Here is a 114,883-nt window from a genome sequence, read left to right on the forward strand (position 1 = left end):
CCTTCACCTTTGAAGTGGCGGAAGAATGGAAAACCCGCGTGCCGGAAGTGGTCCATGAAGATGGCACCTCCCGGGCCCAGGTGCTCAAGCGCGAATACAACCCGCGCTACTACGACATGATGAAAGAGCTGGAAGTGCTGACCGGCAACGGTGTGTCCCTGAACACCTCGCTCAACCGTCGTGGCGAAGCGATGATCTGTTCGCCGACCGACGCGTTGAACATGTTCTTTGGCTCCGACCTGCAGTACCTGATCATGGAAGACATCCTGGTCGTCAAGGACGGCGTGGACCCTTATGACGCCGTGGTCTAAATGCTGAACCGCTTCCAGGGTTGGCGTGAGCGTGGCTGGACGCCTGTCGAGGCCGAGGTTTACGCCCAGGCCTGGCAGCGGTTTGGCGGCAGCGTGGCGACCCATCCGCAGATTGTCGAGCGGTTGGCGAACCTGGCGCAGATTCCCGTGCGTTACCTGGGTTGGGAACAGGACGGCGAACTCAAGGGGGCGATTGCCACTTGGGGGCGCGACCTGGCCCTGTCCAAGGACGTGCTCAAGCGCAGCGGCAAGAAAGGCCTGTTTGACTTGGGCAATGCCGAGATCATCCTGCCGATCGTCGCCGCTGCGCAGCTGCCCGTACGCCACCGTGGCCGCTACCTGTCAGCGTTGAACGAGGGCCGCATCAGCACCCTCAAGCCCCAGGCCGAGCAATTGGCCATGGCGCGTACCCCCGAAGAGCTGTCGAAGAAGTTTCGCTACAACCAGCGCCGCGAATTGCGCCTGCTGGAAGAAGCGGGCGGTGTGGTGCGGGCGGTGGGCGAGTTTTCCAGCGTGGAACTGGCGGCGATCTACTGTGATCTGTTCCAGCGCCGCTGGGGTTTTCCGGCCACGGGTGCCGAGCGCCTGGCCGAGGTGCTGGCCCTGCTCAAGGAGTTCCTGATCGGCTCGGTGCTGTTTCTCAACGACGCCCCGATTGCGGTACAGCTGGTGTACCGCGTCGAGGCGCCCGAGTGGATCAGCATCGAGTACGTCAACGGCGGTGTCGACCCTGAAACCCGTGCGTTCAGCCCCGGTAGCGTGCTGAGTTTTCTCAACACGCAAAGCGCCTGGGAACAAGCGCGGGCCGTGGACAAACCGCTGCGGTTCTCCTTCGGTCGTGCCGACCGCGAGTACAAGGAGCGCTGGTGCAACCCAGTGCCGGTGTTCAGCGTATGAGCCGCAAGCAGCAACTGCTCAAGCGCCACCGGCGCAATAAACGCATCGCGCTGCTGGTGGGTCTGCTGCTGTTGGTCGCGGCCGGTGTGCTGGTGGCCTGGTGGCTGCCACTGATCCTGGCGGTGGTGTTGTGGGTGGCCCACGAGGCCTGGTTTGCTGACCACCTGTTTTATTCGCCCAAGGATGACTACCAGTACAGTTTCTCGCCGAGTGGCCAGCAGGTCGGGTTGCGTCTGGAAGGCGGCAGGTTGCTGGCCGATACGCCGCTTGAACTGGCGGGCGATGAAACGCTGATCGTCGAGGTACAGCTCAAAAGCAACCTGTGGGGTCGTTTCTTTGATCCTGCGGTTGAGTGCCTGGACGATCGCCAGGCGTTCGAGCGTGGTGTGGCCGGCAAGCGTTACCTGAACCTCACAGGCTCGGCGCCAGCATTGGCCGCGGGTGAGCTGCGCCTGCGCGGTCGTTTTTGCCGCGTGATCGGCCAGCCTGTGTTGTGGGTATTTCGCCAGCCCGACGCTGCCCGCCAGCGGGTGATGGTGATCGCGCCCCATGCCGACGATGCCGAATTAGCCGCCTTCGGCCTTTATGGCCAGGCGGATGAGAGCTGGATCGTGACCCTGACGGCAGGTGAAATCGAGGCCGAGCACTATCAAAAGATGGGCATGGCCAAGGCTGAAGCGGCGCGGATCAAAGGGCGCCTGCGCGCCTGGGACAGCATTGCCGTGCCGCGGTGGGCCGGTGTACCCGAGGCGCAATGCGTGCAACTGGGCTACTTCTGCCTGCAACTGCCGGCCATGCGTGACGCTCCCGATCAACCCCAGGCATCCCGCGAAGCGCAGCTGGACGATACGCGGCTGTTCCGTCAGTTCAATGCCTTGGCGCTGCCAGGCGATGCGGACGGCGCTCCGACCTGGCACAACCTGATTGCCGACCTGCGCACGCTGCTGCTCAAGGCGCGCCCCGAGGTGATTGTGTTGCCGACGCCGGTGCTCGATCCGCACCCGGACCATATCTGCGCGCACACCGCCGTGGTGCAAGCATTGCAGGGGTTGGAGTGGCAGCCGACCACCTTGCTCGGCTATGCCAATCATCTGCATGATAACGACCGTTGGCCCATGGGGGATTCAGGCACCGGTGTTGCCTTGCCGCCGCAGTTCGATGCCGCTCAGGTACTTGAACCCTATTGCCGCGTGCTGAGTCTGGGGCAGCAGCAGGACAAGGCCATGGCGCTGGGCATGATGCATGACTTGCAGCCCCGTGCACCGTTCAAGCGCCGGGTACGTCGCCTGTTGCAGCAATGGCTGGCCGGCCGTGGTCCATCGCCTTACGGCGAGAACGAATTTTTCCGCAAGGCCGTGCGCCGTCACGAGCTGCTTTGGGTGCTGAAGCAGGACTGAAATTGACTTTTTTCGTCGGGCTGCCCGCGTGTAGCAGCCCGATTGCCTCATGGAGTGATATGAAGCCTCGTTTCAAGGTTTTGCAGTTGCAGCCTGACTACAACGTCAAGCTCAATGATTTCGCCGATCTCGGCGAGCAGATCGTCAAGGCGTTGCCGACCGAGCGGTTCGAGGTGACGTCGGCCTTTCTCAGCGGGCGACCGCAGCCTGGCCAGCCGTTGAGCGTGGCCGATCATTCCAAATATTTCGAATTTCCCGAAAAGGCCCTCAAGGGCATTCGCCTGGGCGCCATGTGGGAAATCTACAAATACTGCCGCGAGCAGAAGTTCGACGTGGTCATCTGTAACCGCTTCAAGTCGGTGAACATGATGCTGTCGCTCAACCGCTGGTTGAAGATCCCGTTGTGCATCGGTATCTCCCACGGTTTCGGCGAGTACGAGCGCGCGTATCGCCGGCGCCAGACGCGTCGTTTGGTCAGCCCGGCCTGGCGCTTTGTCGGGGTGTCGGCGGCGGTCAGGGATTACTTGGTCGGCCTCAACTGCGGCTTTACGCCCCAGAACACCACCTTCGTCACCAACGCCATCGATATTCCGCAGGCCGAGGCCTTGCAGTTGCCACGCGAGCAGGCGCGCCAGGCGCTCGGGTTGCCGCTCGACGCGCGGCTCATCGGTGCATTGGGGCGCCTGGTGCCGATCAAGGGCCATACGCACCTGTTGCAAGCGTTCGCCCGCCTCAAGGACAAATACCCCAACGCCCAGGTCGGCATTATCGGCTCCGGCCGTGCCGAGGCGGATTTGCGCGCGGACATCGAGCGCCTTGGTCTCACCGGCCGGGCCCATCTGCTGGGTTTTCGCGAGGATGGCCTCAAGTATGTGCGTGCCTTCGATATCTGGACCATGCCTTCCTTGCTTGAAGGCCTGGGCCTGGCGCTGCTGGAAGGCATGAGCGGACGCTTGCCAGTGATTGCCTCCAACGGGCCGGCCATGCTGCCGCTGGTTGAAGGGGCGGGCGGTTTGTCCCACGAGCCCGGTAATGTCGAGCAACTGACAGCGGCCCTGGACACGTACCTGGCCATGAGCGATGAGCAATTGCGCGCCAAGGGTGAACAGGTGTTCCGTTACCTGGAAGAAAACCACGCACTGGCTGAATTCCAGCAGAAGTACCTGAACCTCATCGAAACCGGTTTGAAAGAAGTAGGTAGAGCATGACAGCGCAACAACCCCTGGTCTCGGTGATTATCGCGTCCTACAACCACGGCCGTTACATCGAAGAGAGCATCCTCAGCGTGCTCGGCCAGACGTACCCGAATATCGAGCTGCTGGTGGTGGACGACGGCTCCAAGGATGACAGCGTCGAGCGCATCCAACGCCTGCAGGCCGAGCACGGCTTTGATTTCCAGGTACAGCAGAACCAGGGCCTGACCGCCACGCTCAACGGCGCTATCGCCCGCGCCAAAGGCAGCCTGATCGCACCGTTCGGTTCCGATGACATCATGCTGCCGGACCGTATCGCGACCCAGGTGGCCTATATGGCAGACAAGCCGAAGGTGGGCATGTGCGCCGGCAACATCGAACTGATCGATGGTGACGGCAACCTGCACCCGGAGAAAAAGCAGCGCCGCGACGTACCGTTTCGCAGCCTGGACTTCGACGACATGTTCATGGATCGCAAGCCTTTCCCGCCGGCACCGACCATGCTGATCCGCCGCGAAGTGCTGGAGCAGGTTGGCGGCTTCGACCCGTTGATTCCCCTGGAAGACCTGCTGATCCAACTGAAGATCACTGCTGCCGGCTACACGATCGACGCCCTCGGCGTGGTGATGGCGCAGTACCGGCAGCACGCGAATAACACCTACAAGAACCACCGCTACATGATCCAGAATATTCTCAAGACCTATGCCCAGTTCAGCGACCACCCGGCCTATGACGCGGTGCGCTACAACTTCCTGAACTCGATGTTCCTCAAGACGGCCGACCGTGATCGGCCATTGGCGCGGGAAATCCTCAAGCAGATCCCGCTGAAGTTCTGGGGGCGCAAGACCCTCCGCGGCTTGGTGCGGTTGTATCTGGCGCCTCTGAGGAAGTGAGGCGGTAGCAGAAATGAAAAAGGCGACTATCAGCAGTGATAGTCGCCTTTTTTATCAGGTGGCGGGGTTGGCCAGCGCCAGCACGTGCTCGCGGAGTTTTGCCGTGGCGCCTTGGCTGGCAACGGACGCATAGCCTTTGGCCAACTGCTCGAAATGGGTCTCGAACAACCAGGCGCGGTCCTGCGGGTAACGCTGCATATGGCGCAGGTTGCGCTGGCGCAAGGCGTTGCGCAGCGGCGACGGGAAGATGCGCAGGTCGGCGATATCGATCAGGCCGAACTCGCCGTCATCCATCAGCAGCACATTGCCCAAGTGCAGCGAGCGGAAGTACACGCCGCGCTCGTGCAACTGGGCCATGAACTGGCCGAAACGCTCGATCAGTGACTCGCGCAGGCTGTTGTCCAGGCTTTGCAGGGCCTGGCGCAGGGTCAGGCCGGGCAGTGGCGTATAGCTGACGGCGCTGCTGGCGTCGTGCAGGCGGTAGAGGTCCAGAATCTGCGGTGTGGGGATGCCCAGGGCGCGCAATTGCTCGGCGTTGCTGGCAAACCGTTCGGCGTAGGGGTTGAAGCTGCCCGAGGTGTACCAGCGGCGCGCGCGGAAAACCTTGAGGAAGCGGCCGTCGGCCAGGCGCAGGACTTTGGGGCCGAGGCCGTCGGCTTCGATCACCTGGGCGTTGCTGCACAGTTGGTCGAAAGCCTCGGGCTTGATCATGTGCACCGGCTTGCGCAGCACGCTGCGACGGCGCTGGGCAATGCTCAGGCCGGCAATGATGGCCAGCGGGATCCACAGCAGGAACCAGTGCTCCTTGGGCCGCGACAGGATGCCGCCACCTTCGGTCAGCCCGGCGCCGATGCCGTAGGTGAGCAGCGACGAGGCCAGGATAAACAGTGGTTGCGCGCGTTCTTTCAGGCCTTTGTACAGTCCCCAGCCGATCATGAAGATCCACGGGATAAAGCCGATGATACCGACGTAATACAGTACGCCCAGGGCAAAGCTGTGCGGCTCGCGCAGCTCATTACCGTCGGCCAGGGTCAGGTACAGCTCGGAGTCATAGCTGTGGCCGATCCATGGGTGTTCGGCGATGCGTTGCAGCGACATGCCCCACAGCTCAAAGCGGAACGAGCTGCCACGGTTGGTGATCAGTTCCGGATAGAACAGCAGGAGCCCCGCGCCGCCCAGGACCATGCCCGCTATCAACAAGGCCGAGCGGCGGTTGCGGCTGACGAAGGTCATCCAGAGGATCGTCAGGGTCAACGCTACCAAGGGCGTGCGCGAACCGGTGGCCAGCACCGTCAGGGTCATGATTGCCAGGGCCGGGATGCTGAACCACAACACCTGCAGGCGCTGGGTCGTCATGCAGATATACAGCCAGTAGACGCAGAAAAAGCCGAACACGTGGGAGCTCAGCAGCGGGTTGTCGAGGGCGCCTCGACCGCCAATCATGCGCATGCCCGTGCCGGGTTCAAAACCCTTGGAAAACGCCACGAGGTTACACACGCACACCACCAGCGCAATCACCGCCGCGCTGAAGAACACCGGCTTGAACAGGTCGTTGCGGTAATGCAGCAACAGTCCGCAACCCGCAAACAGCATGAAGGTGTGCAGGGGGCGCTTGAACAGGTCAGTGTCCGGGTGATGCTCGGGGCTCCAGAGCAGGCTGGTCAGCGCCCAGGCGGAAAATACCAGGAACGCGATCGCCAGGGGCTCGCGCAGCAGTTCCTTGATTTCCCTGGGGCGCAGGCACAGCAACAGCAACGTCGGGGCGCTGAAAAGGCCGTAGTAGAACTTGTGCAGCACATTGCGATTGGTAACAAAGAACAGCGAGCTCAGCAGCAACAACAAGCCGATGGGCAAAATCCACAGGACCAGGAAGTCGAAAACGCGATTTGAGCCATAGATCAGGCGCTTGGAGTGCATACAGTAAAGCCATTCCATTTTGAGAAAGCCGACCATCTTAAAGTAGTGGCTATATAATGTCGCTGGTTGGATCCAACCAGGCTGTGGGTCATGCAGGGTGCAAGTACAACAGAGAAGCTGTGCTAAAGTCAGCCTCCTTTTTCAAAACGCCGCGTGATATGACCGACTCCAGTCCGAGCGCAAGCCCTTCGAGCTTGAAAATATACTTCCGCCTGCTCAGTTACGTTAAGCCCTACGCCGGCTTGTTCGCGATGAGTATCGTCGGATTTCTGATTTTCGCGTCGACCCAGCCGATGCTGGGGTACATCCTCAAGTACTTCGTCGACGGTCTTTCCAACCCTGAAGCCGTGCTGTTCCCGACTGTGCCTTTTCTTCGGGACCTGCAATTGCTGCAAGCCGTGCCGTTGCTGATCATCCTGATCGCCGCCTGGCAGGGCCTGGGTTCGTTCCTGGGCAACTACCTGCTGGCCAAGGTGTCCCTGGGCCTAGTCCATGACCTGCGCGTGCAGTTGTTCAACAACTTGCTGACGCTGCCCAACCGCTATTTCGACAATCACAACTCCGGGCACCTGATTTCACGCATCACCTTCAACGTGACGATGGTCACGGGGGCGGCGACCGATGCGATCAAGGTCGTGATCCGTGAAGGCATGACGGTGATCTTCCTGTTCGCCTCGCTGCTGTACATGAACTGGCGCCTGACGCTGGTGATGATCGCCATCCTGCCGTTGATCGCAGTGATGGTGAGCACGGCGAGCAAGAAATTCCGCAAGCAGAGCAAGAAGATCCAGGTGGCCATGGGCGACGTGACGCACGTGGCCTCGGAAACCATCCAGGGCTATCGCGTGGTGCGCAGCTTCGGTGGTGAAGTCTACGAGGAAAAACGCTTCCTCAAGGCCAGCCAGAGCAACACCGACAAGCAACTGCGCATGACCCGCACCGGGGCGATCTACACGCCAGCCCTGCAGTTGGTGATCTACACCGCCATGGCGGTGCTGATGTTCCTGGTTCTTTATCTGCGTGGCGATGCATCGGCCGGCGACATGGTGGCCTACATCACCCTGGCCGGCCTGTTGCCCAAGCCGATTCGCCAACTGTCGGAAGTCAGCTCGACGATCCAGAAGGGCGTGGCGGGCGCCGAGAGCATTTTCGAACAGCTGGACGAAGAGGTCGAAGTCGACAACGGCACCGTTGAGCGCGACAAGGTCAGCGGTCGCCTCGATGTACGCAACCTGAACTTCACCTACCCCGGCACCGAACGCCACGTGCTCAAGGACATCAGCTTTACTGCCGAGCCGGGGCAGATGATCGCCCTGGTTGGGCGCTCGGGCAGCGGCAAGTCAACCCTGGCCAGCCTGATCCCGCGTTTCTACCACCATGAAAGCGGCGAAATCCTGCTGGATGGTGTCGAGATCGAAGACTACAAATTGCTCAACCTGCGCAAGCACATCGCCCAGGTGACCCAGCACGTGACCTTGTTCAGCGACACCGTGACCAACAACATCGCCTACGGTGACCTGTCCGGTGCGCCACGGGCAGACGTTGAAGCGGCTGCGGCGGATGCCAATGCCAAGGACTTCATCGACCAGTTGCCCAAGGGCTTCGATACCCAGGTCGGCGAGAACGGTGTGCTGCTGTCCGGCGGCCAGCGCCAGCGCCTGGCGATTGCCCGTGCCCTGCTGAAGAACGCACCGTTGCTGATTCTCGACGAGGCCACCTCGGCCCTCGACACCGAATCCGAGCGTCACATCCAGGCGGCGCTGGACAAGGTCATGCAAGGTCGCACCACCCTGGTGATCGCCCACCGGTTGTCCACCATCGAAAAGGCCGACTTGATCCTGGTGATGGACGATGGCCGGATTGTCGAGCGGGGCACCCACAGTGAGCTGCTGGCACAGAACGGCTATTACGCTCGCCTGCATGCCATGGGCCTGGATGCGCCGATTTCCGCCGACATTACCTGAACCTCCCTGTAGGAGCCGGCAAGCCGGCTCCTACATTGCAAAACCCTCCCGCAAACCTCCCACAACCCTGTGCTAATATCGCGCCCCTGTTCATTTTGTATGTGGGTTGCTCCATGAAGTTGTCCATGCCGCGATTCGATCAAGCCCCTGTCTTGGTGGTCGGCGATGTCATGCTCGACCGTTACTGGCATGGCGGTACCTCACGGATTTCCCCTGAGGCGCCGGTACCGGTAGTCAAGGTCGAGCAAATCGAAGACCGTCCAGGCGGCGCTGCCAACGTTGCGCTCAATATTGCCGCCCTGGGCGCTCCGGCGTCCCTGGTCGGTGTGACCGGCGATGACGAAGCCGCCAACAGCCTTGCCAACAGCCTGCGCGGTGCTGGCGTGCGCGCGCTGTTCCAGCGCATTGCCCATCAGCCAACCATCGTCAAGCTGCGGGTCATGAGCCGTCACCAGCAACTGCTGCGTATCGATTTCGAAGAACCCTTCGCCACCGACGCCCTGGCCCTGAGCGGCCAGGTCGACGCGCTGCTCGAAGGCATCAAGGTGCTGGTGTTGTCCGACTACGGCAAAGGCGCCTTGAAGAACCACCAGGAATTGATCCAGGCCGCCAAGGCCAAGGGTATCCCGGTATTGGCCGACCCCAAGGGCAAGGACTTCTCGATTTACCGCGGAGCCAGCCTGATCACGCCTAATCTCAGCGAGTTCGAAGCCATCGTCGGCGGTTGTGCCGATGAGCACGACCTGGTGACCAAGGGCGCGGCGCTGATGGCCGATCTCGACCTGGGCGCCTTGCTGGTGACCCGTGGCGAGCATGGCATGACTTTGCTGCGTCCTGGCCACCCGGCGATGCACCTGCCGGCACGCGCCCGTGAAGTGTTCGACGTCACCGGCGCCGGCGACACGGTGATTTCCACCCTGGCCGCCTCGATTGCAGCGGGTGAAGAGCTGCCCCATGCCGTGGCCCTCGCCAACTTGGCGGCGGGCATCGTGGTGGGCAAGTTGGGTACTGCGGCCATCAGCGCGCCTGAATTGCGCCGTGCGATCCAGCGTTCCGAAGGTTCGGAACGCGGAGTGCTGAGCATCGAGCAGTTGCTGCTGGCGATTGACGATGCCCGTGCCCACAACGAAAGCATTGTGTTCACCAACGGTTGCTTCGACATCCTGCACGCCGGTCATGTGACCTACCTGGAGCAGGCGCGTGCCCAAGGTGATCGCCTGATCGTTGCGGTCAACGACGACGCCTCGGTAAGCCGACTGAAAGGCCCGGGTCGTCCGATCAACAGTGTCGACCGTCGCATGGCGGTACTGGCTGGCCTGGGCGCGGTGGACTGGGTGATCAGCTTCCCTGAAGCGACCCCGGAAAACCTGCTGGCCCAGGTCAAGCCGGACGTGTTGGTCAAGGGCGGCGACTATTCCGTCGACCAGGTCGTGGGAGCGGATATCGTCAGCGCCTACGGTGGCACGGTCAAGGTGCTGGGCCTGGTCGAGAACAGCTCGACCACCGCCATTGTCGAGAAGATCCGCAACAATGAGTAACGCTGATAAGTGGGTCCTGATCACCGGCGGTGCCGGTTTTATCGGCTCGCACTTGGTCGATGCGCTGCTTGCCAAAGGCTACGGCGTGCGCGTGATGGATAACCTGTCCACCGGCAAACGCAGCAACTTGCCGTTGGACAACTCGCGTGTCGAGCTGCTGGAAGGTGATGTGGCCGATGCCGAGCAGGTAGCCCGCGCCGCCGTCGGTGTAGCCGCGGTGGTGCACCTGGCGGCGGTGGCCTCGGTGCAGGCCTCGGTGGACGACCCGGTCAGCACGCACCAGAGCAATTTTGTGGGCACCTTGAATGTCTGCGAAGCCATGCGCACGGCTGGCGTCAAACGTGTGGTGTATGCCTCCAGTGCCGCGGTGTATGGCAACAATGGCGAAGGTGCTTCGATCGACGAGGAAACCACCAAGGCGCCGTTGACGCCCTACGCGTCCGACAAATTGGCCAGTGAGTACTACTTCGATTTTTATCGCCGCCAGCATGGCCTGGAGCCGGTGATCTTCCGTTTCTTCAATATCTTCGGGCCACGCCAGGATCCGTCATCGCCGTACTCCGGCGTGATCAGTATCTTCAGCGAGCGCGTGCAGCAGGGCGTGCCGATTGCCGTGTTTGGTGATGGCGAGCAAACCCGTGACTTCATGTACGTGGAAGACCTGGTAGACGTGCTGGTGCAGGCCATTGAAGCGCCGGCCGCGCCGCTGGGTGCGATCAATGTGGGTTGGAACCGCACCACCACGCTCAAGCAAGTGCTGCAGGCGTTGGAGGAAGTGGTGGGTCAGTTGCCGGCTATTACCTACGGGCCGGCACGCTCCGGGGACATCCGGCATTCGCGGGCGAACAACCAGCGCTTGCTGGCAAGCTTCACGCTGCCCGAGCCGACACCATTGAAGGTTGGGCTGGAGCGCTTGCTCGAAGGCTGAATGCAATCAAATGTGGGCGTTGGCTTGCCTGCGATAGGGGCTCCTCGGTCTACATGATGCACCAAGGTGCCCGCATCGCAGGCAAGCCAGCTCCCACAAAAGCCAGCCCCCCACATTAGTTTTGTTTCAAGCCTTTGCCTTCTTCTTCGGCACAATCTTGCGCAACACTCGCTGTGCCAGGCGCTTCAATTTCGATTCTTTCTCCGGCGCTGCCAGGCCCTGCTGGCGTAGCCAGTCCTTCCAGCGGATCCGCTCCTCGCGCACCAGCCACCCTTCCTGCTGGGCGAAGCTTTCCGCCAGGTACAAGCCCCGTGTGCTCGCGGGGTACAACTGGTCTTTCTTGACGGTGTACAGCTCGGCCTGCGGCTGGCCGTCTTTGAGCGGCATCAGGTACAGGTCCGGGCGCTGGCGGTCGAGGCGGGCGACCAGTTGGTCGCCTTCCAGGCGTTCATCCACATGGAACAGGCTGAGGGATTTGGCTTCCTTGGGTACTTCCAGGCGCAGGTCGTAAATCAATTGCAGCGATGCGGTGGGCAGGTGCACATAGGCGCGCGGGCGTTCGATCAGTTGGGTAGTGGCGCACCGCACCGGGCGGGCGGCGCCGGACAGCGGGCTGAGACGGAAGGGCAGGGCTTCGCGGTAATGCAACGCGGCAGAGTAGGGCGCCGGCAACCAGGTGTCATTGAAGCGGCCGCCGAGCCAGCCTTCCGGCGTCTCCAGCAAGCATTCTTCGGCAATTTCCTGGATGGCGGTGTGCAGCGGCAGGTTCAGTTCATGGGCGGGCACATAGCCGGAGATCAACTTGAGCACCACGTCGCCACGGTCCTGGCGGCGCTGGCGTACCAGCACCCAGTAATCCTTGTTTTGCCAATGCAGGGTCAGTCGCACCGACACGCCGAGGTTGGCCAGTTCCAGTGCGAAACGTTCGGGGTCGGACACCTCCACTGGCTTGCGCCGTTGCAGGGTCTGGGCAAAATTGAGCGGCATGCCGACGCTCTGGTAGCTCAGGCCCTCGGGGGTGGCTTCGACGTGCAGCGGCAGTGTTTTAAAGTTGCTGGGGTTCTTTCTTATGAGCGTTCGCGGCATGTCGGCTCCTTCTTGCGACGGGGTCGGCCGCGTCGGCGGCATCAGAGTTGACGAATGACCTGGGCAGCGGTCGCCACGTTATGGGCCAGGTGCAGCGGATTAATGGTCCCGACAATAGCACTGGCGACGCCCGTTTGCGCAAACAACAACGTGAAACTGGCCCGAATTGGATCCATTCCCGGCTCCAGGCACACATGGCCGCTGGCCAGGGCTTTTTTCACCAGGATGCCCTTGCCGTGTGCCGCTGCATAATCAATGACGGCTTTCTCGGCCTGTTCGTTCAGATTGTAAGTGACCATGGCGCAATCACCTTGTTCCAGAGCCTTCACGCCGCCCTCCACGGTTTTGCCGGAGAAGCCGAAACCGCGGATCTTGCCTTCCTGTTTCAGCGCCGCCAGGGTCTGGTAGACCTCGCAGTCGTTGAGGATGTGCAGGTCGTTGCCGTCGGAATGCACCAGCACCAGGTCGATAAAATCAGTTTCAAGTCGTTTCAAGCTGCGCTCGATGGACATTCGCGTGTGCGCTGCGCTGAAGTCGTGGCTGGACGCGCCATTCTCGAACTCTTCGCCGACCTTGCTCACGATCACCCAGTCCTTGCGCTGGTCACGCAGCAGCGGCCCCAGGCGCTCCTCACTCATGCCATAGGCTGGTGCGGTATCGATCAGGTTGATCCCCAGCTCGCGGGCCTGGCGCAACAGCATGCGCGCTTCGTCGTCACCGGGGATCTGGAAGCCGCTGGGGTATTTGACCCCTTGGTCGCGACCCAGCTTGACGGTGCCCAGGCCCAGCGGTGACACCATCAGGCCGGTGCTGCCCAGGGGGCGATGCAGGTCGTGCAGGGTGGGCAGGCTCATGGCAACAGTTGCTCCCAGGCAGGTACGCCGATGGCGGGTTTTGGCAGGTCGGGCAGGGGCTCACTGGCGCTTGGGCGGATGCCATCACGCTCTAGATGGGTGATGACTCGGTCGGCGAAGTCCGGCGCCAGCGCCAGTTTGGTCGGCCAGCCCACCAGCAGGCGGCCCTCCTCGGCGATGAAGGCGTTATCGGGACGGGTGAGGCCCGATTGCAGCGGCTCGGCACGGTCGACGCGCAGGGTGGCCCATTGGGTCTGGCTCATGTCGATCCACGGCAGCAATTGCGCCAGCTCTTTCTGGGCCGTGGCGATCTGTTCCTGGGGTGTACGCGCCACGCCATCGGCTTCGGCAATGTCGCCGCCCATGTACCACACCCAGTTGCCATCGGCCGCCGGGTGGGTGGTGACGGTAATGCGCGGCTTGGTGCCGCCGCCCAGGCAGTGCGCATACAGCGGCTTCAGGCCGGGGCCCTTGGCGATGATCATGTGCAAGGGACGCTTCTGCATGGCCGGCTGGCTCAGGCCCAGCGCGGCGAGCAGTTCAGCCGTGCCTGCGCCGGCACTCAACACGATGCGCTGGGCGCGGATCTCGCGACCGTCGACCTTCAGGCCCACCAGTGTGTCGCCGTCGTGCAACGGTTCGATCCGTTGCCCGGCGAGCAAGCCGTCGCCGGCCAGTTGCGCCAGGCGAGCGATCAGGCTCGGTACATCGATGACCAATTCCGCCAGGCGATAGACCTTGCCCTTGAATCGGCGGTCTTGCAGCGCTGGGGGCAGGTCGTCGCCCTTGACCTGATCCACGCGACCGCGCACAGCCTTGCTGGCGAAAAAGCTGGTGAGGTTGCCTGCGAGAGTGCCGGGGGACCACAGGTAATGCGCTTCGGACAGCAAGCGCACGCCAGACAGGTCCAGCTCGCCGTTACCCGCCAGCGCTTCACGCCAGCGGCGCGGCATATCGGCAATGGCTTCGGAGGCGCCGGTGAGGGCGCCGTGCAGGGCGTATTTCGCACCGCCGTGGATGATGCCCTGGGACTTCACGCTTTGCCCGCCACCCAAGGTGGCGCTTTCCACCACCACGGTGGAAAACCCCTGGCGGCGCAGGCGCGCATTCAGCCAGAGGCCGGCAACTCCGGCGCCGACAATTAGAACGTCGGTGGAAATAGGCATGCGCGCTGGACCTCATGGGTAGAAAAGGGGGCCTAGTATAGCGCGCAGCGACAAGGTGTTAGCTGCAAGTGCCACGTTGAAGGCGAGTCGTGTTGCTTTTTTCGCGTGGCTTGTAGCGTGAGGCTCGAGGCTGGCAATCGCCTCAATGTCCTACTGTTTTCGAGAAAAGCTGTATCACCACGACCCCAAGCACAATCAGGCCCATCCCCAGCATCGCCGGAATATCCAGCTTCTGCCCGTAGATAAACAGCGCCGCGATGCTCACCATGACAATGCCCATCCCGGCCCACACCGCGTAGGCGACGCCCACCGGCACGGTGCGCACCACCAGGGTCAACATCCAGAACGCCACGCCGTAGCCGACGATCACCAGCAGCAGCGGGATCGGTGTGCTCCAGCCCTTGATGGCTTTCATGGAAACGGTGGCGATCACTTCCGAGCAGATGGCAATGGCCAGGTAGCAGTAAGCGGCGTTCATGGGGCAATCCTCGGGGTAGGGCAATCAGTCAAGGCTGGCATTCTAGAGTTTACTCAGATGGGGTAAAGTCATTACCTATCCGAATTAGAGATGGGTTAAGCCATGAGCGTGCAGTGGGATCTGGAGCAGATGCGCCTGTTTGTCAGCGTCGCCGAGCAGCGTTCGTTCTCTGCGGTGGCGCGCCAGCAGCGCAAGGCCCAATCGGCGGTCAGCAACGCGATTGCCATGCTGGAGGCGGACCTGGGCGTCAGCCTGTTCGAGCGGAGCAGCGGCCGCCAGCCGCGACTGACCGAGGCCGGCAGCGTGCTGCTGGAGGAGGCGCGCGAAGTGTTGCGCCAGTGTGAACGGCTCAATGGCCGGGCGCTGTCATTGACGCGCGGCGAGGAGGCTTGCCTGCGCCTGGCCCAGGATGAAGCCATGTTGTTCCAGCCGGTGCTCGACAGCCTGGAGGCACTGGCGGGGCAATACCCATTGTTGGAGGTGCAGTTATCCAGCGCGGCCCAGGGCGATGTGGCCCGCAAGTTGGTGGAGCGCAAGGCTGACCTGGGCTTGCTGTTCTATCACGATCAGATCCCCGAAGCCCTGGAGCGGCGCGTGGTCGGCAGCGTCGAGATGGTCACGGTGTGCGGTGTGAACCACCCGCTGGCCCGGGAAAAGTACGTGGATTGCCAACGGCTGGCGCAGTTCCGCCAGTTGCTGATGTCGACCCAGACCAGCGTCTACCCCGGCAGCGAAGCGGCCAGCCCGTTGGTGTGGCGCGCCGACAGTTTCTACGTGTTGGCCGAATGGCTGATGAGCGGCTTGGGCTGGGCCTGGCTGCCCCGGCATATCGTGCAGTACCCGACCTATCAGCAACAGATGGTGGAGCTGGACAGCGAATGGACGCCGCCGGCCCTGGTGGTCGAGTTGGTCTGGCGGCGCGATGAGCACCTGGGGCCCGCCGCACGCTTCCTGGCCAAACGATTTGCCGAGTGCTTGCAGGCGATCGACTGAAAAAGCCGATAAACTCCGCCGCCATGAATAGAACTCTCTACAGCTGTCTGTTTTACCTGGCGCTGCCGTTGGTGGCTTTACGTCTGTGGCTGCGTGCACGCAAGTCGCCGGCCTATGCCAAGCGCGTCAGCGAGCGCTTCTCCTATGGCTTGCCGGTGATGCAGCCGGGCGGGATCTGGGTGCATGCCGTGTCGGTGGGCGAAAGCATTGCCGCCGCGCCGATGGTGCGCGGGTTGCTGACGCGTTATCCGACGTTGCCGATCACCGTCACCTGCATGACGCCGACCGGTTCCGAGCGTATCCAGGCGTTGTTTGCCAATGAGCCACGTATCCAGCACTGCTACCTGCCGTATGACTTGCCGTGCGCCGCCAAGCGTTTCCTCGATCGCGTGCAGCCGAAACTGGCGGTAATCATGGAAACCGAACTGTGGCCCAACCATATTCATGCCTGCGCCCAGCGCGGGATCCCGGTGGCGCTGGCGAATGCGCGCTTGTCCGCGCGCTCGGCCAAGGGCTACGCGCGCTTTGCCAAGCTGACCGCGCCGATGCTGTCGCAAATGAGCCTGTTCGCCGTACAGACGCAGGCCGAAGCCCAACGATTCCTGAGCCTCGGTGCTCGACCGGAAACCGTCGAAGTCACCGGCTCGATCAAGTTCGACCTGACCATTGACCCAGGGTTAACGGCGCGTGCTGCTGCGTTGCGCGAGCAATGGGGTGCCAGCGAGCGTCCGGTGTGGATCGCCGCGAGCACCCATGAGGGTGAAGATGAGGTGGTGCTGGCGGCCCACCGTCGGTTACTCGAGAGCTACCCCAACGCGCTGTTGATCCTGGTGCCGCGTCACCAGGAACGCTTCGGCCCGATGTTCGACCTGTGTGAGCAGCAAGGCTTTGCCACGGTGCGTCGCTCCACTGGCGAGCCCGTCACTGCGAACACGTCGGTATTGCTCGGCGACACCATGGGTGAGTTGCTGTTTCTGTACGCGTTGGCCGACAGCGCCTTCGTGGGTGGCAGCCTGGTGGCGACCGGTGGGCATAATCCGCTGGAGCCGGCAGCGCTGGCCCTGCCCGTGATCATGGGGCCGCACGTGTTCAACTTCCTCGAGATCACCGCGATGATGCGTGAAGCGGGTGCGTTGCGAGAGGTGGACGACGCTGAAGGGTTGGCCGAAGCCGTACGGCAATTGTTCGAGCTGCCGCAGGATGCGCGCACGATGGCGCAGGCAGGTCTCAAGGTGATGCAGGCCAACCAGGGCGCGTTGAAGCGTTTGCTGGAGGGCTTGGGAAAACTCCTGAATCACTGACATCACGCATCAAATGAGGGAGCGAGCAAGCCCGCTCCCCTATGGGTGTGCAGTGTGCTCAGTAACCTGGGCGGGCCTTGAGTTGTTCGGCGGCTGCTTTGGCCAGGTCCGGCGGCAAGAAGTCGCGGTCCGGGTTGTAGTCAGCCTTGAGATAGCGCGCCAGGTCCTGCAGATCGCCTGGGTTCAGGGTGCCTGCCGCTTGCTTCAAGCGCAGGTTGTCGAGGATATAGTCGTAGCGGCTGTTGTTGTAGTTGCGCACCGACGCATAGAGCTGGCGTTGTGAGTCCAGCACGTCGACGATATTGCGCGTCCCCACCTGGTAACCGATTTCCGTGGCTTCCACCGCGCTCTGGTTGGAGATGATCGACTGGCGGCGTGCCTGTACCTGTTCCACATCGGTGTTCACCGCGCGGTGCAGGTTGCGGGTGTTTTCCACCACCTGGCGCCGCAGGCCTTCGCGTTGTTGCTCGGTCTGGCCCAGGCGCGAGTAGGATTCACGCACTTGTGAGCTGGTGAGCCCGCCGCTGTAGATCGGGATGTTCAGGCGCAGGCCAATGGTGCGTTGTTCCACATCGCCGCGATAGGGCGTGCCGAAGGCATTCGGGTTGCTGAACCCGAGGGCGTCGTTATCGCCTTTCTCATATTGCGCCACCGCATCAAGCGTCGGGGCATGTCCGGCCTTGCGTTGCTTGAGGGTTTCTTCGGCGGCGGTGACGGCGTAGTTGCTGGCGAGCAGGTTCAGGTTCTGGCGGCCGGCGGTTTCAACCCAGGCCTTGGCGTCGTTCGGCAGCGGCGGCAACACCGGCAATGTGTGGACAATGCCCTGGATCGAGTTGTACTGGCGATTGGTCAGGGTGATCAACGCTTCGAAGGCGTCTTCCACCTGGCGCTGGGCCAGGATCCGGTTGGCGCGCGCGGTGTCGTAGCTGGCCTGGGACTGCAGTACGTCGGTCTTGTCCGACAGGCCCACGTCGAAGCGCTCGTTGGACTGGTCCAGCTGGCGCTTGAAGGCGTTTTCTTCGGCCTTGGTCGAGGCCAGGTTGTCCTGGGCGCGCAGCACGGCGAAGTAGCTTTCGGCGCTTTGCAGGATCAGGTTCTGCTCGGTGGCCGACAGTTGCAGCGCAGCCTGCTCGTTGGTGGCCTCGGCCGCCTGCAACTGGAACCAGCGATCGGCGCGGAACAGCGGCTGGCTCAAGGTCGCGCGCCAGGAGTGGGCGTCGCGGTTGGCGGTGGCGGCCGGCGTGTCGATCTGGGTGCGCACGTTGTTGATATCGGCACCGCCCGACAGGTTGGGCAACAAGCCGGCGCGGGCCTGGGGCACCACTTCCTTTTGCGCGCCATACTGGGCGCGGGCAGCCGCCAGGTCGGCGTTGTTGTCCACCGCTTCCTGGTAGACGCTGACCAAGTCAGTCTTGGCGGACAAGGGCGCTTCAGCTGCCCAGACCATTCCGTTGGTCGCACAAGACACGGCAAGAGCCAGTGAAAGTTTGCGCAGCATGAGGCGATCCCTAGTTTGAATATTACGGTGATAATTTAGCGCCCAAGGCTAAGGCTGGCCATTCCTGGCGTCAAGCATTGTGGCGGCAACCGAGTGTAGTGGCGCTGACCCGGCGCAACAATCCCGCAATCACGCCATTCATCACGCTGAATGCACCGGTATTGGCAATTTGCCCGCGGCATGGTCTAGACTGGCTCCGTTCTTGTCGGGGTGCCTTGTTGGAAGGCTGAGATCGGTAAATACCGGATCCCGTTGAACCTGATCAGGTTAGCGCCTGCGTAGGGAACAAGATTTCTCGTCACCCGGCGAGTCCTCTTGTGCTTCGTCCGGGATGTTGTTCGACAATTGAACAACCCTCGTGCGCCAAGCACAGCACTGCTTTCAGTGCGTCCATCCGTCACAGGTTCGCTCCGACAAAAATCCACCGCCTGGATAGTTGGAGAGCCCGTGATGAGCACCGAATTAAAAAGCCAAAAATCAAAAAATACCGTGCACTTGAGTGAATCGGCCAAGGTCGACTCCGGCTCTGTACAGCCGTTTACCCGTTCGCAGAAGATCTACGTAGAAGGCACCCGTCCGGACATTCGTGTACCGATGCGACAAATCAGCCTGGACGTAACGCCTACCGATTTCGGCGGTGAATTCAACGCGCCAGTCACCGTGTACGACACTTCCGGCCCCTATACCGACCCCGATGTGATCATCGACGTGCGCAAAGGCTTGGGCGATGTGCGCTCGCCGTGGATCGAGGTGCGTGGCGACACCGAGCGCCTTCCGGGGCTCAGCTCGCACTTCGGCCAGCAGCGCCTCAGCGATGCCGAACTGACCGCGTTGCGCTTCGCCCACGTGAAAAACCCGCGTCGTGCCAAGGCCGGTGCCAACGTCACGCAGATGCACTACGCGCGCAAAGGCATCATCACCGCCGAGATGGAATACGTCGCCATCCGCGAAAACATGAAGCTCGAAGAAGCCCGCGCCAGTGGCCTGCTCGACCAGCAACATGCCGGCCATAGCTTCGGCGCCAGCGTGCCGAAGATCATCACCCCGGAATTCGTGCGCGAAGAAATCGCCCGAGGCCGCGCCATTATCCCGGCCAACATCAACCACACCGAACTGGAACCGATGATCATCGGCCGTAACTTCCTGGTGAAGATCAACGGCAACATCGGCAACAGCGCCCTGGGTTCGTCCATCGAAGAAGAAGTGGCGAAACTCACGTGGGGCATTCGCTGGGGTTCAGACACGGTCATGGACCTGTCCACCGGCAAGCACATCCATGAAACCCGCGAGTGGATCATCCGCAACTCGCCCGTGCCGATCGGCACCGTGCCGATCTACCAGGCCCTGGAAAAAGTTGGCGGTGCCGCAGAAGACCTGACCTGGGAGCTGTTCCGCGACACCCTGGTCGAACAGGCGGAGCAGGGCGTCGACTACTTCACCATTCACGCCGGCGTGTTGCTGCGCTACGTGCCGCTGACTGCCAAGCGCGTCACTGGCATCGTGTCCCGTGGCGGCTCGATCATGGCCAAGTGGTGCCTGGCGCACCACAAAGAGAACTTCACCTACACGCATTTCGACGAAATCTGCGAAATCATGAAGGCCTACGACGTCAGCTTCTCCCTCGGTGATGGCCTGCGCCCTGGCTCGATTGCCGACGCCAACGACGCGGCACAATTCGGCGAGCTGGAAACCCTCGGCGAACTCACCAAGACCGCCTGGAAGCACGACGTGCAAACCATGATCGAAGGCCCGGGGCACGTGCCGATGCAGTTGATCAAGGAGAACATGGACAAGCAGCTCGAGTGCTGCGACGAAGCACCGTTCTACACCCTCGGCCCGTTGACCACCGACATCGCACCGGGCTATGACCACATCACCTCCGGCATCGGCGCGGCAATGATCGGCTGGTTCGGTTGCGCCATGCTTTGCTACGTCACGCCCAAGGAACACCTGGGCCTGCCGAACAAGGATGACGTGAAGACCGGCATCATCACCTACAAGATCGCTGCGCACGCGGCGGACCTCGCCAAAGGCCATCCGGGCGCGCAGATTCGCGATAACGCCTTGAGCAAGGCGCGCTTCGAGTTCCGTTGGGAAGACCAGTTCAACCTCGGCCTGGACCCGGACACCGCGCGCTCGTACCACGATGAAACCCTGCCGAAGGACTCGGCGAAGGTCGCGCACTTCTGCTCGATGTGCGGGCCGAAGTTCTGCTCGATGAAGATCACCCAGGAAGTGCGTGAGTACGCGGCCAACCAGCGAATTGAAGCTGTGGACGTGGACGTGGCCAAGGGGTTGGCCGAGCAGGCGCAGCGGTTCAAGCAGGAAGGTAGCCAGCTCTACAAGAAGGTCTGATTCGAGGCGGCGGTGCCTGCACCGCCGTCATCGCGGGCAAGCCCGGCTCCCACCGTTGATCAAGTTGTCCGCCGCTTTTGTGTCCACAGCTTGTCCCCTGTGGGAGCCGGGCTTGCCCGCGATAGCGATCTCCCAAACAAAAAGATGTTCCTCAGAGATAACACCCTTGAGCATTCAACCGAGTACTTACTCCCCCGATATCGCCGTGCCGAGCGACAAACGAGTCTTCGGCGCCCGCGACCTCTTTTCCCTGTGGTTTTCCCTCGGCATCGGGCTGATGGTCCTGCAAACCGGCGCACTGCTCGCGCCGGGCCTGGGTTTGTCCGGGTCTCTACTGGCGATCTTCCTCGGCACCCTGGTTGGCGTCTTGTTGTTGGCCGCCGTCGGCGTGATCGGTAGCGACACCGGCCTGTCCGCCATGGCCGCCCTCAAACTCAGCCTGGGCGCCAAGGGCGCGAGCCTGCCGGCGCTGCTCAACCTGCTGCAGCTGATCGGCTGGGGCTCTTTTGAAATCATCGTGATGCGCGACGCGGCCAGCCTGTTGGGCACGCGGGCATTCAACGACGGCAGCCTGCTGGCCAGCCCACTGTTGTGGACCCTGTTCTTTGGTGGCCTGGCCACTTTGCTCGCCGTTAGTGGCCCACTGACCTTCGTGCGCCAGATCCTGCGCAAATGGGGGGTCTGGCTGTTGCTCGCCGCGTGCCTGTGGCTGACCTGGAATCTGTTCGCCAAGGCTGACCTCGCGGCACTCTGGGCCCGGCCCGGTGACGGCTCGATGCCGTTTGCGGTGGGCTTCGATATCGCCATTGCCATGCCGCTGTCGTGGCTGCCGCTGATTGCCGATTATTCACGCTTTGGCAAACGCGCGAAAAACGTGTTCGGCGGCACCGCCCTGGGCTTTTTTATGGGCAACTTCTGGCTGATGAGCCTGGGCGTGGCCTACACCCTGGCGTTTGCGCCGAGCGCAGAGGTGAATGCGCTGTTGCTGGCCTTGGCCGGCGCGGGCCTGGGCATTCCGCTGTTGCTGATCCTGTTGGACGAGTCGGAAAACGCCTTCGCCGATATCCACTCGGCGGCGGTGTCCAGCGGGATACTGTTGCGCTTGAAGGTCGAGCACCTGGCCCTGGCCATCGGTGTGATCTGCACCCTGATCGCCTGTTTTGCACCGTTGGCCCAGTACCAGAACTTCCTGCTGCTGATCGGTTCGGTGTTTGCGCCGTTGTTCGGCGTGGTGCTGGTGGATCACTTCATTGTGCGTCGCCGAGGCGAGGGCGCGATCGCCAGCCTGCGTTGGCCGGCGTTATTGGCCTGGCTGGGTGGGATTGCGACTTACCACCTGCTGGCCAACCTGTACCCGGACATCGGCGCGACCCTGCCGGCACTGGTGCTGGCAGGGCTGTTGCAGTTCATCCTGGGGCGGCGCTTCAGCGGCGCGTCGGCACCAGCTCAGGCTTGAGGATGCCTTCCAGGCGTGAGTACGGGATCTGCAGCTCGACGTGGCCCAGGGCGTACGGCGCGATGGTGCTGGTGGGGTACTTGAGGATGGCGCCACCATAGGTCAGTGCCACGTTCGGGGTTTTCTGGAAGGGGTAGGTCTTCACGTACTCCGGCTCCAGGCTCAGGCGGGTGCTGATCAGCCAGCTGTTGTGGGCCACCTGGGCGGCTTTCCAGAACGCGTCTTCCTTGCCGGGCAACAACATGTCGGTGAGGGTCAGGGCTTTTTGCTGCTGGCGCGAATAGTTGATGAACGCACGCCCCGGCTCACCATGAGTAGCGCCCTGGTCCAGGTAACTCGACAATTCGATGATCACCAAGCCGTCATGCTGCTCGCGTACCTTGGCCTGCAAGTACATGCTGTTACGCGGGGCGGCGGTTTGCAGGAACTGCTCGCGGTAGGTTTCCAGGCTTGTCGGCAGCGGCGCGCTTGGGGAAGTGCGGGTCATTTCCAGAAGGCGCTGTTCGATCAGGGCGTCGAGCTTGGGTTCCTTGGCAAAGTGCACGGTGTCGATGTTCACCAGTGGGCAGTCGGCGCTGGCGCAGTCGGGCTTGCTTTGCTCAGTGGCGTCGCGAGTGGCTTCCAGCGGCGCGCGATAGCTCGGTTGAAACAGGCTTTGGCAGGCACCCAGGGTCAATGCGATGCAGGCCACAGAGGCGATTTTTAAGAGCGACATGGATGTCCTTCGTCTAGCGATAAGAGCGAAATTTGTGCAGCTTCGACTACCGGCAAGGCAGTCAGTTCGCCGCTAAGCTGATTAGAGAGAGTTTGACGCCCGCCGTCTATCCCGGCAACTGGAAAGGGGCTGCATCTAGAGGCTTGAGCGCGTTAGGATGGCGCCCATTGCGCAGGCTTAACGAGGATGGGACATGACGGACTTAGCTAAATCGACGCCGAGCAAGATCGAGATTGTTCAGCGCGATAATGCCTACCAGGGTTTCTACAAGCTTGACCGCGTGCAACTGCGCCATGAGAAATTCGAGGGGGGCATGAGCCGGGTGATCAATCGTGAAGTCTTCGTTCGTCACGATGCCGTGTGCGTGCTGCCCTATGACCCGCAGCGTGATGAAGTGGTGTTGATCGAACAGTTTCGCGTGGGTGCCATGGGCCGTACCGACAACCCATGGCTGGTGGAAATGGTCGCCGGCCTGATCGACAAGGATGAGGAACCGGAGGAGGTTGCACACCGCGAAGCCGAGGAGGAAGCTGGGCTGACATTCTCCGCGCTGTGGCCGATCACCCAGTATTTTCCGTCACCCGGTGGCAGTACCGAATTCGTACACTTGTACCTGGGCCGTTGCGACAGCTCGGGCGCGGGTGGCGTCCATGGATTGGAAGAAGAAGCTGAAGATATCCGCGTCACCGCATGGGCGTTCGAAGACGCCCTGCAAGCGGTGCGTGACGGCAAAATTTCCAATGCAGCCAGCATCATCGCCCTGCAATGGCTTGCGCTTAATCGCGCGGAAGTGAGGGGGTTATGGCAGTAAAGGCACGGGAACGTTATCGAGTCGACCTGATCGGGCTGCAAGCGGCTTGCGAGGCCAACTATGCGCGGTTGATGCGCCTGCTCCCCGACATGCGTCACGCCCCCGAGGCGCGGCGCATCGGCGTGACCCACGGCGACCAGATGCTCGGCGTGCTCGCCCTGGAAGTCATCGTCAACTGCCCCTATACCACGACCCTGCGCGTGCGCCAGGAGCACAGCCTGCCGTGGCTGCCGGTGCCGCAACTGGAAGTGCAGGTGTACCACGACGCGCGCATGGCCGAAGTGATCAGCGCCGAACATGCGCGCCGCTTTCGCAGCATCTATCCTTACCCGAACGTGTTCATGCACCAGCCCGATGAGAAAGCACAGCTCAATGTGTTCCTCGGTGAATGGTTGAGCCACTGCCTGGCCCTCGGCCACGAGTTCGAAGCTGTGCGGTAGATGTGAACTGTGTCTGCTTCCCGGGTTTCCTCTTTGTGTCCTGCCCAGCATAATCACGCCGAACGACCATTTCCTGTGATTGCCTTGGGAGAGCGCCTTGTCGAGCGTATCCACCGTAAGTCCCGATGCACCGGCATTGCTGGTGCAATTGTCCGACAGCCACCTGTTTGCAGAAGCTGAAGGCACGCTGCTGGGCATGAACACACGTGAGAGCCTGCAGGGCGTCATCGAGCTGGTGCGCACGCAGCAGCCCCGCATCGACCTGGTCTTGGCCACGGGGGATCTGTCCCAGGACGGCACACTGGCGTCGTACCAGCAATTTCGCGACATGACCGCGCCCATCGGTGCCCCGACGCGCTGGATCCCCGGTAATCACGATGAACCGCAGATCATGGCCCACGCCGCCGTGCACAGCGACCTGCTGGAGCCGGTGGTCGATATCGGCAACTGGCGCGTCACCCTGCTGGACTCCGCTGTACCCGGCTCTGTGCCCGGTTACCTGCAGGATAGCCAGTTGCAACTGCTGGCCCAAGCCTTGAGCGAGGCGCCAGGCCGCCATCACCTGGTGTGCTTTCACCATCACCCGGTGTCCATTGGCTGCGCGTGGATGGAGCCTATTGGGCTGCGCAATCCGGAAGCCTTGTTTGCCGTGCTCGACCGCTTTCCACAGGTCAGGGCCGTACTGTGGGGCCACGTGCACCAGGAAATCGACCGCGAGCGCAATGGCGTGCGCTTGCTGGCGTCGCCGTCCACCTGCATCCAGTTCGCGCCGGGCAGCGAAGCGTTCAAGGTCAGTGACCAGGCGCCAGGTTACCGTTGGCTGCGCCTGCATGCCGACGGACGGTTGGAGACTGGGGTAGAGCGGCTCCAGGGCTTCACCTTCACCGTCGATTACGGCAGCAACGGCTATTAACGGCTGTACACCCTGACCTGAATGTGAGCGCTGGCGTGCCTGCGATAGCGGTGTGCCAGTCTGTACGTGTGTCATGGAGCCACCGCCATCGCAGGCAAGCCAGCCCCCACGGTGGATCTTGTATGTCCTTCAGATAGAGGGCGTCACACACCTCTCCGATCCCTGTAAACTGCGCGTTTTTGGCGCAAGCATGGAGAGCCCGGCATGTCCGCTTCGATCCTGTATATCCACGGTTTCAACAGTGCGCCGGCGTCGAACAAGGCCAGCCAGTTGATGACGGTGATGGACACCCTCGGCCTAGCCGATCAACTGCGCGTTCCGGCCTTGCATCACCATCCCCGCCAGGCGATTCCCCAGCTCGAGGCGGCAATCGCTGAACTGGGGCGGCCACTGCTGGTCGGCAGCTCACTCGGCGGCTACTATGCAACCCATCTTGCCGAACGCCATGGCCTCAAGGCGCTGCTGGTGAACCCGGCGGTCAGCCCTCACCGGATGTTCGACGGTTACCTGGGCACCCAGAAGAACCTCTACACCGATGAAACCTGGGAACTGACCCACGACCACGTCGCGGCGCTGGCCGAGCTGGAAGTACCGGCTCCCCAGGATGCCGCGCGGTACCAGGTGTGGTTGCAGACCGGGGATGAAACCCTGGATTATCGCCTCGCCCAACAGTATTACCGGGCCTGTGCCTTGCGCATCCAGGCCGGTGGCGACCATGGTTACCAGGGGTTCGCCCAGCAATTGCCGGCGTTGTTGAGCTTTGCCGGCATTGGCGCAGATCAGTATCAATCCTTCGATTTTTGCTCATTGTAAAAATCGCAGGTCACTTTTTAATCGAACGACTCACGACGAGACCCCATGGCCACTCCCAGCGCTAGCTCTTATAACGCCGACGCCATCGAAGTCCTCTCGGGCCTCGACCCGGTGCGCAAACGCCCCGGCATGTACACCGATACCAGTCGGCCGAACCACCTTGCCCAGGAAGTAATCGACAACAGCGTCGACGAAGCCTTGGCCGGGCACGCCAAGTCGGTGCATGTCATTCTTCACGCAGACCACTCCCTGGAAGTGTCCGACGATGGTCGCGGCATGCCGGTGGATATCCACCCGGAAGAGGGTGTGCCGGGTGTCGAGCTGATCCTCACCAAGCTGCACGCCGGCGGGAAGTTCTCCAACAAGAACTACCAGTTCTCCGGTGGCCTGCACGGTGTGGGTATTTCCGTGGTCAACGCCCTGTCCACGCTGGTACGGGTGAAGGTCAAGCGCGACGGCAACGAGTACCAGATGACCTTTGCCGATGGCTACAAGGCCACGGACCTGGAAGTGATCGGCACCGTTGGCAAGCGCAACACCGGCACCAGCGTGTACTTCGCCCCGGACCCGAAATACTTCGATTCGCCAAAATTCTCCATCAGCCGCCTCAAGCACGTGCTCAAGGCCAAGGCCGTGTTGTGCCCGGGCCTGCTGGTGACCTTTGAAGACAAAGGCACCGGCGAGAAAGTCGAGTGGCACTACGAAGACGGCCTGCGCTCGTACCTGGAAGATTCCGTCAGTGAATTCGAGCGCCTGCCCAACGAGCCGTTCTGCGGCAGCCTGGCCGGTAATAAAGAAGCCGTGGACTGGGCGCTGCTGTGGTTGCCGGAAGGCGGCGACAGCGTGCAGGAAAGCTACGTCAACCTGATCCCGACGGCCCAGGGCGGCACCCACGTCAACGGTTTGCGCCAGGGCTTGCTGGATGCCATGCGCGAATTCTGCGAATACCGCAGCCTGCTTCCGCGTGGCGTGAAGCTGGCGCCGGAAGACGTGTGGGAGCGTATCGCCTTCGTGCTGTCGATGAAGATGCAGGAGCCGCAGTTCTCCGGCCAGACCAAGGAGCGCCTGTCGTCCCGTGAAGCGGCGGCGTTTGTCTCCGGTGTGGTCAAGGATGCCTTCAGCCTGTGGCTCAACGAGCACCCTGAACTGGGCCTGGCCCTGGCGGAGCTGGCGATCAACAACGCCGGCCGACGCCTGAAGGCCAGCAAGAAGGTCGAACGCAAGCGCATCACCCAGGGCCCGGCATTGCCCGGCAAACTGGCGGATTGCGCTGGCCAGGACCCGATGCGCTCCGAGCTGTTCCTGGTGGAGGGTGACTCCGCCGGCGGTTCCGCCAAACAAGCGCGGGACAAGGAGTTCCAGGCGATCCTGCCGTTGCGCGGCAAGATTCTCAACACCTGGGAAGTCGATGGCAGCGAAGTCCTGGCCAGCCAGGAAGTGCACAACATCGCCGTGGCCATTGGCGTTGACCCAGGCGCGGCGGACATGAGCCAGCTGCGCTACGGCAAGATCTGCATCCTCGCCGACGCCGACTCCGATGGCCTGCACATCGCCACGCTGCTGTGTGCGCTGTTCGTCCAGCACTTCCGCCCGCTGGTGGACGCCGGTCATGTCTATGTCGCCATGCCGCCGCTGTACCGTATTGACTTGGGCAAGGAGATTTTCTACGCCCTGGACGACGCCGAGCGCGATGGCATCCTTGATCGCCTGGTGGCCGAGAAGAAGCGTGGCAAGCCACAGGTCACGCGATTCAAAGGCCTGGGTGAAATGAACCCGCCGCAACTGCGCGAAACCACCATGGACCCGAACACTCGGCGCCTGGTGCAATTGACGTTGGGCGAAGACTTCGCCGAAACCTCGGAAATGATGGACATGCTGCTGGCGAAGAAACGCGCGCCCGACCGTAAGTCCTGGTTGGAGTCCAAAGGCAACCTGGCCGAGGTTCTGGGCTGATGCGCACAGGTTTCGCCCTGGCGATCCTGATGTTGAGCGGGTTGGTGACCACCGAAGTGGTCGCCGCGCCCGTGGCTGAGCTCAAGCGGGTGTCCGAACACCCGGTGGACGGCATGCGCGGCGGCAACCTGTCGGGCCTGGCACGGTGTGGCAAGGAATTGTGGACGGTCTCCGACCGTGATGACGACCAGATCTATCGCCTGGATGTGAGTGCGCCGACCTGGCAGGCCGAAGCGGTGCAGATCGAGGTGCCGCCGGTGCCGGAGTCGGGGTTGCCATGGGGTTTGCGTTCGCGCACCAAGGCGGCCTCGTTCATTCGCGGTGGCGACCTGGATTTTGAAGGCATCACCTGCGATGCCGCCGGTAATCGCTACCTTGTCAGCGAAGCCCATGCGGCGGTGCTGCAAGTGCCAGTCACAGGGGCGCCTGAGTGGTTGAAGATCGCGCCGGGCATGGTGCGAGAAGCTCGGGCCAGCGGCATGTTGCTGCACTTCAATGCTTTGTTTGAAGGCTTGGCGATCAACCCTGAGGGCAATCAGATCTGGCTGGCGGCCGAACGCGAGCGACGTGGGTTGATTTCGATCAAGCGTCCGCAGAGCCTGTGGGACTGTGAGGGCCCCTGCGTACTGCTGAGTGAGGCAGGCCAGGAGATGCAGCCGGCCAAGTTCACCTATGCCAAGGCCGTGTCCAAGGACTTTGCCGACCTGTCATTGTTCAACGGCAAGCTGTTTACCCTTGAACGCAATGCGTTCCAGATTTGCCGGCGTGATGCGGTCACGGCCAAGGTCGAGCTGTGTTGGTCGTTTGCCGATGAAACGCTGACGCCCGAGCGGCGTTACCCCCAGGCTTATGGCCTGGCCGAAGCCCTGGTAGTGGACGCCGACGGTGCCTGGCTGGGCATCGACAACAATTTCGGCCCGCGTGCCGATGGTGAAAAGCGCCCCGTGGTCTACCGTTTCGCCGCCCCTGCTGGCGGCTGGAGCGCCCAGCCATGAGCCATCCCTTTTTTGAATTGACCCGGTGCAGCGGCAGTCCCGTTGCGCCTTACCCGACAATGATGAGGCCCGCATGAGTGACATCCTCGCAGACAGCTTAGATGGCGTAGAACGCCGGTCGCTGGCTGACTTCACCGAAAATGCCTACCTCAACTACTCCATGTACGTGATCATGGACCGTGCCTTGCCGCATATCGGCGACGGCCTGAAGCCCGTGCAACGGCGCATCATTTACGCCATGAGTGAGTTGGGCCTGGACGCCGATTCCAAGCACAAGAAATCGGCCCGTACCGTCGGTGACGTGCTCGGTAAATTCCACCCCCACGGCGACTCGGCGTGCTACGAAGCCATGGTGCTGATGGCCCAGCCTTTCAGCTACCGCTACACATTGGTAGACGGCCAGGGTAACTGGGGTGCGCCGGATGATCCCAAATCCTTCGCCGCCATGCGTTACACCGAAGCCCGCCTGTCGCGGTACTCGGAAGTGCTGCTTAGCGAGCTGGGCCAAGGCACTGCGAACTGGGGGCCGAACTTTGACGGCACCCTCGAGGAACCGCTGGTGTTGCCGGCACGTTTGCCGAATATCCTGCTCAATGGCACCACCGGCATTGCAGTCGGCATGGCCACCGACGTGCCGCCGCACAACCTGCGGGAAGTCGCCAGCGCCTGCGTACGCTTGCTGGATGAGCCCAAAGCCACGGTCGAGCAGCTCTGCGAGCATATCCAGGGCCCGGATTACCCGACCGAAGCAGAAATCATCACGCCGCGTGCCGACCTGCTGAAGATGTACGAAACCGGCAAGGGCTCGGTGCGCATGCGTGCCGTGTACCACATCGAAGACGGCGACATTATTGTCACCGCGTTGCCGCACCAGGTGTCGGGTGCCAAGGTGCTGGAGCAGATCGCCGCGCTGATGCAGGCCAAGCCGTCGAAACTGCCGCAGGTTGCCGACCTGCGTGACGAGTCCGACCACGAAAACCCATGCCGCATCGTGATCATCCCGACCAACAGCCGGGTCGACCACGAAGTGCTGATGCAGCACCTGTTCGCCAGCACGGACCTTGAGTCCAGCTACCGGGTCAACGTCAATATCATCGGCCTGGATGGCAAGCCGCAGCTGAAAAACCTGCGCAACCTGCTGGTGGAGTGGCTGGAGTTCCGCGTGCAGACCGTGCGTCGCCGCCTGCAATTCCGCCTCGACAAGGTCGAGCGCCGCCTGCACCTGTTGGACGGTTTGCTGATCGCCTACCTCAACCTGGATGAAGTGATCCACATCATCCGTACCGCCGAGCACCCGAAAGCCGAGCTGATCGCGCGTTTCGAGCTGAGCGAGATCCAGGCCGACTACATCCTCGACACCCGCTTGCGCCAGTTGGCGCGACTGGAAGAAATGAAGCTGCGCGATGAACAGGACGCGTTGCTCAAGGAGCAAGCCAAGCTGCAAGCCTTGTTGGGCAGCGAAGCCAAGCTCAAGAAGCTGGTGCGCAGCGAACTGATCAAAGACGCCGAAACCTACGGCGATGACCGTCGGTCGCCTATCGTCGAACGTGCCGAAGCTAAAGCGCTGACTGAAACGGAGCTGCTGCCAAACGAGAAAATTACCGTCGTTCTGTCGGAAAAGGGTTGGGTTCGCTCCGCCAAAGGGCATGATATTGACGCCACTGGTTTGTCATACAAGGCCGGCGATGGGTTCAAGACTGCCGCGGCCGGGCGTTCCAACCAGTTTGCGGTGTTCATCGACTCCACCGGGCGCAGTTATTCGGTGCCGGCCCACACCTTGCCTTCGGCGCGAGGGCAGGGCGAGCCGTTGACCGGGCGCCTGACGCCGCCGCCAGGGGCGAATTTCGAGTGCGTGCTGCTGCCGGATGATGACGCGCTGTACGTGATTGCGTCCGACGCGGGTTACGGTTTCGTGGTCAAGGGTGAAGACCTGCAGGCCAAGAACAAGGCGGGCAAGGCTCTGTTGAGCTTGCCTAACAACGCCAAGGTGATCCTGCCGCGGCCGGTGGACGACCGTGAGAGCAACTGGCTGGCATCGGTAACCACCGAAGGGCGCTTGCTGGTGTTCAAGATCAGCGACCTGCCGCAGCTGGGTAAAGGTAAGGGCAACAAGATCATCGGTATTCCCGGCGAGCGGGTGGCCAGTCGCGAAGAGTACGTGACCGACATCGCGGTGATCCCGGAAGGCGCGACCCTGGTGCTTCAAGCCGGTAAACGCACGTTGTCGCTGCGTCCTGACGACCTTGAGCACTACAAGGGCGAGCGCGGTCGGCGTGGTAACAAATTGCCACGTGGTTTCCAGCGAGTGGATGCTTTGTTGGTCGAAACGCCGGTTTAAGGCTAACAGGGGGCGTCTCAGTGTGCTGCGTTGCAGGTCGTGGAAAGGGAAAAACCATTCCCGGCGGCCTGCGCCTTGCCTGGCCCGCTTTAAGGTGACAACGCGGTGAGGAAACTCACTGAGAACGCCTCCTGGAGCCCTCGATCTACGATTTAACCCGTAGATCGACGCTTTGGCGCTGGAGTCATGGCGCATATTCACGGATGATATGGCCTTTCCAGCGCCGGCGTGGCCGAGCGTGTTTAGGTTATTTTTAAGTATTACATTGTGGTTCGCCTTGTGGCAGCCACCTGGATGGGATGATGACTGCTCCACGCCTTCCTTTTATTTTCATGCTCGCTGGCCTTTTGGGGCTGGCGGGTTGCAGCACACATCAGCCGGTGTCGCTGTACCAGCTGGACAGCGGAAGTCCGGCTCAACCAGCACAGACCGCCGGCATGGCCGTCTTGTTGGGCCCGGTGGTCGTCGCAGACTACCTGCAACGCGAAACGCTGCTGCAACGTCAGAACGACGGCAGCCTGCAAGGTTCCACCGATGGTCGCTGGGCGGGCAGCTTGTCCTCTGACATCAACCAGTTGATGTTGCGGCAGGTGGCCGGCCAATTGGACAGCCAGCGCGTGGTGCTTGCGCCCGCACCTACCGGCTTCACACCGGATGTGCAGGTTTTGCTGACCATTACCCGGCTCGACTCCGGGACCTCGCAGCCGGCGATCCTCGATGCGCAATGGCGCTTGATCGACCGTCGTGGCCAGGTTCGCGATAACCGTATCGTGCACCTGCAGGAGCAACACTCCGGCACCACCGCGTCCCAGGTCCAGGCCCAGGGCGTGTTGTTGCAGCATTTGGCGCAACAGTTGTCGGTGGCGCTCAAGCCATTGGCCAACCAGCCGCCGATTGCCGAGGCACCCCGCAAGCAGACCGCTCCGGCACAGGCCAAGCCGGCAGAGCCGCAGAAGCCGAAAATGCCGATGGCCACGCCGATCCGTACGGATATGGAAGTGTTCAGGTTCTAATCTGAATGGCAGACAAAAAAAGGCCCGCTTACTCAGCGGGCCTTTTGTTTGGCCATGCCTTGGGGCCTGGCACCTTCCCACTGTAGGAGGGGGCTTGCCCCCGATAGCGGTGGTTCAGTCAGCGATGTGCTAACTGATACTCCGCTATCGCGGGCGAGCCCGCTCCCAGATGGGTCACGCCGTGTTATTTGGCGCGGGTCTCGTGCATCCGTGCCAACTGCCGTTCCAGCATCGATGGGTACGGTTCCATCAACCGTTCCACGCAACTGGCGCCCTCAGGGCTGGCAATCGGGCGGATCCGTGCGCGTTGGCGAATCAGCGTGTCTTCACTAATCTTGCGCTCGACCAGCAGCAGGTTGCGGCTGTGTTGGGACAAGGCGAGGGCATCCTGGGCGATCTCGGTGAGCAGCAGGTCGATCTGGCTCATGCCGAACAGATCGTCGCCGACCGTCAGGCCAAGCTGCAATTGCAGGGTGATGCCGCTGTCCGCCACTTCGATTTGCAATTCATGGCCCAGGGCGCGCAGCAACTCGCCGCAGCAGATAGCGTTGGTCAGGTAGTCTTCGCCGCTGTCTTCGCTGTGGAACAGCATCAGCGTGCTGCCATCGTTCAGCGTGTGCAGTTCGCTCTGGTACAGCGATGCGGCCTGGTCGAGGCAGTCACGGTAGCGTTCCAGCAACTCGGTCAGGCGCGCGCGCGGCAGGCGACGCAGTTGGTCCTGGGCACCCAGTTGCACCGCCAGTACGGCGCTGTACTGGGGCTCGGCGCTCTTCACCGGGGCCGGTTTGGCGGCAACGGCCGGGGCGCTGGCCGAGGTGTCGCGCAGGTCGGCGAACGGGTCTTCGTCGTCCAGTTCGTCTTCTTCGGCCTTGAACGCCTGGCGGGTGGCCGGCTTCAGGCCCGCCACCGGAGCGTCTCGCACTTCAAACTCGGGCTCGTCGTCGTAGTCGGTGTCGTCGAACTCAGGCTCGGGTTCCACTTCGCGCACGACTGGTTCTGGGGCGAAGCTGGCGTGAAGCTGGCGCGCGAGGTCGCCAATTTCATCCTGGCGGTCCGTCGCCGGGGTGTGCTCGTCGATGTCCCGCAGCCAGATACGCAGTTGCATCAGTGGCGTGGAGATATGTCGGCCCAGGCGCAAGCTCAGGGCTAGGGCCAATGCCAGCAGGATCGCGCTGAGGATGCCCATGCTTTGCAGGCTGATGGTCATCGGCTGCTGGAATTGCTGCATATCGAGGCTGATACGCAGTTGGCCTGCCTTCACATCCTGAAACGTGATATTGCTCTGATAAAGCCCTTCGGCTTCACCCAGCAGGCCGTTTTTCGGGCGCTGCCCGGCCTCGGCCATGATCCGGTTGTCCACGCTGTAGATGGCGGCGTGGGCCACCAGCGGGTTCTTGGTCAGGTTGTTGAGCAGCACGTTGAGGCTGAGGATGTCGTTGGACACCAACAGCTCAGTCGCCGAGGTGGCGGTCTGGGTAGTCAGGCTCTCGCCCAGGGCGTCGGCTTGCTCGTGCATGGCCTGCTTGAACTGCAATCCCATCACGCAGGCGTAGATCACCAGGGCCAGGGCGACCAGGATCACGTTATGGCTGGCGATGCGTAATGCGATCGGTACACGGCGGTGGCGCAGTGCCCGGAAGATCAGCAGGAAGAAATTATCGGTTTTTACTGGCGTGGGCCGGTTCACTTGCGCTCGGCTCTTGGTCCGTGAAGTTGACGCGCAGTATAGCGACAGCCCTAGGACCGGCAAAGCGCTGGCTGTGCCCGATGGTCACTGAAAGTGGGTAGAATGCGGTTTTTTTCCAGCCTGGGGGTGCGCCTTGCGCGAAATTGTCCTGATTAACATCACTGGGGAAGACCGCCCAGGTCTTACCGCTGCCATTACCGGTGTTCTGGCCCAGGGTGGTGTGAACATTCTCGACATCGGCCAGGCGGTGATCCACGACACCCTGTCGTTCGGCATCCTGGTCGAGATCCCGAGCACTGAGCAGGCGTCTTCGGTACTCAAGGACATCCTGTTTACGGCGTACAAGCTGGATCAACAAGTACGCTTCACCCCTGTGTCCGAAGAGGACTACCAGCATTGGGTGTCCGGGCAGGGCAAGAAACGCCACATCGTGACGCTGCTGACCCGCAAGGTCACCGCCGAGCAGCTGCAGCGCGTCAGCTCCATCACCGCTCACTATGGCTTGAATATCGATCACATTGACCGCCTGTCGGGTCGCATGCCGCTGGACACGCCGGCCGATAAAGGCAAGGGCTGCATCGAGTTCTCCGTGCGCGGCGAACCGGCCGACCCGCAAGCCTTGCGTGCCGAGTTCCTCAGCGTGGCCCAGGAGCTGAACGTCGATATCGCCTTCCAGGAAGATTCGCTGTTCCGTCGTAACCGCCGCCTGGCGGTGTTCGACATGGATTCCACGCTGATCGAAGCCGAGGTCATCGATGAGTTGGCCAAGGCGGCGGGTGTCGGCGAGCAGGTTTCCGAAATTACCGAGCGTGCCATGGCCGGTGAGCTCGACTTCCGCGCCAGCTTCAAGGAGCGTCTGGCGTTGCTCAAGGGCCTGGATGTGAGTGTGCTGGACTCCATCGGCGCCTCGCTGCGCCTGACCGAAGGCGCCGAAACCCTGTTCGCCGAACTCAAGCGCCTGGGCTACAAGACGGCGATTCTGTCCGGCGGCTTCACTTACTTCGCCAAGCAATTGCAGGCCAAGCTGGGCATCGACTACGTGTTCGCCAACGAACTGGAAGTGGTAGATGGCAAGGTGACTGGCGTGGCGGTAGAGCCGATTGTCGATGCACAGCGCAAGGCGGATCTGCTGAAGGAGTTGGCGCACAAGGAAGGTTTGCGTCTGGAGCAAACCATCGCGGTCGGCGACGGTGCGAATGACCTGCCGATGCTGGCGATTGCCGGTTTGGGCGTGGCGTTTCGCGCCAAGCCGTTGGTGAAGCAGTCGGCCAAGCAGGCAATTTCGACACTGGGGTTGGACGGCGTGTTGTATCTGCTCGGCTTTCGCGATCGCGATGGGCAGCTGTAACTGACGAAATGCGCTAAAAAATGTGGGAGCGGGCTTGCTCGCGAATGCGGAGGTTCAGTCACTGAGGTGTCGACTGATACTCCGCATTCGCGGGCAAGCCCGCTCCCACATTGGGTTCTGCGTCAGGCTTTTGGCAGTGCGATGCCCTGGCCCATCTGTACCGGCGAACCTGCCACCAGTTCTTCTGCCCACTTCACCTGGTCCGGCCCGAACAGCACGATCGCGGTCGAACCGAGCTTGAAGCGACCCAGCTCGGCACCCTTTTCCAGGTGGATCGGCGCACGTGCGGCTTCGTCGTAGCGGACCGTTTTCAGTTCGCGCTTCGGCGGCGTCACCAGCCCGGCCCACACGGTTTCAATCGAAGCCACGATCATCGCGCCTACCAACACCACGGCCATTGGGCCGCGTTCGGTGTCGAACAGGCAGACAACACGCTCGTTACGCGCGAACAGCTCCGGCACGTTTTCAGCCGTGGTCTGGTTGACCGAGAAAATCCGGCCCGGCACGTACACCATCTCCCGCAGGGTGCCCGCCAGCGGCATGTGCACGCGGTGGTAGTCCTTTGGCGACAGGTAAATGGTGGCGAAATCGCCGCCCATGAACGGCGCGGCTACGGCCGCATCGCCCCCCAGCAGTTCCAGCACGCTGAAGCTGTGCCCCTTGGCCTGGAATACACGGCCGTGCTCGATCGGGCCAAGCTGGCTGACCGCGCCATCGGCTGGGCTCAATACTGCGCCGGGGGTTGGATCCAGCGGGCGAGCACCGTCTTTCAATGCGCGGGTGAAGAAGGCGTTGAAGTGCTCGTAAGCGGTCACGTCTTCAACCAGGGCCTGGGACATGTCCACTTGATAGCGCTTGGCGAACCAGGTGGTGAAGGCATTCTTGAACCAGCGCACGCGGCACTCCGCAATGCAGCCGGCCAGGCGCGACAGCAAGTGGTGGGGCAGCAAGTACTGGCTGAGGATAAACAACTGCTTTTTCATAACTGTCCTTAAACCTTAAATCTCGACGGGGGTGTCGGGGTGGTTGCCCCATTCGCCCCAGGAACCGGCATAACCTTTGACTCGCGGATAACCGAGCGCCTTGGCCACCAGGTAGGTGAAGCCAGAGCGGTGATGAGTCTGGCAGTGAGTGATGATTTCTTTGTCTTTGGTCAGCCCGAGATCTTCGAGGATCTGCGGCATGTCACGACGGATGCGCAGGTGGCGCGCCTTGTCCATGCCGGCCGTCCATTCGAAGTTCACCGCGCCGGGAATGTGTCCGCCTTTGGCCGCGAGCACTTTTTCGCCGGAATACTCCAGCGGCCCGCGTGCGTCCCAGATGCCCAGGTCGGCCGCACCGAGGCGGCTTTGCAGGTATTCGCGGGTAGCGGTGGGGCCGTCGTGCAGGGTGAGGCTGACCGGGCCGCCGACGGGCGCGGGCACGTCGGTGGCGACGGGGTGTTTTTCTCCCAGCCAGGCCAGCAGTCCACCGTCAAGGTAGTGGTATTTCTGGTGGCCGATCACGTCGAGTATCCAGATAAAGCGCCCGGCCCAGCCGCCGCCTTCGTCGTCATAGACCACGTAGGTCGCATCCGGGGTGTGGCCCAGTTCGCCGAACAGTTTTTCCAGGTCGGCCTTGCTGGGCAGCAGGCCGGGAGCCGGTGGCTGGCCCAGTTGGGTGCGCTTGGGGTCAACGAAGTGCGCGCCGGGGATATGCCCTTCGGCGTAGCGGGCGGCACTGGTGAGGTCCACCAAAATCAGGTGGTCGGCATCAAGGCGGCCGACCAGGTCGCTGGATTCGATCACCAGCGGCAAGCCAGAGAAGTCAGGCATGTGAGGTCTCCTGGGCACAAATGTTGGTGATAAAAGAGGGCGATTGTAGCGCAAGCATCAGGCGCTGCGGTTGGTAAAGCTGTGCAGGGCTTTCTCGATGCATTGGGCCGTTTTGCCGAAGGCTTGCACGGTCGTTTCCGAGAACGGCCCGCCGCCCTGGTCCGCCACCATCAGCATCACCACCTTGCCATTGCAACTCAGGGAACGCAGTAGCAAGTGTTCGCCGGTGAACAGGCGGCGCAGGACCGGTGGCAGCAGCGCCGAGAACTGGGCGTGGTTGTCCGGCGTAAGGCGCACCTGGGCCGACTTCTCCAGCAGGCGCTGCAGCAATGTGCTGTTGACCACGTCCAGGCTCAGGTTGGCGGCGTCCTTCGGCAGGCCATCGACCTGGTGCACTCGCAAGGTGCTCAGCGCCCGATCGGCCATCAACAGCATGACCCGCTGCATGCCGCTGGCGACCAAGGCCTCCTTGGCGCAGGTGGTCAGGTGCATGGCGTTGGCAAAGCGGCTCGGCTCCACCAGCAGTTCGGTGCAGCGCTTGCGCCACACGGCCAGGGCCTCGGCGGTAGGCGGCGGCGCTGGCAGCAGGCCGCGATGAATTTTTTGTACGTGCCACGGCCAGATCAGCGACAGCGCCGGGTGCCAGAGGTCCGGCATCAGGGTGGTGCGGGCGCTGGTGACGGCTTGCTGGTGGGCCTGTTGCTGCACCTCGCCCAGAGGCTGTTGCAGGTACAGCGCCGTGAGGCGCTGCCAGCGTTCGGTGTGCGGGCAGGTCCAGGACTCCTGGGCCGACATCGCCAGGCCGTTGGCCAGCAATACGGTATTGGCTGGCTGGTTGAGCCAGCGGCGCAGGTTGGGTTCGGCGTCGAGCAATTGCTGGTGACGCAGTGGGTCGTCTTCGCGGCCGATATGCAGAGCCTTGACCAGCAGGCGCTGCTCGCTCAGCAGCAGCTTGTAGCCCTGGGATACCCAGATCGGCAGGTGCCAGGCCTCGGTCAGGCCAACGCAGAGGTCCAGCAGGCGTATGCCGAACAGTTCCTGTTCGACCTCGCGGGCTGATTGACCTTTGTGGATAACCCGCAGCTCCCATTCTTCCAGGAGCTTGGGGTAGGCAACCGCCATCGGCCACAGCGGCGACAGAAACAGCAGGCTGCCCCAGTGGATGTCCTGCCACAGGCGCGCCAGGCGGCTGCCGAACAAACCGTTGGCTTGCTGCGAAGCGTGCTGGCTGACGAGCAACAGTTGGCGCAACGCCACCGGTATTTCATTGGCCGGCACCGAAGGCAGGCGCGCCAGCAGTTCCTCGGCGCGCTTGAGGCCCAGGCGGTTGAGCGCCACTTCGAGGTTTTCCGCCGGTTCTGCCAGGCTGCCATGGGTGTGGCTGTTGGCCTCACGCATGACACTGAGCACGAGGGCCGGGCTGTTTTGCATCAGCTCGGCAATATCTCGCAACGAACTGCGGTTATCGCGGATGCCTTTGCACACACGGTCGTGGCTGGCCTGGGGGACAGGCAGCAGTACATCGTCCAGGCGCTTGATCCAAGCGGCGAGAGAGTTGGGTTTTGCAGTTGGGACTGTCGTTTCATTAGCCATGATTGGGGCGCGATCATCACTTGCGGTCTACACGCCCGGAGCGGGCCGAACTGGCTTTTCGCCTTAACGGCCTATAGTCTGGCGCAGTTTTGCCGATAAGTAGAACAAGAGTTTTCTGCTACACCCAATATGTCCATGAACCCGACGGCGCAAGTACTCATCTCCTATGGCTAAAATTATCGGCATCATCGTCGTCTTCGCAAGCGTGCTCGGCGGGTACGTCCTGTCCCATGGTAAAATCGCTGCGCTGATCCAGCCTTTCGAGGTGATGATTATCGGCGGTGCGGCACTGGGTGCATTCCTGCAAGCGAACCCCGGCTACATGACCATGCACGTGATCAAGAAGTCGTTGAGCATGTTCGGTTCGCGCTTCACCCACACCTTCTACCTGGAGGTGCTGGGCCTGGTCTACGAGATCCTCAACAAGAGCCGCCGCGAAGGCATGATGGCCATCGAGGCCGACATCGAAGACGCTGCGGCCAGCCCGATTTTCGCCAAGTACCCGGCCGTGCTCAAAGATGAGCGCATGACCGCCTATATCTGTGACTACCTGCGCATCATGTCCTCCGGCAACATGGCCCCCCACGAGCTGGAAGGCCTGTTCGACATGGAGTTGTTCAGCCTCAAAGAAGAGCTGGAGCACCCGTCCCACGCCGTGACCGGCATCGCTGACGGTATGCCGGGTTTCGGTATCGTCGCGGCGGTACTGGGTATCGTGGTGACCATGGCGTCCCTGGGTGAGGGCGACCAGGCCGCGATCGGTATGCACGTTGGCGCGGCACTGGTGGGTACTTTCTTCGGTATTCTCGCGGCCTATGGTTTCTTTGGCCCGCTGGCCACCTCCCTGGCCCATGACGCCAAGGAAGAAATCAACCTGTACGAGTCGATCAAGGCCAGTCTGGTAGCCTCCGCTTCCGGCATGCCGCCGTCGCTGGCGGTGGAATTCGGTCGCAAAGTGCTGTACCCCAAGCACCGCCCTAGCTTCGCCGAGCTGGAACAAGCGGTCCGTGGTCGCTAAGCCATGGAAAACAACCAGCCGATAATCATCAAGCGCGTCAAGCGCTTCGCTGCGGGGCACCATGGTGGCGCCTGGAAAATCGCCTTCGCTGACTTTGCGACGGCGATGATGGCGTTCTTCCTGGTGCTGTGGCTGATGTCCACCGCCACGCCCGAACAGAAGATCGCCATCGCCGGCTACTTCAAAGACCCGATTGGCTTTTCGGAGAGCGGTACGCCTTTTGTGATCGACCTGGGTGGCTCGCCGCAATTGGCGCCTGAGCGCACCATCAACCCGGAAGTCAAAACCGAGGCGCCCCAGGAGAAAATCCCGATCGAGCGCGATACCGTCGAGGCTATGGCCGACCAGGTCGAGCAGGAGCGCCTGGAACTGTTGCTGCAGGAGTTGCAGACCAAGGTCGAGGAAAACCCGCAGCTGTTGAAGTTCAAGGACCAGATTTCGTTCGAGATTACCCCGGACGGCTTGCGCATCCAGATCACTGACGCGGCCAACCGGCCGATGTTCGACTCCGGCAGTGCGCGCCTCAAGCCCTACTTCGAAGACATCCTGCTGGCCATGGCCGACACCATCAAGGCGGTGCCGAACAAGATCAGCATCAGCGGCCACACCGATGCCAAGCCGTATGCGGGGCAGGGCGACTTCGGCAACTGGGAGCTCTCGGCCAACCGTGCCAACGCGGCACGTCGTGCGCTGGTGGCCGGCAGCTACCCGGACCCGCAAGTGGCGCGCGTGGTGGGGTTTGCGTCGTCGCAGCTGTTTGACCACAAGGATCCGTTCAACCCGATCAACCGCCGCATCGATATCGTGGTGCTGACCAAAAAGGCCCAGCGTGCGATCGAAGGTGACCAGCCGCCTGCGCCGCAGCCCACTCCGGGGGCAGGCGCGCCGGGTGAAGTACCGGCCGATCCGAACGCTATCCCGCCAGGACAGGAACCGTTGCCGGCGCATGAACTGCGCCAGAAGCTGAACCTGTTTGATGACGGTGGGGTGAAGGATCCTACGGTGCCTGGTACAGGTTCGTAGGCACCCAGGGACTTCGTGGTGAGTGGGTTTGCCCACTCACCACACTATTGTCTACGCGACTCAATAACTGCTTTCGGGCAAGCTCGCGATAATCGACCGATAGCTGTTCATCCGCTGCTGCTGCACGCGGCCGTCTTCCAGCGCCTTGAGTAATGCACAGCCCGGCTCGCGGTCGTGTTTGCAGTCGCGGAAGCGGCAGGTGCCGATCAGGTCGTTGAATTCGATAAAGCCCGCTTCCACATCGCTGCGGCTGACGTGACCGAGGCCGAATTCGCGAATGCCTGGGGAGTCGATCAACTCACCGCCACCTGGGAAGTGGAACAGTCGCGCGGTGGTGGTGGTGTGGGTACCCTGGCCGGACAGCTCCGACAGCGGGCCCACGCGAGTGTCGACTTCCGGCAACAGGCTGTTGACCAGCGACGATTTACCCACGCCCGACTGGCCGACGAACACACTGATGCGCCCGTCCAACTGCTGTTGCAGCTGTTCCATGCCATTGCCGTGATGTGCCGACACTTCCAGCACCGGGTAACCAAGGGTGCGATACACCGCCAGCAAGGCATTGAGCGCCGGGGCGTTCTGTTCGTCGATCAGGTCGAATTTGTTCAACAGCAGCAACGGACGGATGCCGGCATGCTCGGCCGCCACCAGGTAGCGGTCGATCAGGTTGGCATGTGGCTCAGGCAATGGCGCGAAGACGATGACGATCATGTCGACGTTGGCTGCCACCGGCTTGAGCTGGCCGCGGCTGTCGGGGCGGCGCAGTTCGGTGGTGCGCGGCAGTTGGGCGACGATGACGCCGATGCCCTGGTTGCCGGCACGCCATACCACTTTGTCGCCGGTGACCAGCGCAGGCAGGTTGGCGCGCAAGTGGCAACGGGACACCGAACCTGCGAGGTCGCCTTCCAGTGCCTCGACTTCGACCTGCACGCCAAAGTGCGCGATCACCAGGCCCGTTTGTTCGGGCCCCAGGTCGCCGCCCTCAAGTGCTTCCACTGCGGAGGATTCACGTTTGGCGGCGCGCGCGGCGCGTTCACCTTGAATCTTTTCGATGCGCCAGTTTTGGCGACGGTTGAGCTGGCGTTTGGCCATTGGTGTTCCGTGTCGATAATGCAAAGGTTAGGTAAAACGGTCGCGAGTCTAGCACGGCCCTGCCTGCTAAACTGCGCAGCTAAGCCAAGGTGCCAAGAGAATCAAGCCATGCAAAACCCACAGAACCTGATTTGGATCGATCTGGAAATGACCGGTCTGAACCCCGACACCGACGTCATCATCGAGATGGCGACCATTGTCACCGACAGCAACCTCAACACCTTGGCCGAAGGTCCGGTGATCGCCATCCACCACAGCGACGCCGTGCTCGCCACCATGGACGAGTGGAACACCCGCACCCACGGCAACTCCGGCCTGACCCAGCGTGTACGCGACAGTCGCATCAGCATGGCCGAGGCCGAAGCGCAAACCATCGCCTTCCTGGAAAAATGGGTGCCCAAGGGCAAGTCGCCGATCTGCGGCAACAGCATCTGCCAGGACCGTCGTTTCCTTTATACGCACATGAAGGCGCTGGAGAGCTATTTCCACTACCGCAACCTGGATGTGTCCACGCTCAAGGAGTTGGCCGCACGCTGGGCGCCGGAAGTGAAAGACAGCTTCCACAAAGGCAGCACGCACCTGGCGCTGGATGATATTCGCGAGTCGATCGCCGAGTTGCAGCATTACCGCAAGCATTTCATCAAGGCCTGAAGGTGTAGCGCCTGGTCCGGCGCTTTCGCGAGCAAGCCCGCTCCCACTTGCGTCATGACAGCGCGGTCAAGTGTGGGCGCCGGCGGGCTCGCGAAGGGGGCGACTTGGTCTTTCGCCAAGCGCCCCCTTTTGGTGCCATCAGCAAATGATTAGACTGCCGGCCTCTTTGCAAGGATCGCCATCATGTTGCTGATGCTCTACCTCATCGCCATCACTGCCGAAGCCATGACCGGCGCGCTGTCCGCCGGCCGGCGTGGCATGGATTGGTTTGGCGTAGTGCTGATCGCCTGTGTGACAGCGTTGGGCGGTGGTTCGGTGCGCGACGTCCTGCTGGGGCATTACCCGCTGACTTGGGTCAAGCACCCGGAATACCTGGTGCTGACCTCCGTCGCGGCGCTGGTGACGATCTTCATCGCCCCGTTGATGCGACACCTGCGCTCGCTGTTCCTGGCGCTGGACGCCGTGGGCCTGGTGGCGTTCACCCTGATCGGCTGCATGACCGCCCTTGAGATGGGCCACGGTATGCTGGTGGCCTCGGTCAGTGGCGTGATCACGGGGGTCTTCGGCGGGATCCTGCGAGACATTTTCTGCAACGACATCCCACTGATCTTCCGCCGTGAGCTGTACGCCAGCGTGTCGTTCCTCGCTGCCTGGTTCTACATGCTGTGCCTTTATCTGGAGCTGCCCAGCGAACAGGCGATCCTGCTGACCCTGTTCAGCGGCTTCCTACTGCGCCTGTTGGCGATCCGTTTTCACTGGGAAATGCCCAAGTTCGTCTACAACGACGACGTGCACTAGCGTGTAGCGTGCTGGTTGAGTGCCCATTCCACATGCTCGCGCACCAGCTCGGACGGGTAATCCCGGCGTGCCTTCAAGGCTTCCAGCACGGGAATGCTTGACGGCGCGTTGCCCAGGCCTACCGCGAGGTTGCGCAGCCAGCGCTCATAGCCGGCGCGGCGCAGGGGCGAGCCTTCGGTGCTGCTGAGGAATGTCTCCTCGTCCCACATAAACAGCTCGGCGAGTTCGGCGTTATCCAGGTTGTGGCGTGGCTTGAAATCACTTTCGGCGGTGGCGCGCGCGAAACGATTCCACGGGCAAACGATCTGACAGTCATCGCAGCCGAACACGCGGTTGCCGATCAATGGGCGCAGGTCTTCGGGGATGGCGGTCTTGAGCTCGATGGTCAGGTAGGAAATGCAGCGCCGGGCGTCCAGTACGTAAGGGCCGACGAAGGCATTGGTGGGGCAGATGTCCAGGCACGCAGTGCAGCGTCCGCAATGTTCGGTGCTGTGCGGCGCGTCGATCGGCAGCGGTAAGTCGACAAACAGTTCGCTCAGGAAGAAGTAACTGCCGGCCTTGCGATTGAGTACCAAGGTGTTTTTACCGATCCAGCCCAGCCCGGCTTTTTCGGCGATGGCTTTTTCCAGCACTGGCGCGCTGTCGACGAAGGCACGGAAACCGAATGGGCCGATCTGCGCTTGAATGCGGTCAGCCAATTGCTGCACGCGCTTGCGGATCAGCTTGTGGTAGTCGCGGCCCAAGGCGTAGCGCGAGATATAGGCTTTTTCCGGCTTGGCCAGCAGTTGCGCCATTTGCGTGTCGCCGGGCAGGTAATCCATGCGCAGCGAGACCACGCGCAATGTGCCTGGCACCAGCTCATCGGGATGGGAGCGTTTGCTGCCATGGGCGCCCATGTATTCCATCTCGCCGTGGTAGCCCGCGTCGAGCCAGCGTTGCAGGTGCTGTTCATGCTCGGCCAGGTCCAGGCCGCTGATGCCGACTTGTTGAAAGCCCAGTTCGCGGCCCCAGTCTTTGATCGATTGGGCGAGGGCTGGCAGATCGGTGGTGATGGCAGGCATGAGACAAGGGAAACCGCAGGTTAGATAGGTATAATTCTGCCAGACATCGGAGCTTGAAGACGCATGCCGCAGACAAAACACGCAATAACCGACGTACAGCCCCTGTTGCACGGCCATTTGCCGCAACTGGCCGCACGTTCCCCGGACGCCCATAAAGGCCAGTTCGGCCACCTGCTGGTCATCGGTGGTGACCGTGGCTTCGGCGGCGCAGCCCTGCTGAGCGCCGAAAGCGCCTTGCGCAGTGGTGCAGGCATGGTTTCCCTGGCGACGCGCCTGGAGCATGTGCCTGCTGCCCTGGCTCGCCTGCCGGAAGTCATGACTGTCGGCGTCAGCTCGGCCAATCAACTGATGGGGCTGCTGGAAAAGATCTCGGTCATTGTGATCGGGCCCGGGCTCGGTGACGCGTCCTGGGGCAAAAGCCTGCTTTCTGTGGCCGCCAACGCCGGCCTGCCGCAGGTATGGGACGCCGACGCCTTGAATCAACTCGCCACCGGCAGCGTCAGTTTGCCGGCCGACTGCGTGATCACCCCGCATCCGGGTGAGGCGGCGCGCCTGTTGGGTATTTCGACAGCCGAAGTTCAGGCCGATCGACTTAAGGTAACGCGCGCGTTGAGCCACAAATTCAACGCAGTGGCTATCCTCAAGGGGGCTGGCAGTTTGATTGCCAGCCCGGACGGTCGTGTTTCGCGATGTGACCAGGGCCATCCGGCCATGGCGACGGCTGGACTGGGTGATGTACTCGCCGGCCTGGTTGGCGCGCTGATGGCCCAGGGTATGCCGGCCTATGAGGCAAGCTGCCTGGCCGTGTGGTTGCACGCCACTGCCGGGGATCGCCAGGGCACCTTTGGTCGCGGGCTGGCGGCGAGCGACCTGATACCCGCCATTCGTCAATTGCTGGAGGAACAGTCGCCGTGTCTGAAGTAATCCTTTTCCTGGCCGATGAAGAGTCCATGGTCAGCTTCGGCCAGCGCATTGCCCAGGTCACCGCCGGGGCAGGGTTGATCTTCCTGGAAGGCGACCTGGGGGCAGGCAAGACCACGCTGTCTCGAGGCATCATTCGCGGATTGGGCCACACCGGGGCGGTAAAAAGTCCGACGTTTACGTTGGTAGAACCCTATGAAATCGGCGGCGTGCGAGCGTTCCATTTCGACCTCTATCGCCTGGTGGACCCCGAAGAGCTGGAATACATGGGTATCCGGGATTACTTCGATGAAGAGGTGTTGTGCCTGATCGAGTGGCCAGATAAAGGCACAGGCTTTTTGCCAAAGCCGGACCTGACCATTACCATTACGCCGCATGAGCACGGACGTCAGCTGAAGTTGTTGCCCCAGAGCGCGCGTGGCCAGTCGTGGTGCGCCGCTTTGGCATTGGAATTCAAATAATTGGTGGGGTTAGGTATGCGCTTTCGCGCGTTGGTTGCTGTCGTGGGGGTGTTGCTTGCGGCAATGACTGTCAATGCTCTGGCTGCTTCACAGGTGAAAAGTGTTCGCCTGTGGCGAGCGCCGGATAACACGCGACTGGTGTTCGACCTGTCTGGCCCGGTCCAGCACAGCGTCTTTACCCTGACGGCACCTGATCGCCTGGTGATCGACATCAATGGCGCGACCTTGGCCGCGCCGTTGAAAGTCTCCACCGCCAATACCCCGATTACCGCCATGCGCTCGGCCCAGCGTACGCCGACCGATCTGCGCGTGGTGATCGACCTGAAAAAGGTCGTGACCCCGAAAAGCTTCTCCCTGGCGCCAAACGCCCAGTACGGCAACCGGCTGGTGGTCGACCTGTTCGATAACGCCGCCGATGCCGCGCCGCCGCCTGCGCCAACCCCGAGCGTGGCAACGGTGCCTGCGGTGCCGGTCAACCCGTCGCAACCGCAGGTCAAGCTGCCACCTCCGCCACCGGCCCCGGCCGGCAAGCGCGACATCATCGTGGTGATCGACGCCGGTCACGGTGGCGAGGACCCGGGGGCTTCGGGTTCGCGCGGCCAGCATGAAAAAGACGTGGTACTGGCCATCGCTCGCGAATTGCAGCGCCAGGTCAATGGGATGAAAGGCTACCGTGCCGAGCTGACCCGTACCGGCGACTATTTCATTCCCTTGCGCGGCCGTACCGAGATCGCTCGCAAGAAAGGCGCCGACCTGTTTGTGTCGATCCACGCCGACGCCGCGCCTTCGGCCGCTGCCTTCGGCGCCTCGGTGTTCGCCTTGTCGGATCGCGGTGCTACGTCGGAGACCGCGCGTTGGCTGGCCGACAGTGAAAACCGGTCCGACTTGATCGGTGGGGCCGGCAACGTGTCCCTCGATGACAAAGACAAAATGCTCGCCGGCGTATTGCTCGACCTGTCGATGACGGCCTCGCTGACCTCCAGCCTGAACGTGGGCCAGAAGGTCCTGAGCAACATCGGCCGGGTCACCTCACTGCACAAGCAGCGGGTGGAGCAGGCCGGGTTCATGGTGCTGAAATCGCCGGATATCCCATCGATCCTGGTGGAAACCGGGTTCATCTCCAACGCCAACGAAGCTTCGAAGCTGGCCAGCGCCAGCCACCAGCAGGCGCTGGCGCGGTCCATCAGTGCCGGTGTTCGCCAGTTCTTCCAGCAGAACCCACCACCGGGCACCTACATCGCCTGGCTGCGTGACTCGGGGAAAATCGCCCAGGGCCCGCGTGACCATCGTGTGCAACCGGGTGACACCCTGGCCATGCTGGCGGTGCGTTTCCAGGTGTCGGCCGCCACATTGCGCAGCGCGAATAACCTGAAGACGGATGAACTGAAAGTCGGCCAGGTGTTGACCATCCCTGGTACTGAATTGGCGGCGCAGTAATGAGTGAATCACTGCTGAACAGCGGATCCCGCATCGAGCTGCTGAGCCCTCGCCTTGCCAACCAGATTGCGGCGGGCGAGGTGGTCGAGCGCCCGGCATCGGTGATCAAGGAACTGCTGGAGAACAGCATCGACTCCGGTGCCAAACGCATCGATGTCGATGTGGAGCAGGGCGGCGTCAAGCTGTTGCGCGTGCGTGACGACGGCAGCGGCATTTCCTCGGATGATCTGCCGCTGGCCCTCGCGCGTCACGCCACCAGCAAGATTCGCGACCTGGAAGACCTTGAGCGGGTGATGAGCCTGGGCTTTCGCGGTGAGGCCCTGGCCTCCATCAGCTCCGTCGCGCGCCTGACCCTGACGTCCCGTACCCGCAGCGCCGAGCAGGCCTGGCAAGTAGAAACCGAGGGGCGCGACATGGCGCCTCGGGTCCAGCCGGCGGCACATCCCGTCGGTACGTCGGTGGAAGTGCGCGACCTGTTCTTCAACACCCCGGCGCGGCGCAAATTCCTCAAGGCCGAAAAGACCGAATTCGATCACCTTCAAGAAGTCATCAAGCGCCTGGCGTTGGCCCGCTTCGACGTGGCTTTCCACCTGCGCCACAACGGCAAGACCATTCTCAGCCTGCATGAAGCCAATGATGATGCCGCGCGTGCTCGCCGTGTGTCGGCAATTTGCGGCGCGGGCTTCCTGGAGCAGGCGCTGCCGATTGAAATCGAACGCAATGGCCTGCGGCTGTGGGGGTGGGTGGGGTTGCCGACCTTTTCCCGTAGCCAGGCGGACTTGCAGTATTTCTTCGTCAATGGCCGTGCGGTGCGCGACAAGCTGGTGGCTCACGCGGTGCGCCAGGCGTATCGCGATGTGCTGTTCAACGGGCGCCACCCGACGTTTGTGCTGTTCTTCGAGGTCGACCCGTCGGTGGTAGACGTCAACGTGCACCCCACCAAGCACGAAGTGCGCTTCCGTGATGGGCGCATGGTGCATGACTTCCTCTACGGCACCTTGCACCGCACCTTGGGCGATGTGCGTCCGGATGACCAGTTATCTGCACCGATTGTGACGGCGGTGGTTCGGCCAAGCGGCCCGGAAGCCGGCGAGTTCGGCCCTCAGGGCGAAATGAGCCTGGCGGCCAACCTGCTGCAATCGCCACAGGCGCAGCCTTCGTACACCGCGCCGAATTCGGGCTCCGGTTCCGGTTATCAGTACTCATACACCCCGCGCCCGCAGTCGGCGGTGCCTGTGGCCGAGGCCCAGGCTGCGTATCGCGAATTTTTTGCACCGCTGCCGGGGGCCGAGTCGGGCGCACCTGTCGCCTTGCCCGAAGGCGGGGGGGATATTCCGCCGCTGGGTTACGCGTTGGCGCAGCTCAAGGGCATCTACATCCTGGCGGAAAACGCCCATGGCCTGGTGCTGGTGGACATGCACGCCGCCCACGAGCGGATCATGTACGAGCGCCTCAAGATTGCCATGGCCAGTGAAGGCCTCAGCGGCCAGCCGCTGCTGGTGCCGGAGTCCCTGGCAGTGAGCCAGCGTGAGGCCGACTGTGCCGAAGAGCACCACAGCGTGTTCCAGAAGCTGGGCTTCGAACTGCAGCGCCTGGGCCCGGAAACCCTGGCCATCCGCCAGATTCCCGCGCTGCTCAAGCAGGCCGAGGCCAACCGGCTGGTGGCCGACGTGCTGGCGGACCTGATGGAATACGGCACCAGTGACCGTATCCAGGCCCACATCAACGAACTGCTCGGCACCATGGCCTGCCACGGCGCCATCCGCGCCAATCGCCGCCTGGCCCTGCCGGAAATGAACGGCTTGCTGCGCGACATGGAGAACACCGAGCGCAGCGGGCAATGCAACCATGGCCGACCGACCTGGACCCAGATGGGCCTGGACGATCTGGACAAACTGTTCCTGCGCGGCCGTTGATGAGTGCCTTGCCCCCTGCGATCTTCCTGATGGGCCCCACGGCCGCCGGCAAGACCGACCTCGCCATCGAGCTGACCAAAGTATTGCCATGCGAGCTGATCAGTGTCGACTCTGCCCTGGTTTACCGGGACATGGACATCGGCACCGCCAAGCCTTCGAAAGAGCTGCTGGCCCAATACCCGCACCGTTTGATCGACATCATCGACCCGGCGCAGAGCTACTCGGCAGCAGATTTCCGTGCCGATGCCCTGGCCGCCATGGCCGACATCACCGCACGGGGCAATATTCCGCTGCTGGTGGGCGGCACGATGCTCTATTACAAGGCTTTGCAGGAAGGCCTGGCGGACATGCCGCCGGCCGACGCCCAGGTGCGCGCCGAGCTTGAGGAAGAGGCTGCACGCCTTGGCTGGCAAGCCCTGCACGACCAGCTGGCGGCGGTAGACCCGGTATCCGCCGCGCGCATTCACCCCAATGACCCCCAGCGGCTCACTCGCGCCCTGGAAGTCTGGCGCGTAAGTGGGCAGACCATGACTGAACATCGGCTGAAACAAAGTGCGCAAAGTGCTGACGCAGGCGCATCTGGACAGTCACAATTGCCCTATACTGTGGCGAATCTGGCCATCGCTCCGGCAAGCCGCCAGGTGCTGCATGAACGAATTGCACAAAGATTCACAATTATGTTGGAACAGGGGTTTGTGGACGAGGTCGTAGCTCTGCGTTCCAGAGGTGACCTGCATCCAGGGTTACCTTCGATACGTGCTGTAGGCTATCGCCAAGTCTGGGATCATCTGGATGGCAAGCTGACGTCAGCCGAAATGCAGGAACGCGGCATCATTGCCACGCGCCAATTGGCGAAACGCCAGTTCACCTGGTTGCGCAGCTGGAGCGATTTGCACTGGCTGGACAGCCTGGACAGCGACAATCTGTCACGCGCCTTGAAATACTTGGGAACGGTCTCCATATTGAGCTGAGTCCTTGCAATTGCCGTCTATCCTTGGGGGTGTGACGGCCATAAGCTATCTATTTTCCGATTTTTTATTATTGATCCTTAAAGGAGTGCGGCACATGTCAAAAGGGCATTCGCTACAAGACCCTTACTTGAATACTTTACGTAAAGAGAAAGTGGGGGTTTCCATCTACCTGGTCAACGGTATCAAGCTGCAAGGCACGATCGAGTCGTTCGACCAGTTCGTGATCCTGCTGAAAAACACCGTCAGCCAGATGGTCTACAAGCACGCTATCTCGACAGTCGTTCCAGTTCGTCCAATCCGTCTGCCTAGCGCAGCGGGTGATGATGTAGCTGACGCTGAGCCAGGTAACGCCTGATAGGAGTCTCCTTTGTTCTTTGAGCGCCACGGTGGTGGTGAGCGAGTGATCCTCGTTCACTTGGATGGACAGGACCCTGAGGCGCGCGAAGATCCGCAGGAGTTTCAGGAGTTGGCAAATTCGGCCGGCGCCGAGACCGTTGCGTTTTTTAACGTACCGCGTCATCGGCCAACCGCCAAATTCCTGATTGGCAGCGGCAAGGTCGAGGAACTGCGCGACTTGGTCCACGCCGAAGAAGCCGATCTGGTGATCTTCAATCACGTCCTCACGCCCAGTCAGGAACGTAACCTCGAACGTGTTTTCGAGTGTCGCGTGATCGACCGTACCGGTCTGATTCTCGATATTTTCGCCCAGCGCGCCCGTACCCATGAAGGCAAGCTCCAGGTCGAACTGGCCCAGCTTGACCACATGAGCACGCGCCTGGTCCGCGGCTGGACTCACCTTGAACGCCAGGGTGGCGGTATCGGCATGCGTGGCCCGGGTGAAACCCAGCTCGAAACCGACCGACGTCTGCTGCGGGTTCGCCTGCGCCAGATCAAGGGTCGCCTCGAGAAAGTCCGCAGCCAGCGCGAGCAATCGCGTCGAGGCCGTTCACGTGCGGATATCCCTACCGTGTCCCTGGTGGGCTATACCAACGCCGGCAAATCCACACTCTTCAACAACGTGACGAAATCGGACGTGTACGCGGCCGATCAGCTGTTCGCCACCCTCGACCCGACCCTGCGCCGCCTGGACCTGAACGACCTGGGTCCAATTGTCCTGGCCGATACAGTGGGTTTCATTCGGCACTTGCCGCACAAGCTGGTCGAGGCATTTCGGTCTACGCTCGAAGAGTCGAGCAATTCCGACCTGCTGTTGCATGTGATCGATGCGGCAGAACCGGATCGCATGCTGCAGATTGAGCAGGTGATGCTGGTGCTGGGCGAGATTGGCGCCCAGGACTTGCCGATCCTCGAGGTCTATAACAAACTCGATCTGCTTGAAGGCGTAGAGCCACAAATACAGCGCGATGAGAACGGCAAGCCCCAGCGGGTCTGGCTGTCGGCGCGTGATGGCAGTGGTCTTGAGTTGCTTGAACAAGCCATTGCCGAGTTGCTTGGCAGCGATTTGTTCGTCGGCACCTTGCGATTGCCCCAGCGTTTTGCTCGACTGCGTGCACAGTTTTTCGAGTTGGGCGCGGTACAGAAAGAAGAACACGACGAAGAAGGTGTCAGCTTGCTGGCCGTTCGATTGCCGCGCTCGGAGCTGAATCGGCTGGTTAGTCGTGAAGGCGTTGTACCGACAGAGTTCATCGAACAACACACTTTGCAATAAAAGCCTCCTAAAGCGGTTGTGCCGCAGTGGCAGGCATTCTGTAGCATTGGTCGGCGCGCCGTGGGTGCGTCTTTGCTTTATCAGATGGAGAGCGCTATGGCTTGGAATGAGCCGGGTGGCAACTCGAATAATCAGGATCCTTGGGGTGGTAAACGCCGCAATAATGGCGACCGCAAGGGGCCACCAGATCTCGACGAGGCCTTCCGAAAGCTGCAGGAAAGCCTGAATGGGTTGTTCGGTGGTGGAAAAAAACGTGGTGGTGACGACGGCGGTCGCACAAGCAAGGGCGGTGGCTATGGCCTGCTGGGCCTGGGTCTTGTCGTGCTGGCGGCCGTATGGCTGTACAGCGCCGTTTACGTGGTGGACGAGCAGGAGCAGGCCGTGGTGCTGCGCTTCGGCAAGTACTACGAAACCGTAGGCCCGGGCTTGAACATCTATTTCCCGCCGATCGACAAGAAGTACATGGAAAACGTCACGCGTGAGCGTGCCTACACCAAGCAGGGCCAGATGCTGACCGAAGACGAGAACATCGTCGAAGTGCCGCTGACCGTGCAGTACAAGATCAGCAACCTGCAGGACTTCGTGTTGAACGTCGACCAGCCGGAAATCAGCCTGCAACACGCTACTGAAAGTGCCCTGCGCCATGTCGTCGGTTCTACCGCGATGGACCAGGTGCTGACCGAAGGTCGTGAGTTGATGGCCAGCGAGATCAAGGAGCGCCTGCAGCGGTTCCTCGATACCTACCGCACCGGTATCACCGTCACCCAGGTGAACGTACAGAGCGCTGCCGCACCGCGTGAAGTACAGGAAGCCTTCGACGACGTGATCCGTGCCCGTGAAGACGAGCAGCGTTCGCGCAACCAGGCTGAAACCTACGCCAACGGCGTCGTGCCGGAAGCCCGTGGTCAGGCCCAGCGCATCCTCGAGGATGCTAACGGTTACCGCGACGAAGTGGTCTCGCGCGCCAAGGGTGAGGCAGATCGCTTCACCAAGCTGGTCGCCGAGTACCGCAAGGCGCCGGAAGTCACGCGTGAGCGTCTGTACCTGGACACCATGCAGGAAGTCTTCAGCAACACCAGCAAGGTTCTCGTGACTGGCAGCAAAGGTGGGCAGAACAACCTGCTGTACCTGCCGCTGGACAAGATGATCGAAGGTGGTCGTAGCAGCACCAGCGCACCGTCCACCGGTTCCAATGCCGCTGCCAACGAAGCGAGCGCCCGTGCGGCCGCTGACTTGCTGCAACAGCAAACACGTACCAGGGAGAGTCGTTGATGAGCAATAAATCGCTGACCGCCCTGATTGTGGGCGTCGTCGTGGTCATCGCTGCCTGGAACTGCTTCTACATCGTGGCTCAGACCGAGCGCGCGGTGCTGCTGCAATTCGGTCGTGTGGTCCAGGCGGATGTCCAGCCGGGCCTGCATGTGAAAGTCCCCTACGTCAACCAGGTGCGCAAGTTCGACGCCCGCCTGATGACCCTGGATGCACCGACACAGCGCTTCCTGACCCTGGAAAAGAAAGCCGTGATGGTTGACGCCTACGCCAAGTGGCGCGTCAAGGATGCCGAGCGCTTCTACACTGCGACCTCCGGCCTCAAGCAGATTGCTGACGAGCGCTTGTCGCGCCGTCTGGAATCGGGCCTGCGTGACCAGTTTGGTAAGCGCACCCTGCACGAGGTGGTATCCGGTGAGCGTGACGCGCTGATGGCTGACATCACGCGTTCGCTGAACACGATGGCGGAGAAAGAGCTGGGCATCGAAGTGGTCGATGTTCGGGTCAAGGCCATCGACCTGCCGAAAGAAGTGAACCGCAGCGTGTTCGAGCGCATGAGCACCGAGCGTGAGCGTGAAGCCCGTGAGCACCGTGCCAAGGGTAACGAGTTGGCTGAAGGTATCCGTGCGGATGCCGACCGTCAGCGCCGTGTATTGCTGGCCGAAGCCTATCGCGAGTCTGAAGAGGCCCGTGGTGATGGCGACGCTCAAGCCGCGGCGATCTACGCCAAGGCCTACGGTCAGGACCAGGAGTTCTACGCGTTCTACCGCAGCCTGCGTGCCTACCGTGAAAGCTTCGCGAACAAAACCGACGTCATGGTGCTGGACCCAAGCAGCGACTTCTTCCGCTATCTGGAAAAGTCCAAGTAACCAGCCTGTGATTCTGTAGGTGTCACTCCCGTCGGGCGGCTAAAACGCCTGGCGGGGTGATCCTTTCGGAAAACGGGTGTATGATGCGGCAGCCGGGAAATTCCCGGCTTTTTTGCGTCTGCATGTTTGATTCGGCAGGCGTGACAGGTTTTTCGAGGAAAGTGCCCGACGAGGCCGTTTGCAGGCCGTTCGTCACTTCGCTCTTGCGCGTGGTTTATGCAGGGGGCGGGTATTTTCTGCTTCACTCAAGGCTCGGCCGAGGGCTGGCCGCCCGGATCAAAGGGGAATGGCGTAATGGCAACGGTAGACCGCTGGCTGCTGCCAGATGGCATCGAAGAAGTACTGCCACCAGAAGCTGCGCGCATTGAAGTAGCGCGTCGCCAGGTGTTGGATCTGTTCCAGAGCTGGGGTTACGAGTTTGTCGTGACCCCTCATATCGAGTACCTGGAATCCCTGCTGACCGGCGCGGGCCAGGACCTGGATCTGCGCACCTTCAAGGTCATCGACCCGCAATCGGGCCGGCAAATGGGTTTCCGTGCCGACATCACGCCGCAAGTGGCGCGCATCGATGCGCACACCCTGCGCCGAGAAGGTCCTAGCCGCCTGTGCTACGCCGGCAGCGTGCTGCATGCACAGCCGCGTGCGTTGTCGTCATCCCGTAGCCCGATCCAGTTGGGCGCCGAGTTGTACGGCGATGCCAGCCCGAGCAGTGACGTCGAAGTGATCAGCTTGATGCTGGCCATGCTGCAACTGGCCGATGTGCCAGATGTCCACATGGACCTGGGTCACGTCGGTATCTACCGTGGCCTGGCCCGTGCGGCCGGTTTGTCCGGTGAGGTGGAGCAGCAGTTGTTCGATGCCCTGCAACGCAAGGCCATTGACGAAGTCATCGCCCTGACCGTTGGCGTGCCCGCCGATCTGGCCGACATGCTGCGTGCGCTGGTGAACCTGTGTGGCGGTCGCGAAGTGCTGGTCGCTGCCCGTGAGCGCCTGGCCAATGCGCCGGCGCCGGTGCTGGCCGCACTGGACGACGTGCTGGCGATTGCCGAACAGTTGTCGGCGCGCTTCCCTGAGTTGCCGTTGTACTTTGACCTGGGTGAGTTGCGTGGCTACCACTACCACACCGGTGTGGTATTTGCCGTGTTTGTACCGGGTGTTGGCCAAGCCATCGCCCAAGGCGGTCGTTATGACGATATCGGCGCCGACTTCGGTCGTGCGCGTCCGGCCACCGGCTTTTCCACCGATTTGAAAACCCTGGTGACCCTGGGGCGTGCTGAGGTCGAGCTACCGTCTGGTGGCATCTGGATGCCCGACAGTACGGACGCAGCACTCTGGCAGCAGGTTTGCCAGTTGCGCAGTGAGGGTCAGCGTGTTGTCCAGGCCTTGCCTGGACAACCATTGGCCGCCGCCCGTGAAGCGGACTGCGACCAACAATTGATTCTGCAGAACGGGCTTTGGCAAGTATCGCCACTGGCTTCTTGAGTTTTCCTGCCGGCCATCGCCGGCACCAAGTTTGCGCGAATGAGGACAAGTGTTATGGGTAAGAATGTCGTAGTCCTGGGCACCCAATGGGGTGATGAGGGCAAAGGCAAGATCGTTGATCTGCTGACCGAACATGCTGCCGCCGTAGTGCGCTACCAAGGTGGCCACAACGCTGGCCACACCCTGGTCATCGATGGCGAAAAAACCGTCTTGCACCTGATCCCGTCGGGTGTGCTGCGCGAAGGCGTGCAGTGCCTGATCGGCAACGGCGTCGTAGTTGCACCTGATGCCCTGCTGCGCGAGATCACCAAGCTGGAAGAGAAAGGCGTACCCGTGCGTGAGCGCCTGCGTATCAGCCCGTCCTGCCCGCTGATCCTGTCCTTCCACGTTGCGCTGGACCAGGCCCGTGAAAAGGCGCGTGGCGAGCTGAAGATCGGTACGACCGGTCGCGGCATCGGCCCTGCCTACGAAGACAAGGTTGCACGCCGTGGCCTGCGTGTCGGCGACCTGCTCAACATGCCGCGCTTTGAAGACAAGCTGCGTGAACTGGTGGACTACCACAACTTCATGCTGGTGGGTTACTACAAAGAGCCAGCCATCAAGTTCGAAAAGACCCTGGCCGAGTGCAAGGAATACGCTGAGCTGCTCAAGCCGCTGATGCTGGATGTGACTGCCGAGCTGCACGACCTGCGTCGCGCAGGCAAAGACATCATGTTCGAAGGCGCCCAAGGTTCGCTGCTGGACATCGACCACGGCACTTACCCGTACGTGACCAGCTCCAACACCACCGCGGGTGGTGTTGCGACCGGTTCGGGTGTCGGCCCGATGTTCCTGGACTACATCCTGGGCATCACCAAGGCTTACACCACCCGCGTTGGCTCGGGTCCGTTCCCGACTGAGCTGTTCGATGACGTCGGTGCACACCTGGCCAAGCAAGGTCACGAGTTCGGCGCAACCACCGGCCGTGCTCGTCGTTGTGGCTGGTTCGACGCGGTCATCCTGCGTCGTGCTATCGATGTGAACAGCATCTCGGGTATCTGCCTGACCAAGCTGGACGTACTCGACGGTCTGGAAACCATCAACATCTGCATCGGCTACAAAGACGCAGAAGGCCAGGACGTTGCCCCAACGGACGCAGACAGCTACGTGGGCCTGCAGCCTGTGTACGAAGAAGTGCCGGGCTGGACCGAATCGACCGTGGGCGCCAAGACCCTGGAAGAGCTGCCGGCCAACGCCCGTGCCTACATCAAGCGTGTTGAAGAGCTGATCGGTGCGCCGATTGACATTATTTCGACAGGTCCGGACCGCAACGAAACCATCGTTCTGCGTCATCCGTTCGCTTAATAAGCTGTTGATGTAAAAAGCAAAGGGCTCCTTCGGGAGCCCTTTGTCGTTTCTGCCGCCCGAGCGGCACGACCCTTGCTTCGGTTCTCTCTTTCGCGGTGCTATCAAATTAATGGCACCCGTGGTGGAGGGATTACCGATGTCTGCCGTTCTCTCATTGTTACAAAGTCGTCTGTTGCGGCCGGTGTTCGTTACCCTAGGTATCGCTCTTTTGGTGCAAGTGCTGGTGGCGGTTGCCCTCACACGCAGCACGGTCACAGCGCTGGAAGCTGATTTGGGCAATCGCCTGGGTATCGATAGCCAGAAACTGTCTGGCGAACTGGCGCAGGCTGGCAAGGAAGTCACGTCCAGTCTCGATAGCTTGTCTACGAGCACCCGTCAGCGCCTGACAGCCGGTCTTTCGACCCGCTTGCAGGAAGAGCAGAAGCAACTGCGTGCGACCCTGGAAAAAGACCTGCAGGACTCCGCCAATGATATGGCGCAACTGCTGGCCTCGGTGGCACCCCGCGCCATGTGGGACAGCGACGTGCCGACGCTGTCGGAGTTCGCCCGGCGCGCGCAACGCAATCCCAATGTGCTGTTTGTGGTCTATGACGACGCGGCGGGTGAGCACCTGACCCGCTACCTGAATCGGGAAAACCCGATCAACCAGGCGCTGCTGGCAAAGGGCGCGGGTGACCGTGCCCTGGATAAAGTGCTGGACGCGGCCAAGAGCGATCCTGCTGTGTACTACGTCGAAGCCTCCATCAGCCCTAATGGAGTAGAGATCGGCAAGGTCCGCATGGGGGTTTCGACAGCGTCGGTTGAAGCCGACCTGCAAGCGCTCGACAAGCGTTTCGCCGCGCTGATCGCCAGCGGCGACCAACTGGTCGGCGACAGCCTCAAAGGTGCAGCGGCCGATAGCGCTGCCGCCATGGGCGCCCGTCTGCAATCTGCACAGGCCACCGCAACCCAGATGACGGCCAACACCACCAGCGCCGTCCAGGACGCGGCTGGCACCTTGCGCTGGCGCATTGGCATGGGGCTCGCGCTGGTCGGTCTAGGCGTTTTGCTGTTGATAGCCATCGTGCTGGGGCGCCGGGTCGTCAACCGCCTGAAGCTGCTGATTGCGGCCATGGATGACTTGGCGGCGGGCGAGGGCGACCTCACTAAACGCGTGCAGATCAGCAGCAAGGACGAAATTGGCGACATGGCTTCGGCCGTCAATCGCTTTGTGGATAAGTTGCAGCCGATTGTGCGTGAGGCGGGGGATGTGGCCCAGCGTACCGGCGTGGAAATCGGTGCCATGACCTTGCGCAATGCCGGTGCTGACGCGGCGGCTGGGTTGCAGCGCGATGAAGTGGCCGAAAGCTTGCGCGCACTGTCGCAAATGGCCGACGAGGCGCAGGCCGAAAGCCATGCGATGCAAGCGGCGTTGCAGCAGGTGGTGGATATTCGTCAGGCCACGGATGAGAACTCGCGCACTTCAGCCGAAGTGGGCAGCCTGATCGAGGCGTTGGCCGGCCAGGTGCAGGCAGGCTCACAGGTCATCGAGCGCCTGGCCCAGCAAAGCGAGCAGATCGAGGTGGTGCTGACTGTGATTCACGGCATCGCCGAGCAAACCAACCTGCTGGCGCTCAATGCGGCCATCGAAGCGGCGCGTGCCGGCGAAACCGGGCGCGGCTTTGCCGTGGTGGCAGACGAAGTGCGGGCGCTGGCGAGCAAGACGCAAAGCTCCACGGGGGATATCCAGGCGCATATCGTGGCGTTGCAGCAAGGTGCGCGGGAGGCGGTGGAAACCATCGGCAAGGCCGGGCGCCAGGCCAGCGAAGGCTTGCTGGTTCTGCGCGATAGCGTGCGTTTGCAGCAGACGGTGCAGGCTTCGGTGGAGCAAGTGCATGCGGCGATAGGCTTGGCCACGCGCGCGGCCGAGCATCAGGCCCAGGGCGCGCATGCGGTGCGTGGGCGGGTGGAGGTGATCCACGCCCAGGCCGAGCGTGCGGCGCAGGCGGTGGTGGAGACTACCGCCAGTGGCAAGGTGCTGGATGGGTTGGCGGCGCAGTTGAAGGCGAGCCTGGGGCAGTTCCGGGCATAGTGTTGCCTGCCAAGGCCTCTTCGCAGGCACGCCAGCTGCCCCATTGGATGCATTCCAAATGGGCTGGCTGGCGTGCCTGCGATAGCGGTTTCAGCGGCTCAGGTACATCCGCGTTGTCAGCAAATACACCGGCAACCCCGACACCAGAATCAATAGCGCCGCATAGGGCGCCGCCGCCGCGAATTCCACATTCGAGGTATGTGCCCACACCGCGGTTGCCAAGGTGTTCAGCCCCGTCGGGCTCAGCAGCAGCGTGGCGGTCAATTCCTTCATCGCATCCAGGAACACCAGTGCAAACGCCGCGCCCAATGCTGGAAAGATGATCGGCAGCGTCACCCGGCAAAACGCGCTGAACGAGGAGGCCCCCAGCGTGCGTGCGGCTTCTTCCAATTGTGGGGCGGCCTTGTTCAGTGCTGTGCGAATCGGCGCCTGGGCCAGAGGCAGGAACAGCAACGCATAGGCAATCAACAGCAGCGCCGAGGTCTGGTACAGCGCCGGCACGTAATGCAGCGCGAAGTAGACCAGTGTCAGCGCAATCACCAGGCCGGGCAGTGCATGCAGCAGGTACGGCAAGCGTTCAGCCCAGAGTGCCAGTTGGCCTTTGTAGCGCACCACCAGCAGTCCCACCGGCACCGCCAGTACCAGGCACAGTGCGGCGCCACCCAGCGACAGTGCCAGCGAAGACAGCAGCGCCTCCCCGATCTCGGCCACCGGGAACGCAGCCGACGAACCGACTGCCAGCCAATACCCGAGCATGCCCAGGGGGATGCCGCTGCCGATGATCGCGAGTGCCAGGCAGTACACTTGGCCCAGTGGAGTCCATTTGCCCAGTCGTACCTGCTCGGCGTGGCGGGCCGCGCCCTGGCCGATGCGTACATGCCGGCCCTTGCCGCGCACGCGCAACTCCAGCCACAGCAATGTCAGGCACATCACCAGCAGTACCGCCGACAGCATCGCGGCGTTGGCATTGCTGAATTCCAGTTCGAATTGCTGGTAGATCGCAGTGGTAAACGTCTGCAGGCCGATGATCGACAGTGCGCCGAATTCCACCAGCATGTGCAGGGCGATCAATAGTGCCCCGGCCAATAGCGACGGCCACAGCAGCGGCAATGTAATGCGAAAGAATACGCCCCAGCGGTTCAGTCCCAGGGTGCGGGCCGACTCTTCCAGGGACGGGTCGAGATTGCGCAGTGTCGCCGCGACCGGCAAAAACACCAGCGGGTATTTGGACAGGCTCATCACCAGGATGGCGCCGCCAAGCCCTTCGAAACTGGCGCTCAGTGACACCCAGGTAAAGCTGCTGACAAACGCGGGTACCGCAAACGGCAGGCACAGGATCACACCCCAGATGCGCCGCCCCGGCAGGTTGCTGCGTTCCAGCAACCAGGCCAGCGACAAGCCAATCACGCCACACGCCACCGTCACCCCGACCATCAACGCCAAGGTGTTGCGCAGCAACCCGAACACATAGGGCCGCCACAGCAGGTGCACCGCCTCTGCCCAGCCGGCTTGCCAGGCCTTGAGCCCGACATACGCCAGTGGCAGCAGGCTCAAGCCCACCAGCAACACCACGGGAAGCAACAGCCAGATCGAAGGGCGCTTGCGCCTTGGGCTTAAACCCCTGCGCAAGGCGGGGGCGGGTAGCGGTGGGTTCATCAGTTCAGGCCAACGTCACGTTCCAGGTCCAGGGCTTCTTCGGCGTTGCCAAGGTCCGCTGGGGTGACTTTCGGCGGCTGCAGCTCGTTGAAAGGCTTGAGGCCGCGGTTGGATTCCATGCCTTTGCGCAACGGGTATTCGGCCGAGGTGTTGGTGATCACGCGCTGGCCCTCTTCACTGGCCATGAATGCCAGCAGTTGCTGGGCTTCCTTGGGGTGCTTGCTGGATTTGAGCGCTGCAGCCGAAGACACTGTGATCAAGCCGCCGGCGTCGCCGTTGGTGAAGTAGTGCAGCTGGGAATCCAGGTTGGTTTTTTCTTTCTTCAGGGCGAACCAGTAGTAATTGTTCACCAGTACAGTGGCGACCTCGCCGTTTTCCACGGCTTTTAGGGCGACCATGTTGTTGCTGTATACCTTGCCGAAAGCGCGCAGGCCGGTCAGCCATTCTTCGGCGGCTTCGCGGCCGTGCAGCTTGATGATCGCCACGGCCTGTTCCTGGAACGCGCCACTGGTAGGCACGAAGCCCACTTTGCCTTGCCACTCGGGGCCGGCGAAATCCAGCACTGATTTCGGCAGGTCTTTTTCAGCAATCAGCTTCGGGTTGAACGCCACAACGCGGGTACGTGCGGTCACGCCCATCCAGTCGCCATTGGCGCCCACGTAGTCCTTGGGCAATACATCGAGGGTGCTGGCGTCGATCTTGGCCAGCAGCCCTTGCTCGCCGAGCTTGTTGAGCGGTGGCGACTCTTCGGTGTAGATCACATCGGCAGGGGAGCGGTCACCTTCTTCGACGACCTGGCTGGCCAACTGGTTGCTGCTGCCTTTGCGCACGTTGACGTGGATGCCGGTCTTGGCTTCGAAGGCCTTGGCGAGTTCATCGCCGACTTCCTTGTGCTGGCCGTTGTACAGGGTCAGGGAAACCTTGTCGGCGCAATAGGCGCTGGGAGAGATCAGGGTCAGGCCGAGCAGAGTGATGGTCAGGCCACGCAGAAGGGATGTCTTGAGACGGGTATCGCGGATCATCATCCGGGGTTTTCCTCACTTGAGTGCAACAAATCATTGCAAGGATAAACGATAAAGTTTCTCAGGTGCGGACGCGGGGTCAAATCGACAGGAAAGTTTCCAGGCCAAACTTCCCAGGCGAGGTTTTTTAAACCCCGGAAACGAAAAAACCCGCTTTCGCGGGTTTGATCTGAATTTGGTGCCCAGGAGAAGACTCGAACTTCCACGACCTTGCGATCACCAGCACCTGAAGCTGGCGTGTCTACCAATTTCACCACCTGGGCATTATCAACAACGCTTGCGCTGTTGATGGAGCGAACTATACGGAGGGCTTTTTGATCTGTAAACCCCTGATTCGAAAAAATAAATCAAGATTTACGTTAAAAATCAGAGGCCTGAAACGAAAAAACCCGCTTTCGCGGGTTTAATCTGAATTTGGTGCCCAGGAGAAGACTCGAACTTCCACGACCTTGCGATCACCAGCACCTGAAGCTGGCGTGTCTACCAATTTCACCACCTGGGCATTATCCGACAACGTTGCCGTCGTCGATGGCGCGCACTATACGGAGGGGATTTTGAGCTGTAAAGCCCTGCTATGAAAAAAGCCTGGAAAATTTCGCCAATGGTCGTGCAAGGTGCTCGCCGGGGGCTGCAAAGGGCTTTAAAAGGCTTGTTGACGTCTGAAATTTCCCGTTTCAATACGCGTATGCCAAACTAACCCGCATATAGACAAGGTGAAAACTCTCTAATGGCCGATTGGCAGTCCCTCGATCCCGAGGCCGCTCGTGAAGCGGAAAAATATGAAAACCCTATTCCTAGCCGTGAACTGATCCTGGCGCATCTCGCCGATCGGGGTTCGCCTGCTAGCCGCGAGCAGCTGGTTGAAGAGTTCGGTCTGACCACCGAAGACCAGCTCGAAGCCCTGCGCCGCCGCCTGCGCGCCATGGAGCGCGATGCTCAGTTGATCTACACCCGCCGTGGCACGTATGCGCCGGTAGACAAGCTCGACCTGATCCTGGGCCGCATTGCCGGTCACCGTGACGGGTTTGGCTTCCTTATCCCGGACGACGGCAGCGACGACCTGTTCATGAGCCCGGCGCAAATGCGCCTGGTGTTCGACGGCGACCGTGCCCTGGCCCGCGTTTCCGGCCTGGACCGTCGTGGTCGCCGTGAAGGCGTGATCGTCGAAGTGGTTTCCCGTGGTCACGAGACCATCGTGGGCCGCTACTTCGAAGAAGGCGGCATCGGCTTTGTCGTACCGGATAATCCCAAGGTGCAGCAGGAAGTGCTGATCACCCCGGGCCGCAACGCCAACGCCAAGGTCGGTCAGTTCGTCGAGGTGAAAATCACCCACTGGCCAACCCCGCGCTTCCAGCCGCAGGGCGATGTGATCGAAGTGGTCGGCAACTACATGGCGCCGGGCATGGAAATCGATGTCGCGCTGCGGACCTACGACATTCCTCACGTATGGCCTGAAGCTGTCGTGAAAGAAGCGCGCAAGCTCAAGCCCGAAGTCGAAGAGAAGGACAAAGAGAAGCGCATCGACCTGCGCCATCTGCCGTTCGTCACCATCGACGGCGAAGACGCCCGCGACTTCGACGACGCGGTCTACTGCGAAGCCAAGCCGGGCAAGCTGCGCCTGTTCTCCGGTGGCTGGAAGTTGTTCGTGGCGATTGCCGACGTCTCCAGCTACGTGAAGATCGGTTCGGCCCTCGACAACGAAGCCCAGGTGCGTGGCAACTCGGTGTACTTCCCTGAGCGCGTGATTCCGATGCTGCCGGAAGAGTTGTCCAACGGCTTGTGCTCGTTGAATCCGAAAGTCGACCGTTTGGCCATGGTGTGCGAGATGACTATCTCGAAAACCGGCGAGATGACCGACTACCAGTTCTACGAAGCGGTGATCCACTCCCAGGCGCGCCTGACCTACAACAAGGTCAGCACCATCCTGGAGCAGCCGAAAACCAGCGAAGCGAAAGCCTTGCGCGGTGAGTACGGCCACGTCGTACCGCACCTCAAGCAGCTTTACGCGTTGTACAAGGTGCTGTTAGGCGCTCGTCACGTACGTGGCGCGATCGATTTTGAAACTCAGGAAACCCGGATTGTGTTCGGCTCCGAGCGCAAGATCGCGGCGATCACGCCGACCACTCGCAACGATGCGCACAAGCTGATCGAGGAATGCATGCTGGCGGCCAACGTGGCCACTGCTGAATTCCTGAAGAAGCACGAGATTCCCGCGCTCTACCGTGTGCACGATGGCCCGCCGCCGGAGCGCCTGGAGAAACTGCGCGCGTTCCTCGGTGAGCTCGGCCTGTCCCTGCACAAAGGCAAGGACGGCCCGACGCCGAAGGACTACCAGGCTCTGCTCGCCAGCATCAAGGACCGTCCGGATTACCACGTGATCCAGACCGTGATGCTGCGCTCCCTGAGCCAGGCGGTGTACAGCGCTGACAACCAGGGTCACTTCGGCCTGAATTACGAGGCGTACACCCACTTCACCTCGCCGATTCGCCGTTACCCGGACCTGCTCACGCACCGCGCGATCCGCAGCGTCATCCATTCCAAGCAGAACACCCCGCACGTCAAGCGCGCCGGCGCCATGACCATTCCGAAGGCACGGATCTATCCGTACGACGAAGCGGCCCTGGAACAGTTGGGCGAGCAGTGCTCCATGAGCGAGCGCCGCGCCGACGAAGCCACCCGTGACGTGGTGAACTGGCTCAAGTGCGAGTTCATGAAGGATCGCGTGGGCGAGTCGTTCCCGGGTGTGATCACTGCCGTGACCGGCTTTGGTCTGTTTGTGGAGCTGACCGACATCTACGTCGAAGGCCTGGTGCACGTCACGGCCTTGCCGGGTGACTACTACCACTTCGACCCTGTGCATCACCGCCTGGCGGGTGAGCGCACCGGTCGCAGCTTCCGCCTGGGTGACACCGTGGAAGTGCAGGTCATGCGCGTCGATCTCGACGAGCGCAAGATCGACTTCGGCATGCCCGACAAACCCGCAGAAGCGCCGGGCAGCCGCAAAAAGCGCGGCAGCGAAACCACGGCGCCGTCCTCGAAGGGCAAGGGCGCGCCTGCGAAAGCAGCGGTCGCCGAGCCTGCACCGGCCAAGGCCGGTCGCCGTTCGTCTGCCAAGGACAAGGCGCCTGAAGCCTACCGCCCAAGCGACGCAGCGGCGAAAAACGCCGAACTGCGCAAGAGCCGCGAGTTGAAGCAACAGTTGCTCAACGAAGCCAAGAGCGGTGGTAAAGCGGCGTCTGGGGGAAAGTCCCAAGGGGCGGAAAAACCGTCGAGCAAGCCAAGTAAACACCGTAAAGGCCCGCCGAAAGCGGGTTCGGCTCCCGCGAAAAGCGGCGGGTCGCGCAAACCTAAGGCCAAGTCATGAGTCTGGAAAAAATCTACGGCGTCCACGCCGTAGAAGCATTGCTGCGTCACCACCCTAAACGCGTCAAGCAGGTGTGGTTGGCCGAAGGCCGTAGCGAGCCTCGCGTGCAGGCGCTGGTCGAGCTGGCCACCCAAAACAAGGTTGCCATCGGCCAGGCCGAGCGTCGTGAAATGGACGTGTGGGTGGAAGGTGTCCACCAGGGCGTGGTCGCGGACGTCAGCCCGAGCCAGGTCTGGGGCGAGGCGATGCTCGATGAATTGCTCGATCGTACCGAGGGCGCACCGCTGTTGCTGGTGCTGGACGGCGTGACCGACCCGCACAACCTCGGCGCTTGCCTGCGTTCGGCGGATGCTGCCGGTGCGCTGGCGGTGATCGTGCCTAAAGACAAATCGGCGACCTTGACGCCGGTCGTGCGTAAAGTCGCCTGTGGCGCGGCGGAAGTGATTCCACTGGTGGCCGTGACTAACCTGGCACGCACCCTGGAGAAACTCCAGCAGCGCGGCCTGTGGGTCGTGGGCACGGCGGGGGAGGCGGAGGTCAGCATTTATGACCAGGACCTCACCGGCCCGACCATCCTGATCATGGGGGCCGAAGGCAAGGGCATGCGCCGCCTCACCCGTGAGCACTGTGATTACCTGGTGCACTTGCCGATGGCCGGCAGCGTCAGCAGCCTCAACGTGTCGGTGGCAACGGGCGTCTGCCTGTTCGAAGCCCAGCGCCAGCGTGGCGCCAAAAAGGGCGTGAAGAAAGGCTGATAACAACGCAGTACCCGGTGGGAGCCGGGCTCGCCCGCGATGACGGTGTGTCAGTCGGCAGCGATGTGGCCGACGCCGCCATTGCAGGCAAGCCAGCTCCCACGGTTGTTTGGCGTCTGTGCGGGTGCTGCGCTGTTCAAATAATCACCAATCACCTTGCACGCTTCCTCCCCCTTCTCTACAATTGCGCCCCTTGCCTTCCTGGCAGGCACCGATGTGCCTCCCTGCGGCAAGATCCATAAGTGTCATTCACTCCTTGTCTGACCGTTTTTGAGCGGCAGGCTACAACCCGTAAGGAGCATTCATGCGTCATTACGAAATCATCTTTTTGGTCCACCCGGATCAAAGCGAGCAAGTCGGCGGCATGGTTGAGCGTTACACCAAGCTGATCGAAGAAGACGGCGGCAAAATCCACCGTCTGGAAGATTGGGGCCGTCGTCAACTGGCCTACGCAATCAACAATGTTCACAAGGCTCACTACGTGATGCTGAACGTTGAGTGCACTGGCAAGGCCCTGGCCGAGCTGGAAGACAACTTCCGCTACAACGATGCAGTGATCCGTAACCTGGTCATCCGTCGCGAAGAAGCCGTTACCGGCCAATCCGAGATGCTCAAGGCTGAAGAAAACCGCAGTGAGCGCCGTGAGCGTCGCGACCGTCCTGAGCACGAAGGCGCTGATAGCGCTGATAGTGATGACAGCGACAACAGCGATAACGCTGACGAGTAATCCACGGACCTTTTAAGGAGCCTATCAAATGGCACGTTTCTTCCGTCGTCGTAAATTCTGCCGCTTCACCGCTGAAGACGTGAAAGAGATCGATTACAAAGATCTCAACACTCTGAAAGCCTACGTATCCGAGACCGGCAAAATCGTTCCAAGCCGTATCACCGGTACCAAAGCACGTTATCAGCGTCAGCTGGCTACCGCTATCAAGCGCGCCCGCTTCCTGGCCCTGCTGGCCTACACCGACAGCCACGGCCGCTGAGACCGGGCAGTCGACAAGTAGTAAGGGATTGAATGCATGCGCGCCTTAGCTGAGTTCATCATGCGCGGTCGCGTGCAGGCCACTCTGGTAGTGGCTGGATGTGCAGCATTGCCGTTGTTGTATTGGTTGGGTGCTGCCGCTGGATGCCTTGTGCTCCTGCGGCGCGGTTTACAGGATGCCGTTGGTGTCCTGGCCCTGGGAGTGCTGGCCGCCTTGATCTGGTGGCTGCAACTGGGCGAACCCAAGGTACTTCTGGTACTGCTGGGGTCGTCGAGCCTTGCGTTGGTTTTGCGCGCAAGTGAGTCCTGGGCCCGTACGCTGCTAGTCAGCGTGGCATTGGGGTTGGTGTTTTCGGTGTTGATTGACGCGGCTTTCCGCCCGCAAATCGAGGCGCTGTCGCAGGAGATCGTCAAGATCCTGCCGATGGCCCTCGGGGAACTCTACCAGCAGCTGTCGGTAGAAGAGCGAGCGCGACTGGCAACACTGATTGCACCGGCCCTGATCGGCCTGATGGCGGTAATGATGCAGATCGTCAGCGTGCTGAGCCTGATGCTTGGGCGATATTGGCAGGCGTTGTTGTACAACCCGGGTGGTTTTGGTCGCGAGTTTCGCAGTATCAGAATCCCCGTGGGCCCGGCGATGTTGCTGCTGGCACTCATGGTGGTCGGACCGTACTTCGGTTCACAGGCGACCTTGCTGGTGCTGTTTTGCAGCGTACCGCTGGTGTTTTCCGGGCTGGCCCTGATTCACGGGCTGGTCGCGCAGAAGCGCCTGGCCAGGTTTTGGCTGGTGGGGATGTACGTAACGATGTTGGTGTTCATGCAGCTGATCTATCCGTTACTCGTGGTTTTGGCCATTGTCGACGGCCTGATTGATTTTCGCGGTCGTCTGGCGCCGAAAGACGCCGATAACGCGAACGGTGAAGGTTAAAAGTTAGAGGATTTTCACATGCAACTGATCCTTCTGGAAAAAGTCGCCAACCTGGGCAACCTGGGCGACAAAGTGAACGTTAAGGCCGGCTACGGTCGTAACTACCTGCTGCCATACGGCAAAGCCACCGCTGCAACCGCTGCCAACCTGGCTGCGTTTGAAGAGCGTCGTGCTGAGCTGGAAAAAGCAGCAGCAGACAAAAAAGCTTCGGCCGAAACTCGCGCTGCCCAACTGGCTGAGCTGGAAGTGACTATCACTGCCACCGCCGGTGACGAAGGCAAGCTGTTCGGTTCGATCGGCACCCACGACATCGCTGATGCACTGACCGCCTCCGGCGTTGAAGTGCAGAAGAGCGAAGTTCGTCTGCCGAACGGCACCATCCGCAACGTAGGCGAATTCGACGTAGCCGTGCACCTGCACGCCGAAGTTGAAGCCACCGTACGCGTTGTCGTGGTAGCAGCTTAAGCAATACCTAACTGACTGGCACCTCGCGTGCCAGGCAGTTAACATCGGGCACGATCCTGTTTACAGGTCGTGCCTTTTGTTTTTCTACACACCCCTAATTTCAAGTGGCCATGAACGATATTTCAGCTCCTGAGCAATACGATCTGCAAACCGCTGCCCTGAAGGTGCCGCCGCATTCCATCGAGGCCGAACAGGCCGTGCTCGGTGGTTTGATGCTGGACAACAACGCCTGGGAACGCGTGCTGGATCAAGTCTCGGACGGTGACTTCTATCGCCATGACCACCGCCTGATCTTCCGCGCCATCGCCAAGCTGGCCGACCAGAACTCGCCGATTGACGTGGTGACCCTGGCCGAGCAACTGGACAAGGAAGGCCAGACCTCCCAAGTCGGCGGCCTGGGCTACCTGGGTGAGCTGGCGAAAAACACGCCGTCGGTCGCCAACATCAAGGCCTATGCCCAGATCGTTCGCCAGCGGGCCACGCTGCGCCAATTGATCGGCATCAGCACGGAGATCGCCGACAGCGCCTTCAACCCGGAAGGGCGCACGGCCGAAGAGATCCTCGACGAGGCTGAGCGCCAGATCTTCCAGATTGCCGAAGCGCGGCCGAAAACCGGCGGCCCGGTGGGCGTCAACGAGCTGTTGACCAAGGCCATCGACCGCATCGATACCCTGTTCAACACCGATGCGGCCATTACCGGTATTTCCACCGGTTATGCCGACCTCGACGAGAAAACCAGTGGCCTGCAGCCCTCCGACTTGATCATCGTCGCCGGTCGTCCGTCCATGGGTAAGACCACCTTTGCGATGAACCTGGTGGAAAACGCCGTGTTGCGCAGCGACAAGACGGTATTGGTGTACTCCCTCGAGATGCCTGGTGAGTCGCTGATCATGCGTATGCTCTCGTCCCTGGGTCGTATCGACCAGACGAAGGTGCGTTCCGGCCAACTGGAAGACGACGACTGGCCGCGCCTGACCTCGGCGGTCAACCTGCTCAACGACCGCAAGCTGTTCATCGATGACACGGCGGGCATCAGTCCTTCGGAGATGCGCGCGCGGACTCGTCGCCTGGTGCGTGAGCACGGCGACATCGCCTTGATCATGATCGACTACTTGCAGTTGATGCAGATCCCAGGCTCCAGCGGTGACAGCCGTACCAACGAGATTTCCGAAATCTCCCGGTCCCTCAAGGCCCTGGCCAAAGAATTCAATTGCCCGGTGGTGGCGCTGTCCCAGCTCAACCGTTCCCTGGAGCAACGCCCCAACAAGCGCCCAGTGAACTCCGACTTGCGCGAATCCGGAGCGATCGAGCAGGACGCCGACGTCATCATGTTCGTGTACCGCGACGAGGTGTATCACCCCGAGACCGAGCACAAGGGCATTGCCGAAATCATCATCGGTAAGCAGCGTAACGGTCCCATCGGCTTTATCCGCCTGGCGTTCATCGGTAAGTACACGCGCTTCGAAAACCTTGCGCCAGGCAGCTACAACTTCGATGACGACGAGTAAGTCCCAGCGCCTGTGAGGGCCTCATCGCAGGCAGGCCCGTTCCCAGGCTGATGTGTGAATACATTCAGATGTGGGGGCTGGCTTGCCTGCGATGGCATCACCACAATTCCGACCATTACCGTCGGAATTGGTCAAAATTTGTGCTATATTCCGCGCCCGCGATTTTTCATCTCAACACCGGTCACCGTCATGCAAACAGCCAAGCCGTTATTTGACTATCCCAAGTACTGGGCCGAATGTTTCGGCCCTGCGCCATTCCTGCCGATGAGCAGGGAGGAGATGGATCAGCTTGGCTGGGATTCCTGCGACATCATCATCGTCACCGGTGATGCCTACGTTGACCATCCGTCGTTCGGCATGGCGATCATCGGCCGGCTGCTGGAGTCCCAAGGCTTCCGCGTCGGGATCATTGCCCAGCCGAACTGGCAGTCCAAAGACGACTTCATGAAGCTCGGCGAGCCGAACCTGTTCTTCGGTGTCGCGGCCGGCAACATGGACTCGATGATCAACCGCTACACCGCCGACAAGAAAATCCGTTCCGACGACGCCTATACCCCCGGCGGCATGGCTGGCAAACGCCCGGACCGCGCGAGCCTGGTCTACAGCCAGCGTTGCAAGGAAGCCTACAAGAACGTGCCGATCGTACTCGGCGGCATCGAGGCCTCCCTGCGCCGCATTGCCCACTACGACTATTGGCAGGACCGCGTGCGCAACTCGATCCTGATCGACGCCACCGCCGATATCCTGCTGTACGGCAATGCCGAGCGGGCCATCGTCGAAGTTGCCCAGCGCCTGTCGTGGGGGCACAAGATCGAAGACATCACTGACGTGCGCGGCACTGCGTTCATCCGTCGCGACACGCCGGCGGGCTGGTACGAAGTCGACTCCACGCGTATCGACCGTCCGGGCAAGATCGACAAGATCATCAACCCGTACGTGAACACCCAGGACACCCAGGCTTGCGCCATCGAGCAGGAAAAAGGCCCGCAGGACGATCCGGAAGAAGCCAAGGTCGTACAGATCCTGGCGAGCCCGAAGATGACCCGCGACAAGACCGTGATCCGCCTGCCTTCGGTGGAAAAAGTCCGTGGCGATGCAGTGCTCTATGCCCACGCCAACCGCGTGTTGCACCTGGAGACCAACCCAGGTAACGCCCGCGCACTGGTGCAGAAACACGGTGAAGTGGACGTGTGGTTCAACCCGCCGCCCATTCCCATGACCACCGAAGAAATGGACTACGTGTTCGGCATGCCGTACGCCCGTGTGCCGCACCCGGCGTACGGCAAGGAAAAAATCCCGGCCTACGACATGATCCGCTTCTCGGTGAACATCATGCGTGGCTGCTTCGGCGGCTGCACCTTCTGCTCGATCACCGAGCACGAAGGCCGCATCATCCAGAACCGTTCCGAAGAGTCGATCATTCGCGAGATCGAAGAGATCCGCGACAAGGTCCCAGGCTTTACCGGCGTGATCTCCGACCTTGGCGGCCCGACCGCGAACATGTACCGCATCGCCTGCAAAAGCCCGGAAATCGAATCCGCCTGCCGCAAGCCGTCGTGCGTGTTCCCTGGCATCTGCCCGAACCTGAACACCGACCACTCGTCGTTGATCCAGCTGTACCGCAGCGCCCGTGCCTTGCCGGGTGTGAAGAAGATCCTGATCGCTTCCGGCCTGCGCTATGACCTGGCTGTCGAATCGCCGGAATACGTGAAAGAGCTGGTGACCCACCACGTCGGTGGCTACCTCAAGATCGCCCCGGAACACACCGAGGAAGGTCCGCTCAACCAGATGATGAAGCCGGGCATTGGCAGCTATGACAAGTTCAAGCGCATGTTCGAGAAGTACACCAAGGAAGCGGGCAAGGAGCAGTACCTGATTCCTTACTTCATCGCCGCCCACCCGGGCACCACCGATGAAGACATGATGAACCTGGCCCTGTGGCTCAAGGGCAATGGCTTCCGCGCCGACCAGGTGCAGGCGTTCTACCCGTCGCCGATGGCCACTGCCACCGCGATGTACCACTCGGGCAAGAACCCGCTGCGCAAGGTCACCTACAAGAGCGACGCGGTGACCATCGTCAAGAGCGAAGAACAGCGCCGTCTGCACAAGGCCTTCTTGCGCTACCACGACCCGAAAGGCTGGCCGATGCTGCGTGAAGCGTTGACCCGCATGGGCCGTGCCGACCTGATCGGGCCGGGCAAGGACCAACTGATTCCGCTGCACCAGCCGAGCACTGACAGCTACCAGAGCGCGCGTCGCAAGAACTCGACGCCGGCCGGCAGCCATAAGGTCGCCAAGGAAACCACCACGAAGATCCTCACCCAGCATACCGGCCTGCCGCCCCGTGGCAGCGACGGCAGCAACCCATGGGACAAGCGTGAGCAAGCCAAGGCCGCGGCCCAGGCGCGCAATAAACAGGCAGCCAAGGACCGCGCTGATGCGGCCAAGGGCAAGGGCGGCAAGCCCGCGCGCAAGCCGGTCGTGCCGCGGTGAAGGCAGCCTGAACATGTAAAACGCCAGCCGTGTGCTGGCGTTTTGCTTTCTATTCGGTGGCGAGCCTGTTTGTTAAGGTAGCGACCATTAAATCGCCTTCGCGAGCAAGCCCGCTCCCACACTTGAATGTATTCGCAAATCAAAATGTGGGCGCGGGCTTGCTCGCGAAGGCGTCAGTTCAGTCACCACCCATTTCAAGGAAGAACACCCCATGGGTAGCCCCCTGGCCGGCATCGGCATGGACTCCAACCGCTCGCAGTTCATGGCGCGCCAGCGCATCGAAAGCCAGATCAACCTGCCGCGTCTGTTTGCGGCCATCGACGCCGATCCAGGTATCGTTGGCGCAGGCGTCGTATACATCGACGCCGACTTCAACGTCATTACCCTGCGCGAATTCAAGCCCATCTGCAGCATCAAGCCCAAGCGCATCATTTTGCGTGAAGCGCAGAAGTACATTGCGCCAACGCAGTTTGCTCAACATGTCGTGAGCAATCCTCGAGAGTCGCGACTGATTGGCGAAGCCGTGAACACCGGAATCTCTTGCTTGGGGGCGGTCATCAGTTGGGCTGCGATCGCCAGTGGAACCATTCTGGTGCCTTTCAGCGCTGGCGCCAGTTCCGTCATCGTTGTAGTGGGGTATGCGGCTGCCGGCGCGAGTACGCTTCAGTGTTTTAACGGCATTGCCCGAACAGCGCTGGAAGTCGCCAAACCTGAGGTCAAGGATTCGCTCGACAGTGAAGGCTGGTACCAGAATGCGTCCATTGTGCTGGACGCCGTATCACTGGCAGGCGTGGGCGCTTCGGCCCTGACGACGGTCAAGCTGGTCAGGGCCGCCAAAGCATCGACGGGCAAGAGCCTGCGTGATGTTCTTCGCGGTTTGAATCGCCAGGAAAGAGCCAAGCTGACGAAAGAGCTGCTGAGCATCAACCATCCCAGCTTGACCGCGAAGATGATCAAATTGAGGCAGGCGTCGGGCGAGCTCACCAAGCGTTTCACCCCTACGCAGCTCAAGCACAGCACCACTACCCAGATCAAAGACGTCCTGGGCGCGAGCGTTGGGTTTGGCGGGAGTGCCTACTCCGGAAACGTCAACACCATCGCGATTGGACTCTACGAGGAGGTAAACGAATGAGCGAATTGATGACGCTACGCGACTTTTTCAGGCAATACTTTCTGACGTTTATGGGCGGCGTATTTGCCGCATGTTTTTCTTTGGCATTGGCTGTGGCGTTGGCGTTCATTACCTACTTTCGTGATGCGCCCCTTGCCCAAGTGGGGCTCAAGATTATGTCTGCCGGGGCGCTGCTGGTTCTGTTGACGGTCCACAGCAACTTTATGATTTTGCGAGGCCGACCCTCCTGGGTTTGGGTGATGGTGGGAATCTACGTCGGCTGCCTGCTGTTTGTGTTTCCAATGGTTCAATACCAGCCTCAAAAGGTTCTCTTTGGGTTGGCTCTGTTATTCCCATTGCTCGGATTATTGACACTTAACAGCAAGGTTCAACGAGAGATGCGCCAAAAACTGCTGGAGATCCGCTATCTGCGCCAGGCCGTTATAGCGGCGGATAAAAAGCGTTAGCTCCACTGGTCCGTGCCAGCACCAACCCTGTGGTAGTTTTTTAGTTGTATTCAGTGGCGAGTCCGATGGTTAACGCTGTGCTCCTTAAGTCGCTTTCGCAGGCAAGCCAGCTCCCACAGTTGACCGCGTTCTTACTTTGAACTCCGGCCAACTGTGGGAGCCGGGCTTGCCCGCGAAGGGGCCAGGTTGGTCAGTAGGACTGTATGAGGAAATCAGCGATGAGTGAGCTACCTGGCATTCGCAGTTTCCTGGCGCAGTATTTTCCGGTCTTCATGGGCGCGATTTTCGCGGCGGTGTTCAGCCTTGTGTTTGCGGTGCCGCTGATTTTCGACAGTTACTTCCCACGCTTGCCGATGGACGACACCTCAAGTGTTCCTTCCCGGGTGGCCTCGCGCTGACATGGGGCGTCGTGCAGTGCAATTTCATGATCGCGCGCGGGCGGCCGCAGTGGGTCTGGCCGCTGGCGGCGCTGCTTGCACTTTGTGTGGTGGCGGTACTGCCCTCTGTCGCCTTTGGTCCGCATCCGCTGTCCTATGGATTGAGCCTGCTGTTCCCGCTGCTGGGGTTGCTGCTGCTCAACAGCAAGCGCCACCGTGAAATGCGTCAGAAACTGGTCGAAGTCCGCCGCCTGCGCCAGGCGATGATTGCCCAGCACAAACACCGTTGACTGGGTAGATTCACCACCCACCCTCATGCATGCGCCACAAATATGTGCGTCACTTGCACCACGGCCCCCCCCGCTGGCGCCGTTTTGGTGCTGTACTGCACCGGGTCTTACGATAAAGCGCAATGACTGCCGCTCTGGCATAAGTCTTGCGCGCTTTGTGCCCATGCCCTGGCTCGCAGGAGGCCGCCGTGTCGATTCATGTCGCGTTGCACCACGTTACGCATTACCGCTACGACCGCGCTGTCGAACTCGGCCCACAGATCGTGCGGTTGCGTCCGGCTGCCCATAGTCGGACGCGGATTCTGTCCTACGCACTGAAAGTGCTGCCCGAACAGCACTTCATCAATTGGCAGCAGGACCCCCAGGGCAATTACCTGGCGCGGTTGGTGTTTCCGGAAAAGACCGATCAACTGCGTATCGAGGTCGACCTGGTCGCCGAGATGGCGGTGTTCAACCCGTTCGACTTTTTCCTCGAGCCTTACGCCGAAAAAATCCCTTTCAGCTACGCCGCCGATGAACAGCGCGAGCTGGCGCCGTATCTGGAAACCCTGCCGCTGACGCCGAAGTTCGCCGCGTACCTGGCGGGTATCGACCGCACGCCGTTGCCGGCCGTGGACTTTCTGGTGGGCCTCAACCAGCGTTTGGCGGCCGATATCGGCTACCTGATCCGCATGGAACCGGGGGTACAGACCCCGGAATTCACCCTGGAAAACGTCTCCGGCTCCTGCCGCGATTCAGCCTGGCTGCTGGTGCAATTGCTGCGCAACCTGGGTTTGGCGGCGAGGTTTGTGTCCGGCTACCTGATCCAGTTGACCGCCGACGTCAAGGCCCTTGATGGTCCATCCGGCACTGAAGTGGACTTCACCGACCTGCACGCCTGGTGCGAAGTGTATTTGCCCGGCGCCGGCTGGATCGGCCTGGATGCGACCTCCGGGCTGTTCGCCGGTGAAGGGCATATCCCGTTGGCCTGCAGTCCGGATCCATCTTCCGCCGCCCCTATCAGTGGGCTGGTGGAGCCGTGCGAGTGCGAATTCACCCACGAAATGTCGGTAGAGCGGATTTGGGAAGCCCCAAGGGTTACAAAGCCCTACACCGAAGAGCAATGGCTGGCGATCCAGGCACTGGGTCGGCAGATCGACGGCGACCTGCTCAAGGATGACGTACGCCTGACCATGGGCGGCGAGCCGACCTTCGTGTCCATCGATGACCCCGACGGCGCCGAGTGGAACACCGCCGCGCTTGGGCCGGATAAGCGCCGCCTGTCCGCCGAGCTGTTCCAGCGCATGCGCAAGCACTACGCGCCCAAGGGCCTGGTGCACTTCGGCCAGGGCAAGTGGTACCCCGGCGAGCAACTGCCACGCTGGTCGCTCAATTGCTATTGGCGCCGCGACGGCGTGCCGATCTGGCACAACAGCGCGTTGATCGCCGATGAGCAGCAAGACTATGGCGCGGACGGCGCCCTGGCCGGGCGTTTTCTGGCCAGCGTCGCTGAACGCCTGAAACTGCCGGCCCGCTTTGTGTTCCCGGCCTTCGAAGACAATTTCTACTACCTGTGGCGCGAAGGGGCGTTGCCGCAAAACGTCACTGCCCAGGACCCACGCCTGAGCGACGACCTGGAGCGCGAGCGCCTGCGCAAGGTATTCGCCCAGGGCCTGGACAAGATCATCGGCCAAGTGCTGCCCCTGGCGCGTACGGCGGCCAATGACCGCTGGCAAAGCGGGCGCTGGTACCTGCGCGACAACCATTGCCGCCTGGTGCCGGGTGATTCGCCGCTGGGCTATCGCCTGCCATTGGCCTCGCAGCCTTGGGTGACGGCGGCGGAGTATCCGTTTGTGCACCCCACTGACCCTAACCAGGACCAGCCGGAGCTGCCGACGACCGCCCAATTGCAAAGCCACGGTGAACCCGCGCCAAGTGATGAGCGCGTGCCGGAGGTGGACGAGTCCGCCGATTGGTTGACCCGCACCGCCCTGTGCGCCGAAGCGCGTGAAGGCCGCCTCTATCTGTTCATGCCGCCCCTGGAGCGCGTCGAAGACTACCTGGAACTGGTGGCTGCCATTGAGGCGACTGCCGAGGAACTGCACTGTCCGGTATTACTGGAAGGCTACGAGCCGCCGGCGGATATGCGCCTGAGTAATTTTCGCGTCACGCCGGACCCTGGCGTGATCGAGGTCAACGTGCAGCCGTCCGCCACCTGGGACGAGTTGGTGGAACGCACCGAATTCCTCTATGAGCAAGCACGACAAACCCGCCTGACCACCGAAAAATTCATGATCGACGGACGCCACACCGGCACCGGTGGCGGTAACCACTTTGTGCTCGGTGGCGCGACACCCAAGGACTCGCCGTTCTTGCGTCGGCCGGATCTGCTGCGTAGCTTGATCAGCTACTGGCACAATCACCCCTCGTTGTCCTACCTGTTCTCCGGCCTGTTCATCGGTCCGACTTCACAGGCACCCCGGGTGGACGAGGCACGCAACGATGCGCTGTACGAGCTGGAAATCGCTTTTGCGCAAATGCCCGAACCCGGCGAAGAATGCCCGCCATGGTTGGTGGACCGTCTGCTGCGCAACCTGCTGATCGACGTGACCGGCAATACTCATCGCGCCGAATTCTGCATCGACAAACTCTACTCACCGGATGGCGCCACCGGCCGCCTTGGCCTGCTGGAGCTGCGCGCGTTTGAAATGCCGCCCCATGCACGCATGAGCCTGACCCAGCAACTGCTGCTGCGGGCGCTGGTTGCGCGCTTCTGGCGTGAACCCTACGCGCCGCCGAAGCTGGCGCGCTGGGGCACCGAACTGCATGACCGTTTCCTGTTGCCGCACTTCATCGCGCAAGACTTCGCCGACGTGATCGTCGAACTCAACGCGGCCGGCTACCCGCTGCGCGCCGAATGGTTCGCCGCGCACCTGGAGTTCCGTTTTCCCAAGGTGGGCGACTACGCCGTCAGCGGTATCGAGCTGGAACTGCGCCAGGCCCTGGAGCCCTGGCACGTATTGGGCGAAGAGGGCGCGGTGGGTGGCACGGTGCGCTATGTGGACTCATCGCTGGAACGCTTGCAGGTGAAGTTGAGCGGCCTGGCGCCACAACGCTATCTGCTGACCTGCAACGGCATTGCGGTGCCGTTGCAGCCCACTGGGCGCGTCGGTGAGTTCGTTGCCGGCGTGCGCTACCGCGCGTGGCAACCCGCCAATTGCCTGCAACCGACGATCGCGGTGCATGCGCCGTTGGTGTTCGACTTGCTGGATACCTGGATGCAACGCTCGTTGGGCGGCTGCCAGTACCACGTCGCCCATCCGGGTGGACGCAATTACGACAGTTTGCCGGTGAATGCCAATGAAGCCGAAAGCCGGCGCATGGCACGGTTTTTCCGCTTGGGGCATAGTCCTGGCAAGCTCCCCGTGCCAAGCCTGGTCATCAACGACGAGTTACCGATGACCCTGGATTTACGGCGCCACCCCAATAAAAATGACTGAACGCAATCCACAATGTGGGCGCGGGATGGCTCGCGAATACGGTGAATCGGTCGATACATCAGTTGACTGATCCGCCGCCTTCGCGAGCAAGCCCGCTCCCACAGGGGATTTGCCGTGTTTGTTAGGTTAATCTGAGCCCCCTTGCCCCTGCCGAGCGTTCCATGTCCGACTTGCTCGACCGTTACCCGCTGACCGCGGGCACCTATCATGAACTGCTGGACGACAGCGGCGCGGTACGTGCCCACTGGCGGCGCCTGCTCGACCATCTGCAACGCAGCACACCCGCGCAATTGGCCCAGCGCCAGGCGTTGCTGACCCGGCAGATCCAGGAAAACGGCGTGACCTATAACGTCTACGCCGACCCCAAGGGCGCGGACCGTCCCTGGGAGCTGGACCTGCTACCCCATGTGCTGGCCGCCGATGAATGGCAGCAGCTGTCGGCGGGTATCGCCCAGCGTGCGCGCCTGCTCAATGCCGTGTTGGCCGACCTGTACGGCCCGCAACGCCTGATCAAGGAAGGCTTGCTGCCGGCCGAGCTGGTGTTCGGGCATAACAACTTCCTGTGGCCGTGCCAGGGCATTCAACTGCCGGACAGTGCGTTCCTGCACCTGTACGCCGTGGACCTGGCGCGCACGCCGGATGGCCGTTGGTGGGTCACCGCCGACCGTACCCAGGCGCCATCCGGTGCCGGTTATGCGTTGGAAAACCGTACCATCGTGTCGCGGGCGTTCCCGGATCTTTACCGGGACCTGCAAGTTCAGCACCTCACCGGTTTCTTCCGCACCTTGCAGGAAACCCTGGCCCGCCAGGCGCCCGCTGATAACCAGCCCCCGCTGATCGTGTTGCTCACGCCAGGCCGCTTCAACGAAAGCTATTTCGAGCACCTGTACCTCGCTCGCCAACTCGGCTACCCGCTGGTGGAAGGCGGCGACCTCACCGTGCGCGACAGCACCGTATTCCTGAAGACCCTCAGCGGCCTGCGCCGGGTGCACGCGATCATGCGCCGCCTGGATGACGACTTCTGCGACCCGCTGGAACTGCGCACCGACTCGGCCCTCGGCGTGCCCGGCCTGCTGGACGCCGTGCGCCAAGGCAATGTGCTGGTGGCCAATGCCTTGGGCAGCGGCGTGCTGGAGTCCCCCGGCTTGCTGGGGTTCCTGCCCAAGATCAATGAGTTCCTGTTTGGCGAAGAACTGATCCTGCCGTCCATTGCCACGTGGTGGTGCGGTGAAGCGCCGGTGCTCGCTGAAGCCCTGGAGAAACTGCCGGAACTGCTGATCAAGCCGGCGTTTCCGTCGCAGAGTTTTGCGCCGGTATTCGGCCGTGACCTGGACGACGAACAACGCCAGGCCCTGGCCGAGCGCATGCGCGCCCGGCCCTACGCCTATGTCGCGCAGGAGCTGGCGCAACTGTCCCAGGCGCCGGTGTGGCACACCGTGGATGACCACCTGCAACACCGCGCCATCGGCATGCGCGTGTACGCGGTGGCCAGCGACGACGGCTACCGCGTGCTGCCCGGCGGCCTGACGCGGGTGGCCGCCGAGGCCGATGCCGAAGTGGTGTCGATGCAACGTGGCGGCGCCAGCAAGGACACCTGGGTGCTGGGCGAACGCGCCGCCGGTAGCGAGCACTGGCGTGCACAGCGGGCGATTGGCGCCCATGACTTGGTGCGCCGCGATCCTTATCTACCGTCCCGCGTGGTGGAAAACCTGTTCTGGTTCGGGCGTTACTGCGAGCGCTGCGATGACAGTGCACGCTGGCTGCGCATCGTGCTGGCGCGCTACGTGGACGGTGACGACCCGCTGGCCTTGCAGGCGGCGGTCGAGCTGGGCGAAAACCTGCGGCTGTTGCCGGAGGAGGGCGAGTTGCCCGAACGCCTGCTGGCGGCGCTGCTCGGTGATGACTGGCCCTCGAGCCTGCGCGCCAACCTGCAACGCTTGCAGTGGGCGGCGTCTCAGGTGCGCGGCAAGTTGTCCCGGGAGAACTGGCAAGCCCTGGTGGAGCTGCAACGCGAGGCCATTGAGCTGGAAAGCGACACCCCGGATTTTGGCGAGTTGCTGGATTTTCTCAACCGCCTGGTGATGTCCCTGGCGGCGCTGTCCGGGTTTGCCCTGGACGACATGACCCGCGACGAAGGTTGGCGCTTCTTGATGATGGGCCGGCGCATCGAGCGCCTGCAATTTCTGAGCAGCAGCCTGGCGGCGTTCCTGCGAGGCGTGGCGGTGTTCGACCAGGCGGGGTTGGAGTGGTTGCTGGAGCTGGGCAACAGCAGCATCACCTATCGCTCGCGCTACCTGGCGGTGCCACAGTTGATCCCGGTCCTCGACCTGCTGCTGCTGGACGAGCAGAACCCCCATGCGGTGCTGTTCCAGCTCAAATTGGTGAGCCGCACCCTGCGGCGTCTCAACGACGATTTCGGCGTGGCGCGGGAAACCGGCCTGGCTCCATTGGTCGAGCGCCTGGCGCGATTCGACCTGGGCTGCCTGGAGAACCCGTTGTTTGGCGAAGCCAGCGTGCGTGCCGCGCTGGATGGCTTGGCTGATCTGCTGCAAGCCGTCGCCGATGAGAGTGGGCAAGTGTCGGACCGCCTGGCCTTGCGCCACTTTGCCCATGTGGATGATGTCAGCCAGCAAACGGTGTCGGTGTGATGAGCGCGCGCTATCAGATTTTCCACGATACTCATTACCACTACGACAGCCCGGTGTCCCTGGCCCAGCAGTTGGCGCACTTGTGGCCACGGCCGTGCGCCTGGCAGCGTTGCAGCTCGCAACAACTGGATATCAGCCCGGAGCCGACGTCGCGCCGCGATGAGCTGGACGTGTTTGGCAATCCCATCACTCGCCTGGCGTTCGAGCGGCCCCATGATGAGCTGCTGGTGAATGCCGGGTTGACCGTGGAAGTGCTGGCGCGGCCGGCGCTGGACTTCCAGCAATCGCCGGCCTGGGACCAGACCCGCGACAGCCTGACCTACAGCAGCCAGGCCATGCCGCCAGAGCTGATCGAAGCCTGCCGCTACCGTTTCGAATCGCCCTATGTGCACCTGAAGAAAACCTTCGTCGAGTTCTCCGAAAGCTGCTTTCCCCCTGGCGAGCCGCTGTTGTTGGGCGTGCAGGCATTGATGGAGAAGATCTTCAGCGAGTTCACTTTCGATGCCGAAGCCACCCAGGTCGCCACACCGCTGGTGGAAGTGCTGGAGCGTCGACGCGGCGTGTGCCAGGACTTCGCCCACCTGATGCTCGCCTGCCTGCGCTCGCGGGGGCTGGCGGCGCGTTATATCAGCGGTTACCTGCTCACCCAGCCACCGCCCGGCCAACCACGGCTGATCGGCGCGGATGCGTCCCATGCGTGGGTGTCGGTGTATTGCCCGGTATCAGGTTGGGTGGATTTCGACCCGACGAACAATGTGCAGCCGGCACTGGAGCACATCACCCTGGCCTGGGGCCGGGACTTTTCCGATGTGTCGCCGTTGCGAGGGGTGATCCTGGGGGGAGGGAGCCATGACCCTGAGGTGCGGGTGACGGTGATGCCGCTGGAATAACGGTTGATTGTGCCGAGCCGGAGGGGCCGGCTCAGCACAAAGGAAATTATTCAGCCGGATCTTTTGGTGTTTCGGTCTCGTCGCTCGTTACTTCAGCATCGGCATCCGGGTTCAGTGCACCGGCCTCTTCATCGGCAGCGGCTTTCTTGCGCTGCAGTTTTTCCTCTTTCTTCTGTTCCTTGGCCAAGTCTCTCTGACGTTTGGCGAAGGAGTAATTAGGTTTGGCCATGGGCGATCCTCTAGGGTCGAAGGTGAGGGTGGCGGCGCGCAGCTGCCTTGGGACGACATGGTAGCAGCTTCGAGGTGCGCTTGGCCTTCACTTACCGCAGGCGTAGGCAGCCAGCAGGCCGTTGAACAGTTGATTAAGGTGCATGGCTCGGACTCCGGTGGGTGATGAGCCGATCATAGGCAGGTCGCAGTACTTTGGCTGGTAGATTGTGTTGATCAGTCTGATAGCCTAAAGTTGTATACAATCTGTTGATTCAGATCATAAGAATTTCTGCCTGCTTCAGGCACCCTTTGTCGCAATACGCGTTTTCTAAACCCTGCCTTGGAGATTCACATGTTTGCCAAACTCGTTGCTGTTTCCCTGCTGACTCTGGCGAGCGGCCAGTTGCTTGCTGCAGAGTGCAAGGTCACCGTCGACTCCACTGACCAGATGTCCTTCAACACCAAAGCCATTGAAATCGACAAGAGCTGCAAGACATTCACCGTCGAGCTGACTCACTCCGGCAACCTGCCGAAAAACGTCATGGGCCATAACTGGGTGCTGACCAGCGCCGCCAACATGCAGCCTGTTGCCACTGACGGCATGGCCGCGGGTATCGACAAGGACTACCTGAAACCAGGTGACGATCGGATCATCGCCCACACCAAAATCATCGGTGCTGGCGAGAAAGACTCGGTGACCTTCGACGTGTCGAAGCTGGCGGCCGGTACTGACTATGCATTCTTCTGCTCGTTCCCAGGCCACATCTCGATGATGAAAGGCACTGTGACCGTCAAGTAAGACCGCGTCATCGTTCATCGCAGGCAAGCCAGCTCCCACACTCGACCGCGTTCTCATGTTGGACATCGGTCAACAGTGGGAGCTGGCTTGCCTGCGATGGCAATCTAACGATCAATACAACACGCTCTGGCTCACCTCACGGCGCAAACGGCATGACCCGCTTGTGTTCGGTCTTGCGGTACGTGTCGCAGATAATCCTGAACGCTTCCTCGCGCACCGGCTCGCCATGCAGGAACGCATCGATCTCGGCGTAGGTCACGCCATGTGACGCTTCGTCCGGCTTACCTGGCGAAAGGTCTTCCAGGTCGGCAGTCGGAATCTTCTCCACCAACGACTCCGGCGCACCAAAGTGCCGCGCAATCGCGCGTACCTGGTTCTTCACCAGCCCGCTCAACGGCGCCAGGTCGCAGGCGCCGTCACCGAACTTGGTGAAAAAACCCATCACCGCTTCCGCTGCGTGGTCGGTGCCGATCACCAGGCCACCGGCCGCGCCGGCGATGGTGTACTGGGCGACCATGCGCATGCGCGCCTTGGTGTTGCCCAACACGAAATCGCGGGACACCGCGGCCTTGCCTTCAAATGCCGCCACTTCATTGGCCAGGGATTTAACCGCCGGGCCGATGTTCACTGTGTGGCGTTCGTCCGGTTCGATAAAGTCCACCGACGCCTGGGCATCAATCTCATCGAACTGGGTTTCGTAGGGTAGGCGCACGGCGATAAAACGGTAGGCTTCATCGCCGGTGCTGGCGCGCAGCTCCTGCATCGCGCGTTGGGCCAACAGGCCGGCGGTCAGGGAGTCGACACCGCCGCTGATGCCCAGCACCAACGCTTTGAGCCCGGAATTGCGCAGGCAGTCCTGGATAAAAGTCACGCGGCGGGCGACTTCGGCCTCAAGGGCGGCCTGGTCTTTGAACGGCGCTTGGACCTTGAGCTGTTCAGCAATCTCACGCTGTACGGCTTGCATGATTCACTCCTTGCTAGAAATGGCAGGTACTTTGAAAACATGACGCAAATAGGCGACGAAATTCGGGTCGGTGCAGTGGGTCTTGCCCGCTTCATCGGAGATCTTCGCGACGGGCTGGCCATTGCAGGCGGTCATTTTAAGCACGATGCTCATCGGCTCGACACCTGGAATGTCGCAGGTCAGGTTGGTGCCAATGCCAAAGCTCACGTTGATTCGACCACGCAACGCGCGGAATATTTGCAGGGCCTTGGGCAGCGACAGGCTGTCGGAGAACACCAGGGTCTTGCTCATGGGTTCGATGCCGAGCTTGTGGTAGTGGGCGATGGCTTTCTCCGCCCACTGCACCGGGTCCCCGGAGTCATGGCGCAGGCCGTCGAAGAGCTTGGCGAAATACAGGTCGAAATCACCCAGGAACGCGTCGGTGGTGATGCAGTCGGTCAGTGCAATACCCAGCAGGCCGCGATATTCGCGGACCCAGCAGTCCAGTGCGGCGATCTGGCTGTCGATCAGGCGCGGGCCAAGTTGTTGATGGGCCATGATCCATTCGTGGGCCATGGTGCCCAGCGGCTTCATATCGAACTCGCGGGCCAGGTGTACGTTGCTGGTGCCGACAAAGCGCCCGGGGAAGTCATGCTTGAGCACGCTGACCACTTCTTCCTGCACGCGGTACGAGAAGCGCCGACGCGTGCCGAAGTCGGCGACTTGCAGCTCGGCCAACTCGTCGCTGCTGGCGTTGGCGGTCAGCCAGTCGAACTTGCGGTACAGCTGCTCGCGGGCCTGCTCGAGGATCACGGTCTGGTAGCGGTAGCGGTTACGCACCTCGCTGACGATGGCCAGCATCGGCACTTCAAACAGGATCACATGCAACCACGGCCCGCGCAGGCGGATGAACAGCTCGCCGTTCTCGATGCCAGTCTGCACGTAGCGCAGGTTGAAGCGGAACAGCCCGAGGAAGCGCAGGAAGTCTGGCTTCATGAAGCTGATGCGTTCCAGGAAACCCAGTTGGTCCGGGCTCAGGCTCAGCTCGGCGAGGCGCTCGATCTGGTAGCGGATCTCAGCCAGGTACGGGCGCAGGTCTTCGCTGTTACGGCAACGAAACTCCCATTCAACTTCCACGTTGGGGTAGTTGTGCAGCACCGCCTGCATCATGGTCAGCTTGTAGAAGTCGGTGTCGAGCAAGTTCTGCACGATGCGATCGGCAAACACACTCTCGCTCATAACGGGAATCTCCAGACGGGTCGGCGATGGGCGCCGACCTTTACGCACAATTAAGGAAGGGGGCTAGTGGCGCATAGACCCGTGGGGTTTTGCCAGTGATTTTTTTGGAATGGCTGCAGACGCCGTCGCGGGCAAGCCTGGCACTCACAGGTGAATGCATTCCAAATGTGGGAGTTGGCTGGCCTGCGATGACGGTAGTGCAGTCAAAAAGCGCTAAACCTGTTCCATCATCCACTTCACGAAATCGCGCACCTTGGGCACCTCCGCCGAATGCTCCGGGTAAGCCAGGTAATACGCGTCCTGGCTGGGCATCGCATGCTTCCAGGGGATGACCAGCTTGCCGTCGGCCAGTTCTTCTTCCACCAGGAACCGTGGCAGCAGCGCCACGCCACAGCCCACTTGCGCGGCTCGGATGCACATATAGAAGGTGTCAAAGCGCGGCCCGTGATAGCTGTGCTCGGTGTGGAAGCCCTGGCTGGCAAACCAGTCGTGCCAGCCCTGGGGCCGCGAGGCGTTTTGCAGCAGCACCAGGTCGCTCAATTGTGTGGGGTCGGTGAACGGCTGCGCCGGCAGGCTTTCCGGCGCACAGACAGGGACGAGCTCTTCGCTGAACAATTTCAGGCTCTCGGTGCCGGGGCGTGAGCCCTGGCCGAAGTAGAAGGCCATGTCGGCCTTGCCTTGCAACAACTCGTCCGGCTCCTGCTCGTTGCACAGGTCCAGGTGGATCTGCGGGTGACGCAGGCGCCAGCCCTTGAGGCGCGGCACCAGCCAGCGCGCGCCGAAGGTGTAGGGCGTGGACACGCGCAGCACTTCGGTCTCGCCGCCGTAGGAGCGCAAGTAGTGGGTGGACATCTCCACCTGGGTGAGGATCTTGCGCACTTCCACCAGGTACAGGTCGCCCGCCGGGGTCATCTGCAAGCGACGGCGCACCCGGCGAAACAGCAGGTGTTGCAGCAGCTCTTCCAACTGCGCCACCTGTTTGCTCACCGCGCTTTGCGTGAGGTTCAGCTCCTCGGCGGCGCGGGTGAAGCTCAGGTGGCGGGTGGCGGCTTCGAAACACTGCAGGGCAGTGATCGAGGGCAAATGTCTTTTGTTCAGCACGGCACGCCTCTTTTTATTCTTTGCATGAATAAACGGAATGATATCTCGCCTAATCGTCGTTTGTTGGCAAGTCTTGGGCCAGCTACAAATAAGGTCTGGATCGCCGTGCGGGCCGCGGCGCAATTTTTCTGTCTGTAGATTGAAGGAGTGACCCATGGTTGCCGCATTGCTTGATCGTCTCGGGGTAGACCCGGCGCTGTACCAGTCGGGTAAACAGCCTGTGCATTCGCCGATTGATGGCAGCCGCATCGGCAGCGTGCACTGGGAAGGTGCCGCCGAGGTGGAGCAACAGGTCAGTCGCGCCGAGCATGCATTCGAGGCCTGGCGCAAGGTGCCGGCACCGCGCCGTGGCGAGCTGGTGCGTCAATTTGGCGATGTATTGCGCGAATACAAGGCTGACCTGGGCGAACTGGTGTCCTGGGAAGCCGGCAAGATCACCCAGGAAGGCCTGGGTGAAGTGCAGGAAATGATCGACATCTGCGACTTCGCCGTCGGCCTGTCGCGCCAGCTGTACGGTTTGACCATCGCTTCCGAGCGTCCGGGCCACCACATGCGTGAAACCTGGCACCCGCTGGGCGTGGTCGGCGTGATCAGCGCGTTCAATTTCCCGGTGGCGGTGTGGGCGTGGAACACCACGCTGGCGCTGGTGTGCGGCAACGCAGTGATCTGGAAACCGTCGGAAAAGACCCCGCTCACCGCCCTGGCCTGCCAGGCGTTGTTTGAGCGCGTACTGAAGAAGTTCGACGGCGCTCCCGAGTACCTGAGCCAGGTGATTATCGGCGGGCGTGATGCGGGTGCCGCGCTGGTGGATGACCCGCGCGTGGCCCTGATCAGTGCCACTGGCAGCACGCGCATGGGCCGCGAAGTGGCCCCTAAAGTCGCCGCGCGCTTTGCCCGCAGCATCCTTGAGCTGGGCGGCAATAACGCGATGATCCTCGGCCCAAGCGCCGACCTGGACATGGCCGTGCGCGCCATCCTGTTCAGCGCCGTCGGCACTGCCGGCCAGCGTTGCACTACGCTGCGCCGCCTGATCGCGCACGAATCGGTCAAGGAAGAAATCGTCACCCGCCTCAAGGCGGCCTATTCCAAAGTGCGCATCGGCCACCCCCTGGAAGGCAACCTGATTGGCCCGCTGATCGACAAGCACGGCTTCGAGAATATGCAGGATGCGCTGGAGCAAGCCTTGAGCGAAGGCGGCAAGGTGTTCGGCGGCAAGCGCCAGTTGGAAGACAAATTCCCCAACGCCTACTACGTATCGCCGGCGATCGTGGAAATGCCCGAGCAGAGCGACGTGGTATGCACCGAGACCTTTGCGCCGATTCTCTACGTGGTCGGCTACACCGATTTCGCCGAGGCCCTGCGCCTGAACAACGCCGTGCCGCAAGGGTTGTCGTCGTGCATCTTCACCACCGACGTACGTGAAGCCGAGCAGTTCATGTCGGCCGTGGGCAGCGACTGCGGCATCGCCAACGTCAACATCGGCCCGAGTGGCGCGGAAATCGGCGGTGCGTTTGGCGGTGAGAAAGAGACCGGCGGCGGGCGTGAATCGGGCTCGGATGCGTGGCGCGGGTACATGCGTCGCCAGACCAATACCGTGAACTACTCGCTGGAGTTGCCGCTGGCCCAGGGCATTACCTTCGACTGATCCCGCCCGTCGCAGCGCGGCCAATGTGGGAGCTGGCTTGCCTGCGATAGCATCACCGCGGTGTAAACGATGCACCGCGGTGCCTGCATCGCAGGCAAGCCAGCTCCCACGGTTGATTGGGCTTGCACGTCAAAACAATAGTTGTTTGTTAGGTTTCATCCCGGAGTCTGGCAATGGCACTACGTGAAACATGTTTGTGGGAACACCTCACCCCCGGCCGGCCGGAGCACGCTGCGCTCAAGGGCGAGGTCAAGGTCGATGTGTGTGTGATCGGCGCCGGGATCACCGGGCTGTCGGCGGCTGTTCATTTGCTGGAACAGGGTAAAAGCGTCGCCGTGCTGGAGGCTCACCGCACCGGCCATGGCGGTTCGGGCCGCAACGTCGGGCTGGTCAACGCCGGCATGTGGATCCCGCCGGACGAGATCGAAGCCGGTTTTGGCGAGGCAGTCGGCAGCCAGCTCAACCGCATGTTGGGCGCGGCGCCGTCGCTGGTGTTCAGCCTGGTCGACAAATACAACATCGATTGCCAATTGCGCCGCGAGGGCACCTTGCACATGGCGCACAATGCCCGTGGCGAGGCGGATTTGCGCAGTCGCGAAGAACAATGGAAGCGCCGTGGAGCGCCGGTGGAGTTGCTCACCGGCCTGGCTTGCGAGCAAGCCACCGGTACCAAAAAGATTGCGGCCGCCTTGCTGGACCGGCGTGCTGGCACACTGAACCCGATGGCCTACACCAGTGGTTTGGCCAACGCGGCAGTCGGTCTGGGCGGGCAGTTGTTCGACCATTCTCCCGTCACCCAGCTCGAGCGCCAAGGCTCGCACTGGTCGGTGCAAACCGCGCAGGGTTCAGTGCAGGCTGCACAGGTGGTGATCGCCTCCAACGCCTACACCGAAGGCGAGTGGACCGAACTGCGACGCAATTTTTTCCCTGGTTACTACTACCAGGTCGCGTCGGCCCCGCTGACGGACGAGGCTGCCAAACAGATCTTGCCCGGTGGCCAAGGCTCCTGGGACACACGCCAGGTTCTGAGCAGTATCCGCCGCGACGCCGATGGCCGCTTGTTGCTCGGCAGCCTGGGCAATGGCAACCAAAAACCGACATGGTTCCTCAAGGCGTGGGCCGATCGGGTGCAGCAACATTACTTCCCCTACCTCAAATCGGTGCAGTGGGAATTCACCTGGACCGGCTGTATCGCGTTCACGCCGGACCACTTGATGCGGCTGTTCGAGCCTGCCCCCGGGTTGGTGGCAGTCACGGGCTATAACGGCCGTGGTGTGACCACTGGCAGTGTGGTCGGCAAAGCGTTTGCCGACTACCTGTGTCACCAGAATGCCCAGGCGTTGCCGATTCCGTTTGCGCCCATGCAACCGTTGGCCGGGGTGGGCCTGCGCAGTTGCCTGTATGAAGCTGGCTTCTCGCTGTATCACGCAGGGCAATGCTTGCGGATCGTGATCTGATCAGCGAAATACCGCTCAGAACCCTGCATTTTCTTAGCAGGCTACTAATCTGTATTGGTGCAAGTTGTAGCAATCACGCACTGTAAATGTGCAGTTCCGTTACGCAGTCTGTTACAGGTTCAACAACTGTCGTTTATAGCGTTGGTTGCAGGTGCGACCTGCCAAGGTTGTACTTTTTGGGTTCATCGGTTGCACCTTCTGATGCTAGAGGGTTGCACGTCCTGGCGAATGGAGGCGAAACGCCTGCAATAACAATGACACCGTGTCTTTTTGAAGAATAAAAACGTAATGGCACGCGCCTTGCTCTGGGCTTTCAGTGAAAAGTTTGAACGCAAGTTGTCGTGCCAAAAATCAAAAATATCGGAGCACCACTCATGTCCCAGACGTTTTACAAGAAAGGTTTTCTGGCCCTCGCCGTTGCAGCGGCGCTGGGTGTTTCTGCGTTTGTTCAAGCTGATGTGAAGATTGGCGTAGCGGGGCCGATGACCGGTGCCAACGCCGCTTTCGGTGAGCAGTACATGAAGGGTGCCCAGGCGGCAGCCGATGTGATCAACAAGGCCGGCGGCATCAACGGCGAGAAAATCGTGCTGGTTGCCGGCGACGATGCCTGCGAACCCAAACAGGCCGTTGCCGTGGCCAACCGCCTGGCGGACCAGGACAAGGTGATCGGTGTGGTCGGTCACTTCTGTTCCTCCAACACCATCCCGGCGTCCGAGGTGTATGACGAAGCAGGCATCATCGCAATCACGCCAGGTTCCACCAACCCTCAAGTGACCGAGCGCGGCCTGGGCGCCATGTTCCGTATGTGCGGGCGTGACGACCAGCAAGGCATCGTGGCCGGCGACTACATCGTCGACGTACTCAAGGGCAAGAAAGTCGCCGTCATCAACGACAAGGACACCTACGGCAAAGGCCTGGCTGATGCCACCGCGGCCCAGTTGACCAAGCGCGGCGTCAAGCCGGTGCTGGAAGAAGGCCTGACCCGTGGCGAGAAAGACTTCAGCGCCCTGGTCACCAAGATCCGCTCCACCGGTGCCGACGTCGTTTACTTCGGCGGCCTGCACCCGGAAGCCGGCCCACTGGTTCGCCAGATCCGCGAAGCCGGCCTCAAGGACGTCAAGTTCATGTCCGATGACGGTGTGGTTACCGACGAACTGGTTGCCACGGCTGGCGGTGCGCAGTACGTCGATGGCGTGTACATGACCTTCGGCGCTGACCCGCGCCTGCTGCCAGACAGCAAGGCCGTGGTGGAAGAGTTCCGCAAGAACGGCACCGAGCCTGAAGGCTACACCCTGTACGCCTACGCTTCGGTCCAGGCCCTGGCCGCCGGCTTCAACGGTGCCAAGTCCAACAAAGGCGAAGACGCTGCCAAGTGGCTGAAGGCTCACCCGGTGAAAACCGTCATGGGCGAGAAAGCCTGGGACTCCAAGGGCGACCTGAAGATCTCCGACTACGTGGTTTACCAGTGGGATAAAGACGGCAAATACCACCAGCTGGAAAAGCAGAAGTAAGACTTAGCACCCCAAGACCTTGTGGGAGCAGGGCTTGTGTGGGAGCTGGCTTGCCTGCGATTGCATCACCTCCGTAGTGCTGAAGTACCGAGGCGTCTGCATCGCAGGCAAGTCAGCGCCCACCCAAGCCCGCTCTCACAGGGAAGTGGTGTCGTGATGAATATCTGTTTTTTCCTCCAGAAGCGCCGCACACCCACCGGTGTGCAGGTGCTCACCGCGTGAGATTGCGTTATGGATGGTATTTTCCTGCAGCAACTGGTCAACGGCCTGACCCTCGGGTCGGTCTATGGCCTGATCGCCATCGGCTACACAATGGTCTATGGCATCATTGGCATGATCAACTTCGCCCACGGCGAGGTTTATATGATTTCCGCTTACCTCGCGGCGATCAGTCTGGCACTGCTGGCTTACTTCGGCATCGAATCCTTCCCGCTGCTCATTCTCGGCACCTTGATCTTCACCGTGGTCGTCACTGGCGTGTACGGGTGGGTCATCGAGCGTGTTGCCTACAAACCGCTGCGCAACTCCACCCGCCTGGCACCGCTGATCAGCGCCATCGGGATCTCCCTGATCCTGCAGAACTACGCGCAGATCGCCCAGGGCGCCAAGCAACAAGGTATCCCCACCCTGCTGGCCGGGGCCTGGCGTGTCGACATCGGCACCGGGTTCGTCCAGCTCACGTATACCAAGGTCTTCATCCTGGTCGCCGCCTTCGCCGGCATGGCCCTGCTGACCTACGTGATCAAGTACACCAAGCTGGGCCGCATGTGCCGCGCGACCCAGCAAGACCGCAAGATGGCGTCGATCCTCGGTATCAACACCGACCGGGTGATCTCCTATGTGTTCGTCATCGGTGCCGCCATGGCTGCATTGGCCGGCGTGCTCATTACCCTCAACTACGGCACCTTCGACTTCTATGCCGGCTTCATCATCGGCATCAAGGCATTTACCGCAGCGGTACTCGGCGGCATCGGCTCCCTGCCTGGGGCGATGCTGGGCGGGATCATCCTCGGTATCTCCGAGTCGCTGTTCTCGGGGTTGATCAACTCTGACTACAAAGACGTGTTCAGTTTCTCCCTGCTGGTGGTGATTCTGATTTTCCGTCCCCAGGGCCTGCTTGGTCGCCCACTCGTGGCGAAGGTGTAAACATGTCTGCTGCCAAACCCATCGATATCAAGAAAAGTGTGGTCGATACGGTCCTCGCCGGGCTGATCTCCCTGATCGTGTTCGGTCCGATCGTCGGCGTTGTACTCGACGGCTACAGCTTCAACCTGGAACCGGCCCGCGTGGGCCTGCTGGTGGCCATCGTGATGGTCGGCCGCTTTGCCATGAGCCTGTTCCTGCAAACCCCCAAGGGCCTGAAGATCCTGCAGGGCTTCGAGAGCAGTGGCTCTGGTGTGCATGTGCTGGCACCGGACTACAAGTCGCGGCTGCGCTGGATCATCCCGGCGCTGATCGTGATCGCCATCGTGTTCCCGATCTTCGCCAACAAGTACCTGCTGACGGTGGTGATCCTCGGGCTGATCTACGTGCTGCTGGGCCTGGGCCTCAACATCGTGGTGGGCCTGGCCGGCTTGCTCGACCTCGGTTACGTGGCGTTCTACGCCATCGGCGCCTATGGCCTGGCACTGGGTTATCAATACCTCGGCCTGGGCTTCTGGACCGTGCTGCCCCTGGCGGCCATCGCCGCGGCCTTGGCGGGGTGCATACTCGGGTTCCCGGTGCTGCGAATGCACGGTGACTATTTGGCCATCGTGACGCTGGGCTTTGGTGAAATCATTCGCCTGGTGCTCAACAACTGGCTGTCGTTCACGGGCGGTCCGAATGGTATGCCGGTGCCATCGCCGACCTTCCTCGGCCTGGAGTTCGGCAAGCGCGCGAAGGATGGCGGGATTCCGTTCCATGAATTCTTCGGCATCGACTACAACCCCAACATCAAATTCCTGTTCATCTACATCGTGCTGTTCCTGGTGGTGCTGGCTGTGCTGTATATCAAGCACCGCCTGACCCGCATGCCGGTCGGCCGCGCCTGGGAAGCCCTGCGCGAAGATGAAATCGCCTGCCGTTCCATGGGCCTGAACCACGTGCTGGTCAAGCTTTCGGCGTTCACCATCGGTGCATCGACTGCCGGTTTGGCCGGTGTGTTCTTCGCCAGCTACCAGGGCTTCGTCAACCCGTCGTCGTTCACCTTCTTCGAGTCGGCGCTGATCCTGGCGATCGTGGTGTTGGGCGGCATGGGCTCGACGGTGGGCGTGGTGATCGCAGCCTTCGTATTGACCGTCGCGCCAGAATTGCTGCGCAGCTTCTCCGAATACCGCGTCCTGCTGTTTGGCGTGTTGATGGTGGTGATGATGATCTGGCGACCGCGCGGGCTGATCCGCATCAGCCGTACCGGTGTGACCCCACGTAAAGGAGTGGCGCCATGAGCAAGGAAGTCGTGCTCTCCGTGGAACACCTGATGATGCACTTCGGTGGCATCAAGGCCCTGAGCGATGTGAGCCTCAAGGTCGAACGCAACTCGATCTTCGCCCTGATCGGCCCCAACGGCGCCGGCAAGACCACGGTGTTCAACTGCCTGACCGGCTTCTACAAAGCCAGTGGCGGCAAGATCGAACTGAACATCCGTGGCCAGCAGACCAACGTGATCCAGCTGCTGGGTGAGCGCTTCAAGGCCACGGACTTCGTGTCGCCCAAAAGCTTTTTCAGCCGCGTGTACTACAAGATGTTCGGCGGCACCCACCTGGTCAACCGGGCCGGGTTGGCGCGGACTTTCCAGAACATTCGCCTGTTCAAGGAAATGTCGGTGCTGGAAAACCTGCTGGTTGCCCAGCACATGTGGGTCAACCGCAACATGCTGGCCGGCATCCTCAACACCAAGGGGTACCGCAAGGCCGAAAGCGATGCCCTCGACCACGCCTTCTACTGGCTGGAAGTGGTGGACCTGGTGGACTGCGCCAACCGCCTGGCCGGTGAACTCTCCTACGGCCAGCAACGCCGCCTGGAAATCGCCCGCGCCATGTGCACCCGGCCGCAGATCATCTGCCTGGACGAACCCGCTGCGGGCCTCAACCCGCAGGAAACCGAAGCCCTCAGCGCGATGATTCGCCTGTTGCGCGACGAACACGACCTGACGGTGGTGCTGATCGAACACGACATGGGCATGGTGATGAGTATTTCCGACCACATCGTGGTGCTGGACCACGGCAACGTGATCGCCGAGGGCGGGCCGGACGCGATCCGCAACGACCCGAAAGTGATTGCCGCCTACCTGGGCGCGGACGAAGAGGAGCTGGTATGAGTGCACCTATCCTCGAAATGAAGGACCTGGATGTGTTCTACGGCCCCATCCAGGCCTTGAAGAAAGTCTCGCTGCACATCAACGAAGGCGAAACCGTCAGCCTGATCGGCTCCAATGGCGCTGGTAAATCCACGTTGCTGATGTCGATCTTCGGCCAGCCACGGGCCGAGTCGGGGCAGATCATCTACAACGGCGTCGACATTACCCACAAGTCGTCGCACTACATCGCCTCCAACGGCATTGCGCAATCGCCGGAAGGGCGGCGGGTGTTCCCCGACATGACCGTCGAGGAAAATCTGCTGATGGGCACCATCCCGATTGGCGACAAGTTTGCCCAGGAAGATATGCAGCGCATGTTCGAGCTGTTCCCGCGGCTCAAGGAGCGCCGTAACCAGCGCGCCATGACCATGTCGGGTGGCGAGCAGCAAATGCTCGCCATCGCCCGCGCGCTGATGAGCCGGCCCAAGCTGTTGCTGTTGGACGAGCCGAGCCTGGGCCTGGCGCCGATCGTGGTGAAGCAGATCTTCTCGACCCTGCGCGAGCTGGCGTCTACCGGGATGACTATTTTCCTAGTCGAGCAGAACGCCAACCACGCGCTGCGCCTGTCGGACCGGGCGTATGTGATGGTCAACGGCGAGATTCGCCTGACGGGTACGGGTAAGGAGCTGCTGGTCAACGAGGAAGTGCGCAACGCCTACCTCGGCGGTCACTGATGTACAACGCAATGCAGGCCCTCCTATAGGTGCCTGCTTTATGTGGGAGCGGGCTTGCCTGCGGTGCAGACGCCTCGGTCGATCAGTTGGACCGAGGAGATGCCATCGCAGGCAAGCCCGCTCCCACCTGTGTTTTTGCACTGTCCACAAGGCCGATGCCAAATTGTGGAAAACAAATCCAGCCTGCCTCCAAAGCGCGACATATAGCCGCCGCAAATCCCTGTTTTGTCACAGTTTTGACTTGTCCCCATCCGCTGTGGAACCGGCTGTGGGTAACGTGGGAGTAGCTGGCTGAACGTCAATAAATACGTGGCCTGCAGCGTGATGAGTGTTTTTTGACTAGCGGGTTTTTGCGACCCGGCGGCGCCTTTTGTCAACCTGTTTAAAGACACAGGTATATGACCAAAATATGTCTCGCCAGCCTGTGGATAAGTCTGTGACTAAACTCTGGAAAGACGGCCGCAGAGGCCGGAATGACTGGCCTGGAGCCATCGTTCTGGTTTTCCGTTTGTCCTGGGGCCTACATACGCTTCAGCCAAGGTCAAGCAAAAAACTTTCTAAAACCGTCTGTAACCCTTGTGTATAAAGGCCTGGCGCAATTTGCACTTGCCCCCAAAGACTGTGGGCGCAACTGTGGATAACCTGCGCGCATATAGCTGCAAGCCACGGTGCATATGGCTTTGCTCGTAGTGGTTAATAAATGATCAGCTGTGTGGGGCGTTGCATGCTTAGCGGTTGCCGCCACCGCGGCGTAAGGGCATTCTGCTGGCTGATTTTTTTCCCCGATGCCCGCAAGGAGACCACCATGTCCAACACGCTGTTTATTACTGGCGCAACCTCAGGTTTTGGCGAGGCCTGCGCTCGTCGTTTTGCAGAAGCCGGCTGGAAACTGGTGCTCACCGGCCGTCGCGCCGACCGCCTGAATGCGCTGGTCGAAGCGCTTTCCCAGCAGACCGAGGTGCATGGCCTGGTCGTGGACGTGCGTGACCGCAAGGGTATGGAGGACGCCATCGCCAACCTGCCGCCATCGTTCGCCACGTTGCGCGGGCTGATCAACAACGCCGGCCTCGCCGTGGGCACCGACCCTGCGCCCAAGTGCAACCTCGACGATTGGGAAACCATGGTCGACACCAACATCAAGGGCCTGCTGACCACGACCAGCCTGCTGCTGCCGCGCTTGATCGCCCACGGCCGTGGCGCCGGCATCATCAACCTCGGCTCCATCGCCGGCAGCTACCCTTACCCGGGCAGCCACGTGTATGGCGGCTCCAAGGCGTTCGTGAAGCAGTTCTCGCTGAACCTGCGCTGCGACCTGCAAGGGACTGGCGTGCGCGTCACCAACATCGAACCAGGCCTGTGCGAGAGCGAGTTCTCGCTGGTGCGGTTCGGCGGTGACCAGGCGCGTTATGACGCGACTTACGCGGGGGCCGAGCCGATTCAGCCGCAGGACATCGCCGATACGATTTTCTGGGTGTTGAACACGCCGGCGCACGTCAACATCAACCGGTTGGAATTGATGCCGGTGAGCCAGACCTGGGCCGGGTTTGCGATCGAGCGTGGCGCCAAGGGCTGACACCGCGTTGCCTTCTTCGCGGGTAAGCCCGCTCCCACACTTGACCCTGTTACAGCCTGACAAAGGCGTCGAGTGTGGAAGCGAACCTGCTCGTGAAGGCGGCAAAATGGCCAAAAACAGGCCATAAGGTACACTCCCTCCCTGAAAACCCCTCCGCATTGTGCGGTTTAAAGGTTTTGACAGGAGGAAATGTGAGTAACCGAGGTGAGCAGGCACTGCTCAAACAATCGACCATCCTGATGTTCGCCGTGGCGATCGCCGGGATTGTCACGGGTGTGGTATCTGGCGCCCAATCCATTCTGTTCGACGGCTTTTTCTCGCTGATCGCCACCGCCATCAAGGTGTTGATGCTGATCACGGCCAAGCTGATCGCCAAGAAAAGCAACGAGCGCTTCCAGTTTGGCTACTGGCACCTGGAGCCCATGGTGCTGCTGATCGAAGGCAGTTTCCTGTTGCTGATCGCTATCTATGCGTTCCTCAATGGTGTGTTCGGCATTATCAATGGCGGGCGCGAGATCGAGTTGGGGCTGGTGATCATTTATGCGGCGGTGTTTACCGTCGTCGAGTTCGCCTATTTCTTCTATGTGCGCTACCGCAATCGCACGCTGAAATCATCGCTGATCCAGTTCGACAACATCAGCTGGCTGGTGGACGCGATGCTCTCCGTGGGCTTGCTCATCAGCTTTTTGGCGGCACTGTTGCTCAAGTCCCAGGGCTACGGCGAGTGGGCCGTGTACGTCGACCCGTTGATCCTGATCCTGCTGGCCCTGAGCATGCTGGCTCCGGCGTTCAAGATCCTGCGCCCGGCGTTGCGCGAGGTGCTGGGGATTGCGCCGGACCACCTGGACGACAAGGTGCGTGAAGTGATGGACGCGGCACAGGCCAGGCATGGATTCGACGATTATGTGTCCTACGTGCAAAAGCACGGGCGGGCGCGATTTATCGAGATTCATGTGGTGCTGCCGGCGAATTACCCGCTGGATAATGTCGCCACCCTCGACGGGCTGCGCGAAGAAATATCCACAGGGCTCGGCACCCCAGATGCGGCGCGCTGGTTGACGATCAGCTTTACCGGGGACCGCAAGTGGATTGCGTGAGGGCAGTTGCACCGAGGTGACGCTTTCGCGAGCAAGCCCGCTCCCACATTTAACCGTGTCCTGCCCTTGGAATGCGGGTCGAATGTAGCAGCGGGCTTGCGCGCGAAGAGGCCCTGAATGTCAGCCAAGATGCTGGGCGAGCCCCTGGTAACACGTCGCCAAATGGTACGGCGTGGTCGATGGCATATCCCGTCGACTCACCACGCCTTGGGCATCCAGGCATTCATTCCAGCCTTTTGCATGCAAGAAGTGCTGCTGCAGCGCCAGCAACTGGCGCTGCAGCACGGCTTCGCTGTCTGGCCGCAAGGTCAGTGCCCGCAGGTACTCGGCCTGGGCCCAGATTCGTTGGGTGCCGTCGCGCACGGTGCCATCCAGCGCCAGCATGCCACTGACGGCACCGCTGGTGTTATCCACACCCTTGAGCTCGGCGTAGGCGAAAGCCCGCGTCAGCGACGCATGCAGCGGCGTACCGCGCAGAACATCCGAGGACTCCAGCAAAAAGAACCACTCGAACTGGTGACCCGGCTCGAACCAGTTATCCACAGCCCCCAGCGGTTTTTCCATCATCACGCCGCTCTGGTGGTCAATGAAGCGCTGCTGCATGGCCTTCGCCAAGGCCAGCAGGGCCGCCTGTACCTGTGCGTCTTCACGCACGGCGAGGGTGGCGAGAAAACCTTCGGCCAAGTGCATCAATGGGTTTTGCAGCGGGCCGGAATTAAGCGATGACCAGTTGCGCTCCAGTACTGCTTCATACAGACCGTCGCCCGTGGCGAACCGCTTGGCGACCACTTCCAGTGCCGCATTGAGCACCGACTCCACCAGCGGCTCATGCACCTTGGCCCAGTAGTGGGCACAGGCGAAGATGATGAACGCGTGGGTGTAGAGGTCTTTGCGTGTGTCCAGCGGCTGGCCGGCCGGGTCGATGCTGTAGAACCAGCCACCATGCTCTGCGTCGTGGAAGTGCCGTTGCAGGGAGCGGAACAATGCCGCAGCGCGTTCTTCGGCAAACGCTGCACCGGGCTCGCCGATCAGGCTTGCGAACAGGTACAGCTGCCGGGCGCAGGCCATGGCGCGGTAGCGTTGTGGGGGCAGCGGTTGGTGATCGGCGTCCAGCGCCTCATAGGGCAATGCCAGGTCGGCATTCCAGCCTGGGCCCTGCCAGAGTGGCACGATCAGGCTGTTGAAGTGCGTGAGCACGGTGTTGAAGGCGGGTTGGGAAGCGCTGGGCATTGGCTGGCGTCGTCACGGCAGGGGTGTAGGCGCGCATGGTATCAGGCTTGAGGTGGGTGGTGGCTTTGAGTCCGCCATCGCGGGCAAGCCCGGCTCCCACATTTTTGACGGGCAAACCCGATGAAATGTGGGAGCTGGCTTGCCTGCGATGAGGCCTTACACGCTCGACAAAACTCAGCCCGCGAGCAACCAGGCCCCGGTCGCCGCCGAAGCCGCCCCGGCAATCCGCACCAACGGCGCGGCCGCGGCCGGCAGGAAGCGCACCACCGCGTAACCGGCCGCATGCAGAGCCGCCGTTGCCCCGACAAACCCTGCCGCGTAGGCCCAAGGGCTGGACATGTCTGGCAGCTCCAGGCCATGGGCTACGCCGTGGAACAGCGCAAACAAGGCCGTCGCCCCGACCGCCACGAACAACGGTGGACGCACCGCCAGCGCCACCGCCAAGCCCAAGGCCAGCACCGACGCCGCAATCCCGCTTTCCAGTGCCGGCAACGCCAGGCCTTCAAAGCCCAGCATGCCGCCGATCAACATGGTGCCTACGAAGGTGCACGGCAGTGCCCAGCGCGCGGCGCCTTTTTGTTGGGCGGCCCACAAGCCGACCGCGACCATGGCCAACAGGTGGTCGATGCCGCCCAAGGGATGGCTGATGCCGGCAGCCAGGCCGTTATCGCCGTGGCCCGGGTGAGCGAAGGCCAGCGCAGGGGCCAGCAGCAGGGCCGCAGCAGTGAAGAGTTTCTTGAGGCTCATGGACAGGTTCCTTATGGGTTGATCAGGCGGCGGTCAGCAGGCCTTGGCGTTCGATGAAGGCAACAATGTCGTCCAGGCCGACACCGGTTTTCTGGTTGCTGAACACAAAGGGTTTACCGTTGCGCATGCGTTGGGTGTCGCTGTTCATCAGCTCCAGCGAAGCACCGACCAGCGGTGCCAGGTCGATTTTGTTGATCACCAGCAGGTCGGATTTGCAAATACCAGGCCCGCCCTTGCGCGGCAGCTTGTCACCGGCGGACACGTCGATCACGTAGATGGTCAAGTCGGACAACTCCGGGCTGAAGGTCGCCGAGAGGTTGTCGCCGCCGGATTCCACCAGGATCAGGTCCAGGCCGGGGAAACGGCGGTTGAGTTGATCCACGGCCTCCAGGTTGATCGAGGCGTCTTCACGAATCGCCGTGTGCGGGCAGCCGCCGGTTTCGACGCCGATGATGCGCTCCGGTGCCAGGGCCTGGTTGCGTACCAGGAAGTCGGCGTCTTCACGGGTGTAGATATCATTGGTGACCACTGCCAGGTTGTAGCGATCGCGCAGCGCAAGGCACAGGGCCAGGGTCAGGGCGGTCTTGCCGGAGCCCACCGGGCCGCCGATGCCGACGCGCAGGGGTTGTGAGTTCATGTGCTTCTCCAAAATTAAGAGCCCTAGGAACGGAACAGGCGGCTGTACTGGCGCTCATGGGCCATGCACGCCAGGGACAGGCCAAACGCGGCGCTGCCGAAATGGTTGGGGTCGATGCGGCTGGCATCCTGCTGGGCTTGCTGCAGCAGGGGCAGCAGTTCGCTGGTCAGGCGTTGGGCAGCTTGCTGGCCCAGGGGCAGGGTTTTCATCAACACGGCCAATTGGTTTTCCAGCCAGCTCCACAGCCAGGCGGCGAGGGCGTCGGCGGGACTGATGCGCCAGGCGCGGGCGGCGAGGGCCCAGCCCAGGGCGAGATGGGGTTCATCACGCTGTTGAAGAAATGCGCGGGCGTGATCGTCGAGTTCGGGCAGGCCATTGAGCAGTTGTTGCAGGGAGTAGCCCATCTGCCGGCTCTCCTGGTACAGCTCGCGAGTCTCGCGGCTGGCACGGTGTTCTTCACACAGCTGCGCCAGGCGTGACCAATCCGCATCCAGTGCGGCCTGGCAATGCGCGAGCAGCACCGGCGCCTCGAAACGCGCAAGGTTGAGCAGCAACTGATCGCTGATCCAGCGTCGCGCACTGGCCGCGTCAGCGACGCGGCCGTTCTCCACCGCCATTTCCAGGCCTTGGGAATAGCTGTAGCCGCCAATCGGCAATTGCGGACTGGCCAGACGCAGCAGCGCCCAGGCTGGGTTCATAGACGCACGCCGAACTGGTGCAGCTTGGGCGGATAGTTGAAGTCTTCGTCGCCATGGCGCGAGTGATGGTGCCCGCCACCGTAGGCACCATGCTCCGGCTGGAACGGCGCCTCGATGGTCTCGGTCTGCGCCCCCAACTGTTCGAGCATGGCCTTGAGCACGTAGTCATCGAGCAGCCGCAACCAGCCGTCTCCCACTTGCAACGCGACGTGGCGGTTGCCCAGGTGATAGGCCGCGCGGGTCAGTTCGAACGCACTGGTGCACGTCACGTGTAAGAGTTGTTCAGGTCGAGCGCATACGCGTACGACGCGTCCGTCTTCGGCTTGCAGGAATTCGCCATCGTGCAGCGGTGGCTGGCCACGCTCCAGGAAAAGGCCGACGTCTTCACCGTCGGCACTGAAACAGCGCAGGCGGCTTTTGCTGCGTGCTTCGAAATTCAGCAGCAGCTCGGCGGCCCAGAGGGCTTGTGGGGCGATTCGGCGGTGGATCACCAGCATCAGGAAGCTTCCAGCTATGAGCGATGAAACAGCTAGAGCAAGGGGCTTGCCAACCTGGTTGGGGAGTAGGAATCGCCTGTAGTCATGTGGGATGGCGCCACTAAATAGGGCGAGAGGAAATGACGTGGGCGCGCCAAAGTGGTGCGAAGTGTTGCTTGTTGCACACGTGGTGTGCGTTTTCGGATTTTCCCTACAGGGTGTCAGGAAAAGGCGTTCATCGGGTTACCTGCCAGATCATTAGTCTGTGCGCCGTGTTTAATCCACTGCGACGTTCATCATGTTCAAGCCACTTTGCTATCTGATTATTGCCTGCCTGTCTTTTGTGTGTTCATCGGCCTCTGCCAATCTTCAGCCCCAGGCCTCGTTTTCGGCCTCACTGAAAGAAGCGTCCATCGATGATGTGATCGACCGCGCCCACGAGCTGCTGGGTACGCCTTACAAGTGGGGCGGCACCTCGGCGGACCAGGGCTTTGATTGCAGCAGCTTCCTGGTCTATCTGTTCAAGACCGAAGCCAATATCCAGATACCGCGTACCACGGCCGCCATGCACCGTTCAACCGCCGCGACCATCAAACGCACGGCACTCAAGCCCGGTGATGCAGTATTTTTCAAAGGCAACGGACGCGGCCAGGTCAGCCATGTGGGGCTTTATATCGGTGAGGGCAAGTTCATTCATTCGCCACGTACGGGAAAGAGCGTGCGCATCGACTCGTTGAGCAACCGTTACTGGAACAAGCACTACACCACGGCCAAGCGTTTCCACTCGGCTGGGTGATGCCGTTATTCGGTGCTCCCCAGGCCTTGCCAGTGCTTCAAGCCGATGAAGATAAAACGCAATTGCTGGGTGATTTTTGCCTGGGGCGTGAGGTGGTCAGGCAGGGCCTGGGCAGGCGGATCGATAATATCGGGAAGGGTGGCGAACACACTTTTGACGATCAGGTCGGCCATCACATGCAAGCCTTCGGGATCCAGGTGCTGCAGCTTTGGCATCAGCGTCAGGTCGGCGGCCAAGTCGCGGGTGATGTCTTCGCGCAAGGCGCCGATCGCTTGGCGCACGGCCAGGCAGCCACCATATTGCTCGCGGGCCAGGAACAGGAATTGTGAACGGTTGGCCGACACCACATCGAGAAAGATCCGTACGGAGGCATCGATAATGCCGCCCATCACGAATTCGTTATGGCGCACCAGGCGAATCGTCGCGCGGAAGGTCTGGCCCACTTCACTCACCAGGACGAGGCCAAGCTGGTCCATGTCGGCAAAATGACGATAGAAACCGGTGGGCACGATGCCGGCGGTCTTCGCCACTTCGCGCAGGCTCAGGCTGCCAAACCCACGGCCACACTCCATCAGATGGCGGGCTGCATCCATCAGGGCGAGGCGGGTCTGTTGCTTCTGTTCGGCGCGGGGCAGCATTGGCGGGCGGGCTTTGTCGGCAAGTACAGCGATGCACTCTAGCAAAACAGCTTTGCTGGCGTCGAACTTGGCGGGGAGGGCATGCGTGACAGGGTCTACAAAAAGTCAAAAGCCCGATCGGCGGATCGGGCTTTTTTATGGGCCACCACGGGGTTAGCTCTGTGCTTGATGCAGTTCTTGCAGACGGTCTGCACCGCCTTCGGCAACACCTTCGGCGTAGGCGCGTTTGTTGGCTTGCTCAGCACCGCCTTCAACCAGGCCTTTCTGTTCCAGACGATCACGGCCACCTTCGGCCACCGCGTTGCGTTCCAGCAGGCGATCAGCACCGCCTTCAACCAGACCTTTTTGTTCCAGGCGGTTGCGACCGTTTTCGGTCAGGCCTTCGGTGTAGGCGCGTTTGTTGGCTTGTTCCGAACCGTTTTCAGCGACGCCCTTGGCGTAGTCACGGTTCTCTTCTTCTTGCGAACCGCTACGAGCGACGGTCTGGCTGAAGTGAACGGCGTCGGCTTTGACTTGTGGGGTGGCCTGTTCGGAGGCTGGCAGGGCAAAGGCACTGGAAGCCAGGATGGATAACAGGACGGTAGCGAGTACTTGGCGTTTCATGATGGGTTGCTCCTTGGGAGGGCGATAAAGTGGGTACAGGGCTAATGCTACTCTCGATAAGTCGATATAAAAGTTCATAAACACAATGGTAATAATCAACAGAATTGATTGTTCTAGGCGGAGGCTCTAGAACGGGCCTCTCAAGCACGCGGTTTTGCACCGGTGTGGGTATTTTCGACACGCGCATGGGTAACATTGGTGCGCCATCGCCGTGGGAATCTGTCGGAGTGGTCAGCAATCGAGGTTTTTCCGGGCAAATCCGGGATTGGGTTAAACCCCCGAGCCGTTTGCCAGTCGTAGTTCTATAAGCTGTCCTTAGAGGCTGTCACCCAGCCAGTCGTATTCAGGAGTCCTGTGCAATGACGCGCACTCGTAAAATCATCGCTTGGAGCTGCGCCAGCTTCGTTCTGTTAATCGCCATCGTGGTGGTGGTCCTGGTGTTCTTTGACTGGAACCGCATCAAGCCGCCGCTCAATGCCAAGGTTTCCGAAGAACTGCATCGACCCTTCGCCATCAACGGCAACCTGGCGGTGGTGTGGGCGCGTGAGCCCGATGAAGGCGGGTGGCGCGCCTGGGTGCCGTGGCCCCACGTGATTGCCGAAGACCTGACCCTGGGTAACCCCGATTGGTCGAAAAACCCGCAAATGGTCACGCTCAAAAAGGTCGAATTGCGCATTTCACTCCTGGCGCTGCTGGTGCAGCGCGTGGTGATTCCGCGCATCGACCTCACCGAGCCGAGTGCTCAATTGCAGCGCCTGGCAGACGGGCGCGCCAACTGGACGTTCAAGTTCGACCCCAAGGACCCTAGCGCCGAGCCTTCCAACTGGGTGGTGGACATCGGTGCCATCGGCTTCGACAAGGGGCACGTGACCCTCGACGACCAAACCCTCAAGACTCAGCTCGATGTGATCATCGATCCGCTGGGCAAGCCTATTCCGTTCGGCGAAATCGTCGGCGACGCCGATGCCAAGAAGGCGTTGGAAAAAGGCTCGGCACCCCAGGACTACGCGTTCGGCCTCAAGGTCAAAGGCCAGTACCACGGCCAGAAACTCGATGGCAGCGGCAAGATCGGCGGCCTGCTGGCCCTGCAGGACGCGGCCAAGCCGTTCCCGTTGCAAGCCCAGGTCAAGATCGCTGACACCAGCATCGCCCTCGCCGGCACCCTCACGGATCCACTCAACCTGGGGGCCCTCGACCTGCGCCTGAAACTCGCCGGTTCCAGCCTGGGCAACCTTTACCCACTGACCGGCGTGACCTTGCCTGATTCGCCGGCCTACTCCACCGATGGTCACTTGATCGCCAAGCTGCACGAAGCCAACGGTGCGTCGTTCCGCTATGAGAATTTCAACGGCAAGATCGGTAACAGCGATATCCACGGCAACCTCGCCTACGTCGCCAGCCAGCCACGGCCCAAGCTCAGCGGTGCGCTGGTGTCCAACCAACTACTGATGACCGACCTTGCGCCGCTGATCGGCGCCGACTCCAATGCCAAGCAAAAAGCCCGGGGCGGGGACAGCAAACAGCCGGCCACCAAGGTGTTGCCGGTGGAGGAGTTCCGCACCGAACGCTGGCGTGTCATGGATGCTGACGTGGAGTTCACCGGCAAGCGCATCGTGCACAGTGCGGAGCTGCCGTTCACCGACCTCTACACCCACTTGGTGCTCAACGACGGCGAGCTGAGCCTCGAGCCCCTGCGCTTCGGCGTGGCCGGTGGCAAGCTGGACGCGCAGATTCGCCTGAACGGCCGCACCGTTCCGATGGAAGGCCGCGCCAAACTCACCGCGCGTAACTTCAAGCTCAAGCAGCTGTTCCCGACCTTCGAACCGATGAAGACCAGCTTCGGTGAGCTCAACGGCGATGCCGACATTTCCGGGCGCGGTAATTCCGTGGCGGCGCTGCTGGGCACCTCCAATGGTGACCTGAAGATGCTGATCAACGACGGCGCCATCAGCCGTGGCCTGATGGAAATCGCCGGGCTCAACGTGGGCAACTACGTGGTGGGTCGCCTGTTTGGTGACAAGGAAGTGAAGATCAACTGCGCGGCGGCGGACTTCGGTATCAAGACTGGCCTGGCGACGTCGCGGTTGTTCGTGTTCGATACCGAGAACGCCATCATCTACATCGATGGCACCGCGAACATGGCCACGGAGCAGTTGGACCTGACCATCACCCCGGAATCGAAAGGCTTCCGCCTGTTCTCCCTGCGCTCACCGTTGTACGTCAACGGGCCGTTCATCAAACCGAACGCCGGGGTCAAAGCCATTCCCCTGGCGCTGCGTGGCGCCGGCATGGTGGCATTGGGTGTGATCGCCGGGCCGGCTGCCGGGCTGCTGGCACTGGTTGCTCCGAGCGGCGGCGAGCCGAACGAGTGCGCACCGTTGCTGCAACAGATGAAGGAAGGCAAGGCGCCGAAAACCGTGAAAGGTTAAGCGACCTTTTATACAGACAAATAGGAGAGGGGGCTTGCTCCCGATAGCGCTGGATCAGTCAATTGAGAGGTCGACTGATTTACCGCTATCGGGGGCAAGCCCCCTCCCACATGGGCAGTGCGTGTAGCGGGCTTACAGGCTTTCTAGAATGTCGGCCATATCGTCGGCATGCTCTTCTTCCTGGGCCAGGATTTCTTCGAAGAGGCGGCGAGTGGTCGGGTCTTTGTCACCGATGTACTGAATGATTTCGCGGTAGCTGTCCACCGCAATGCGCTCGGCCACCAGGTCTTCGTAGACCATCTCCTTCAACGAGTTGCCTGCCACGTACTGAGCGTGGGAGTTCTTCGACAGCAGGTCCGGGTTGAACTCCGGCTCACCGCCCAATTGCACGATACGCTCGGCGAGTTTGTCGGCGTGTTCGGCTTCCTGGGTGGCGTGCTCCAGGAATTCCTCGGCGGCGATCTGCGCCTTGACGCCGCTGGCCATGAAGTAGTGGCGCTTGTAGCGCAGTACGCAGACCAGTTCGGTGGCCAGCGAGGCGTTAAGCAGGCGAATGATCTCTTCGCGGTCGGCATCGTAGCCTTCGGTCACTGCACCGTTTTCGACGTTCTGGCGGGCGCGGCTGCGCAGGGTCGCAACGTCAGTCAAGTTTGCTTCAGTCATCTCAATCTCCTGGGGCTAATCCGGTTTTGCGCCACGCTCTGCCGGCGTGATCGCTCCTAGTTGTGAGTCCCGGGCAGCGCAAAAAGTTTTATCGGATTTTCCAGCGGCGTCATGAGCCGGACTTGAGGCTGGGCTAGGCTTTAAGGATCAGATTGAGAGGATGCCCGGTTCATGCCGCAGTCGTTGGTCACGCGTTACCCCCTGGTTTTAGTGCCCGGCATGCTCGGTTTCGTGCGCCTGGGAGTGTTCCCGTACTGGTATGGCATCGTCCCGGCGCTGCGGGCGGGTGGGGCACAGGTGTTTCCCGTGCAGGTGGCGCCACTGGACTCCAGTGAGGTGCGGGGGGAGCAATTGCTGGTGCAGATCGAACGCATTCGCCGCGAAACCGGGGCCGACAAGGTCAACTTGATCGGTCATAGCCAGGGCGCGCTCACCGCGCGGTATGCGGCGGCCAAGCGCCCGGACTGGGTGGCGTCGGTGACCTCGGTGGCCGGGCCGAACCATGGGTCCGAACTGGCCGACCATATACACCTGCATTACCCCGTCGACGGTGCCAAGGGCCGGATCATGAGCGCGCTGTTTCATCTGGTCGCCTGGGTCATGGGCGTGATGGAAACCGGTTATCGCGGGCCGCGCTTCAAGGCGGATTTGCAGGCATCCCACCATTCGCTGACCAGCGCCGGTGTGGCGCTGTTCAATCAGCACTATCCACAGGGTTTGCCGCAGACATGGGGCGGGCACGGCGCGGAAGTGGTCAACGGCGTGCGCTATTACTCGTGGTCCGGCACCTTGCAGCCGGGCATCACCGACCGTGGCCGCAACCTCTTCGACGGCACGAATCGCAGCTGCCGCGTGTTCGCCCGCCGCTTTGTGCGGGAAAAGGGCCAGTGCGACGGCATGGTCGGGCGCTACAGCTCACACCTGGGGGTGGTGATTGGCGATGACTACGCCCTGGATCACTTCGATATCGTCAACCAGTCCATGGGCCTGGTGGGCAAGGGGGCCGAGCCGATCAGGCTGTTTGTCGAGCATGCGCAGCGGCTAAAGGCTGCCGGGGTGTAGTCGGGAGGCCGCGTTATCGTTTTTCGCAGGCAACCCAGCTCCCACAGTTGACCGAGTTCGTCCTGGCGGCTGGGTCCCCTGTGGGAGTCGGGCTTGCCCGCGATGGTGGTTGTTCAGGCGACGCTGGCTTTCCGACTAAATGGGGTGGTCCAGCGCTCCGACAAGACCACCCCGCCCAAGGTCAGGAGGCCGCCCACCAGGTGATACAGCGCCAGTTTTTCCTTCAACACCACGGCAGCAATCAGCGCGGTGATCAGTGGCAGCAGGTTGAAAAACAACGTGGTGCGGCTCGGGCCCAAGCTCTTTACCGAATGCATCCACGCCAGCGGCGCCAACATCGAAGCCAGCAGGCACGCATACAGCACCAGCGGGACGTTGGCCCAGCCCAGGCCAGCCTTCGCCGAGAACAGGAACAGCGGAAACAGCACCACCACGGCCACCAGCACCTGCAAGTACAGCAGCACCAGCGGCGGCAGGCGCAACTGCCATTTTTTCAGCAAGGTGCTGTAGACCGCATACGCCAGGGTCGCGACCAGCATCATGCCGTCACCCAGGTTGACCCCATGTTGCAGCAGCGCGCCGAGGCTGCCGGCCGACACCACCACGACCACGCCGGCGAACGACAGCACCGCGCCGGTCAGGGCACCGTAGGTCAGGCGCTGGCCGAGACTGATGATGGCCGCCGTCAACGCCATCAACGGCATCAGCGACAGGATGATGCCCATGTTGGTGGCGCTGGTCAGTGTCGCGGCGTAGTACGCCAGGCTCTGGTAGACCGCCATGCCCAGCACGCCGAGGATGAACACCTTGCCCAGGTTCGGGCGGATCGACGCCCAGTTGGCGATCACCGGCTTGATCATGAACGGCGTGAACAGCAGCGCCGCCAGCAGCCAGCGGTAAAAGCCGATCTCCGCCGGGAAGATCGAGCCCACGGCCAGCTTGTTGACGACGGTGTTGCCGGCCCAGATAAAAATGGCCAGCAAGGGATAAGCGTATTGCATCGAAAGTAACCAGGTGTGTTGATGAGGCAGGATTATCCATTGTCTGGATCGAAGCTTATACTGCGATCCAGACAAACGACCTTTGTATCCAGACAACATGGCCAAGCACAACGTACGCCTTGCGGATTTCCCCCGGCTGCCGAGCCCGGTGTATTTTCGCTACTCGGATTTCGCACCGGACACCGAGTGCACGCCGCACCAGCATTGCTGGGGCTCGCTGGATTACTCAGCCAGCGGCGTGATGCGCATGGAAGTGGCCGGCAGCCGCTTCATGTCACCGCCGCAATACGCGGTGTGGGTGCCGCCCCATACCGAGCACAGCTCCTACAATGCCGAGGCGATCGTCTACCACTCGGTCGGGTTGGCACCGGAACTCTGCGAGCAACTGCCGCAGCGGCCTTGCACGCTGGCCATCAGCGACATCCTCAAGGCCATTCTCAGCGATTTCGCCCAGCGTGACGTGAACAGGCCGCAGACCGAGCCTGATATTCGCCTGGCCCAGGTGCTGGTGGACCAACTGAGGCAGGCGCCGATCCACGAGTGCTTCCTCCCCTACGCCCGTCACCCTGGCCTGCTCGGTGTGCTGGAGGGCATGCAGGCAGACCCCGGCGACAATCGCCCGCTGGCGCACTGGGCCGAGCAGGTGCATGTGAGCGAACGCACCCTGGCGCGCCAGTTTGTCCGGGAACTGGGCATGAGCTTCGGAGAATGGCGCCAGCGCCTGCGCTACCTGGCGGCCATCGAAGCCCTCGACAGCGAGCGCAGCGTGCAACATGTGGCGTTCGACCTGGGCTACAGCACCGCCTCGGCGTTCATTGCCATGTTCCAGCGCCAAGCGGGCTGTACCCCCGAGCAGTACCGTCGAACACATATCCGTGGTCGATGAAGATGTAACAAGCTTTGACTACACTGCTGGGTAGGCCGTGCCCCCCGGTACGGTAACAGGGAGAAAACTCCATGAAGATGCTGCGCATTCCGCTGTTGATGATGGGCCTGCTGTTGTGTTCCCAAGGTTTTGCCGCCACCGCCCAGCAAAACAAAATGACCACCTGCAATGCCGAAGCCACTACCAAGACGCTCAAGGGGGACGAGCGCAAGGCCTTCATGAAGACCTGCCTGTCGGCCCCGGCGGCCAATGACGCCAAGACCCTGACACCCCAGCAGCAGAAAATGAAGGATTGCAATGCGTCAGCGAAAACCAAGGCGCTGACCGGTGATGCGCGCAAAACCTTCATGAGCACCTGCCTGAAAGGTTAACCACGAATTCACGGGCACTGAAGATCAAATGTGGGAGCCGGCTTGCCTGCCAATGCATCACCTCGGTTTGACTGATACACCGGGGCGCCTGCATCGCAGGCACGCCAGCTCCCCCACTTGATCGCATTAGCACCCTGACCTCTCGCTTGATTCCCTCAAGGCTGGCAGACTGCCCATCCTTTAACGCCGTTCGTTTTGAGGCTGTATGCCAACGTTTTCTCAACGTCACGTGATATTGCTGGCCAGCTACATCATCATTTTCGGCGGGTTGCTGCTGGTACTGCCGCTGAAATTGCTGCCCAGCCTGCTGGCCGGCCTGTTGGTCTTTGAACTGGTCAACATGCTCACCCCCCAACTGCAGCGATTGATCGAAGGCCGGCGTGCGCGTTGGCTGGCGGTGGCGTTGCTCGGCACCCTGATCGTCAGCGTGCTGACCCTGATCTTTGCCGGTGCCATCAGCTTCCTGTTGCACGAAGCGGAAAACCCCGGGGCGTCCCTCGACAAATTCATGGGCGTGGTCGACCGCGCGCGCGGCCAATTGCCGCCGTTCCTCGACGCCTACCTGCCCGCCAGCGCCGCGGAGTTTCGCGTGGCCATCGGCGATTGGTTGAGCAAGCACCTGAGCGAACTGCAGCTTGTGGGTAAGGATGCTGCCCACATGTTCGTCACTTTGCTGATCGGCATGGTGCTCGGTGCGATCATCGCCCTGCAGCGCGTGCCCGACCTGACCAAGCGCAAGCCCCTGGCCGCCGCGCTGTTCGACCGCCTGCACCTGCTGGTCCAGGCGTTTCGTAACATCGTCTTCGCGCAAATCAAGATCGCCGCGCTCAATACCGCCTTCACTGCCATATTCCTTGCCGTGGTGCTGCCGCTGTGTGGCATTCACCTGCCGCTGACCAAGACCCTGATCGTGCTGACCTTCCTGCTCGGCTTGCTGCCGGTCATCGGCAACCTGATGTCCAACACCCTGATCACCATCGTCGCGCTGTCGTTGTCGATCTGGGTCGCAGTGGCGGCGCTGGGTTACCTGATCGTGATCCACAAGGTCGAGTACTTCCTCAATGCGCGGATCGTCGGCGGCCAGATCAGTGCCAAGTCGTGGGAATTGCTGCTGGCGATGCTGGTGTTTGAAGCCGCCTTCGGCCTGCCTGGCGTGGTGGCGGGGCCGATTTACTATGCGTACTTGAAGAGCGAGTTGAAGCTCGGCGGGATGGTTTGACGCAATAACTGAAGTGCTGTTGCTTCGTGGACTTTAAAGGGACTTAGAGGGATACAAGCTGTGAGCGACAATATCTATGCTCCGCCAACGGCAGAGTTGTCTGAGGCGGTAAAGCCCGCTGCCGAGTTTTATGTCATTTCCCAGAAAAAGCTGCTGATTCTGAGCCTGCTCAGTTTTGGGCTGTACACCTATGTCTGGGCGTATAAAAACTGGAGCCTGTACAAGAAAGCCAACCAAGCCGATATCTTGCCGTTGGCGCGTGCGTTCTTTTTTATCTTCTTTGTGCACAAGCTTTACCGCCTTGCCTACCGGCGGGTGGTCGAGAGCGGCCGAAAATTCGATTTCGATTTTGAGCAATGGGCGACGGTGTTTGTGGTGGTGACTGTGGGCGCCAACGTGTTCGACGCCGTGGCTGCGCGCGTCGAGGCGTTGTTTGCCTATAAAAGCCTGACGCTCCTGGCGCTGCCTCTTTGTGCCTACATCCTTCAACAATCCCAGGCCCTGATCAATTTTGCCGCCGGCGACCCGGAAGGTCAGAGCAACGCTCGGTTCAATCCGTGGAACTACTTGGTGATCGTGCCCGGTATTGTCATGTGGGGCCTGACATTTCTTGGGCTGTGGGCGATCTATTTTCGCTAGCCCCCCGCAAAAAGGACTGCTCCATGAACAAGGAATTAAGCGTCGTACTCCTCGCCATCGGCTTTTCGGCACTGGTCGGCTGTTCCGCAGCCGGTGTCGTGGCCAGTTCCGATCCCCAGCAAAAGTTGGCTGACGCCGACGCGTTACTGGATCAGGGGCGGCCACTGCCGGCCGAGCGCTTGATTGCCGAGGCCGTGCAACGGTGCACGGCGGCCGGGGATCAGTTGTGCCTGGCGGACGCTTATCGCGGGTATGGATTGTTTTTCATGTCGTCGGCGTTGGCCAGCCAGAAGGACCGCTATACGACCCAGGGCTTTCGTGACACCACGGCGACCTACGAACAGCGCTACGTGAAAGCCAATGAGTACCTGGAGAAGTCTCGGGCGATCTATGCCCATGCCGGGCGGTTTGAGGTGGTGACCAATCTCAATTTGAACCGAGGCTTTGCCTACGAGATGGCGGGGGATAAGTCGGCGGCTTGCCAGGCCTATGTTGATAGCCTGGCGGCAAGTCGGGAGAACGCGCGGCTTAAGCCGGGCGCCGTGATCCAGGTGCCGGCCAAGTACGGGACATTTGAGCAGTACATCGGCGTGCAAAAAGCGCGGGTGGGGTGTGGCGTTTAGCGTCTTGGGGCGAACTGAGTCTTTGTGGTGAGCGGGGTAAGCCCGCTCACCACTCGACAGATCAGTTTCCGTAACGCTTGCTGGCCTCAATCGCCAAGCCGCTGCCGATACTGCCAAAGATATTGCCTTCCACATGCCGCGCGTTCGGCAACATCGCCGAGATGCTGTGGCGCAGTGCCGGAATGCCGCTGGAGCCGCCGGTAAAGAACACCGTATCGACCTGCGCCACGCTCACCGACGCATCGTTCAGCAACTGCGTGACGCTATTGCGCACGCGCTCCAGCAAGCCATCGATGGCTGATTCGAACAACGCCCGGCTCAGTTCCACGCTCAAGCCCGGTTCAACCCGGTCCAGCAGCACGTGGCGGCTGTCTTCGTGGGTCAGTTGGATCTTGGTTTCTTCTACTTCCATCGCCAGCCAGTGGCCCGCGCGCTGTTCGATCAACTTGAACAGGCGGTCGATGCCACCGGTGTCTTCGATGTCGTAGCGCATGCTGCCCAACGCCAGCTGGGATTTCTGCGAGTACACCGAGTTGATGGTGTGCCAGGTGGCCAGGTTCATGTGGTGGCTGGTGGGCATGTAGGCGCCGCTTTTCATGCGGCTGCCGTAGCCGAACAGCGGCATCATGCCTTGCAGGCTGAGCTGTTTGTCGAAGTCGGTACCGCCGATGTGCACGCCGCCGGTGGCGAGGATGTCGCTCTGGCGGTTGTCGTTGTGGCGGCGGTCCGGTGACAGGCGCACCAAGGAAAAGTCAGACGTACCACCGCCGATGTCGACGATCAGTACCAGCTCTTCTTTTTCAATGGTGGACTCGTAGTCGAACGCGGCCGCAATCGGCTCGTACTGGAACGAAATATCCTTGAAGCCGATCTTGCGCGCCACGTCGACCAGGGTGTTCTCGGCTTCCTGGTCGGCCATCGGGTCGTCATCGACGAAGAACACCGGGCGGCCCAGCACCACTTCTTCGAACTCGCGGCCGGCGTTGGCTTCGGCACGGCTCTTGAGTTGGCCGATGAACAGCGCCAGCAAGTCGGTGAAAGGCATCGCGGTGCCCAGCACGCTGGTGTCGTGTTTGATCAACTTGGAACCGAGCAGGCTCTTGAGCGAGCGCATCAGCCGGCCTTCGTAGTTTTCCAGGTATTCGTGCAGGGCCAGGCGACCGTACACCGGGCGGCGCTCCTCGAAGTTGAAGAACACCACCGATGGCAACGTGATCTTGTCGTCCTCCAGCGCGATGAGCGTCTCCTCGCCGGGACGGATCCAGCCGACGGTGGAGTTGGACGTGCCAAAGTCGATGCCGCAGGCACGGGCTGGGGATGGGTTTTTCATGTCTATCGGGTTCCGGTTGAAAAACGGCCGCGCAGTGTATGCCAGTCGAAGGCGGATGCGTAGGCCGACTATCCGCTAAATCGTGCTTGAAAGTTGGGTATTTGCCCCCACATCTGTTGCATACGGCTAGTGCCGATAACACTTTGACGCACCCCCAGGCCACAAGACTCAACAAGTGCAAAGCAGCGCACGTTGTGCCCTGGGCTGTGCGATCTCGATTAAGGATGGTGAACCGCCGATGGATTTCAAAGACTACTACAAGATATTGGGTGTCGAGCCGAGCGCCGATGACAAGGAAATCAAGGCTGCCTACCGCAAGCTCGCACGCAAATATCACCCGGATGTAAGCAAGGAAAAAGACGCCGAAGAGAAGTTCAAGGACGCGTCCGAAGCCTATGAAGCGCTTAAAAGTGCCGATAAGCGTGCTGAATACGACGAACTGCGCAAATACGGCCAGCATGGCCAGCCGTTCCAGGGGCCGCCGGGCTGGCAGAGCCGTGGCGGTTTTGGCGGGGGTGGCGGTGGCGAGGACTTCTCGGACTTCTTCAGCTCGATCTTCGGCTCGCGTGGCGATGCCTTTGGTGGCGGCCAGCGCCGTCCGGCCGGGCGTAAGGGGCAGGATGTGGAGATGCAGCTGTCGGTGTTCCTCGAAGAGACACTGTCCACCGAGTCCAAGCAGATCAGCTTCCAGGTGCCGCAATACGACGCCTCGGGCCGTCACGTCAGCAACACCACCAAGAGCCTGAACGTGAAGATCCCCGCCGGTGTGACCGACGGCGAGCGTATCCGCCTCAAAGGCCAGGGCGCGCCGGGTATTGGCGGTGGAGCCAATGGCGATCTGTACCTGATCATCAAGTTTGCACCGCACCCCAAGTTTGAAGTCGAAGGCGAAAACCTGGTGATCACCCTGCCGCTGGCGCCGTGGGAGTTGGCGTTGGGCGCTGAAATCGCCGTGCCGACGTTGACCGGCAAGATCAACCTCAAGGTGCCAGCCGGCAGCCAGAACGGCCAGCGCATGCGCGCCAAGGGCCATGGTTTGCTGAACAAGGCCGGGCAGCGTGGCTTCCTGTACGTGCAGCTCAAGGCAGTGATGCCACCGGCGGGCGACGATGACGTGAAAGCGTTGTGGCAGGAGCTGGCGCAGAAAGCTGCGTTTAACCCGCGCGAGCAGTTCTGAGGCAAATACTTTCCCTGCGGTGAGGGAGCCACGCTCCCTCGCCACCGGTTTTCAGCTAGAACAGGAAATACCGCTGCGCCATCGGCAACACCTCGGCCGGCTCACACCACAGCAACACACCGTCGGCCTTGACCTGATAGGTCTGTGGGTCAACCTCGATGTCCGGCAGGTAATCGTTGTGGATCAGGTCGGTTTTCTGCACGTTGCGACAGCCCTTTACCACGCCAATCTGTTTCTTCAGGCCCAGCGCTTCCGGCAGGCCTGCGTCCATGGCTGCCTGGCTGATAAAGGTCAGGCTGGTGGCGTGCAGCGAGCTGCCGAAGCTGGCGAACATCGGCCGGTAGTGCACCGGCTGCGGCGTGGGGATCGAAGCGTTCGCGTCGCCCATCAGGCTTGAGGCAATCGCCCCGCCCTTGAGAATCAAGGTAGGTTTTATGCCGAAAAACGCCGGGCGCCACAGCACCAGGTCGGCCCACTTGCCCACTTCGATGGAGCCGACGATGTGACTCACGCCGTGGGTGATCGCCGGGTTGATGGTGTACTTGGCGATGTAGCGTTTGGCGCGGAAGTTGTCGTTGCCAGGGCCATCGCCGGGCAGTGGGCCGCGTTGCTTTTTCATCTTGTCGGCGGTCTGCCAGGTGCGTGTGATCACCTCGCCCACTCGGCCCATGGCCTGGCTATCCGAGCTGATCATCGAGAACGCGCCGAGGTCGTGCAGGATGTCTTCGGCGGCTATGGTCTCGCGGCGGATGCGGCTTTCGGCGAAGGCCACGTCTTCGGCAATGCTGGGGTCCAGGTGATGGCAGACCATCAGCATGTCCAGGTGCTCGTCGATGGTGTTGCGCGTGAACGGCCGGGTCGGGTTGGTCGAGCTGGGCAGCACGTTGGGGAAGCCGCAGGCCTTGATGATATCTGGC

The 114,883-nt window shown here is 61.5% G+C and carries 99 protein-coding genes, 2 tRNA genes, 1 pseudogene and 1 riboswitch (2 of these 103 cut by a window edge); of the genes and pseudogenes, 70 read left to right on the plus strand and 32 right to left on the minus strand.

What is annotated here, in order from left to right; all coding sequences use genetic code 11:
- The 5 genes in view from ATH90_RS02495 to ATH90_RS02515 are tightly spaced (at most 59 nt apart) and all read left to right on the plus strand, a layout consistent with a single transcriptional unit that may run on beyond the window.
- A protein-coding gene (locus ATH90_RS02495; protein ID WP_034095562.1) for a carbamoyltransferase family protein crosses the window boundary here: on the plus strand, positions 1-311 show its end. It extends 1,447 nt beyond the left edge of the window; the window shows 311 of its 1,758 coding nt (coding positions 1,448-1,758); the start codon falls outside the window, past its left edge; the stop codon is at positions 309-311.
- Positions 312-1,208 carry an antimicrobial resistance protein Mig-14 gene (locus ATH90_RS02500; protein WP_034105787.1) on the plus strand — a complete coding sequence of 299 codons (897 nt, stop codon included), beginning with the start codon at positions 312-314 and terminating at the stop codon, positions 1,206-1,208.
- Entirely contained in the window at positions 1,205-2,605 is a 1,401-nt protein-coding gene (locus ATH90_RS02505) for a PIG-L deacetylase family protein (protein ID WP_034105785.1), read from the plus strand. The genes ATH90_RS02500 and ATH90_RS02505 overlap by 4 nt, the downstream gene beginning before the upstream one ends.
- Before the next feature lie 59 nt (positions 2,606-2,664).
- The gene (locus ATH90_RS02510) at positions 2,665-3,813 is read left to right on the plus strand and encodes a glycosyltransferase (RefSeq protein WP_069021560.1); all 1,149 of its coding nucleotides are present in this window, start codon (positions 2,665-2,667) and stop codon (positions 3,811-3,813) included.
- Positions 3,810-4,691 carry a glycosyltransferase gene (locus tag ATH90_RS02515; RefSeq protein WP_034105781.1) on the plus strand — a complete coding sequence of 294 codons (882 nt, stop codon included), beginning with the start codon at positions 3,810-3,812 and terminating at the stop codon, positions 4,689-4,691. The genes ATH90_RS02510 and ATH90_RS02515 overlap by 4 nt, the downstream gene beginning before the upstream one ends.
- A 54-nt stretch (positions 4,692-4,745) precedes the next feature.
- Here the strand turns inward: ATH90_RS02515 and ATH90_RS02520 are convergent, their stop codons facing one another.
- Complete coding sequence (locus ATH90_RS02520) at positions 4,746-6,608, minus strand: bifunctional O-antigen ligase/aminoglycoside phosphotransferase family protein (protein WP_098465648.1); 1,863 nt, start codon at positions 6,606-6,608, stop codon at positions 4,746-4,748.
- A 158-nt stretch (positions 6,609-6,766) separates the two neighbouring features.
- On the opposite strand from ATH90_RS02520, the gene msbA reads away from it, so the two are divergent.
- The 3 genes from msbA to ATH90_RS02535 all read left to right on the plus strand — a co-directional run bounded on the left by msbA (position 6,767) and on the right by ATH90_RS02535 (position 11,038).
- Positions 6,767-8,572: a lipid A export permease/ATP-binding protein MsbA gene (gene msbA, locus ATH90_RS02525; RefSeq protein ID WP_034105777.1), complete on the plus strand. Its 1,806-nt coding sequence runs from the start codon at positions 6,767-6,769 to the stop codon at positions 8,570-8,572.
- 113 nt (positions 8,573-8,685) lie between these two features.
- Positions 8,686-10,110 carry a bifunctional D-glycero-beta-D-manno-heptose-7-phosphate kinase/D-glycero-beta-D-manno-heptose 1-phosphate adenylyltransferase HldE gene (gene hldE, locus ATH90_RS02530; RefSeq protein WP_034105775.1) on the plus strand — a complete coding sequence of 475 codons (1,425 nt, stop codon included), beginning with the start codon at positions 8,686-8,688 and terminating at the stop codon, positions 10,108-10,110.
- Positions 10,103-11,038 (plus strand): NAD-dependent epimerase/dehydratase family protein, encoded by a 936-nt coding sequence (locus ATH90_RS02535; protein WP_098465649.1) that lies wholly within the window; start codon positions 10,103-10,105, stop codon positions 11,036-11,038. The genes hldE and ATH90_RS02535 overlap by 8 nt, the downstream gene beginning before the upstream one ends.
- A 126-nt stretch (positions 11,039-11,164) precedes the next feature.
- On the opposite strand, the gene ATH90_RS02540 is transcribed toward ATH90_RS02535, so the two are convergent.
- The 4 genes from ATH90_RS02540 to ATH90_RS02555 form a co-directional block, all read right to left on the minus strand.
- Positions 11,165-12,124, minus strand: a complete 960-nt coding sequence (locus ATH90_RS02540) for a hypothetical protein (RefSeq protein ID WP_034105771.1) — start codon at positions 12,122-12,124, stop codon at positions 11,165-11,167.
- 41 nt (positions 12,125-12,165) lie between these two features.
- Positions 12,166-12,978 (minus strand): aldo/keto reductase, encoded by an 813-nt coding sequence (locus tag ATH90_RS02545; RefSeq protein WP_034105769.1) that lies wholly within the window; start codon positions 12,976-12,978, stop codon positions 12,166-12,168.
- Entirely contained in the window at positions 12,975-14,144 is a 1,170-nt protein-coding gene (locus ATH90_RS02550; RefSeq protein WP_098465650.1) for an NAD(P)/FAD-dependent oxidoreductase, read from the minus strand. The genes ATH90_RS02545 and ATH90_RS02550 overlap by 4 nt, the downstream gene beginning before the upstream one ends.
- A 142-nt stretch (positions 14,145-14,286) precedes the next feature.
- On the minus strand, positions 14,287-14,622 hold the full coding sequence (locus ATH90_RS02555) for a DMT family transporter (protein WP_034105765.1): 336 nt from the start codon (positions 14,620-14,622) through the stop codon (positions 14,287-14,289).
- Positions 14,623-14,724: 102 nt separating this feature from the next.
- Here ATH90_RS02555 and ATH90_RS02560 point away from each other — a divergent pair, with 102 nt between their 5' ends.
- Together ATH90_RS02560 and waaA are read left to right on the plus strand one after the other, a co-directional pair.
- Entirely contained in the window at positions 14,725-15,615 is an 891-nt protein-coding gene (locus ATH90_RS02560; protein ID WP_034105763.1) for a LysR family transcriptional regulator, read from the plus strand.
- Positions 15,616-15,638: 23 nt separating this feature from the next.
- Entirely contained in the window at positions 15,639-16,916 is a 1,278-nt protein-coding gene (gene waaA / locus ATH90_RS02565; RefSeq protein WP_098465651.1) for a lipid IV(A) 3-deoxy-D-manno-octulosonic acid transferase, read from the plus strand.
- 58 nt (positions 16,917-16,974) lie between these two features.
- Here waaA and ATH90_RS02570 read toward each other — a convergent pair whose 3' ends face one another.
- Positions 16,975-18,414, minus strand: coding sequence for a TolC family outer membrane protein (locus tag ATH90_RS02570; RefSeq protein WP_025858092.1), 1,440 nt, complete (start codon positions 18,412-18,414; stop codon positions 16,975-16,977).
- 196 nt (positions 18,415-18,610) lie between these two features.
- Positions 18,611-18,716: riboswitch (TPP riboswitch) on the plus strand.
- 148 nt (positions 18,717-18,864) lie between these two features.
- Between ATH90_RS02570 and thiC the strand changes: the two genes are divergently transcribed.
- On the plus strand, positions 18,865-20,769 hold the full coding sequence (gene thiC, locus ATH90_RS02575) for a phosphomethylpyrimidine synthase ThiC (RefSeq protein WP_098465652.1): 1,905 nt from the start codon (positions 18,865-18,867) through the stop codon (positions 20,767-20,769).
- Between the two features lie 166 nt (positions 20,770-20,935).
- On the plus strand, positions 20,936-22,225 hold the full coding sequence (cytX, locus tag ATH90_RS02580; RefSeq protein WP_098465653.1) for a putative hydroxymethylpyrimidine transporter CytX: 1,290 nt from the start codon (positions 20,936-20,938) through the stop codon (positions 22,223-22,225).
- Here cytX and ATH90_RS02585 read toward each other — a convergent pair.
- Positions 22,194-22,940, minus strand: a complete 747-nt coding sequence (locus ATH90_RS02585; RefSeq protein WP_098465654.1) for an RsiV family protein — start codon at positions 22,938-22,940, stop codon at positions 22,194-22,196. The two genes, cytX and ATH90_RS02585, sit on opposite strands and share 32 nt — an antisense overlap.
- Positions 22,941-23,133: 193 nt before the next feature.
- On the opposite strand from ATH90_RS02585, the gene ATH90_RS02590 reads away from it, so the two are divergent.
- From ATH90_RS02590 to ATH90_RS02625, 8 genes are all read left to right on the plus strand, one after another.
- Positions 23,134-23,751 carry an NUDIX domain-containing protein gene (locus tag ATH90_RS02590; protein ID WP_034105753.1) on the plus strand — a complete coding sequence of 206 codons (618 nt, stop codon included), beginning with the start codon at positions 23,134-23,136 and terminating at the stop codon, positions 23,749-23,751.
- Entirely contained in the window at positions 23,742-24,191 is a 450-nt protein-coding gene (locus ATH90_RS02595; RefSeq protein WP_012721893.1) for a DUF1249 domain-containing protein, read from the plus strand. Before ATH90_RS02590 ends, ATH90_RS02595 begins: the two co-directional genes overlap by 10 nt.
- Positions 24,192-24,288: 97 nt before the next feature.
- On the plus strand, positions 24,289-25,104 hold the full coding sequence (cpdA, locus tag ATH90_RS02600; RefSeq protein WP_034105750.1) for a 3',5'-cyclic-AMP phosphodiesterase: 816 nt from the start codon (positions 24,289-24,291) through the stop codon (positions 25,102-25,104).
- 204 nt (positions 25,105-25,308) lie between these two features.
- On the plus strand, positions 25,309-25,917 hold the full coding sequence (locus ATH90_RS02605; protein WP_034105748.1) for a YqiA/YcfP family alpha/beta fold hydrolase: 609 nt from the start codon (positions 25,309-25,311) through the stop codon (positions 25,915-25,917).
- A 45-nt stretch (positions 25,918-25,962) separates the two neighbouring features.
- Complete coding sequence (parE, locus tag ATH90_RS02610; RefSeq protein ID WP_034105746.1) at positions 25,963-27,870, plus strand: DNA topoisomerase IV subunit B; 1,908 nt, start codon at positions 25,963-25,965, stop codon at positions 27,868-27,870.
- Positions 27,870-28,865: an esterase-like activity of phytase family protein gene (locus tag ATH90_RS02615; protein ID WP_098465655.1), complete on the plus strand. Its 996-nt coding sequence runs from the start codon at positions 27,870-27,872 to the stop codon at positions 28,863-28,865. The genes parE and ATH90_RS02615 overlap by 1 nt, the downstream gene beginning before the upstream one ends.
- A gap of 73 nt (positions 28,866-28,938) precedes the next feature.
- Positions 28,939-31,203 carry a DNA topoisomerase IV subunit A gene (parC, locus tag ATH90_RS02620; protein ID WP_034105742.1) on the plus strand — a complete coding sequence of 755 codons (2,265 nt, stop codon included), beginning with the start codon at positions 28,939-28,941 and terminating at the stop codon, positions 31,201-31,203.
- A gap of 302 nt (positions 31,204-31,505) precedes the next feature.
- The gene (locus ATH90_RS02625) at positions 31,506-32,216 is read left to right on the plus strand and encodes a PqiC family protein (RefSeq protein ID WP_034105740.1); all 711 of its coding nucleotides are present in this window, start codon (positions 31,506-31,508) and stop codon (positions 32,214-32,216) included.
- Positions 32,217-32,400: 184 nt separating this feature from the next.
- On the opposite strand, the gene ATH90_RS02630 is transcribed toward ATH90_RS02625, so the two are convergent.
- Positions 32,401-33,903 carry an AhpA/YtjB family protein gene (locus ATH90_RS02630; RefSeq protein WP_034105738.1) on the minus strand — a complete coding sequence of 501 codons (1,503 nt, stop codon included), beginning with the start codon at positions 33,901-33,903 and terminating at the stop codon, positions 32,401-32,403.
- A 133-nt stretch (positions 33,904-34,036) separates the two neighbouring features.
- On the opposite strand from ATH90_RS02630, the gene serB reads away from it, so the two are divergent.
- The gene (gene serB, locus ATH90_RS02635; protein ID WP_034105736.1) at positions 34,037-35,251 is read left to right on the plus strand and encodes a phosphoserine phosphatase SerB; all 1,215 of its coding nucleotides are present in this window, start codon (positions 34,037-34,039) and stop codon (positions 35,249-35,251) included.
- Positions 35,252-35,373: 122 nt separating this feature from the next.
- Here the strand turns inward: serB and asd are convergent, their stop codons facing one another.
- Genes asd through ATH90_RS02650 form a run of 3 tightly spaced genes read right to left on the minus strand, consistent with a single transcriptional unit; the run spans position 35,374 to position 38,658 of the window.
- Positions 35,374-36,234, minus strand: coding sequence for an archaetidylserine decarboxylase (asd, locus tag ATH90_RS02640; RefSeq protein ID WP_034105734.1), 861 nt, complete (start codon positions 36,232-36,234; stop codon positions 35,374-35,376).
- A gap of 15 nt (positions 36,235-36,249) precedes the next feature.
- On the minus strand, positions 36,250-37,065 hold the full coding sequence (locus ATH90_RS02645) for a rhodanese-like domain-containing protein (protein ID WP_098465656.1): 816 nt from the start codon (positions 37,063-37,065) through the stop codon (positions 36,250-36,252).
- Between the two features lie 57 nt (positions 37,066-37,122).
- A complete protein-coding gene (locus ATH90_RS02650; protein WP_034105730.1) occupies positions 37,123-38,658 on the minus strand; it encodes an HDOD domain-containing protein in 1,536 nt (511 codons plus the stop codon).
- A gap of 166 nt (positions 38,659-38,824) precedes the next feature.
- On the opposite strand from ATH90_RS02650, the gene motA reads away from it, so the two are divergent.
- Both motA and motB read left to right on the plus strand, forming a co-directional pair.
- The gene (gene motA / locus ATH90_RS02655; protein WP_034105728.1) at positions 38,825-39,676 is read left to right on the plus strand and encodes a flagellar motor stator protein MotA; all 852 of its coding nucleotides are present in this window, start codon (positions 38,825-38,827) and stop codon (positions 39,674-39,676) included.
- A gap of 3 nt (positions 39,677-39,679) precedes the next feature.
- A complete protein-coding gene (gene motB, locus ATH90_RS02660; protein ID WP_034105726.1) occupies positions 39,680-40,699 on the plus strand; it encodes a flagellar motor protein MotB in 1,020 nt (339 codons plus the stop codon).
- 60 nt (positions 40,700-40,759) lie between these two features.
- On the opposite strand, the gene rsgA is transcribed toward motB, so the two are convergent.
- Entirely contained in the window at positions 40,760-41,791 is a 1,032-nt protein-coding gene (gene rsgA / locus ATH90_RS02665) for a small ribosomal subunit biogenesis GTPase RsgA (RefSeq protein ID WP_098465657.1), read from the minus strand.
- A 108-nt stretch (positions 41,792-41,899) separates the two neighbouring features.
- Here rsgA and orn point away from each other — a divergent pair, with 108 nt between their 5' ends.
- Both orn and ATH90_RS02675 read left to right on the plus strand, forming a co-directional pair.
- Positions 41,900-42,442 carry an oligoribonuclease gene (gene orn / locus ATH90_RS02670; protein ID WP_034105723.1) on the plus strand — a complete coding sequence of 181 codons (543 nt, stop codon included), beginning with the start codon at positions 41,900-41,902 and terminating at the stop codon, positions 42,440-42,442.
- 180 nt (positions 42,443-42,622) lie between these two features.
- Positions 42,623-43,240, plus strand: a complete 618-nt coding sequence (locus ATH90_RS02675) for a trimeric intracellular cation channel family protein (protein ID WP_174555870.1) — start codon at positions 42,623-42,625, stop codon at positions 43,238-43,240.
- On the opposite strand, the gene queG is transcribed toward ATH90_RS02675, so the two are convergent.
- A complete protein-coding gene (gene queG / locus ATH90_RS02680; protein ID WP_098465658.1) occupies positions 43,237-44,301 on the minus strand; it encodes a tRNA epoxyqueuosine(34) reductase QueG in 1,065 nt (354 codons plus the stop codon). The two genes, ATH90_RS02675 and queG, sit on opposite strands and share 4 nt — an antisense overlap.
- Positions 44,302-44,364: 63 nt before the next feature.
- Between queG and ATH90_RS02685 the strand changes: the two genes are divergently transcribed.
- The 12 genes from ATH90_RS02685 to ATH90_RS02740 all read left to right on the plus strand — a co-directional run bounded on the left by ATH90_RS02685 (position 44,365) and on the right by ATH90_RS02740 (position 58,714).
- Positions 44,365-45,225: an NAD(P)H-hydrate dehydratase gene (locus ATH90_RS02685; RefSeq protein WP_098465659.1), complete on the plus strand. Its 861-nt coding sequence runs from the start codon at positions 44,365-44,367 to the stop codon at positions 45,223-45,225.
- Positions 45,213-45,683: a tRNA (adenosine(37)-N6)-threonylcarbamoyltransferase complex ATPase subunit type 1 TsaE gene (gene tsaE, locus ATH90_RS02690; protein WP_034105714.1), complete on the plus strand. Its 471-nt coding sequence runs from the start codon at positions 45,213-45,215 to the stop codon at positions 45,681-45,683. The genes ATH90_RS02685 and tsaE overlap by 13 nt, the downstream gene beginning before the upstream one ends.
- A gap of 15 nt (positions 45,684-45,698) precedes the next feature.
- Positions 45,699-47,120: an N-acetylmuramoyl-L-alanine amidase gene (locus tag ATH90_RS02695; RefSeq protein ID WP_098465660.1), complete on the plus strand. Its 1,422-nt coding sequence runs from the start codon at positions 45,699-45,701 to the stop codon at positions 47,118-47,120.
- Positions 47,120-49,036: a DNA mismatch repair endonuclease MutL gene (gene mutL, locus ATH90_RS02700; protein ID WP_098465661.1), complete on the plus strand. Its 1,917-nt coding sequence runs from the start codon at positions 47,120-47,122 to the stop codon at positions 49,034-49,036. Before ATH90_RS02695 ends, mutL begins: the two co-directional genes overlap by 1 nt.
- The gene (miaA, locus tag ATH90_RS02705) at positions 49,036-50,007 is read left to right on the plus strand and encodes a tRNA (adenosine(37)-N6)-dimethylallyltransferase MiaA (protein ID WP_098465662.1); all 972 of its coding nucleotides are present in this window, start codon (positions 49,036-49,038) and stop codon (positions 50,005-50,007) included. The genes mutL and miaA overlap by 1 nt, the downstream gene beginning before the upstream one ends.
- 94 nt (positions 50,008-50,101) lie before the next feature.
- The gene (hfq, locus tag ATH90_RS02710; RefSeq protein ID WP_034105706.1) at positions 50,102-50,362 is read left to right on the plus strand and encodes an RNA chaperone Hfq; all 261 of its coding nucleotides are present in this window, start codon (positions 50,102-50,104) and stop codon (positions 50,360-50,362) included.
- 12 nt (positions 50,363-50,374) lie between these two features.
- A complete protein-coding gene (gene hflX, locus ATH90_RS02715; protein ID WP_034105704.1) occupies positions 50,375-51,676 on the plus strand; it encodes a ribosome rescue GTPase HflX in 1,302 nt (433 codons plus the stop codon).
- A 96-nt stretch (positions 51,677-51,772) separates the two neighbouring features.
- Positions 51,773-52,948 carry an FtsH protease activity modulator HflK gene (gene hflK / locus ATH90_RS02720; protein ID WP_028615515.1) on the plus strand — a complete coding sequence of 392 codons (1,176 nt, stop codon included), beginning with the start codon at positions 51,773-51,775 and terminating at the stop codon, positions 52,946-52,948.
- Positions 52,948-53,814, plus strand: a complete 867-nt coding sequence (gene hflC / locus ATH90_RS02725) for a protease modulator HflC (protein ID WP_010213607.1) — start codon at positions 52,948-52,950, stop codon at positions 53,812-53,814. Before hflK ends, hflC begins: the two co-directional genes overlap by 1 nt.
- Before the next feature lie 294 nt (positions 53,815-54,108).
- Positions 54,109-55,296, plus strand: a complete 1,188-nt coding sequence (locus ATH90_RS02730) for an ATP phosphoribosyltransferase regulatory subunit (RefSeq protein ID WP_098465663.1) — start codon at positions 54,109-54,111, stop codon at positions 55,294-55,296.
- 54 nt (positions 55,297-55,350) lie between these two features.
- The gene (locus tag ATH90_RS02735) at positions 55,351-56,640 is read left to right on the plus strand and encodes an adenylosuccinate synthase (RefSeq protein ID WP_098465664.1); all 1,290 of its coding nucleotides are present in this window, start codon (positions 55,351-55,353) and stop codon (positions 56,638-56,640) included.
- A 139-nt stretch (positions 56,641-56,779) separates the two neighbouring features.
- Positions 56,780-58,714 (plus strand): methyl-accepting chemotaxis protein, encoded by a 1,935-nt coding sequence (locus ATH90_RS02740; protein WP_034105697.1) that lies wholly within the window; start codon positions 56,780-56,782, stop codon positions 58,712-58,714.
- Between the two features lie 90 nt (positions 58,715-58,804).
- Here the strand turns inward: ATH90_RS02740 and ATH90_RS02745 are convergent, their stop codons facing one another.
- The 4 genes from ATH90_RS02745 to ATH90_RS02760 all read right to left on the minus strand — a co-directional run bounded on the left by ATH90_RS02745 (position 58,805) and on the right by ATH90_RS02760 (position 61,894).
- Positions 58,805-60,370, minus strand: coding sequence for an ABC transporter permease (locus ATH90_RS02745; protein ID WP_034105695.1), 1,566 nt, complete (start codon positions 60,368-60,370; stop codon positions 58,805-58,807).
- The gene (locus ATH90_RS02750) at positions 60,370-61,395 is read right to left on the minus strand and encodes an iron ABC transporter substrate-binding protein (RefSeq protein WP_034105693.1); all 1,026 of its coding nucleotides are present in this window, start codon (positions 61,393-61,395) and stop codon (positions 60,370-60,372) included. The genes ATH90_RS02745 and ATH90_RS02750 overlap by 1 nt, the downstream gene beginning before the upstream one ends.
- Before the next feature lie 173 nt (positions 61,396-61,568).
- Positions 61,569-61,655: transfer RNA gene (locus tag ATH90_RS02755), tRNA-Leu, on the minus strand.
- 152 nt (positions 61,656-61,807) lie between these two features.
- Positions 61,808-61,894 (minus strand) — tRNA-Leu (locus ATH90_RS02760).
- 225 nt (positions 61,895-62,119) lie between these two features.
- On the opposite strand from ATH90_RS02760, the gene rnr reads away from it, so the two are divergent.
- From rnr to ATH90_RS02830, 14 genes and pseudogenes are all read left to right on the plus strand, one after another.
- Positions 62,120-64,756, plus strand: coding sequence for a ribonuclease R (gene rnr / locus ATH90_RS02765; protein ID WP_098465665.1), 2,637 nt, complete (start codon positions 62,120-62,122; stop codon positions 64,754-64,756).
- The gene (gene rlmB, locus ATH90_RS02770; protein ID WP_034105689.1) at positions 64,753-65,511 is read left to right on the plus strand and encodes a 23S rRNA (guanosine(2251)-2'-O)-methyltransferase RlmB; all 759 of its coding nucleotides are present in this window, start codon (positions 64,753-64,755) and stop codon (positions 65,509-65,511) included. The genes rnr and rlmB overlap by 4 nt, the downstream gene beginning before the upstream one ends.
- 304 nt (positions 65,512-65,815) lie before the next feature.
- Entirely contained in the window at positions 65,816-66,238 is a 423-nt protein-coding gene (gene rpsF, locus ATH90_RS02775; protein WP_003236224.1) for a 30S ribosomal protein S6, read from the plus strand.
- A 28-nt stretch (positions 66,239-66,266) separates the two neighbouring features.
- The gene (gene rpsR / locus ATH90_RS02780; protein WP_002551829.1) at positions 66,267-66,497 is read left to right on the plus strand and encodes a 30S ribosomal protein S18; all 231 of its coding nucleotides are present in this window, start codon (positions 66,267-66,269) and stop codon (positions 66,495-66,497) included.
- 36 nt (positions 66,498-66,533) lie between these two features.
- Positions 66,534-67,427 carry a YybS family protein gene (locus tag ATH90_RS02785; protein WP_034105687.1) on the plus strand — a complete coding sequence of 298 codons (894 nt, stop codon included), beginning with the start codon at positions 66,534-66,536 and terminating at the stop codon, positions 67,425-67,427.
- Between the two features lie 18 nt (positions 67,428-67,445).
- Positions 67,446-67,892 carry a 50S ribosomal protein L9 gene (gene rplI / locus ATH90_RS02790; RefSeq protein WP_003171376.1) on the plus strand — a complete coding sequence of 149 codons (447 nt, stop codon included), beginning with the start codon at positions 67,446-67,448 and terminating at the stop codon, positions 67,890-67,892.
- A 110-nt stretch (positions 67,893-68,002) separates the two neighbouring features.
- On the plus strand, positions 68,003-69,400 hold the full coding sequence (gene dnaB, locus ATH90_RS02795) for a replicative DNA helicase (RefSeq protein ID WP_016976916.1): 1,398 nt from the start codon (positions 68,003-68,005) through the stop codon (positions 69,398-69,400).
- A gap of 189 nt (positions 69,401-69,589) precedes the next feature.
- Positions 69,590-71,893: a YgiQ family radical SAM protein gene (locus ATH90_RS02800; RefSeq protein ID WP_034105685.1), complete on the plus strand. Its 2,304-nt coding sequence runs from the start codon at positions 69,590-69,592 to the stop codon at positions 71,891-71,893.
- Positions 71,894-72,104: 211 nt separating this feature from the next.
- Entirely contained in the window at positions 72,105-73,025 is a 921-nt protein-coding gene (locus ATH90_RS02805; RefSeq protein ID WP_034105683.1) for an Ssp4 family T6SS effector, read from the plus strand.
- On the plus strand, positions 73,022-73,471 hold the full coding sequence (locus tag ATH90_RS02810) for a hypothetical protein (RefSeq protein WP_034105681.1): 450 nt from the start codon (positions 73,022-73,024) through the stop codon (positions 73,469-73,471). Before ATH90_RS02805 ends, ATH90_RS02810 begins: the two co-directional genes overlap by 4 nt.
- A gap of 218 nt (positions 73,472-73,689) precedes the next feature.
- A pseudogene (locus tag ATH90_RS02815) lies at positions 73,690-74,138 on the plus strand (hypothetical protein).
- Between the two features lie 188 nt (positions 74,139-74,326).
- The gene (locus ATH90_RS02820) at positions 74,327-77,617 is read left to right on the plus strand and encodes a transglutaminase family protein (protein ID WP_098465666.1); all 3,291 of its coding nucleotides are present in this window, start codon (positions 74,327-74,329) and stop codon (positions 77,615-77,617) included.
- 161 nt (positions 77,618-77,778) lie between these two features.
- Positions 77,779-80,265, plus strand: coding sequence for a circularly permuted type 2 ATP-grasp protein (locus ATH90_RS02825; RefSeq protein WP_034105674.1), 2,487 nt, complete (start codon positions 77,779-77,781; stop codon positions 80,263-80,265).
- Positions 80,265-81,155, plus strand: coding sequence for a transglutaminase family protein (locus tag ATH90_RS02830; protein WP_069021515.1), 891 nt, complete (start codon positions 80,265-80,267; stop codon positions 81,153-81,155). The genes ATH90_RS02825 and ATH90_RS02830 overlap by 1 nt, the downstream gene beginning before the upstream one ends.
- Positions 81,156-81,201: 46 nt before the next feature.
- Here the strand turns inward: ATH90_RS02830 and ATH90_RS02835 are convergent, their stop codons facing one another.
- Positions 81,202-81,384 carry a hypothetical protein gene (locus ATH90_RS02835; RefSeq protein WP_034105670.1) on the minus strand — a complete coding sequence of 61 codons (183 nt, stop codon included), beginning with the start codon at positions 81,382-81,384 and terminating at the stop codon, positions 81,202-81,204.
- Positions 81,385-81,717: 333 nt separating this feature from the next.
- On the opposite strand from ATH90_RS02835, the gene azu reads away from it, so the two are divergent.
- Positions 81,718-82,164, plus strand: coding sequence for an azurin (azu, locus tag ATH90_RS02840; protein WP_010213586.1), 447 nt, complete (start codon positions 81,718-81,720; stop codon positions 82,162-82,164).
- Between the two features lie 136 nt (positions 82,165-82,300).
- Here the strand turns inward: azu and nadE are convergent, their stop codons facing one another.
- The 3 genes from nadE to ATH90_RS02855 all read right to left on the minus strand — a co-directional run bounded on the left by nadE (position 82,301) and on the right by ATH90_RS02855 (position 85,447).
- On the minus strand, positions 82,301-83,128 hold the full coding sequence (gene nadE / locus ATH90_RS02845) for an ammonia-dependent NAD(+) synthetase (protein WP_034105668.1): 828 nt from the start codon (positions 83,126-83,128) through the stop codon (positions 82,301-82,303).
- Between the two features lie 3 nt (positions 83,129-83,131).
- A complete protein-coding gene (gene pncB / locus ATH90_RS02850) occupies positions 83,132-84,346 on the minus strand; it encodes a nicotinate phosphoribosyltransferase (protein ID WP_034105666.1) in 1,215 nt (404 codons plus the stop codon).
- Positions 84,347-84,559: 213 nt separating this feature from the next.
- Positions 84,560-85,447 carry a LysR family transcriptional regulator gene (locus ATH90_RS02855; RefSeq protein WP_098465667.1) on the minus strand — a complete coding sequence of 296 codons (888 nt, stop codon included), beginning with the start codon at positions 85,445-85,447 and terminating at the stop codon, positions 84,560-84,562.
- A 154-nt stretch (positions 85,448-85,601) separates the two neighbouring features.
- On the opposite strand from ATH90_RS02855, the gene amaB reads away from it, so the two are divergent.
- The 9 genes from amaB (at position 85,602) to ATH90_RS02900 (ending at position 96,741) form a co-directional block, all read left to right on the plus strand.
- Entirely contained in the window at positions 85,602-87,092 is a 1,491-nt protein-coding gene (gene amaB / locus ATH90_RS02860; protein WP_069021513.1) for an L-piperidine-6-carboxylate dehydrogenase, read from the plus strand.
- A gap of 173 nt (positions 87,093-87,265) precedes the next feature.
- Positions 87,266-88,549, plus strand: a complete 1,284-nt coding sequence (gene amaA, locus ATH90_RS02865; RefSeq protein WP_034105662.1) for an L-pipecolate oxidase — start codon at positions 87,266-87,268, stop codon at positions 88,547-88,549.
- A 374-nt stretch (positions 88,550-88,923) separates the two neighbouring features.
- On the plus strand, positions 88,924-90,060 hold the full coding sequence (locus ATH90_RS02870; protein WP_025857342.1) for a branched-chain amino acid ABC transporter substrate-binding protein: 1,137 nt from the start codon (positions 88,924-88,926) through the stop codon (positions 90,058-90,060).
- Between the two features lie 231 nt (positions 90,061-90,291).
- Positions 90,292-91,206, plus strand: coding sequence for an ABC transporter permease subunit (locus ATH90_RS02875; RefSeq protein ID WP_034105661.1), 915 nt, complete (start codon positions 90,292-90,294; stop codon positions 91,204-91,206).
- Between the two features lie 2 nt (positions 91,207-91,208).
- Positions 91,209-92,486, plus strand: coding sequence for a high-affinity branched-chain amino acid ABC transporter permease LivM (gene livM, locus ATH90_RS02880; RefSeq protein ID WP_025857341.1), 1,278 nt, complete (start codon positions 91,209-91,211; stop codon positions 92,484-92,486).
- Positions 92,483-93,358, plus strand: a complete 876-nt coding sequence (locus ATH90_RS02885) for an ABC transporter ATP-binding protein (RefSeq protein ID WP_034105658.1) — start codon at positions 92,483-92,485, stop codon at positions 93,356-93,358. Before livM ends, ATH90_RS02885 begins: the two co-directional genes overlap by 4 nt.
- Positions 93,355-94,071 carry an ABC transporter ATP-binding protein gene (locus tag ATH90_RS02890; RefSeq protein ID WP_025857339.1) on the plus strand — a complete coding sequence of 239 codons (717 nt, stop codon included), beginning with the start codon at positions 93,355-93,357 and terminating at the stop codon, positions 94,069-94,071. Before ATH90_RS02885 ends, ATH90_RS02890 begins: the two co-directional genes overlap by 4 nt.
- A gap of 805 nt (positions 94,072-94,876) precedes the next feature.
- Complete coding sequence (locus ATH90_RS02895) at positions 94,877-95,644, plus strand: SDR family oxidoreductase (RefSeq protein ID WP_034105656.1); 768 nt, start codon at positions 94,877-94,879, stop codon at positions 95,642-95,644.
- Between the two features lie 191 nt (positions 95,645-95,835).
- The gene (locus ATH90_RS02900) at positions 95,836-96,741 is read left to right on the plus strand and encodes a cation diffusion facilitator family transporter (RefSeq protein WP_034105654.1); all 906 of its coding nucleotides are present in this window, start codon (positions 95,836-95,838) and stop codon (positions 96,739-96,741) included.
- Between the two features lie 120 nt (positions 96,742-96,861).
- Here ATH90_RS02900 and ATH90_RS02905 read toward each other — a convergent pair whose 3' ends face one another.
- From ATH90_RS02905 to ureE, 5 genes are all read right to left on the minus strand, one after another.
- A complete protein-coding gene (locus tag ATH90_RS02905) occupies positions 96,862-97,971 on the minus strand; it encodes an AGE family epimerase/isomerase (protein ID WP_069021505.1) in 1,110 nt (369 codons plus the stop codon).
- Positions 97,972-98,145: 174 nt separating this feature from the next.
- The gene (locus ATH90_RS02910; protein WP_098465668.1) at positions 98,146-98,718 is read right to left on the minus strand and encodes a HupE/UreJ family protein; all 573 of its coding nucleotides are present in this window, start codon (positions 98,716-98,718) and stop codon (positions 98,146-98,148) included.
- Positions 98,719-98,740: 22 nt separating this feature from the next.
- The gene (gene ureG, locus ATH90_RS02915; RefSeq protein WP_065874333.1) at positions 98,741-99,355 is read right to left on the minus strand and encodes an urease accessory protein UreG; all 615 of its coding nucleotides are present in this window, start codon (positions 99,353-99,355) and stop codon (positions 98,741-98,743) included.
- Positions 99,356-99,378: 23 nt separating this feature from the next.
- Positions 99,379-100,053: an urease accessory protein UreF gene (locus ATH90_RS02920; protein ID WP_098465669.1), complete on the minus strand. Its 675-nt coding sequence runs from the start codon at positions 100,051-100,053 to the stop codon at positions 99,379-99,381.
- Positions 100,050-100,550 (minus strand): urease accessory protein UreE, encoded by a 501-nt coding sequence (gene ureE / locus ATH90_RS02925; RefSeq protein ID WP_098465670.1) that lies wholly within the window; start codon positions 100,548-100,550, stop codon positions 100,050-100,052. Before ureE ends, ATH90_RS02920 begins: the two co-directional genes overlap by 4 nt.
- A gap of 277 nt (positions 100,551-100,827) precedes the next feature.
- Here ureE and ATH90_RS02930 point away from each other — a divergent pair, with 277 nt between their 5' ends.
- Positions 100,828-101,325, plus strand: coding sequence for a C40 family peptidase (locus ATH90_RS02930; protein WP_098465671.1), 498 nt, complete (start codon positions 100,828-100,830; stop codon positions 101,323-101,325).
- A gap of 5 nt (positions 101,326-101,330) precedes the next feature.
- Here ATH90_RS02930 and ATH90_RS02935 read toward each other — a convergent pair whose 3' ends face one another.
- Together ATH90_RS02935 and ATH90_RS02940 are read right to left on the minus strand one after the other, a co-directional pair.
- A complete protein-coding gene (locus ATH90_RS02935; protein ID WP_012721951.1) occupies positions 101,331-101,963 on the minus strand; it encodes a TetR family transcriptional regulator in 633 nt (210 codons plus the stop codon).
- A gap of 153 nt (positions 101,964-102,116) precedes the next feature.
- Positions 102,117-102,566: a hypothetical protein gene (locus tag ATH90_RS02940; RefSeq protein ID WP_069021499.1), complete on the minus strand. Its 450-nt coding sequence runs from the start codon at positions 102,564-102,566 to the stop codon at positions 102,117-102,119.
- Between the two features lie 359 nt (positions 102,567-102,925).
- Here ATH90_RS02940 and ATH90_RS02945 point away from each other — a divergent pair, with 359 nt between their 5' ends.
- Complete coding sequence (locus ATH90_RS02945) at positions 102,926-104,995, plus strand: AsmA family protein (RefSeq protein WP_034105639.1); 2,070 nt, start codon at positions 102,926-102,928, stop codon at positions 104,993-104,995.
- 132 nt (positions 104,996-105,127) lie between these two features.
- On the opposite strand, the gene ATH90_RS02950 is transcribed toward ATH90_RS02945, so the two are convergent.
- Positions 105,128-105,658 carry a ferritin-like domain-containing protein gene (locus ATH90_RS02950; RefSeq protein ID WP_034105637.1) on the minus strand — a complete coding sequence of 177 codons (531 nt, stop codon included), beginning with the start codon at positions 105,656-105,658 and terminating at the stop codon, positions 105,128-105,130.
- 171 nt (positions 105,659-105,829) lie between these two features.
- On the opposite strand from ATH90_RS02950, the gene ATH90_RS02955 reads away from it, so the two are divergent.
- Positions 105,830-106,720: an esterase/lipase family protein gene (locus tag ATH90_RS02955; RefSeq protein ID WP_034105635.1), complete on the plus strand. Its 891-nt coding sequence runs from the start codon at positions 105,830-105,832 to the stop codon at positions 106,718-106,720.
- 113 nt (positions 106,721-106,833) lie between these two features.
- On the opposite strand, the gene ATH90_RS02960 is transcribed toward ATH90_RS02955, so the two are convergent.
- Positions 106,834-107,721: a DMT family transporter gene (locus ATH90_RS02960; protein ID WP_098465672.1), complete on the minus strand. Its 888-nt coding sequence runs from the start codon at positions 107,719-107,721 to the stop codon at positions 106,834-106,836.
- A 97-nt stretch (positions 107,722-107,818) separates the two neighbouring features.
- Between ATH90_RS02960 and ATH90_RS02965 the strand changes: the two genes are divergently transcribed.
- From ATH90_RS02965 to ATH90_RS02985, 5 genes are all read left to right on the plus strand, one after another.
- Positions 107,819-108,607, plus strand: a complete 789-nt coding sequence (locus tag ATH90_RS02965; protein WP_069021493.1) for an AraC family transcriptional regulator — start codon at positions 107,819-107,821, stop codon at positions 108,605-108,607.
- Positions 108,608-108,678: 71 nt separating this feature from the next.
- Positions 108,679-108,978, plus strand: a complete 300-nt coding sequence (locus ATH90_RS02970) for a PsiF family protein (RefSeq protein WP_017849707.1) — start codon at positions 108,679-108,681, stop codon at positions 108,976-108,978.
- A 205-nt stretch (positions 108,979-109,183) separates the two neighbouring features.
- Positions 109,184-110,197, plus strand: a complete 1,014-nt coding sequence (locus ATH90_RS02975; protein ID WP_034105630.1) for an AI-2E family transporter — start codon at positions 109,184-109,186, stop codon at positions 110,195-110,197.
- 60 nt (positions 110,198-110,257) lie between these two features.
- Positions 110,258-110,836, plus strand: coding sequence for a hypothetical protein (locus tag ATH90_RS02980; RefSeq protein ID WP_034105628.1), 579 nt, complete (start codon positions 110,258-110,260; stop codon positions 110,834-110,836).
- 23 nt (positions 110,837-110,859) lie between these two features.
- A complete protein-coding gene (locus ATH90_RS02985) occupies positions 110,860-111,459 on the plus strand; it encodes a hypothetical protein (protein WP_069021491.1) in 600 nt (199 codons plus the stop codon).
- Between the two features lie 61 nt (positions 111,460-111,520).
- On the opposite strand, the gene ATH90_RS02990 is transcribed toward ATH90_RS02985, so the two are convergent.
- Positions 111,521-112,789, minus strand: a complete 1,269-nt coding sequence (locus ATH90_RS02990; protein ID WP_034105624.1) for an Hsp70 family protein — start codon at positions 112,787-112,789, stop codon at positions 111,521-111,523.
- A 238-nt stretch (positions 112,790-113,027) separates the two neighbouring features.
- On the opposite strand from ATH90_RS02990, the gene ATH90_RS02995 reads away from it, so the two are divergent.
- Entirely contained in the window at positions 113,028-113,966 is a 939-nt protein-coding gene (locus tag ATH90_RS02995; protein ID WP_034105623.1) for a DnaJ C-terminal domain-containing protein, read from the plus strand.
- A 55-nt stretch (positions 113,967-114,021) separates the two neighbouring features.
- Here the strand turns inward: ATH90_RS02995 and ureC are convergent, their stop codons facing one another.
- A protein-coding gene (gene ureC / locus ATH90_RS03000) for an urease subunit alpha (RefSeq protein WP_034105621.1) crosses the window boundary here: on the minus strand, positions 114,022-114,883 show its 3' portion. 839 nt of this gene lie beyond the right edge of the window; the window shows 862 of its 1,701 coding nt (coding positions 840-1,701); the start codon falls outside the window, past its right edge; it ends in the stop codon at positions 114,022-114,024.

This window comes from Pseudomonas lurida, assembly GCF_002563895.1.
GTDB lineage: Bacteria > Pseudomonadota > Gammaproteobacteria > Pseudomonadales > Pseudomonadaceae > Aquipseudomonas > Aquipseudomonas lurida.

Coding starts and splice junctions, on each gene's coding strand:
- ATH90_RS02510 (WP_069021560.1), top strand. CDS start 2,665: ATGAAGCCTCGTTTCAAGGTTTTGCAGTTGCAGCCTGACTACAACGTC.
- ATH90_RS02970 (WP_017849707.1), top strand. CDS start 108,679: ATGAAGATGCTGCGCATTCCGCTGTTGATGATGGGCCTGCTGTTGTGT.
- ATH90_RS02785 (WP_034105687.1), top strand. CDS start 66,534: ATGCGCGCCTTAGCTGAGTTCATCATGCGCGGTCGCGTGCAGGCCACT.
- ATH90_RS02545 (WP_034105769.1), bottom strand. CDS start 12,978: ATGAGCCTGCCCACCCTGCACGACCTGCATCGCCCCCTGGGCAGCACC.
- ureE (WP_098465670.1), bottom strand. CDS start 100,550: ATGCTGGTGATCCACCGCCGAATCGCCCCACAAGCCCTCTGGGCCGCC.
- thiC (WP_098465652.1), top strand. CDS start 18,865: ATGAGCACCGAATTAAAAAGCCAAAAATCAAAAAATACCGTGCACTTG.
- ATH90_RS02515 (WP_034105781.1), top strand. CDS start 3,810: ATGACAGCGCAACAACCCCTGGTCTCGGTGATTATCGCGTCCTACAAC.
- ATH90_RS02805 (WP_034105683.1), top strand. CDS start 72,105: ATGGGTAGCCCCCTGGCCGGCATCGGCATGGACTCCAACCGCTCGCAG.
- hflK (WP_028615515.1), top strand. CDS start 51,773: ATGGCTTGGAATGAGCCGGGTGGCAACTCGAATAATCAGGATCCTTGG.
- rlmB (WP_034105689.1), top strand. CDS start 64,753: ATGAGTCTGGAAAAAATCTACGGCGTCCACGCCGTAGAAGCATTGCTG.
- ATH90_RS02730 (WP_098465663.1), top strand. CDS start 54,109: ATGGCAACGGTAGACCGCTGGCTGCTGCCAGATGGCATCGAAGAAGTA.
- amaB (WP_069021513.1), top strand. CDS start 85,602: ATGGTTGCCGCATTGCTTGATCGTCTCGGGGTAGACCCGGCGCTGTAC.
- queG (WP_098465658.1), bottom strand. CDS start 44,301: ATGCCTGCCATCACCACCGATCTGCCAGCCCTCGCCCAATCGATCAAA.
- ATH90_RS02540 (WP_034105771.1), bottom strand. CDS start 12,124: ATGCCGCGAACGCTCATAAGAAAGAACCCCAGCAACTTTAAAACACTG.
- ATH90_RS02830 (WP_069021515.1), top strand. CDS start 80,265: ATGAGCGCGCGCTATCAGATTTTCCACGATACTCATTACCACTACGAC.
- ATH90_RS02835 (WP_034105670.1), bottom strand. CDS start 81,384: ATGGCCAAACCTAATTACTCCTTCGCCAAACGTCAGAGAGACTTGGCC.
- msbA (WP_034105777.1), top strand. CDS start 6,767: ATGACCGACTCCAGTCCGAGCGCAAGCCCTTCGAGCTTGAAAATATAC.
- hldE (WP_034105775.1), top strand. CDS start 8,686: ATGAAGTTGTCCATGCCGCGATTCGATCAAGCCCCTGTCTTGGTGGTC.
- ATH90_RS02740 (WP_034105697.1), top strand. CDS start 56,780: ATGTCTGCCGTTCTCTCATTGTTACAAAGTCGTCTGTTGCGGCCGGTG.
- ATH90_RS02570 (WP_025858092.1), bottom strand. CDS start 18,414: ATGCTGCGCAAACTTTCACTGGCTCTTGCCGTGTCTTGTGCGACCAAC.
- ATH90_RS02960 (WP_098465672.1), bottom strand. CDS start 107,721: ATGCAATACGCTTATCCCTTGCTGGCCATTTTTATCTGGGCCGGCAAC.
- ATH90_RS02955 (WP_034105635.1), top strand. CDS start 105,830: ATGCCGCAGTCGTTGGTCACGCGTTACCCCCTGGTTTTAGTGCCCGGC.
- parE (WP_034105746.1), top strand. CDS start 25,963: ATGGCCACTCCCAGCGCTAGCTCTTATAACGCCGACGCCATCGAAGTC.
- orn (WP_034105723.1), top strand. CDS start 41,900: ATGCAAAACCCACAGAACCTGATTTGGATCGATCTGGAAATGACCGGT.
- ATH90_RS02500 (WP_034105787.1), top strand. CDS start 312: ATGCTGAACCGCTTCCAGGGTTGGCGTGAGCGTGGCTGGACGCCTGTC.
- livM (WP_025857341.1), top strand. CDS start 91,209: ATGTCTGCTGCCAAACCCATCGATATCAAGAAAAGTGTGGTCGATACG.
- rsgA (WP_098465657.1), bottom strand. CDS start 41,791: ATGGCCAAACGCCAGCTCAACCGTCGCCAAAACTGGCGCATCGAAAAG.
- ATH90_RS02555 (WP_034105765.1), bottom strand. CDS start 14,622: ATGAACGCCGCTTACTGCTACCTGGCCATTGCCATCTGCTCGGAAGTG.
- parC (WP_034105742.1), top strand. CDS start 28,939: ATGAGTGACATCCTCGCAGACAGCTTAGATGGCGTAGAACGCCGGTCG.
- ATH90_RS02625 (WP_034105740.1), top strand. CDS start 31,506: ATGACTGCTCCACGCCTTCCTTTTATTTTCATGCTCGCTGGCCTTTTG.
- ATH90_RS02745 (WP_034105695.1), bottom strand. CDS start 60,370: ATGAACCCACCGCTACCCGCCCCCGCCTTGCGCAGGGGTTTAAGCCCA.
- ATH90_RS02595 (WP_012721893.1), top strand. CDS start 23,742: ATGGCAGTAAAGGCACGGGAACGTTATCGAGTCGACCTGATCGGGCTG.
- waaA (WP_098465651.1), top strand. CDS start 15,639: ATGAATAGAACTCTCTACAGCTGTCTGTTTTACCTGGCGCTGCCGTTG.
- hflC (WP_010213607.1), top strand. CDS start 52,948: ATGAGCAATAAATCGCTGACCGCCCTGATTGTGGGCGTCGTCGTGGTC.
- nadE (WP_034105668.1), bottom strand. CDS start 83,128: ATGCAAGCCGTACAGCGTGAGATTGCTGAACAGCTCAAGGTCCAAGCG.
- ATH90_RS02800 (WP_034105685.1), top strand. CDS start 69,590: ATGCAAACAGCCAAGCCGTTATTTGACTATCCCAAGTACTGGGCCGAA.
- motA (WP_034105728.1), top strand. CDS start 38,825: ATGGCTAAAATTATCGGCATCATCGTCGTCTTCGCAAGCGTGCTCGGC.
- motB (WP_034105726.1), top strand. CDS start 39,680: ATGGAAAACAACCAGCCGATAATCATCAAGCGCGTCAAGCGCTTCGCT.
- rpsR (WP_002551829.1), top strand. CDS start 66,267: ATGGCACGTTTCTTCCGTCGTCGTAAATTCTGCCGCTTCACCGCTGAA.
- ATH90_RS02975 (WP_034105630.1), top strand. CDS start 109,184: ATGCCAACGTTTTCTCAACGTCACGTGATATTGCTGGCCAGCTACATC.
- amaA (WP_034105662.1), top strand. CDS start 87,266: ATGGCACTACGTGAAACATGTTTGTGGGAACACCTCACCCCCGGCCGG.
- ATH90_RS02585 (WP_098465654.1), bottom strand. CDS start 22,940: ATGTCGCTCTTAAAAATCGCCTCTGTGGCCTGCATCGCATTGACCCTG.
- ATH90_RS02825 (WP_034105674.1), top strand. CDS start 77,779: ATGTCCGACTTGCTCGACCGTTACCCGCTGACCGCGGGCACCTATCAT.
- rnr (WP_098465665.1), top strand. CDS start 62,120: ATGGCCGATTGGCAGTCCCTCGATCCCGAGGCCGCTCGTGAAGCGGAA.
- pncB (WP_034105666.1), bottom strand. CDS start 84,346: ATGAGCGAGAGTGTGTTTGCCGATCGCATCGTGCAGAACTTGCTCGAC.
- ATH90_RS02985 (WP_069021491.1), top strand. CDS start 110,860: ATGAACAAGGAATTAAGCGTCGTACTCCTCGCCATCGGCTTTTCGGCA.
- ATH90_RS02995 (WP_034105623.1), top strand. CDS start 113,028: ATGGATTTCAAAGACTACTACAAGATATTGGGTGTCGAGCCGAGCGCC.
- ATH90_RS02890 (WP_025857339.1), top strand. CDS start 93,355: ATGAGTGCACCTATCCTCGAAATGAAGGACCTGGATGTGTTCTACGGC.
- dnaB (WP_016976916.1), top strand. CDS start 68,003: ATGAACGATATTTCAGCTCCTGAGCAATACGATCTGCAAACCGCTGCC.
- ATH90_RS02560 (WP_034105763.1), top strand. CDS start 14,725: ATGAGCGTGCAGTGGGATCTGGAGCAGATGCGCCTGTTTGTCAGCGTC.
- hfq (WP_034105706.1), top strand. CDS start 50,102: ATGTCAAAAGGGCATTCGCTACAAGACCCTTACTTGAATACTTTACGT.
- ATH90_RS02990 (WP_034105624.1), bottom strand. CDS start 112,789: ATGAAAAACCCATCCCCAGCCCGTGCCTGCGGCATCGACTTTGGCACG.
- azu (WP_010213586.1), top strand. CDS start 81,718: ATGTTTGCCAAACTCGTTGCTGTTTCCCTGCTGACTCTGGCGAGCGGC.
- ATH90_RS02735 (WP_098465664.1), top strand. CDS start 55,351: ATGGGTAAGAATGTCGTAGTCCTGGGCACCCAATGGGGTGATGAGGGC.
- ATH90_RS02935 (WP_012721951.1), bottom strand. CDS start 101,963: ATGCTGCCCCGCGCCGAACAGAAGCAACAGACCCGCCTCGCCCTGATG.
- ATH90_RS02615 (WP_098465655.1), top strand. CDS start 27,870: ATGCGCACAGGTTTCGCCCTGGCGATCCTGATGTTGAGCGGGTTGGTG.
- mutL (WP_098465661.1), top strand. CDS start 47,120: ATGAGTGAATCACTGCTGAACAGCGGATCCCGCATCGAGCTGCTGAGC.
- ATH90_RS02750 (WP_034105693.1), bottom strand. CDS start 61,395: ATGATGATCCGCGATACCCGTCTCAAGACATCCCTTCTGCGTGGCCTG.
- ATH90_RS02920 (WP_098465669.1), bottom strand. CDS start 100,053: ATGAACCCAGCCTGGGCGCTGCTGCGTCTGGCCAGTCCGCAATTGCCG.
- ATH90_RS02940 (WP_069021499.1), bottom strand. CDS start 102,566: ATGAAACGCCAAGTACTCGCTACCGTCCTGTTATCCATCCTGGCTTCC.
- ATH90_RS02650 (WP_034105730.1), bottom strand. CDS start 38,658: ATGGCTAATGAAACGACAGTCCCAACTGCAAAACCCAACTCTCTCGCC.
- ATH90_RS02535 (WP_098465649.1), top strand. CDS start 10,103: ATGAGTAACGCTGATAAGTGGGTCCTGATCACCGGCGGTGCCGGTTTT.
- ATH90_RS02875 (WP_034105661.1), top strand. CDS start 90,292: ATGGATGGTATTTTCCTGCAGCAACTGGTCAACGGCCTGACCCTCGGG.
- ATH90_RS02590 (WP_034105753.1), top strand. CDS start 23,134: ATGACGGACTTAGCTAAATCGACGCCGAGCAAGATCGAGATTGTTCAG.
- ATH90_RS02550 (WP_098465650.1), bottom strand. CDS start 14,144: ATGCCTATTTCCACCGACGTTCTAATTGTCGGCGCCGGAGTTGCCGGC.
- ATH90_RS02870 (WP_025857342.1), top strand. CDS start 88,924: ATGTCCCAGACGTTTTACAAGAAAGGTTTTCTGGCCCTCGCCGTTGCA.
- asd (WP_034105734.1), bottom strand. CDS start 36,234: ATGAAAAAGCAGTTGTTTATCCTCAGCCAGTACTTGCTGCCCCACCAC.
- ATH90_RS02910 (WP_098465668.1), bottom strand. CDS start 98,718: ATGAGCCTCAAGAAACTCTTCACTGCTGCGGCCCTGCTGCTGGCCCCT.
- rplI (WP_003171376.1), top strand. CDS start 67,446: ATGCAACTGATCCTTCTGGAAAAAGTCGCCAACCTGGGCAACCTGGGC.
- ATH90_RS02950 (WP_034105637.1), bottom strand. CDS start 105,658: ATGACTGAAGCAAACTTGACTGACGTTGCGACCCTGCGCAGCCGCGCC.
- ATH90_RS02645 (WP_098465656.1), bottom strand. CDS start 37,065: ATGCCTGACTTCTCTGGCTTGCCGCTGGTGATCGAATCCAGCGACCTG.
- ATH90_RS02905 (WP_069021505.1), bottom strand. CDS start 97,971: ATGCCCAGCGCTTCCCAACCCGCCTTCAACACCGTGCTCACGCACTTC.
- ATH90_RS02965 (WP_069021493.1), top strand. CDS start 107,819: ATGGCCAAGCACAACGTACGCCTTGCGGATTTCCCCCGGCTGCCGAGC.
- ureG (WP_065874333.1), bottom strand. CDS start 99,355: ATGAACTCACAACCCCTGCGCGTCGGCATCGGCGGCCCGGTGGGCTCC.
- ATH90_RS02685 (WP_098465659.1), top strand. CDS start 44,365: ATGCCGCAGACAAAACACGCAATAACCGACGTACAGCCCCTGTTGCAC.
- ATH90_RS02505 (WP_034105785.1), top strand. CDS start 1,205: ATGAGCCGCAAGCAGCAACTGCTCAAGCGCCACCGGCGCAATAAACGC.
- ATH90_RS02885 (WP_034105658.1), top strand. CDS start 92,483: ATGAGCAAGGAAGTCGTGCTCTCCGTGGAACACCTGATGATGCACTTC.
- ATH90_RS02520 (WP_098465648.1), bottom strand. CDS start 6,608: ATGCACTCCAAGCGCCTGATCTATGGCTCAAATCGCGTTTTCGACTTC.
- ATH90_RS02605 (WP_034105748.1), top strand. CDS start 25,309: ATGTCCGCTTCGATCCTGTATATCCACGGTTTCAACAGTGCGCCGGCG.
- ATH90_RS02895 (WP_034105656.1), top strand. CDS start 94,877: ATGTCCAACACGCTGTTTATTACTGGCGCAACCTCAGGTTTTGGCGAG.
- ATH90_RS02810 (WP_034105681.1), top strand. CDS start 73,022: ATGAGCGAATTGATGACGCTACGCGACTTTTTCAGGCAATACTTTCTG.
- miaA (WP_098465662.1), top strand. CDS start 49,036: ATGAGTGCCTTGCCCCCTGCGATCTTCCTGATGGGCCCCACGGCCGCC.
- ATH90_RS02930 (WP_098465671.1), top strand. CDS start 100,828: ATGTTCAAGCCACTTTGCTATCTGATTATTGCCTGCCTGTCTTTTGTG.
- rpsF (WP_003236224.1), top strand. CDS start 65,816: ATGCGTCATTACGAAATCATCTTTTTGGTCCACCCGGATCAAAGCGAG.
- ATH90_RS02945 (WP_034105639.1), top strand. CDS start 102,926: ATGACGCGCACTCGTAAAATCATCGCTTGGAGCTGCGCCAGCTTCGTT.
- ATH90_RS02695 (WP_098465660.1), top strand. CDS start 45,699: ATGCGCTTTCGCGCGTTGGTTGCTGTCGTGGGGGTGTTGCTTGCGGCA.